This window comes from Olleya sp. KJ81-1 (assembly GCF_055808135.1).
In genome coordinates this window covers 1,507,954-1,623,296 of the sequence record NZ_CM147854.1, presented here as the reverse complement: position 1 = coordinate 1,623,296, position 115,343 = coordinate 1,507,954, and the positions used below count along the sequence as shown (strand labels likewise).

Below are 115,343 nucleotides of genomic sequence, written 5' to 3'. Positions count from 1 at the left end.
TAGCCGAAAATTCAAATATCTATATAGCAGATATTTCTGGTTTAAACGCAGGTACTACTTCTGACTTACGTCGCGCTTGTTTCAAAGCAAACATTAAGTTAGCAGTTGTTAAAAACACATTACTTGAAAAAGCGATGGAAGCTTCAGACAGAGATTTTGGAGATTTACCATCAATACTAAAAGGAAATACATCTGTGATGTATTCCGAAACTGGTAATGCTCCAGCTAAGGTAATAAAGACTTTTAGAGAAAAATCTGATAAGCCTTTATTAAAAGGTGCTTTTATTGAAGAAGCAGTTTACTTAGGAGACAATCAGTTAGATATGTTAGTAGACATCAAGTCTAGAGAAGAGTTAATTGGTGATATAGTAGGATTACTACAGTCTCCAGCTAAGAATGTTATTTCGGCTCTTAAATCTAGCGGTGGAACACTTTCAGGTATCTTAAAAACATTATCTCAGAAAGAGGGATAATATCAAATTAGGCACTATTACAATTATATATTAAATTACAAAATTAAAACGATAGAAAAATGGCAGATTTAAAAGATTTCGCAGAACAATTAGTTAACCTTACTGTAAAAGAAGTAAATGAGTTAGCTACTATTTTAAAAGATGAATATGGTATCGAACCTGCTGCTGCTGCAGTAGCTGTTGCAGCTGGACCAGCTGCAGGAGGTGATGCTGCTGAGGCTCAAACTGAATTCGATGTAGTTCTTAAAGCTGCTGGAGCATCTAAGCTTGCAGTTGTAAAATTGGTTAAAGAATTAACTGGTTTAGGATTAAAAGAAGCTAAAGAATTAGTTGATAGCGCACCAAGCAACATCAAAGAAGGAGTTTCTAAAGATGAAGCTGAAGGTTTAAAAACTTCTTTAGAAGAGGCAGGAGCTGAGGTTGAGCTTAAGTAAGCTTACCAAATAATTTTACAAAGGTTTAGGTCTGAAGCATGTGCTTTACGACCTAAACCATTTGTCGTATATAGTGATTAGCTATATAAAATAATTTTTTTAATCAAAATTTCGTCCATTGATGTTAGTAACACAAGCTGAAAGATTAAATTTCTCGTCTATTGTAAATAGAACAGAATACCCGGATTTCATGGATATTCAGATTAAATCCTTCCAGGATTTTTTCCAGTTAGAAACAAAATCTGAAGAAAGAGGTGATGAAGGTCTATACAATACCTTCATGGAGAACTTTCCAATTACAGACACACGTAATCAATTCGTATTAGAATTTTTAGATTACTTTATTGATCCACCAAGATATACCATTGAAGAATGTATTGAAAGAGGACTAACTTATAGCGTTCCATTAAAAGCTAGGTTAAAGTTATATTGTACAGACCCTGAACATGAGGATTTCGAGACCATTGTCCAGGATGTGTACCTAGGAACTATACCTTACATGACACCTTCAGGTACTTTTTGTATCAACGGAGCAGAACGTGTAGTAGTTTCTCAATTACATAGATCTCCAGGTGTATTTTTTGGTCAGTCTTTCCATGCAAATGGAACCAAATTATATTCAGCAAGAGTTATTCCTTTTAAAGGATCATGGATAGAATTCGCTACAGATATTAACCAAGTAATGTATGCGTACATTGATAGAAAGAAGAAGTTACCAGTAACTACTCTTTTTAGAGCTATTGGTTTTGAACGCGACAAAGATATATTAGAAATTTTTGACCTTGCAGAAGAGGTTAAAGTTTCTAAGTCTGGTCTTAAAAAAATCATTGGTCGTAAATTAGCTGCTCGTGTATTAAATACATGGCATGAAGATTTTGTTGATGAAGATACTGGTGAGGTAGTTTCTATTGAGCGTAATGAGATTGTTTTAGATCGTGATACAGAATTAGATAAAGATAATATTGAGGAAATTCTTGAGATTGACGTTAAAACTATTCTTTTACATAAAGAAAGTGCTCAACAGGGAGATTATGCAATTATCCATAATACACTTCAAAAGGATCCAACAAACTCTGAAAAAGAAGCTGTTGAACATATTTATAGACAACTACGTAATGCTGAGCCGCCAGATGAGGAAACAGCACGTGGTATTATAGATAAATTATTCTTTAGTGATCAACGTTATTCTCTTGGAGAAGTTGGACGTTACAGAATGAATAAAAAATTACAATTAGATATTGGAATGGATAAGCAAGTGCTTACCAAAGAAGATATTATTACCATAATTAAATATTTAATTGAACTTATCAATTCTAAAGCAGAGATTGATGATATTGATCACTTATCTAACCGTCGTGTACGTACAGTAGGAGAACAATTATCTTCTCAGTTTGGTGTTGGTTTAGCTCGTATGGCACGTACTATTCGTGAGCGTATGAATGTTCGTGATAACGAGGTTTTTACACCTATAGATTTAATTAATGCTAAGACGTTATCGTCTGTTATTAATTCTTTCTTTGGTACAAACCAATTATCGCAATTTATGGACCAAACTAATCCTCTTGCCGAAATTACGCATAAGCGTCGTTTATCAGCATTAGGACCAGGTGGTTTATCAAGAGAAAGAGCAGGATTCGAGGTTCGAGATGTTCACTATACTCACTATGGTAGACTTTGTCCAATTGAAACTCCTGAGGGACCAAACATTGGATTAATTTCATCATTATCTGTATATGCTAAAGTGAATTCTATGGGATTCATCGAAACGCCTTATAGAAAAGTTACTGATGGAGTTGTTGATATTAAAGGAGCACCTATTTATTTAAGTGCTGAAGAAGAAGAAGATAAATTAATTGCTCAAGCGACTGTTAAAGTTGATGAAGACGGTAAGATTTTACATGATAAGGTAATTGCACGTATGGAAGGTGACTTCCCAGTAATGGATCCTAAAGATATCCATTATACAGATGTAGCACCTAATCAAATTTCATCTATATCTGCTTCACTTATTCCGTTTTTAGAGCATGATGATGCCAACCGTGCACTGATGGGATCTAACATGATGCGTCAAGCTGTTCCGTTGTTACGTCCTCAAGCTCCTATTGTTGGAACTGGTTTAGAGAGACAAGTAGCATCAGATTCTCGTGTTTTAATTAATGCAGAAGGAAATGGTGTTGTGCAATATGTTGATGCAAATGAGATTGTTATCAAGTATGAAAGAACAGAAGACGATGCTAAAGTTAGTTTTGATAGTGATATTAAAACGTATCCATTAGTTAAGTTTAGAAAAACTAACCAGGGAACTTCTATTAATTTAAAGCCAATTGTTAAAAAAGGCGATAAAATTACTAAAGGACAAGTTTTATCTGAAGGTTATGCAACTCAAAAGGGTGAATTAGCTTTAGGAAGAAATATGAAAGTAGCCTTTATGCCTTGGAAAGGGTATAACTTTGAGGATGCAATTGTAATTTCTGAAAAAGTTGTTCGTGAAGATATTTTTACATCTATTCATATTGATGAATATTCTCTTGAAGTTAGAGATACTAAATTAGGAAATGAAGAATTAACAAACGACATACCAAACGTTTCTGAAGAGGCTACTAAAGACTTAGATGAAAATGGTATGATTCGTGTTGGTGCAGAAGTTAAACCTGGTGATATTTTGATTGGAAAAATTACTCCTAAAGGAGAGTCAGATCCAACACCAGAAGAAAAACTTTTACGTGCAATTTTTGGTGATAAAGCTGGAGATGTAAAAGATGCTTCATTAAAAGCTTCACCTTCATTACATGGTGTAGTTATTAATAAAAAATTATTTTCTAGAGCAGTTAAAGATAAAAGAAAGAGAGCTCAAGATAAAGAAGATATAGCTAAATTAGAAAATCTTTACTTTACTAAGTTTGATCAATTACAAGATGTATTAGTTGAAAAACTTTTCACTATTGTTAACGGAAAAACATCTCAAGGTATATTTAATGATTTAGGAGAAGAAGTTTTACCAAAAGGTAAAAAATTCACTCTAAAAATGTTAAATGCTGTTGACGATTATACTCACTTAACAGGTGGTACTTGGACAACTGATGATCATACTAATAAGCTTGTTGCTGATTTAATACACAATTATAAGATTAAAGAAAATGACTTACAAGGGTCTTTAAGACGCGAGAAGTTTACTATATCTGTAGGAGATGAATTACCAGCAGGAATAATCAAGTTAGCAAAAGTTTACATCGCTAAAAAACGTAAGTTAAAAGTTGGTGATAAAATGGCAGGACGACATGGTAACAAAGGTATTGTTGCGCGTATTGTACGTCAAGAGGATATGCCATTCTTAGAAGATGGAACTCCAGTTGATATTGTATTAAATCCATTAGGTGTACCATCTCGTATGAACATTGGACAGATTTATGAAACTGTTTTAGGTTGGGCTGGTCAAGATTTAGGTCGTACGTATGCAACTCCAATTTTTGATGGTGCTACAATTGATCAAATTAACGAGTTAACTGATGAAGCGGGAATCCCTAGATATGGTCATACATATTTATATGATGGAGGAACAGGAGATCGTTTTGATCAACCTGCAACAGTCGGAGTTATCTATATGCTTAAATTAGGACACATGGTAGATGATAAGATGCACGCGCGTTCTATCGGACCATATTCTTTAATTACGCAACAACCTTTAGGTGGTAAAGCACAATTTGGAGGTCAACGTTTTGGAGAGATGGAAGTTTGGGCACTTGAGGCTTACGGAGCATCTGCAACATTAAGAGAAATCTTAACTGTTAAATCGGATGACGTAGTTGGTAGAGCTAAAACTTACGAAGCTATCGTTAAAGGAGAACCAATGCCAGAACCTGGATTACCAGAATCTTTCAACGTATTAATGCACGAATTGAAAGGATTAGGATTAGACATTAGATTAGAAGAATAATTTTAAGTGAGTCGAGCAGTTTTTAATGTATTAAAAACTGCTTTACAAACTGAACACTATAAGAATTATGGCAAAAAAGCAAGATAAGAATACAGTACAGAGATTTAACAAAATCTCGATTGGTTTAGCATCACCAGAATCTATATTAGCAGAATCTAGAGGTGAGGTTTTAAAACCAGAAACTATCAATTATCGTACACATAAACCAGAACGTGATGGTTTATTCTGTGAGCGTATTTTTGGTCCTGTAAAGGATTACGAATGTGCTTGTGGTAAATATAAGCGTATTAGATATAAAGGAATTGTTTGCGACCGTTGTGGAGTTGAAGTTACTGAAAAGAAAGTACGTCGTGATAGAGTAGGACACATTAATTTAGTAGTCCCTGTTGCTCACATTTGGTACTTCCGTTCTTTACCAAATAAAATAGGATACATTTTAGGATTACCTTCTAAGAAATTAGATATGATTATTTACTACGAACGTTATGTAGTAATTCAACCTGGTAATGCTAAAAATGAAGAAGGAGAGCCTTTACAAAAATTAGATTTTTTAACTGAAGAAGAGTACTTAAATATTTTAGAAACACTTCCTCAAGATAATCAATATTTAGATGATACAGACCCAAGCAAGTTTATTGCTAAAATGGGAGCTGAGTGTCTTATTGACTTATTATCTAGAATAGACTTAGACACGTTATCTTACGAGTTACGTCATAAAGCTAATACAGAAACGTCTAAACAACGTAAAACAGAAGCTTTAAAACGTTTACAAGTAGTAGAAGCTTTACGTGAGTCTAATGAAAATAGAGAGAATCGTCCAGAATGGATGATAATGAAAGTAGTGCCAATTATACCACCAGAATTAAGACCATTAGTGCCTTTAGATGGTGGACGTTTTGCTACTTCTGATTTAAATGATTTATATCGTCGTGTAATTATCCGTAACAACCGTCTTAAAAGATTAGTTGAGATAAAAGCACCAGAGGTTATTTTACGTAACGAAAAACGTATGTTACAAGAGTCTGTAGATTCTTTATTTGATAACACACGTAAGTCGTCTGCAGTAAAAACAGATTCTAACAGACCTTTAAAGTCTTTATCAGATTCACTTAAAGGTAAGCAAGGTCGTTTCCGTCAAAACTTACTTGGTAAGCGTGTGGATTATTCAGCACGTTCTGTAATTGTTGTTGGACCAGAATTAAAATTATTTGAATGTGGATTGCCAAAAAATATGGCAGCAGAATTATACAAGCCTTTTGTAATTAGAAAATTAATTGAAAGAGGTATAGTTAAAACTGTAAAATCTGCTAAAAAGATTATAGATAAAAGAGAACCAGTTGTTTGGGATATATTAGAAAATGTTTTAAAAGGACACCCAGTGCTTTTAAATCGTGCTCCTACGTTACACAGACTTGGAATTCAAGCTTTTCAACCTAAATTAATTGAGGGTAAAGCAATCCAATTACATCCATTAGCATGTGCTGCATTTAATGCGGATTTTGATGGTGACCAGATGGCTGTTCACTTACCATTAGGACCTGAAGCGATACTAGAATGTCAGATGTTGATGTTAGCATCTCATAATATCTTAAACCCTGCAAATGGTGCTCCAGTTACTGTACCTTCTCAGGATATGGTACTTGGTTTATATTATATGACTAAGCACAGATATTCTACACCTGAAGTTCCAGTAAGAGGTGAAGGATTAACATTTTACTCTGCAGAAGAAGTAACAATTGCTTACAATGAAAAGAGAGTAGAATTAAACGCAGGTATTAAAGTTAGAGCAATGGACTTTAATGAAGCTGGCGAACTAGTGTATCAAATTATTGAAACTACTGTTGGTCGTGTTTTGTTTAACGAAAAAGTTCCAGCAGCAGCAGGTTTTATTAATGAAGTATTAACTAAAAAATCTTTAAGAGATATTATTGGTAATATTTTAAAAGTAACTAGTGTACCTGAAACTGCAGCTTTCTTAGATGAAATTAAAACTTTAGGATACAACTTCGCATTTAGAGGAGGTTTATCTTTCAGTTTAGGAGATATTATTATCCCACCAGAAAAGCAATCTATGATTGATGCTGCCAACCAAAAAGTTGATGGTGTTACTGGTAACTATAACATGGGATTAATTACAAATAACGAACGTTATAACCAAGTTATTGATATTTGGACGTCTACCAATGCGGAATTGACTGAATTGTCAATGAAACGTATTAGAGAGGACCAACAAGGATTCAACTCGGTGTATATGATGCTTGATTCTGGAGCACGTGGATCTAAAGAACAGATTCGTCAGCTTACAGGTATGCGTGGATTAATGGCTAAGCCTAAAAAATCTACTAGGTGGAGGATCTATTATTGAAAACCCGATCTTATCAAACTTTAAGGAAGGATTATCAATTTTAGAATACTTTATATCAACTCACGGTGCACGTAAAGGTCTTGCCGATACAGCACTTAAAACTGCCGATGCAGGTTATTTAACACGTCGTTTAGTGGATGTTTCACAAGATGTTATTGTTAATAGCGAAGACTGTGGTACATTAAGAGGAGTAGAAGTTTCTGCACTTAAGAAAAATGATGAAGTTGTTGAGAAATTAGAAGCACGTATAGTAGGTCGTATTTCATTAAATGATGTATATGATCCTTTAAGTGAAGAAGTTTTAGCAGAAGCAGGTCAATTAATTGACGAAGTTGTAGCAGCTAGAATCGAGAATTCACCAATTGAGTCTGTAGAAGTTCGTTCGCCATTATCTTGTGAAGCTAAAAAAGGTATCTGTGCGCAGTGTTACGGTCGTAATTTAGCTACCAATAAAATGGTACAACGTGGTGAAGCAGTTGGAGTTGTAGCAGCACAATCTATTGGAGAACCAGGTACTCAGTTAACACTTCGTACATTCCACGTTGGAGGTATTGCAGGTAACATTTCTGAAGAAAACAAACTTGTAGTTAAGTTTGATGGTATAGCAGAAATTGAAGATTTAAAAACTGTTAAAGGTACTGACAACGATGGTAAAGCAGTAGATGTTGTAATCTCTCGTACATCAGAACTTAAGTTAGTAGATAAGAAAACAGGAATTACCTTAAGTACTAATAATATTCCTTATGGTTCTCACGTTTTTGTTAAAAATGGAGATCCTTTAAAAGCTGGAGATGTTGTTTGTTCTTGGGATCCATATAACGGAGTTATTATTTCAGAATTTGCTGGAAAAGTTAGATATGAAAATATCGAACAAGGTATAACTTATCAAGTTGAAATTGATGAGCAAACAGGTTTCCAAGAAAAAGTAATTTCTGAATCTAGAAATAAAAAATTAATACCAACACTTATTGTTGAAGACGGTAAAGGTGAAGCAATTCGTTCTTATAACTTACCAGTAGGTGCGCACATCATGATTGATGATGGAGAAAAAGTTAAGGTTGGAAAAATCTTAGTTAAAATTCCTCGTAAATCTGCAAAAGCTGGTGATATTACAGGAGGTTTACCACGTGTTACAGAATTGTTTGAAGCTCGTAACCCTTCTAATCCAGCAGTAGTAAGTGCTATTGATGGTGTTGTATCTTTTGGTAAAATTAAGAGAGGTAATCGTGAGATTATCGTAGAATCTAAATTAGGAGAAATTAAGAAATACCTAGTTAAGCTATCTAGTCAAATTCTTGTACAAGAAAATGACTTTATTAAAGCAGGAATGCCATTATCTGATGGTTCAGTTACACCAAATGACATTTTAAATATTAAAGGACCATCTGCTGTACAACAATACTTAGTTAACGAAGTGCAAGAAGTATATCGTTTACAAGGTGTGAAAATTAATGATAAGCATTTTGAAGTTGTCGTACGACAAATGATGCGTAAAGTAAGAATTATTGATTCTGGGGATACTATCTTCTTAGAGGATCAATTAGCACATAAATCTGATTTTATTGAAGAAAATGATAACATTTTTGGAATGAAAGTAGTAGAAAATGCTGGTGATTCTTCAAACTTAAAAGAAGGTCAGATTATATCTGCTTTCCAATTAAGAGATGAAAACTCTATTTTACGTCGTGAAGATAAACAACTAGTTATAGCAAGAGACGCGCAGCCTGCAACAGCGACGCCAATTTTACAAGGTATTACTAGAGCTTCTTTACAGACTAAATCATTTATTTCTGCAGCTTCTTTCCAAGAGACTACTAAAGTATTAAATGAAGCAGCTGTAGCTGGTAAGATTGATACATTAGAAGGACTTAAAGAAAATGTAATTGTAGGTCATCGTATACCAGCAGGAACAGGTATGAGAGCTTATGATAATATTATCGTTGGATCTAAAGAAGAGTTTGATCAAATGATGAAAGCTAAACAAGAAGTTAATTATAACTAATTGTAAATCAATATAATGTTGATTTTATAAGTAATTTAATAATTAAAAGAATCCTGCAATTTGCAGGATTCTTTGTTTAAAAAAATAACATATGTCAGATAATAATGATAATAAACCTAAACAAGGTCAAATTAATATAGAATTAGACGAGAAAATTGCAGAGGGTATTTACTCTAACTTAGCTATTATAAATCACTCAGTTTCAGAGTTTGTTGTTGATTTTGTTAGTATAATGCCTGGTACGCCTAAAAGTAAAGTAAAGTCTAGAATTATATTAACACCACAACATGCTAAAAGATTATTAAAAGCTTTAAGCGAAAATGTTAAGAGATTTGAAAAAGCACATGGCGAAATTAAAGATTATGAACAGCCACCAATTCCTTTAAATTTTGGACCTACTGGGCAAGCATAAATAAAAAAGCCTTTCTATAAAATTAAAAAGGCTTTTTTATATTAGTTAAAATTTAAATAGTCAAAAACTATTCTAAAAATATTTAAAATTAGTTTTAACTATATTGATCAGGTTTTTGACTTTATTTAACCGCATTTAAAGAGGCTTTAGTAAATTTAAATAGTAACATTAAGTGTGGAGTTCTATCGTGTATTAAAACGATTTAAATGTGATTTTTTACTATTCAAATTCCGAAACGTAATGAAATTTAACACTTGGATATTTTTGTTGAGTCATTTGTAAAGAAAATGGCGAATCTGCTAAAAATACTAACTGTCCTCTTTTATCCTTAGCCAAGTAGCGTTGTTTAACGCGTAAAAATTCTTTGTACTCACTATTTTTTTTGTCTTCAGGATCAACCCAACATGCTTTATACACATTTAGGTTTTCATAGGTACATTTAGCACCATATTCATGTTCTAACCTATATTGTATAACTTCATATTGTAAAGCTCCAACAGTACCAATTACCTTTCTTCCATTAAGTTCTAATGTAAATAACTGTGCAACACCTTCGTCCATTAACTGATCTATTCCTTTAAAAAGTTGTTTAGACTTTAATGGGTCTGCATTATTTATATATCTAAAGTGCTCAGGAGAAAAACTTGGTATTCCTTTATAGTTTAGTATTTCACCTTCTGTAAGTGTATCACCAATTTTAAAGGTTCCAGTATCTTGTAAACCAACAATATCACCAGGATAAGAGATATCTACAATTTCTTTTTTTCTGCAAAAAAAGCATTTGGGCTAGAAAATTTTACTTTTTTATTATGTCTTACATGTAAATACGGAGTGTTTCTTTTAAACTCACCCGAAACTATTTTAACAAAGGCTAATCTATTTCTATGATTAGGATCCATGTTTGCGTGTATTTTAAATACAAAACCAGAAAATTTATCTTCCTCAGGTAAAACAAGTCGCTCTTCACTATTTTTTGGTCTTGGTTTCGGAGCTATTTCCACAAAACAATCTAATAATTCTCTAACACCAAAACTGTTTAATGCTGATCCAAAAAATACAGGCTGTAACTCTCCTTTTAAGTAATCTTCGTTACTAAATTTAGGGTAGATACCTTCAACTAATTCAATTTCTTCACGTAAAGTCTTGGCTGCTTTCTCTCCTATTAAAGTATTTAACTCTGTCGATTCAAGATCATTTATTTCAATGGTTTCTTCAATGTTTTTTCTACTGTCACCACTAAAAAGATTAATATTTTTCTCCCAAATATTATATATTCCTTTAAAATCATAACCCATACCAATCGGGAAACTTAAAGGTGTTACTGTTAATTTTAATTTTTGTTCTATTTCATCTAATAATTCAAAAGCATCTTTACCCTCACGATCCATTTTATTAATAAAAACAATCATTGGTATGTTACGCATTCTACAAACTTCTACAAGTTTTTCCGTTTGTTCCTCAACACCTTTAGCAACATCAATAACAACTATTACACTATCTACAGCTGTTAATGTTCTAAAGGTATCTTCAGCAAAATCCTTATGTCCAGGGGTATCTAAGATGTTTATTTTGATACCATCATATTCAAATGCAAGGACAGAAGTAGCTACAGATATACCACGTTGGCGTTCAATTTCCATAAAATCACTAGTGGCACCTTTTTTAATTTTGTTACTCTTAACTGCTCCAGCTTCATTAATTGCTCCACCAAAAAGTAACAACTTTTCTGTAAGTGTTGTTTTTCCTGCATCAGGATGTGATATAATACCAAAGGTTCTCCTTCTTTTTATTTCGTCTAAAAACTTCATTAAAATAATTTTTACAAATATATAGGTATAGGCTTAGATGTCCTACTAGTCAAAACCATTTATTATTTCATTTAATAGTGTTGTAAGTACTTGATAATCAATAAAACTTTAAGGAAAATTCATACATTTAATGATAATTTAAATTTTTATCTATCATATTTGCACTTTATCGATAATGATTTTTAAAATGTGAATGATTTTTTTGTTTTTCGATGTAATGTTTGTCCGAAAAAACTACACTTTAACGAAAATTAACACTTTTAGGCGTGTATTTAAATCTTAAAAGAGTGTAAGTAATTAAATTCGCACTTCGTGTGGATAAAACCACAATTAATAGCAAATACTATTTTTTAAAATTGATTATTAAATAATCTTACCCTCAACAACATGAAAATCTTTTTTCGATTATCTAGAGACAAAGCACTTGGTTTATTGGTGTTTACTTTATTTTCTTTTACTAGTTTATTTTCTCAGACTAATGCGCCAAGTATAAAAACAGGTGTTTCTTTTCAGTGGAGTGATGTGCAAACGACGCTTAATGATCCCGCTACAATTCAGAGTATAACTGTAGGCACAAGAGTTTTTGTGGATTTTGGTAGCCCTCAGTCTTATGCTATGACTCAACTAGGTACTACTGGTGGAGATGCTGCCAATAGAGTGCGTCTTAACAACACTCTCGTTGAGTCTACTAGTGCTAGTCCAACTTGGGATGCATCAGCTTTAGCAGCATTTCAAGATAAAAATTTGAATCACTTTTTTGAAGCGAGTAATAATGGACAAGCTATTTGTAATGATTTTGCAGCAGCTCAATCAACTTTAATTGCGCAGAAGCAAACATTTTCATATTCTCCGGCTATACGTAGTACTTCAGGAAGTATTATAGCGATTACAGAACGTAACGCAAATAATTGCTATCATATTGAGTTTTTTGGAACTCCAGAAGGTGGAGGTGCTAATCAATCTTTGGGTTCTACTTTTGTTAATCCTCAAGGTCCTACTTACTATGGTCATGGAGGAACCGGTAGTCCTAGTAGTTTTGGTGCTGTTGGTACGGTAGTAGCTCCAACTAGTACTTCTGATTATTGGTTAAGTGACAGAGTAGTGGTTACCAATGGTGGGACTATTGGTATTGCTCTTTTTTACGTAAACGATATAGCTCCTCAAGGGTCTTTTATTACGGATGTAAGAATTACTGCAACAAGTGCTGATCACGGAGACGGTAAATTATTTATTTTTTCTTTACCAGATGAAGATGGTGATGGATTTAGTGATATTGATGATTTAGATGATGATGATGATGGTATTTTAGATATTGACGAATCAAATGGCTATTCTCCAAGTTATGATGAAGATGGAGATGGTATTCCAAATTGGAATGATACAATAGACAATGGTACTGGAGATGGTAGTTTCACAGACTATGCTGATGCTAATGGAGATGGTGTGCCAGATGTATATGATTTTGATGGTGATGGAATTCCTAATCATTTAGATTTTGATTCAGATAATGATGGTTGTTTTGATGCTTTAGAAGGTGGAGATGGAATAGTTCCAACAGAACTGAATCCTAATGGATCATTAAATGGGGATATAGATGCGGTTACAGGTGTACCAAACAATGTTAATGTAAATAATGGACAAACTATTGGGAACTCTCAAGATGCTTTAGCGTATGATGCTAATGGACAATGTGATAGAGATAACGATGGTGTTTTAGATGGTAGTGATATATGTCAAGGCTCAGATGATAGTGTTGATATAGATAATGATGGTGTGCCAAATGGTTGTGATTTAGATAATGATAATGATGGTATATTGGATATAAATGAGTGTTACGAGTCTAATCCAGGAAATGTTGTTCCTGATGGTATTGAAGATGGTAATTTTCCAAATGGCTATTGGGATGCCGAATATTACGATGGACACTTTGCAATTGCTAGTTCGACATTTAACAATAGTAATCAAGATAGTCAATTAAATGGATCAGTAGGAATACCAGTGTTTAGAGGAGAGGCTTTTCTAGGAATAAATTCTTTTAGTTTTACAGATGCTAGAGATTACAATTCACAAACTGGTCCTTTTGATACAAATACAAGCACAGGTTTAGTGCCAGTAAATTATGTTGGTGCTAATACAAATGATGTGGCTTTCCAGCCTTATTATCAAACAATTTTTAAAAGAAGTTTCGAGTTAGCTGGACAGCTAAGTTATGGAGGTCCAGGCTTTAACATTGATGATGTCTTAGAGGTTTTTGTAAATGGTACAAGAGTAGCTTTTAAGGCTAATTGTTGTGGAGCTAGCACTACACCTAATGTTGCAGAAATTCAAACCATAAACCCAGGAGACCAGATTGAAATTAGATATACTAATTTAGGATTTGTTGGAAGATATGCCTTCAATTTTGAATTCTTACCAACTTGTAATAATGATGTAGATGGAGATGGAATTCCTAATGGAATAGATTTAGATTCTGATAATGATGGATGTTTTGATGCGTTAGAAGGAGGTGATAATATATTAGCTAGTAATGTTCTTGCTAATGGACAGTTAGATGGCGGTGTTAATTCAACAACAGGTGTACCTAACAATGTTGATGTAAACAATGGACAAACCGCTGGGACATCTACAGATAATACCCAATTTGATTCATTTGGCCAATGTGATTCTGATGGAGATGGAGTAATTGATACAAATGATATATGTAACGGTTTCGATGATAGTGCTGACATTGATAATGATGGTGTGCCAAATGGTTGTGATTTAGATAATGATAATGATGGTATTTTAGATTTAAATGAAGGTGCTTGTGCTTCTCAGGTTTTATCTGGAGCTTGGGTTATTGCTGGTAATACAGCTTCTTATGATTTTGGTAATGGTGTTATAGCAGAAGTTTCAACATCAAATGCAATAGATTTTACAGCTGGTAATTTTACAAACGATTCTTTTTGGACAGAAAATTTAGCTAATGCTACATCTTTACAAAACCAATATATTTGGGGTAGTACGCTTACTGTTAATTATGTAGACGCACTTGGTAATCCTGTTACTGTTACTAATCCAATCATTCATTTAGATAGGTTAGGAGGGACAGATGGAGTTACAACTCAAAATGGTGCAATTGTAACATTGCTTAATGGTTTAACTTGGAATGAATTAACAGGAACTTCTGATTTTAATGTAGCGTCTTCCACAGCATCAGATACAGGTATAAACGCTCCTGCAGATCCTGCACATACCCAAGAAAGTACTCAAAATGATTCCGATGGAACAGCTGCAGGTACAGTTCAAATTAATGGTGAAATTTCAACCTTTACTTTACAATTTGTTCAAGGTGGTTTATTTGGTACAGGTACCGATGGTATAGAACTAATATTATCTGCTTGTCAAAGTTTAGATACAGATAATGATGGTACTCCAGATTATTTAGATAATGATAGTGATGGTGATGGATGCCCAGATTCAATTGAAGGAGGAGATAATATTGATATAGCTAATGTTGATATTTCCACTGGACAATTAACAGGAACTGTAGATTCTACTACAGGTGTACCTAATGATGTAGATGTGAATTCAGGTCAAACTTTAGGGAATTCTGCTAACGATGAAGTAAATGCTTGTTTAGGAAGCGTAAGCGGAACGGTAGTCGATGAGAATGGTGATCCAGTATCAGGAATCGTAGTAACATTAGATGATGGTGATGCAGCAACAGTTGATCCAACCGTAACAACAGGCGTTGATGGAACCTATGAATTTACAGACGTACCAGTAGGAGACTATACAATCGTACAGACAATACCAGCTAATACAGATGTAGTTGATGGTGATACAACAGATGATGGTGATACAGTAGTAAATACAGACACAACAGATGGAAGTATTCCAGTAACGGTAACAGCAGGCGAAGTTGATGCAGATAACAACTTTGAGAATAGTCCAGCACCAGGAAGCGTAAGCGGAACGGTAGTCGATGAGAATGGTGATCCAGTATCAGGAATCGTAGTAACATTAGACGATGGTGATGCAGCAACAGTTGATCCAACCGTAACAACAGGCATTGATGGAACTTATGAATTTACAGACGTACCAGTAGGAGATTATACAATCGTACAGACAATACCAGCTAACACAGAAGTAGTTGATGGCGATACAACAGACGATGGTGATACTGTAGTAAATACAGACACAACAGATGGAAGTATTCCAGTAACGGTAACAGCAGGCGAAGTTGACGCAGATAACAACTTTGAGAATAGTCCAGCACCAGGAAGCGTAAGCGGAACGGTAGTCGATGAGAATGGTGATCCAGTATCAGGAATCGTAGTAACATTAGACGATGGTGATGCAGCAACAGTTGATCCAACCGTAACAACAGGCATTGATGGAACTTATGAATTTACAGACGTACCAGTAGGAGATTATACAATCGTACAGACAATACCAGCTAACACAGAAGTAGTTGATGGCGATACAACAGACGATGGTGATACAGTAGTAAATACAGACACAACAGATGGAAGTATTCCAGTAACGGTAACAGCAGGCGAAGTTGATGCAGATAACAACTTTGAGAATAGTCCAGCACCAGGAAGCGTAAGCGGAACGGTAGTCGATGAGAATGGTGATTCAGTATCAGGAATCGTAGTAACATTAGACGATGGTGATGCAGCAACAGTTGATCCAACCGTAACAACAGGCATTGATGGAACTTATGAATTTACAGACGTACCAGTAGGAGATTATACAATCGTACAGACAATACCAGCTAACACAGAAGTAGTTGATGGCGATACAACAGACGATGGTGATACAGTAGTAAATACAGACACAACAGATGGAAGTATTCCAGTAACGGTAACAGCAGGCGAAGTTGACGCAGATAACAACTTTGAGAATAGTCCAGCACCAGGAAGCGTAAGCGGAACGGTAGTCGATGAGAATGGTGATCCAGTATCAGGAATCGTAGTAACATTAGATGATGGTGATGCAGCAACAGTTGATCCAACCGTAACAACAGGCGTTGATGGAACCTATGAATTTACAGACGTACCAGTAGGAGACTATACAATCGTACAGACAATACCAGCTAACACAGATGTAGTTGATGGTGATACAACAGATGATGGTGATACAGTAGTAAATACAGACACAACAGATGGAAGTATTCCAGTAACGGTAACAGCAGGCGAAGTTGATGCAGATAATAACTTTGAGAATAGTCCAGCACCAGGAAGCGTAAGCGGAACGGTAGTCGATGAAAATGGTGATCCAGTATCAGGAATCGTAGTAACATTAGATGATGGTGATGCAGCAACAGTTGATCCAACCGTAACAACAGGCGTTGATGGAACCTATGAATTTACAGACGTACCAGTAGGAGACTATACAATCGTACAGACAATACCAGCTAACACAGAAGTAGTTGATGGTGATACAACAGACGATGGTGATACAGTAGTAAATACAGACACAACAGATGGAAGTATTCCAGTAACGGTAACAGCAGGCGAAGTTGATGCAGATAATAACTTTGAGAATAGTCCAGCACCAGGAAGCGTAAGCGGAACGGTAGTCGATGAAAATGGTGATCCAGTATCAGGAATCGTAGTAACATTAGATGATGGTGATGCAGCAACAGTTGATCCAACCGTAACAACAGGCGTTGATGGAACCTATGAATTTACAGACGTACCAGTAGGAGACTATACAATCGTACAGACAATACCAGCTAACACAGATGTAGTTGATGGTGATACAACAGATGATGGTGATACAGTAGTAAATACAGACACAACAGATGGAAGTATTCCAGTAACGGTAACAGCAGGCGAAGTTGACGCAGATAACAACTTTGAGAATAGTCCAGCACCAGGAAGCGTAAGTGGAACGGTAGTCGATGAGAATGGTGATCCAGTATCAGGAATCGTAGTAACATTAGATGATGGTGATGCAGCAACAGTTGATCCAACCGTAACAACAGGCGTTGATGGAACCTATGAATTTACAGACGTACCAGTAGGAGACTATACAATCGTACAGACAATACCAGCTAACACAGATGTAGTTGATGGTGATACAACAGACGATGGTGATACTGTAGTAAATACAGACACAACAGATGGAAGTATTCCAGTAACGGTAACAGCAGGCGAAGTTGACGCAGATAACAACTTTGAGAATAGTCCAGCACCAGGAAGCGTAAGCGGAACGGTAGTCGATGAGAATGGTGATCCAGTATCAGGAATCGTAGTAACATTAGACGATGGTGATGCAGCAACAGTTGATCCAACCGTAACAACAGGCGTTGATGGAACCTATGAATTTACAGACGTACCAGTAGGAGACTATACAATCGTACAGACAATACCAGCTAACACAGAAGTAGTTGATGGTGATACAACAGACGATGGTGATACAGTAGTAAATACAGACACAACAGATGGAAGTATTCCAGTAACGGTAACAGCAGGCGAAGTTGATGCAGATAATAACTTTGAGAATAGTCCAGCACCAGGAAGCGTAAGCGGAACGGTAGTCGATGAAAATGGTGATCCAGTATCAGGAATCGTAGTAACATTAGATGATGGTGATGCAGCAACAGTTGATCCAACCGTAACAACAGGCGTTGATGGAACCTATGAATTTACAGACGTACCAGTAGGAGACTATACAATCGTACAGACAATACCAGCTAACACAGAAGTAGTTGATGGTGATACAACAGACGATGGTGATACAGTAGTAAATACAGACACAACAGATGGAAGTATTCCAGTAACGGTAACAGCAGGCGAAGTTGATGCAGATAATAACTTTGAGAATAGTCCAGCACCAGGAAGCGTAAGTGGAACGGTAGTCGATGAGAATGGTGATCCAGTATCAGGAATCGTAGTAACATTAGATGATGGTGATGCAGCAACAGTTGATCCAACCGTAACAACAGGCGTTGATGGAACCTATGAATTTACAGACGTACCAGTAGGAGACTATACAATCGTACAGACAATACCAGCTAACACAGATGTAGTTGATGGTGATACAACAGATGATGGTGATACAGTAGTAAATACAGACACAACAGATGGAAGTATTCCAGTAACGGTAACAGCAGGCGAAGTTGATGCAGATAATAACTTTGAGAATAGTCCAGCACCAGGAAGCGTAAGCGGAACGGTAGTCGATGAAAATGGTGATCCAGTATCAGGAATCGTAGTAACATTAGATGATGGTGATGCAGCAACAGTTGATCCAACCGTAACAACAGGCGTTGATGGAACCTATGAATTTACAGACGTACCAGTAGGAGACTATACAATCGTACAGACAATACCAGCTAACACAGAAGTAGTTGATGGTGATACAACAGACGATGGTGATACAGTAGTAAATACAGACACAACAGATGGAAGTATTCCAGTAACGGTAACAGCAGGCGAAGTTGATGCAGATAATAACTTTGAGAATAGTCCAGCACCAGGAAGCGTAAGCGGAACGGTAGTCGATGAAAATGGTGATCCAGTATCAGGAATCGTAGTAACATTAGATGATGGTGATGCAGCAACAGTTGATCCAACCGTAACAACAGGCGTTGATGGAACCTATGAATTTACAGACGTACCAGTAGGAGACTATACAATCGTACAGACAATACCAGCTAACACAGAAGTAGTTGATGGTGATACAACAGACGATGGTGATACAGTAGTAAATACAGACACAACAGATGGAAGTATTCCAGTAACGGTAACAGCAGGCGAAGTTGATGCAGATAATAACTTTGAGAATAGTCCAGCACCAGGAAGCGTAAGTGGAACGGTAGTCGATGAGAATGGTGATCCAGTATCAGGAATCGTAGTAACATTAGATGATGGTGATGCAGCAACAGTTGATCCAACCGTAACAACAGGCGTTGATGGAACCTATGAATTTACAGACGTACCAGTAGGAGACTATACAATCGTACAGACAATACCAGCTAATACAGAAGTAGTTGATGGTGATACAACAGACGATGGTGATACAGTAGTAAATACAGACACAACAGATGGAAGTATTCCAGTAACGGTAACAGCAGGCGAAGTTGACGCAGATAACAACTTTGAGAATAGTCCAGCACCAGGAAGCGTAAGTGGAACGGTAGTCGATGAGAATGGTGATCCAGTATCAGGAATCGTAGTAACATTAGATGATGGTGATGCAGCAACAGTTGATCCAACCGTAACAACAGGCGTTGATGGAACCTATGAATTTACAGACGTACCAGTTGGAGACTATACAATCGTACAGACAATACCAGCTAATACAGAAGTAGTTGATGGTGATACAACAGACGATGGTGATACAGTAGTAAATACAGACACAACAGATGGAAGTATTCCAGTAACGGTAACAGCAGGCGAAGTTGATGCAGATAACAACTTTGAGAATAGTCCAATAGTTGGAGATTTAACGGGAGTTGTATTTGAAGACATCAACGGAGATGGTATTCAAGATGCAGGCGAAGAAGGAATTGAAGGAGTAGATATAGTTATTACCGATGTTGACGGAAACGAAACGACAGTAACAACAGGAATAGACGGAATATGGACAGCAACAGACATTCCAGTAGGAGATACAGAGGTTGATGTTGACGAGACAACGTTACCAACCGATATTACAGATACTTTAACAACAACGGATTCAGATCCAGAAATAGTAACTGTATTAGAAGGTGTAGCAACAGTAACAATAGATGACGGATATGCACCAGTAGATATCGATTCAGATGGAGATGGAGTTTTAGACTCAGTAGAAGTTGCAAATGGTACAGATCCTAATAATGAATGTAATTATAACATTCCAGATATTACTGAAGAAATTACCGCAATAACAGATTGTGATAATGACGGATTATTAGATGTTGAAGAAATTACAGGAGTTGATGATCCATTAACACCAGCAGATCCAGCAGGAAACACAACAGATCCAACAGATCCAGATACAGATGGTGACGGAGTAACAGATGGACAAGAAGCATTAGATGGAACAGATCCAAATGATGCATGTGAGTATGTAATCGCAAGTATTACCTTACCAATCGATTCAGGAGCAGATTGTGATAATGACGGATTAACAGATGCAGAGGAAATCACAGGAGTTGATGATCCATTAACACCAGCAGATCCAGCAGGAAACACAACAGATCCAACAGATCCAGACACAGATGGTGACGGAGTAACAGATGGACAAGAAGCATTAGACGGAACAGATCCAAATGATGCATGTGAGTATGTAATCGCAAGTATTACCTTACCAATCGATTCAGGAGCAGATTGTGATAATGACGGATTAACAGATGCAGAAGAAATCACAGGAGTTGATGATCCATTAACACCAGCAGATCCAGCAGGAAACACAACAGATCCAACAGATCCAGACACAGATGGTGACGGAGTAACAGATGGACAAGAAGCATTAGATGGAACAGATCCAAATGATGCATGTGAGTATGTAATTGCAAGTATTACCTTACCAATCGATTCAGGAGCAGATTGTGATAATGACGGATTATTAGATGTTGAAGAAATTACAGGAGTTGATGATCCATTAACACCAGCAGATCCAGCAGGAAACACAACAGATCCAACAGATCCAGACACAGATGGTGACGGAGTAACAGATGGACAAGAAGCATTAGATGGAACAGATCCAAATGATGCATGTGAGTATGTAATTGCAAGTATTACCTTACCAATCGACTCAGGAGCAGATTGTGATAATGACGGATTATTAGATGTTGAAGAAATTACAGGAGTTGATGATCCATTAACACCAGCAGATCCAGCAGGAAACACAACAGATCCAACAGATCCAGATACAGATGGTGACGGAGTAACAGATGGACAAGAAGCATTAGATGGAACAGATCCAAATGATGCATGTGAGTATGTAATCGCAAGTATTACTTTGCCTATCGACTCAGGAGCAGATTGTGATAATGACGGATTAACAGATGCAGAGGAAATTACAGGAGTTGATGATCCATTAACACCAGCAGATCCAGCAGGAAACACAACAGATCCAACAGATCCAGATACAGATGGTGACGGAGTAACAGATGGACAAGAAGCATTAGATGGAACAGATCCAAATGATGCATGTGAGTATGTAATCGCAAGTATTACCTTACCAATCGACTCAGGAGCAGATTGTGATAATGACGGATTATTAGATGTTGAAGAAATCACAGGAGTTGATGATCCATTAACACCAGCAGATCCAGCAGGAAACACAACAGATCCAACAGATCCAGATACAGATGGTGACGGAGTAACAGATGGACAAGAAGCATTAGATGGAACAGATCCAAATGATGCATGTGAGTATGTAATTGCAAGTATTACTTTGCCAATCGACTCAGGAGCAGATTGTGATAATGACGGATTAACAGATGCAGAGGAAATTACAGGAGTTGATGATCCATTAACACCAGCAGATCCAGCAGGAAACACAACAGATCCAACAGATCCAGATACAGATGGTGACGGAGTAACAGATGGACAAGAAGCATTAGATGGAACAGATCCAAATGATGCATGTGAGTATGTAATTGCAAGTATTACCTTACCAATCGACTCAGGAGCAGATTGTGATAATGACGGATTATTAGATGTTGAAGAAATTACAGGAGTTGATGATCCATTAACACCAGCAGATCCAGCAGGAAACACAACAGATCCAACAGATCCAGATACAGATGGTGACGGAGTAACAGATGGACAAGAAGCATTAGATGGAACAGATCCAAATGATGCATGTGAGTATGTAATCGCAAGTATTACTTTGCCTATCGACTCAGGAGCAGATTGTGATAATGACGGATTAACAGATGCAGAGGAAATTACAGGAGTTGATGATCCATTAACACCAGCAGATCCAGCAGGAAACACAACAGATCCAACAGATCCAGATACAGATGGTGACGGAGTAACAGATGGACAAGAAGCATTAGATGGAACAGATCCAAATGATGCATGTGAGTATGTAATCGCAAGTATTACCTTACCAATCGACTCAGGAGCAGATTGTGATAATGACGGATTATTAGATGTTGAAGAAATTACAGGAGTTGATGATCCATTAACACCAGCAGATCCAGCAGGAAACACAACAGATCCAACAGATCCAGATACAGATGGTGACGGAGTAACAGATGGACAAGAAGCATTAGATGGAACAGATCCAAATGATGCATGTGAGTATGTAATCGCAAGTATTACCTTACCAATCGACTCAGGAGCAGATTGTGATAATGACGGATTATTAGATGTTGAAGAAATTACAGGAGTTGATGATCCATTAACACCAGCAGATCCAGCAGGAAACACAACAGATCCAACAGATCCAGATACAGATGGTGACGGAGTAACAGATGGACAAGAAGCATTAGATGGAACAGATCCAAATGATGCATGTGAGTATGTAATCGCAAGTATTACCTTACCAATCGACTCAGGAGCAGATTGTGATAATGACGGATTATTAGATGTTGAAGAAATCACAGGAGTTGATGATCCATTAACACCAGCAGATCCAGCAGGAAACACAACAGATCCAACAGATCCAGACACAGATGGTGACGGAGTAACAGATGGACAAGAAGCATTAGATGGAACAGATCCAAATGATGCATGTGAGTATGTAATCGCAAGTATTACCTTACCAATCGATTCAGGAGCAGATTGTGATAATGACGGATTATTAGATGTTGAAGAAATCACAGGAGTTGATGATCCATTAACACCAGTAGATCCAGCAGGAAACACAACAGATCCAACAGATCCAGATACAGATGGTGACGGAGTAACAGATGGACAAGAAGCATTAGATGGAACAGATCCAAATGATGCATGTGAGTATGTAATCGCAAGTATTACCTTACCAATCGATTCAGGAGCAGATTGTGATAATGACGGATTAACAGATGCAGAGGAAATCACAGGAGTTGATGATCCATTAACACCAGCAGATCCAGCAGGAAACACAACAGATCCAACAGATCCAGACACAGATGGTGACGGAGTAACAGATGGACAAGAAGCATTAGACGGAACAGATCCAAATAACTCATGTGAGTATTTAGAGTCAAGCATTACATTACCTCAAGATGAAGTATATCTGGCAGCAGATTGTGATGGAGATGGTGTGACAAATGGTCAAGAAGTTAGTGATGGTACAGATGCATTAGATCCTTGTGATTACTTAGCAGGAAATCAAGACATAACTTTAGTTTCTGAAGAATGGGAAGCTTTAGATTGTGATGGTGATGGAGTAATTAATGGTACAGAGATATTAGATAGTACAGACCCACAAAACCCATGTGATTTTATTGCAGCAAGTACGACTGTAGCTCAATCTACTGAGTGGTTAAATGGAGATTGTGATAATGATAATGTTCCTAACGGAGTTGAACAATCTGAAGGGGATACTGACGGAGATTCTATACCAGATTATTTGGATACAGATGATGATGGTGATGGAGTGGATACTATCAATGAAGATTATGGTAACACGGATTTTGAAGATGGAGATATAGATCCAACAGGTGATAATGATCCTACTAATGATGATACTGATGGAGATTCTATACCAGATTATTTGGATACAGATGACGATAATGATGGTATACCAACTGAAGATGAGTATCCAGATCCTGACAATAATGGTATTGGATTTGGTGATGATGCAGTCGACAGTGATGGTGACGGTTTACCAGATTATTTAGATGTAAATAACGCATCGCCTCAGGAAGATGATTTAGAGATATTTAATGCTGTTACACCTAATGGCGATGGAGATAATGATGTGTTTATCATTAGAAATATTGAATTATATCCAGAGAATACAGTTAAGATTTATAACAGATGGGGAGTAATTGTTTATGAAACGTCTAGTTATGGTTCTGTAGGAAATTATTTTAATGGTAGATCAAACGGAAGAGTAACAATTCAAGAAGATGAGTTATTACCTGTTGGAACATACTTTTATGTAGTCGAGTATACTGTAGAAGGAGAAACTAAATCTAGAGCAGGATATTTATATCTACAACGATAATAAATCTATAGAGGCAGTGTTAAAGCTGCCTCTGTTATAACAAAATAAATTCATACCTTATTTCAAATGAAAAATAAAATTTTAATATTAATAGCTGTATTAAGTTCATTTTATGTAACAGAATTATCTGCGCAACAAGATGCACAATACACACAATATATGTACAATACTTTAAGTATAAATCCAGCATATGCAGGTTCTAGAGATGGACTTAGTGCTTTATTATTGTATCGTACGCAATGGGTAGGATTAGATGGAGCTCCAGATACAGGTAGTTTCAATATCCATTCTCCTTTTGGTGATGAGCAAAATGTCGGGTTAGGTTTATCTGTTGTAAATGATAGGATTGGACCAACGCAAGAAACCTATTTTGATGTGTCATTTTCATACTCTATAAATACATCAGATGAAGGTAGATTATCTTTTGGTTTGAATGGTGGTGGAAGTTTATTAGATATAAAATATTCGGAATTAAGCTCTTATAATAATGGAGATGTATTATTGCAAAGTGATATTGATAATAAGTTTTCACCTCAAATAGGAGCTGGTGTTTATTATCGTAATTCAGATAAATGGTATTTAGGATTATCAGTACCAAATATACTTGAAACTAAATATTTTGACGATGCTTCTTTATCTCAAGCTTCAGAAAGAATGCACTTTTATTTAATGGGAGGTTATGTTTTTGATATTAATCAGGATTTAAAATTAAAACCAGCTTTTTTAGTTAAACAAGTTTCAGGATCACCTTTACAAGCAGATTTAACTGCAAATGCTTTATATAAAGATAAATTTACAGTTGGATTAGCATACCGTTGGGATGCTGCAGTTAGTGGATTGTTAGGGTATCAGGTATCAGAAAGTTTAATGTTAGGTTTTGGTTATGACAGAGAAGTAACAGATTTAGGTCAGACTAAGTTTGATGCTGGTTCTTTCGAGGTATTTTTAAGATTTGAACCTAGAGATTTAACTAAAATTTTATCACCAAGATTCTTTTAAAACATAGATAACAAAGATTATGAAAAATAGATATATACTTTCTACTTTAATTATTGCACTATCATTTAATCTAACATTTGCTCAAAATGATGGTATTTCTAGTAGTACAGAAAAAAAGTATGATAAATTATCCTATGTTGAAACAACAAAGGAGTTATTAAAATTAATTGAAAAAGGTAATAAAACACCAGAAGTTTATAAAAAACTAGCTAATTCATATTATTTCAATACCAAAATGGAAGACGCTTCCAAGTGGTATGGTGAAATGTTTAAATTGGATGCAGTAGTTGAGTATGAGTATTATTATCGATATGCAATGAGTTTAAAAGCTATTGGTGACTATGAAGGTGCAAATGCTAATATGAAAGAATTTGCTACTTTAAAGCCAAATGATTCTAGAGCAATATTATTCTCTAAATCTCCAAACTATCTTGAAACTATCGAATCACTTTCAGGTGATTTTGAATTGGAAAATTTAGATTTAAATTCTCGTTTTTCAGATTTTGGAACCTCTTTTTATAAAGGTGGAATTGTTTTTGCTTCTTCTAGAGGTGACGGTAAATTATATAAATGGAACGAACAACCATTTTTAGATTTATATTATCAAGCTAACGATTCTAGTGCTGTAACACCTTTATCTACAGCTATAAATACTAAATATCATGAGTCTTCAACATCTTTTACTCACGATGGGAATATCGCATATTTTACTAGAAACAATTATTTTCATGGTAAAGTCAGAAAAAGTAATGAAAAAGTAAATGGTTTAAAAATTTTTAAAGCCGAACTTAAAAATGGCGCTTGGTCAAATATAGTTAGTATGCCATTTAATAATGACGATTATAATGTCGCGCATCCAGCCTTAAGCTTAGATGAGTCTAGATTATATTTTGCTAGTGATATGCCAGGTACTCGTGGTAAATCTGATATTTATTATGTAGATATTTTAGAAGATGGTACTTATGGCGAACCAGTAAATTTAGGAGATGCTATCAATACAGAAGGAAGAGAAAATTTTCCATATATAAGCAATAATGGAACACTATATTTTTCATCAGATGGACATCAAGGTCTTGGTGGATTAGATGTATTTATGACTAAGTTAGATGATCCAAGTCAAACAGTTACCAACTTAGGTAAACCGATTAATAGTTCTAGAGACGATTTTGAATTTATAATTGACGAATTTTCAAATATTGGATACCTAACTTCTAATAGATACAATGGTAAAGGAGATGATGATATTTATAAGTTTTCTAGATCATTTTGTACGCAGTTAGTGTCTGGTACAACAGTAGATAAAACAACTAACATTATACTGCCTTACGCAAGCGTTGTTGTTTTAAATGAAAAAGGAGTAGAGGTTCAAAACTTGACATCAGATCAAAACGGTTCCTTTAGTTATGAAGGACCTTGTAACAAGCAAAAATTTAATATTATAGCATCTAAAGATGGTTATACACAATCAGACCAAACATTTGTTGTTAATCCTAAAAAGAAAGAAGATGTTGTTTTAAAATTAAACTTAACACCTGAAACAACATTACCTGCAGAAGTTGGAATGGATTTAACTGAAGTTTTAAAATTAAATCCAATCTATTTTGATTTTGACAAGTCTAATATAAGACCAGATGCAGAATTAGAGTTAAAAAAGGTAATAGATTACATGAATAAGTATCCAACGGTTAGAATTGATGTACAATCGCATACAGATTCAAGAGCATCAGATGACTATAACTGGGCTTTATCAAATAGAAGAAACGTATCTACCAAACAATACATTATTCAAAAAGGAGGTATTGCGCCAGATAGATTGGAAGGTAAAGGTTACGGAGAAACTATGTTAGTTAATAGATGTAGTAACGGAGTTAAGTGTACCGAAGAAGAACATGATTGGAATAGAAGAAGTAACTTTATAGTTATTAATAGATAATTTCAACCATATTAATATGGAAAAAGCATCTCTTTAGAGATGCTTTTTTTATTAAAATTAACTTAAAACAAAAATTAGCCCAAGTCTAATTATTAACTTTGTTTTTATCAAATATTTTTAATGAAAGAAGAACATGTAATTTTAGTAAACGAGTTTGATGAGCAAATTGGACTAATGCCAAAAATGGAAGCCCATGAAAAAGCATTATTACATCGTGCATTCTCTGTTTTTGTTTTTAATGATAAAAATCAGTTAATGCTACAACAAAGAGCTTTAGGTAAGTATCACTCTCCTGGATTATGGACTAACACATGTTGTAGTCATCAACGTGAAGGAGAAAGCAATATACAAGCTGGTACAAGACGTTTACAAGAAGAAATGGGTTTTGTAACACAACTTGAAGAAAAAACATCTTTTATCTACAAAGCTCCTTTTGATAATGGTTTAACAGAGCATGAATTGGACCATATTATGGTTGGTTATTATCAAGATCAGCCAATTATTAATAAAGATGAAGTTGAAAGCTGGAAATGGATGTCTTTAGAAGATGTAAAAGCAGATATTCAAAATCAGCCGGAACTATATACAGCTTGGTTTAAAATAATTTTTGATAAGTTTTATCAATTTATAAATATTAGTGATGAAAGTAACAGTCAGTCGTAAAGCCCATTTTAATGCAGCCCATAGATTATATCGTAAAGATTGGTCCATGGAAAAAAATGATGAAATCTTTGGAAAATGTAACAACCCTAATTATCATGGTCATAATTATGAGCTTATTGCTAGTGTTACAGGAGATATTGATCAAGAAACAGGTTTTGTAATTGATGTTAAAATTTTAAAAGACATCATTAAAATGGAAGTAGAAGATGCTTTTGACCATAAAAACCTAAACCTGGATGTTGCAGAGTTTAAAGATTTAAATCCAACAGCAGAAAACATTGTCGTTGTAATTTATAATAAAATCAAAGCCAAATTAAAACAAGGCTTAGACTTGGAAGTAACACTTTACGAGACACCAAGAAACTTTGTATCCTATTCTGGTAAATAACATGCATAAATTAAATAAAGGCTTTAAAGTGGATTTAAATAGTTCTAATTTCGAACTTTAATCGTAGCTTTGCACTTAAATAAATTTTAAAATTATGGCAAATAAAAGAGACCTAAAAAAAGACATTAATTACGTTTTAGGAGATATTATTGAAGCAGTTTACGTTTGGGAATACACAAACACTGATAAAGACAACAAACAAAGTGAAGCGATCATTGATGACGCAATAGTAACTTTTGACGAGCTTATAACTAAGACTAATGCTAAAGACGTTGATAACAAAAAAGCACATTTTAACGCTGTTAAAAAAGAGCTTGAAGATAAGGGTCGTGCATTAATTGAAAGAATTAACAAATTAGGTTAATTTTTTTTAAAAAAGCTTGCAGATATCATTAAGAGAATTATATTTGCAAACTCTTTTGCCGATGTAGCTCAGCTGGCTAGAGCAGCTGATTTGTAATCAGCAGGTCGTGGGTTCGAGTCCCTCCATCGGCTCAAAAAAGCTTCTCTTAATTGAGAAGCTTTTTTTGATTTAACATCAAAATTTTAACAATAAAAAAAGCCATCTAAATTTAGATGGCTTTTTTTATATGAAACTATTTTTTCTATTGCTCAGTACGTTTAATTTCGGCAATGTATACTTCTAATTGCTTTCCATATTTCGAGGCTTTAATTTCTGGCGTAAGTACTTTACTAATGGTGTCTAAATAAATAACATTAGCGTCGTAAATTTCCGAAAGTGCTAAATATGGAGCAACTTCACTATCCTTATGCGTTACAGCAAAATTAGCAGTGTATAAATACTTTCTTTTCTTAAAGCTATTTAATATGGCTTCAGTTTGTTTTAACTTGACAGTGTCTTTGTCTCTTGCTGCTTCAATATATTCTTTAGTTAAGTCTAAATTTTTATTATTAAATTTTCCTATCATACTCAGATACTCTTCTAAAACATCATGTTGCTTAGATCCTTTTATTTTAGCATCGTAAGAAAATCCCTTTAAAGTTGTATTAATTTCAGTAATACCTTTATCAGCAAAAAAGGATATCCTATCATCCTCTTTGGTGTTTTTATTTAAATATAAATAAAACATTTCTGGCTCATCTATGTCTGATTGTAACGTAAATTCAGGAGAACCATTAACAACAATAGAGTCTACAGTCACTAAAACAGTATCACTTACCTTTTTTAGGTATATAGTTCCTTTTTTTAATCCTTTTACAGTCCCTTTGACTGTCAATTTATTAGCATCATTTCCGCAAGAAAATAAAGACACCAATACTAATAATGCAATAATTTTTTTCATTTAAAACTTATTTTTAAGGTGGGCAAATATCAATTAAAAAACAGAAAAATACTAACCTCCAGAAGCTAATTGCATTAAAATTGTACAACCAATAGCTGCTAACGTTCCGACAGCATATCCAAATACTGCTAAAAGAACACCAACTGTCGCTAAAGATGGGTGAAAAGCAGAAGCTACAATTGGAGCAGATGCAGCACCACCTACGTTAGCTTGACTTCCAACCGCTAAAAAGAAATAAGGTGCTTTAATAAGTTTTGCAACTCCAATTAAAAGTAATGCATGAATACCCATCCATACAAATCCAATAGCTATAAGACCAACATTATCAAATATTGAACTAATGTCTATTTTCATTCCAATGGTTGCAACTAAAATATATATAAAAACACTACCAAATTTACTAGCACCTGCGCCTTCATAATTTTTAGCTTTAGTAAAAGACAATAATATAGCTACAAGTGTAGCAATACTAATCATCCAGAAAAACGAACTATCTAAAAACGTAAAAGTGTTTTTTAAAGTAGTAGATTCTATTCCCGAAATTATTTCTCCAAAGAAAGGCGCTAAATTGTCAGCACATAAATGTGCCATACTTACAGTCCCAAAAGCTATGGCAGCCAATAACATTAAATCTGTTAAGCTTGGATTACGTTTAACACTTTCAGTAAATGTGGACATTTTATCTTTTAGTGCCTCAATAGAGGATGTATCTGCTTTTAACCATTTATTGATACTAGCGCGTTTTCCAATACCAATAAGTAGGATTGCCATCCATACATTAGCGACAACTATATCAACAAATACCATTTTTCCGTACTCAGCTTGATTATAACCGTAAATTTCTAACATTGCGGTTTGATTAGCACCTCCTCCAATCCAGCTTCCGGCTAAAGTAGATAAACCTCTCCAAACAGCATCAGGACCTATTCCGCCTACTGTATCAGGTGATATTGTGGCAATTAATAGTATAGCAATTGGTCCACCAATTACAATACCTATTGTACCTGTAAAAAACATGATAAGTGCTTTCCATCCTAAATTAAAAACTGCTTTTAAATCAATGCTTAATGTCATTAAGACTAGTGCTGCAGGTAATAGATATCTACTAGCAACATAATACAAGTTGGTTTTGTGTGCTACTATGTCACCAGTTTCGGTTGTTGTTTCCCATTCTGGGGCAATTAGACCTATGGTTGTTAGTATAGCTGGCAACATATATGCCATAAACAAGCCAGGAACAATCTTGTAAAATTTTTCCCAGAAACCGCCTTTTAAAGATTCTGTATAAAATATTAAGCCTAAGGCAATCATTAACACTCCAAAAACAATAGTGTCGTTAGTAAATAATGGTTCACTCATAATTTTAATTTATAGATAACGCAAAATAATCAAATAATATGGTTATTAAAACATTTAAAAACAAAGTTTGGCACAGGATTTGTTTAATATAAATTGTAATTATTTATGATGACCTTCTAATACTAGGTGTGGTTACCTAAACAGAAAATAGTAATAATTACATTTGGTTGGTTAGTATGAAAAAGCATCCCTATAAAGGATGCTTTTTCTGTTTTTAATTTTAATAAACCTTTAACACTACAAGATGTTAGTTAGTTTGTTTTGGCACGACAATTGTAATATTAAAAGTGTAATTACTTATGATGACTTTCACACAGGTGTGGTTACCTAAATGAAACGAGTAGTAATTATCATATTTTTGGTTGGTTAGTATGAAAAAGCATCCTTTTTAGGATGCTTTTTCTATTTTATAATGTTTGATAATTTTTATTTGGTTGTAATAAAAGTTATAATACTTGTTAATAAACCATCGGCTAATGGTCTATGCGATTCGTTATAAGATTTAGAATTTTCAAGGTCATCACCTTCAATGGTTACCATAACATGATTCATGTTTTTTATTATTTTTATAGAAGCATCGCTTGCAGCCTCTTTTAATAATAAAGCTTCGGTTTCACTAACTTGTAAATCCTTAGTTCCGTTTATTACTAATGTTGGTATGTTTAAAGTACCCATTATATCAAGTGGATTATGTTTCATCCAACTCATAAAAAAACGTTGTGTTTCAATATTAAAAATGGATGTTAAAGCTTCAGGATAATCTAATGTTGTTTTTTCTGTTTTTAAAATAGCAAACACGCGTTTTGTATCTTCTGTAAATTGTGGTGCTGTTTTTTCTATTTGTTCTATAATAACATTGTCTATAGTTTGTCCTGCTCCAGCTATGGATATAAAGCCACTAGCTTTATCCTTTGCTGCTAGCATACCAATTAGGCTTCCTTGATCATGTCCTATAATGTATATTTTATTATATAGATTTAGATTTTTAAAATAGTCTACTACTGTACTGGCATCTGTTACAAAATCATCAAAAGATAAATTAGGATCTACGTTGTTTTGTCGTATTTGTTTAACAATACGCTTGTCGTATCTAAAGGTTGCAATGCCACTATTGGTAAGTCCTATTGCTAATTTTTTGATGTTATTAGTTTTTAAAAAGTTTTGATTACCATCTCTATCATTGGGTCCATATCCTGCTATAATTATGGCTAAAGTTGGTTTGTCATCATTTAAAGGTGTTAATAATGTCCCATTTATGTGTTTGTTTACAACGATGTCTTTAGATGTAAACGTTACATCTTGAGCAGTGGCAGTAGATAATATAAAAAACAGAATGATTATAATTTGTGATTTCATTTTAATGGTTTTAACATGTAAGTCAAATAGGATGCCAAATATTAAATTATGCTACTCAAAGTTACACTTAAAATTTGGTATAAAAATAATGTTTGAAAGGATTTTGTGATGTGTTTTTAATCGATTTTTGATGTATTTTAATCGATGAATGTTAAAATTTAGTGCATTTCATCGATTTATAATGTTTTTTATCGTTTTGCTTTGAGATAAGCTTTATGTTTGTCTTGTGCTAAAAATTACATACTTTTAGTTCAATGGATTAATTAATTAATATTTGCATTGTTAGGTTAGTTTGGATAATCTAAATTAATTTAACACAAAATGCCAAATAGCAAAAAGCCAAGGTTGAGGGACCTTGGCTTTTATGTTTTTAATACTTTTTATATTATGATTCTAAAAGTTAAATTAATTCTAGGCATTATTTGTTTTTTGGTTTTAGCAATCTGATGTAACCAATGATGTTGTGTGCTACCCTTCATTAATAATAAACTACCATGCTCTAGTAATAGTTTTTGCTTTAATGATTTGTCCGTTTTATGTTTGAGATTAAAATATCGTGCTTCGCCAAAACTAACAGAGGCAATTATAGGATTTATACCTAAAGATTTTTCGTCATCAGCATGCCAACCATTGCTGTCCTGACCATCTCTGTATAAATTAGCTAAGCATGTAGTAAAGTTTATGTTTGCTATAGTTTCTACTCTTTTTTTATTTCGCTTAAAGCGGAAGTAAAGCCATGTGGATGCATGGTAATATTGGAATAACTATAGGGTTTGTTATTGGTGCTAAATAAAGCAGTTAATCTGGGTTGTGCATGCGTTTTTCCAAATAAAGTAATGTTATCTTGCTGCCAAGGGATGTCATTGAATAGCAAATTGTAATAATTGGAAGCTTCGTTTATGTCAAAAAAATTAGGAAAATAACTAATCTCAGCATCTGGCAAATTAAGTTTGATTTCTTCTGTAAAAAGCATTTCTTAAAATTTTAAATACCAAAATGCCCAATACATTAGCCCAAATTGTAACGGAAGACGTAATAACAAGATCCATTTTGGCAGTCCAGTCGAAGCTTTTTTTCAGTTAACATATATATGTGAACCATTAAAAATAAAAGCAACATTAATATTATACCATAAATTGAAATAGCTTTTAATGCAGGAATGCAGACTGTTGTACCTAAAACTATTTCTGCAATACCACTTAATTTAACTAGTAGTTTATGATTTGGTAAGTATCTTGGCATGATGCGTAAATACATTTTAGGTTTAATAAAATGCATAACACCTGCAAACACATAAATTGCTCCCATTAAATATAGATGCCAAGGATAGGTCATAATTAGTTTTTTATTTTATAAATTTAGCCTATAAAATTTAAATCATGAAGTATAATTTAGCGCTTTTACTAACATTTTTTACAACTATTAGTATTGCACAATTAAGGGATGGATTTGTCTATGCTCAAGATATAATTCAAGATTTAGATGTAGAGTTAAGGTATTGTAATGATGATAATTTTGTAGGAGAGCAAATTGATGGTTACAATAAAGAGGTTGTGATTATGACAACATTAGCAGCTAAAGCTTTAAAAAATGTACAAGATACCCTTAAAAAAAGGGCTTAGGTTTAAAAATTTATGACGCTTATAGACCACAACAAGCGGTAAACCATTTTGTAAGATGGGCAAAACAAGTTAATGATACCTTAAAAAAGCAAGAGTATTATCCAAATGTAGATAAAAAAATCTTTTTAGTCAAGGTTATATTGCCTCCAAATCTAGACATAGTAGCGGAAGCACAATAGATTTGACAATTATAAATTTAAAGACAGGAAAAGTTTTAGACATGGGTAGTCCTTATGATTTTTTTGGTCCAGAATCTTGGGTAAGTAATACTAAATTGACATCAAAACAGCAGGAAAATAGACAACTATTACAACACGTCATGTTGACAAATGGCTTTAGAAATTACCCAAAAGAATGGTGGCATTTTACCTTAAAAGGAGAGCCTTTTAAAAATCAATATTTTGATTTTCCGGTAGAGTAAAGTTTAAACATGTTGATCTACCAAAATCTGGTTACCATCAGGATCTAATACCATAAAGCTTGCAGGACCTTTTGTGTTAGTGTCAGCTTCAGTAATAAAAGAAATATTATTATCTTTTAATTGTTTTTGTATGGACCTAACATCATCAAAATCTTTTAACGGATTAGCGTTTTCATCCCAACCAGGATTAAACGTGATAATATTTTTATCAAACATACCCTGAAAAAGTCCTATTAAAGCATTTCCATTTTTCATTATTAAATAATTTTGTTCAAGTTGTCCACCAAAAACTGTAAAACCTAAAGTCTCGTAAAATTGTTTGGACGCAGTAATATCTTTTACTGCTATACTTATTGATAAGGCACCTAAAGTCATTGCAATTTTATATTGGTTAGTATAGGCTAAAGTTATAATTTTTTTATGGGTTTGTAGTGTAATGTCATTATTAGAAATAAAAAAAGCCACAACGTTAATTGTGGCTTTTTTTATAAAATATATAAAGATTAAGCTTTTTTAGCTTTAACAGATATTTTTATTTCAACATCATCCTTAATTAGTTTATCTCCTAATGAAGCAGCAACATCATCGCTTGTTGCAGAGTTGTACATAATGTTCCATTCTGTTCTATCTAAAGTAAATGTGTCACTTGTAATTGTAACATCATCACCATTTACAGCTACTAAAGCAGGAAAAGTAATGTTTTTCTTAATTCCTTTTAGTGTTAAGTTACCGCTAATATTGTTTCCTTCTACTTTTGTAATTTCAAATGCAGCAGTACCAAATTGTGCTACATCAAAAAAGTCTTCGCTTTTTAAATGACCTACTAGATTTGCGTTAGCTTCTTCAGTTTCAGGAATGTCAGTACATTTAATAGTGTTAATGTCAAACATAAAGTTTCCACCAACTAATTTGTCTCCTTCAAACTCAGCAACTCCAGTTGATACATTAATAGTACCTTCATGTCCACCAACAATTTTGTTAGCTTTCCATATAATCATAGAGTTGTCAGCATCTGCTTTATATTTAGCAGCTTCTGTGTTTTCAGCTACAGCTTCAACTTCACCTGTTTTTGCTTCTTTAGCATCACTTTTACAAGCAACAACACTTAATCCAACGATTGCTACTGCAAAAAGGTTTAATACAATTTTTTTCATGATATAAAATTTTAGTTTTAGTGATTTAAAGCGCAAATATATAAATAATCTTCCATGGAAACTAATTATTTGTTTATTAAAAAAAACAATGACATTTTGACATTTTTAATAGTAATGGCAGTACTTTTGCCATCCCAATTACAGTATTTTAAATTAAGTACAATAATGAGCAAGAAAAGCAACAACGAAACAAACATAGAAGAAGAAATTAATTCTACTTCAAATCAAGCAGAACAAGCAACAACACAAGAAGAGGTTGCAGAAGAGTTATCTGTGGAAGAGCAGTTAAAGGCTGATTTACAACAAGAAAAAGATAAATTTTTACGTCTTTTTGCCGAGTTTGAAAATTATAAAAAGCGTACCTCTAGAGAGCGTATTGAATTGTTTCAAACTGCAAGTAAGGATGTTATGGTATCTATGTTACCAATTTTAGATGATTTTGAACGCGCTTTATTACACATCGACGATGACAAAGAAGCAGAAGAAATGCGTAAAGGTGTCTTATTAATTTATAACAAATTATTACAGACATTACAACAAAAAGGATTGTCTCAATTAGAAGTTAGAGCAGGTGATGTGTTTAATGCAGATCATCATGAAGCGATAACACAAATACCAGCACCTACTGAAGACTTAAAAGGTAAGATTGTAGACGTTATAGAAAAAGGTTATAAACTAGGCGAAACTGTTATACGTTTTCCAAAAGTAATAATCGGACAATAAATTAAATATGGCTAAAAGAGATTTTTACGAAATATTAGGTATAAATAAATCAGCATCTCAAGCTGAAATTAAAAAAGCATACCGTAAAAAGGCAATCGAGTTTCATCCTGACAAAAATCCTGATGATAAGGATGCTGAGTCTAAATTTAAAGAAGCAGCAGAAGCCTATGAGGTATTAAGTGACGACAACAAAAAAGCACGTTACGACCAATTTGGACACCAAGCATTTGAAGGTGGTGGTGGAGGCTACAGTGGTGGCGGAATGAACATGGACGATATTTTTAGCCAATTTGGTGACATCTTTGGAGGTGGAGGTTTCTCTGGTTTTGGAGGTGGCTTCGGTGGAGGTGGAGGACAACGTCGCGTTAAAGGTAGTAACCTACGTGTACGTCTTAAACTTACTTTAGAAGAAATTGCTAATGGTGTTGAAAAGAAAATTAAAGTAAAACGTAAAGTTCAGGCACCAGGTACCACATATAAAACGTGTAATACGTGTAATGGAGCTGGTCAAGTAACTAGAGTTACAAACACAATTTTAGGTCGTATGCAAACAGCTGCACCATGTCCAACATGTAGTGGAGCAGGACAAATAATAGATAAAAAACCTAGTGAAGCTGATGCACAAGGTATGATTGCTAAAGAAGAAACTATTCCGGTTAATATACCAGCAGGAGTAGTAGACGGAATGCAACTTAAAGTATCAGGAAAAGGTAACGAAGCACCAGGTAATGGTGTGTCTGGAGACTTACTTGTAGCAATAGAGGAAGAAGCACATGAGTCTTTACAACGTGAAGGCGATAATTTACATTACGATTTATACGTAAGCTTACCTGATGCAATCCTAGGGAACTCAAAAGAAATTGACACAGTTACCGGAAAAGTACGTATCAAGATAGAAGCAGGTATGCAATCTGGTAAAATATTACGCTTACGCGGAAAAGGTATTCCTAGTATTAATGGTTACGGTAAAGGAGATTTATTAGTACACGTTAACGTATGGACACCAAAAACATTAAACAAAAAACAAAAAGAGTTTTTTGAAAGTATGAAAGAGGACGAACACTTTTCTCCTAAGCCAGAGCGCAGTGATAAGTCATTTTTTGAAAAAGTAAAAGACATGTTTTCGTAACAAAAAGCATAAACTAAATTTTAAAAGCTCACATTTTGTGAGCTTTTTTTGCTTTTTGTTTAACTATTTAAATCATTTAACATCTTATTTAATAAAAAATAGTATATTTGGTTTATCGCTAGCCTAGCTAGTGATAATTTTTCTTTTTCATAGCAATTTTTTCCCATCCTTTATTTATTTAGAGGGTGGGTTTTGTTTTATATAAAAAGATATTTCTTCCTTTAAGTTAAAAATACCTAAATCAGTAATGTTACTATTTTAACATTTTCTATATTTACAACTAAAGCTAGTGTTAGCTTAACTAATCAATCTTAAAAAATAACGATGAATAACCTTTTAGAGGTGCACCAAGTATCTAAAAAATTTGGAGACTTTACAGCACTAAATAATGTGTCTATTACTGTTCCAAAGGGTAGTATTTTTGGTTTGCTTGGTCCAAATGGAGCAGGAAAAACAACTTTAATTAGAGTCATTAACCAAATAACAATGCCAGATTCTGGACATGTTTTGTTGGATGGAGAAGCTTTAAAAAATCACCACGTAAAAGATATTGGCTATTTACCGGAAGAGCGTGGATTATATAAATCCATGAAAGTTGGCGAGCAAGCTTTGTACTTAGCACAATTAAAAGGTATGCAAAAAGCAGAAGCTAAAAAACGCCTTAAAATGTGGTTTGAACGCTTAGAGATTGGAGACTGGTGGAATAAAAAAATACAGGAATTGTCTAAAGGTATGGCACAAAAAATTCAGTTTGTGGTTACTGTCCTGCATGAACCCAAATTATTGATTTTTGACGAGCCATTTTCTGGGTTTGATCCAATTAATGCAAATTTAATAAAAGATGAGATTTTAAGACTAAGAGATGAAGGTGCAACCGTAATTTTTTCTACACATCGTATGGAGTCGGTAGAGGAGTTGTGTGACCAAATAGCCTTAATACATAAATCTAACAAAGTATTAGATGGTAACCTAATGGATATAAAACGCCAATATAAAAGCAATACTTTTCAAATTGGTATAAATCCAAACAATGGTAATTTAGAACAAGAGTTAGCAAGTAAATTTAGTGTGACACCAGCCGAATTTAAAACATTAGAAAACGACTTAAAACTTAATATTAAATTATCTAAAAACGAGTCGGCTAATGACCTATTAAGCTACCTGACTAGTAAAGGACAGATTTCTCACTTTGTAGAAGTTATTCCAAGTGCCAACGATATTTTTATTCAAACAGTAAAGAATAACTAACAATGAACCATCTTCCACTTATTATACAACGCGAGTATTTAACCAAGGTTAGAAACAAATCGTTTTTAATAATGACGGTCTTAAGTCCGTTAATATTTATAGCTTTAATAACTGTCGTTGTGTATTTATCTCAGATGAATAACAATAAACAACGTGTCATTTCGGTATTGGATGATTCCGGAATGTTGACTGAGGTTTTTAAAGATACAGATAATACAAAATATAACCTCCTGACAGGTTTAACTTTAGATAATGCAAAAACTATAGTTGAAGAAAAAGGTGATTACGGCTTGCTTCATATAAATAAATTAGAAAATTTTGAAAATGCAGCTACTAGTGTGCAATTTTATTCAGAAGAATCACCATCCTTATCTGTAATTTCTTCATTAGAAAATAAAATAGAAAAGGAGCTAACCAATCTTAATATGGCAAGTCAAGGTGTCGATATAGATATGATTAAAGCGTCTAAAATAAAGATTAACATTGCACAAGAAAATTTTTCTGGTGTCAAATCATCTAAAATTGACAGTGTAGTTAAGCTTGCATTTGGTGGTGCAGCAGGTTATTTGCTATTTATGTTTATCATTATTTATGGCAATATGATCATGCGTAGTGTAATCGAAGAAAAGACAAGTCGTATTATAGAAGTTATTATCTCTTCTGTAAAACCAGTACAATTAATGTTAGGTAAGATAATTGGGACATCTCTAGCAGGAGTGACTCAGTTTATTATATGGATTATTTTAGGAGGTGTCTTACTAACCGTAGTCTCTGCTATTTTTGGAATTGACTTTGCGCAGGCACAAACACCACAGCAAGAAATTATGCGTCAAGCAATGGCTAATCCAGATGCAAGCATGAAAGTACAAAGTTTATTTACAGCATTTTATAACTTGCCACTTACCAATTTGGTAATTGCATTTTTATTGTTTTTTATAAGTGGCTATTTACTGTATAGTTCTTTATACGCAGCAATTGGCGCAGCAGTAGATAACGAAACAGATACACAACAATTTATGTTACCTATTTTAATGCCATTAATATTAGCAGTTTACGTTGGTATGTTTACCGTAATAGAGGATCCACATGGTACGGTAAGTACTATATTTTCGTTTATACCGTTTACTTCACCTGTAGTGATGTTAATGCGTATCCCGTTTGGTGTGCCAATTTGGCAACAAATAGTATCGTTATTACTATTGGTTGGTACCTTTATGTTTACGGTATGGTTTGCAGCAAAAATTTACAGAGTAGGTATATTAATGTATGGTAAAAAACCAACTTATAAAGAGTTGATTAAGTGGATTAGATATTAATTTTTACAATGATTCAAGAAAGTAAAGTAGCAGATAAAATTGAAAAAGAAGTAGAAAAAGTAAGTGATGTGATTACTGAAAGTTCTATTTGGGAAAAATTTATTGAAATATTAAATTATAAAATTTACACCTTTACTGATGATAAGGGTTTGACTACTAGCGTAATTAAAGTTAAGTATGTCTTACTTATTATATTAGTTTTAATACTTACAACCATTGTCTTACGTTTGGTTAGAAAAGTAGTCACGCGTCATATGCCTGATGATGATAAGGCAAAATTTACAACCGTGTTTTCATTTGCAAGATGGTTTATTTATATCATTGTTTTTCTGGTAATATTGGATTCAATAAATATAGATGTCACAGCTATTTTTGCAGCTTCCGCAGCACTTTTAATTGGTGTAGGTTTAGCACTTCAAACGTTGTTTCAGGATATAATTTCCGGAATTTTTATATTAGTTGATCAATCGGTTCACGTTGGAGATATTATGGAAATTGATGGTAAAGTAGGACGCGTGGAAGAGATTAAGTTGCGTACAACTAGAGCTGTAACTATAGACGATAAAGTACTAATTATTCCTAATCATTTATACCTAACTAACAGCCTTTATAATTGGACTCAAAACGGAACAAGTACAAGAGAAGGTGTTGATGTAGGTGTTGCCTATGGAAGTGATGTACAATTAGTTAAAAAATTATTATTAGAGGCAGCAACGTCCATCCCAAATGTTTTTAAATTTCCAGAACCTGCTGTTACTTTTACAGACTTTGGGGATAGTGCTTTAAATTTTAGGGTAACGTTTACTATAGATGACAGCTTTAATGCAAGAATACCTAAAAGTGAAATCCGTTTTGAAATAGATAGATTGTTTAGAGAAAATAATATTACCATACCATTCCCTCAACGCGATATTCACATTATAAAGGATAGCAAATAAAAATATAGCAATTAAATAATTATAGATTATATGAAATTACATTTTGGAACCATTTTACTAACATTAACGCTACTATGTGGTGTAAATGTAGCCCATGCACAATTAACAGATTTAGCTAGGTTAGAGTATTCTTATGTGCCCAAAAGTAATTCTGAAGATAGTTTTGATAGATTTAGAGGATTATTAAATTATCCTATCAAAACCAGTGAAGACTGTTATTTAATTGTTGGTGCAGAGTATAGTAGGTTAACCCTAGATTTAGAGGACGATTACCCTTTTCCAACCTCTAATTTAAGACGATTACATATCATAGATTTTAATTTAGGTTACACATTTAAACTCTCAGAAAATTGGCGATTAGGTGCTAAGATTACACCAAGAATAGCATCTACACTTAGACATAAAATCACAGGTGATGATATGTTTTTAAATGGAGGTGTATATGCTATAAACGATAAGACAAAAGACCAAAACAAAAAAAACCATATAGATTAGTATTAGGGCTGACATATAATAGTACAACAGGTATACCATTACCACTACCTTTTGTAAGTTATTTTAGACGTTTAAATGAAAACTGGTCTTATAACTTAGGAGTGCCAAAAACAAATGTGAAGTACTTTTTTAACGAAAAAAACATCGTACAGACCTTTGTCGGAATTGATGGTTATTTTGCCAACACACAAGAAGTATTTACCATTGATGGTAAGGAAGCAGATAGTGTGTCTTTATCAGTAATATTAGCAGGTTTGGGTTACGAGTATTGTTTTACAGACAATTTAGTATGGTACTCATACGTAGGTTATACTTTAAGTATGAGTAACAGATTAAGAGACGAAAATAGAGAAGACGTATTTAAGTTAGACAACGTAAACGCGTTTTATTTAAGAACAGGAATTAAATTTAAAATATAATGCCAAAAATTTTAGTAATAGAGGATGAAGCAGCAATTAGAAGAGTATTGGTCAAAATCCTGTCAGAGGAAAATGATAAATATGAGCTAGAAGAAGCTGAAGACGGATTAGTAGGAATCGATAAAATTAGAAAAAACGAATACGATTTAATCCTATGTGATATTAAAATGCCTAAAATGGATGGTGTTGAGGTATTAGAGGCTGTCAAAAAAATAAAGCCAGAAATACCAATGGTCATGATTTCTGGACATGGAGATTTAGATACAGCAGTAAATACAATGCGTTTAGGTGCATTTGATTACATATCCAAGCCACCAGATTTAAATCGTTTACTAAATACAGTAAGACACGCTTTAGACAGAAAAGAGTTAGTTATTGAAAACAAAATTCTTAAAAAGAAAGTCAGCAAAAAATACGAAATGATAGGAGATAGCGACGCTATTTCTCAAATCAAAGACATTATAGACAAAGTTGCACCAACAGATGCTAGAGTCTTAATTACAGGTCCAAACGGAACAGGTAAAGAGCTAGTCGCACATTGGTTACACCAAAAAAGTGATCGTGCTAAAGGACCAATGATAGAGGTTAACTGTGCAGCAATACCAAGCGAGCTGATAGAAAGCGAATTATTTGGACACGTCAAAGGTGCATTTACAAGTGCAGCTAAAGACAGAGCAGGTAAATTTGAAGCAGCCAATGGTGGAACCATTTTTTTAGACGAAATTGGTGACATGAGTCTATCTGCACAAGCCAAAGTATTACGTGCTTTGCAGGAAAGTCGCATACAACGTGTAGGTAGTGATAAAGATATTAAAGTAGATGTGCGCATCGTAGCAGCAACAAATAAAGATCTTAAAAAGGAAATCGAAGACGGAAAATTCCGTGAAGATTTATATCACAGATTAGCAGTAATTTTAGTTAAAGTACCAGCATTAAATGACAGGCGTGATGACATACCATTATTAATAAATCATTTTTCAGCTAAAATTGCCGAAGAGCAAGGCACAGCCAATAAGACATTTTCTAAAAAAGCAATCAATTTACTAAAAGAATATGATTGGACAGGAAACATTAGAGAGCTTCGTAACGTAGTTGAAAGATTAATAATTTTAGGAGGCACAGAAGTTAGTGAGCAAGATGTAAAACTTTTTGCAAGTAAATAAAACAACATGAAAGACATCAATATTAACGACCATAAAATCACTTCAAAAATAAAGCTAAGCGACCTACCAAGTAAGCTAGATTTAAAAGCAGATAAGGATACCACAGAGGACGCTTTGCGTAAAGTAAGACGCCAATTAGGTAAGCTACAAGACACCATGTATGCACACGGTAAATACTCGGTTTTAGTATGCCTACAGGGTATGGATACCTCTGGAAAAGACAGTTTAATACGCGAAGTTTTTAAAGATTTTAATGCAAGAGGTGTTGAGGTCATGAGCTTTAAAGTGCCAACCGAATTAGAGCTTAAACACGATTACCTTTGGAGACACTATATAAAATTACCAGCACGAGGTAAATTTGGAGTCCACAATCGCACACACTATGAAAACGTATTAGTAACACGCGTACATCCCGAGTATATTTTAAACGAAAAACTACCATTTGTAAACAGTATTGACGATGTAAACGATGCCTTTTGGGACCAGCGTTTTGAGCAAATCAATAACTTTGAAAAACACCTGACACAAAACGGAACACTAATTTTTAAATTTTTCATGAATTTATCAAAAGACGAACAACGTAACAGATTATTACGACGTTTAGATAAACAAGAAAAAAACTGGAAATTCTCAGCAGGAGACTTAAAAGAGCGTAAGTTATGGGACAAATACATGGACTGTTATCAGGACGCAATAAACAGGACAAGCAAGGATCACGCACCATGGTACAACATTCCAGCGGATGACAAACCTACAGCACGATTAATTGTAGCTCAAATTTTGTATGATACTTTAAAACAATATTCAGACATAAAAGAGCCAGATTTGGATGACAAAACCAAAGCTAATCTGCATTTATACAGAGAGCAATTAAATAACGAATAGTATATTTTGGGCGTTACCACAAGGGTCGCGCTTTCCATTATATCTTTTTTTGCCATATATGGCAGCAAAAAAAGGATGTCATTTCAATCGCTAACGCAAACCACATGACCTAAAAAAACAACAGTTAAGGTCAATCAAAATAAAACAAGAGACCTGATAGGATTAATATTCTATCAGGTCTTTTCATATATAAATACTATCTTTAAAGTAAAATTTTCCAACCATGAAAAAACTAACAATTCTTCTAACACTTTTAGTGTCTATTAATGTTTTAGCACAGACAGACCAAGACGCTTTAAAAACAATATATAGCCAATCCTTAACCAATGGTAAAGCATACCAATGGTTAGATTATTTATCAAATCAAATAGGAGGACGATTATCAGGATCTGTAAACGCAGAAAAAGCTGTACAATACACAAAATCCGAACTAGAAAAACTAGGATTAGATAAAGTATGGCTACAAGAAGTTATGGTGCCAAAATGGGAACGTGGCGCAAAAGAAGTCGCACATTTTACAAGTAATAACAACAAGTTTGACGTCAATATTTGTGCTTTAGGTGGCTCAGTAGCGACTGCCAATTCAGGATTAGAAGCTACAGTAATAGAAGTGCAAAGTTTTGAACAGCTTGCTGCACTAGGTGATAAAGTAAAAGGAAAAATTGTCTTTTTTAATGGCGCAATGAATCCAGAATTAATCCACACCTTTGAAGCTTATGGAGGATGCTCTAAACAACGTTATGCAGGAGCTTATGAAGCAGGAAAACTAGGAGCAGTTGGTGTAATTGTAAGATCGCTTAATTTACGTCAAGACGATTTACCACACACTGGAAGTATGGGTTACATGGATTTGCCTAATGAGCAACGTGTACCATCTGCAGCAATCAGTACCAATGATGCTAATAAATTATCCGAAGCCCTAAAAAAAGATGCCAACCTAAAATTCTACTTTAAACAAAACGGTAAACAGTTTGAAGACGTTTTGTCATACAATGTTATTGGTCAAATTACTGGAAGCGAATTCCCAGAAGAAATAATGGTTGTTGGAGGTCACTTAGATTCATGGGATTTAGGAGATGGATCGCATGACGATGGAGCAGGAGTAGTACAATCTATGGATGTAATTAGATTATTAAAAGAAAGTGGAATTAAACCAAAACGTACCATAAGAGTTGTGTTATTTATGAACGAAGAAAATGGATTACGTGGCGGAAAAAAATATGCAGAAGAAGCATTGCGTAACAACGAAAACCATGTTTTTGCGCTAGAGAGTGACTCTGGAGGGTTTACACCTCGAGGATTTAGTTTTGATTGCAGTGAGGCAGCATTAAACAAGGTATTAAGTTGGGAGTCTTTATTTAAACCGTACTTAATTCATTATTTTGAAAAAGGATATAGTGGTGCAGACATTGGACCATTAAAAAACGATAACATTGTTTTAGCTGGCTTACGTCCAGACTCACAACGGTATTTTGATCATCATCATGCAGCAAACGATACCTTTGATGCAGTAAATAAACGCGAGTTAGAGCTTGGTGCAGCAACCATGACAAGCTTAGTGTACCTATTTGATAAATACGGAACAAGTAATATCCCTCAGGTTAAAGAGTTTAAGGATTAGTTATTTAATTTATCGTTTCAAATTTTTAAAAATGAGAACACTAGTGCTTTTTTTATCATTATTAATTACAACAAATATGGTGGCTCAATCAGATTCAAATATTCCTTATTATGAGCTTCCTGAAGCATCAGAGCATTTTACAGCTGGTACTGTTGCAGCTAGACAAATAGATGCACTAGGCTTTAGATTTTATCACGCAACAGATGGATTGTCAGCAAAAGATTTAGACTTTAAGCCTTCAGATTCGGTTAGAACAACAGCCGAAACCATAAAACATATTTATGATTTGTCTAAAATCATTTTAAATTCGACTTTAAAAAAAGCAAATACTAAAGATGCTCTAAAACTATCTTTTGAAGCACAGCGTGTAGCGACTTTAAATAATTTAAAACAGGTTGCAGATATTTTAAGAGGCAGTGATGATATTTCGCAATTCAAAATTATTTTCGGCGAAAGCCAAATCCCGTTTTGGAATAATATTAATGGACCAATCGCAGATTCTATTTGGCATTGTGGTCAAATTGCATCCTTTAGACGTACAACCAATAATCCAATCAGTCCCAATGTTAATCATTTTACAGGAACGGTTAAAAAATAAATAATTATAATTTTATGACTCCAATTCTACATCAAATTCATCCTATACTTCCTGTTCAAAACGTATTAGCTGCTTTGTTTTTTTATACGCAAAAATTAGGTTTTGAAATCGCATTTGCAGACGATTCTAAAGATCCAAAATACGTAGGAATTAAAAGAGACCATATAGAAATACACCTAATATGGAAGGACGAAAAAGAGTGGGATTATACTATTGACAGACCTATGTTGCGCATTGTTACGCAACATGTTGATGTTTTATATCAAGAATATAATTTTAAAAATGTGTTTCCTAAAGAGACTGAAGTTATAAAATCAGATTGGGGAACAAAAGAGTTTTCGTTTTATGATTTATATAACAATGGGTTAACCTTTTATCAAAACAGTTAGTTAAAAAACAATTAGTTTTTAATTTTTAAAATATAAAGTAAAAGTAGTGCCTTGATCTACAATGCTTTCTACTTCAATTTTACCACCAATTGCATCTATTTGATTTTTTACTATAAATAACCCTAATCCTCTAGAGTCTTTATGCTTGTGAAAAACATTATACATCCCAAACAGCTTATCTTTATGTTTGTCTAAATCAATACCTTGACCATTATCACTAATTTTTAATATGGTATATGCTTCAGTTTTGTGGGCCTCTAGTGTTATTTCAGGGTTTACATTTTGTCTTCTATACTTAATTGCGTTTGTTAAAAAGTTTATTAAAATGCTATCCAAGTAAGCAGGTATGGCATTAACAGTTATATTATTATCGATTAATATTTTAACATCAACATTGTTGGATATAGTAGCTGCTGTAATGTTAGACATGGCATTGTTACTATATTTTAATAAGTTTAGTGGTACTAAAGCTTCCTTATCTAAAGCACTGTACAATGCTACTTCATTTAAGTTTTCAATAGTTTCATTTAGATTACCTATGGCTTCTTGCATTAAAGGAAAATATTCATCTTTAGTGTTTTCAGGATAATCTTCCTTTTTTAAAGTTAACAACATTTCTAAATTCCCACCATGTGACCTTAAGTTATGCGAAACAATTCTAGCAAAGTTTAAAAGCCTGTCGTTTTGTTTAGAGCTAATAGCTAATAAATCGGATATTTTATTTTTACTAAGTTCAATTTCAGAAATATCATTAATATTTGCTATAAAATGCTGCGGATGTCCAAGATCGTCTCTTACTATGGTTGCTGATAAATTACAATATACAACCTTCCCGTTTTTATGAAGGTACCTTTTATTAACTGTAAAATTGTCTGATTTTCCGGATAATAGTAAAGCAAGTTCCTTGTTTCCTTTGGATAAGTCTTCAGGATATGTGATGTCTCTAAAACTTAGTTTTAAAAGTTCTGATTCAGTATAACCTAATATTCTACAAATACTATTGTTTACTTTAAGCCAACCACCAGTCAAGCTAACTTTAGCCATTCCTGTTAAAGAGTAGTCAAATAGAGATCTAAATTCTTTCTCTTTTATTAACGTTTTTTTGATTGCAGTGTTTTTTGTGTAATATCCTGAAAAACACCTCTAAGTGCAACACAAACCCCATTTTTAAATTTAGGATGTCCAATGGATCTTACCCATTTTTCTTCTCCTTTTGAAGTGATAATGATAAACTCATCATCAAAATTTTCTCCTTTTTGTAAGGCTTTTTGAAATAAGTCTAAAATTTTCTCACGATGTTGTCCTTTTTTATAAAAGTTAATGGCTGTATCAACATTTGGGACGTAATTGGCAACAACATCATGGATTTTTTTTGTTACGCTACTCCATTTTAAAGTATTTGATAACATATTTAATTCCCAGGATCCAATAGCTAGCGCATCTTCAATAGTATTTAAAAAACCTTTATCAAGGATTTCATCAGATAATATCTCGTTATTATCAGTTTGCATAGGTAGGGAATTTGAGGTAGTTGCTATTAATTGTTAAAAAATAAAATAATTTTATTCTTTATAATGGCTAATCTAAGTAATAAAACGGATTAAATACAATTAATTAGGTTAAAATACATTAATTTTAACTTTTAAGTAGCTTTTAGCTTACAAATATGCTGTGATGCGTTGTCTAATTTTAGATATTTAACTGCAAATAGCTAATTTGATAAAAATTAGCTATTTGTAGGCTTTGAAAATTATTTTTTAAATTTAATCTCAATTTGATTTTGTATTAGATCCTCAAACGTTTCGCGTTTTCTTATTAAATGTGCTTCTCCTTTATATACCAAAACTTCAGCAGGTCTATATCTAGAGTTGTAATTACTAGCCATAGAGTAGCAGTAAGCTCCAGCATTACTAAAAGCTAATATGTCGCCTTCGTTAATTTCAGAAATGCGTCGGTTGTTGGCAAAGGTATCCGTTTCGCAAATATAACCTACTACACTGTAAAATCGCTCGCGACCTTTAGGGTTGGAGATATTTCTAATTTCATGTTGTGAACCATACAACATGGGTCTTATTAAGTGGTTAAAACCGCTATCTACTTGAGCAAAAACAGTAGACGTTGTTTGTTTTACAACATTAACGTTAACTAAAAACTGTCCAGCTTCACTAACTAAAAATTTTCCAGGCTCAAAAGCTAAGGTTAAAGGTTTGCCATAATCCTTACAAAACTGATTAAACCTTGCACTTAGTTTGTCTCCTAACTCTTCAATATTTGTTTCAATATCTCCAGCTTTATATGGGACTTTAAAACCAGATCCAAAATCTATAAACTCTAAATTTTTAAAGTGTTGTGCAGTATCAAACAATATTTCGCTAGCATACAAAAACACATCTATGTCTAGAATATCGCTTCCTGTGTGCATGTGTATACCATTAATATTCATTTTAGTATTTTCTACTATTCTTAAAATATGTGGTATTTGATGTATAGAAATTCCAAATTTACTATCAATATGTCCTACTGATATGTTAGTGTTTCCGCCAGCCATCACGTGAGGATTAATCCTAATACAAACAGGTATGTTTGGATATTTAGTACCAAATTGTTCTAAAATAGATAAATTATCAATATTAATTTGACAACCTAATTTGGCAACACTTTCAATTTCATGCAAGGACACACCATTAGGAGTAAAAATAATATTTTGTGCTTTAAAACCTGCAGCTAAACCTAATTGTACCTCTTGTATAGACACAGTATCAAGTCCTGCACCTAGTTGTTTCATCAGCTTTAATATAGATATATTAGACAATGCTTTAACAGCATAATTAATTTTTAATTGTTTAACACTTTTAAAAGCAGAGGTTAGCCTATTATATTGTTGTGCGATTTTATCTGCATCGTATATGTATATAGGACTATCAAAGTCTTTAGCTATTTGTAATAATTGATCGTTTTGCATCTCAAATTTTTTTCAAAGTTATTTTTTTAAGCCTATTTAAAAATTAAAACATCATAATATTACACATTTAAAACAAATTGTTAATTATTTAACAAAATTAAAAAATGGATTTACTTATTTTTTCATAATTAAATATTAGGGTAAGTAAATGTGATTATTTACTTTTGTAACACTAAAATTTTACTCTATACAAGATGAATTTACACGAATATCAAGGAAAAGAATTATTAAGCAGCTTTGGCGTACGTATTCAACGTGGTATTGTTGCACAAAATGCTGATGAAGCGGTTGCTGCAGCTAAAAAATTAACTGAAGATACTGGAACAGGATGGCACGTTGTTAAAGCGCAAGTTCATGCTGGTGGACGTGGTAAAGGTGGTGGAGTTAAGTTGGCTAAAAACTTAGACGCAGTTAAAACTATCGCTGGAGAAATTATAGGAATGGATTTGGTAACACCTCAAACTTCTGCAGAAGGTAAGCGTGTGCACCAAGTATTAATATGTGAAGATGTATACTACCCTGGAGATTCTGAGCCAGAAGAATATTATATGTCAGTATTATTAAATAGAGCTAATGGACGTAACATGATTATGTATTCTACAGAAGGTGGAATGGATATTGAAACTGTTGCAGAAGAAACTCCGCATTTAATTTTTACAGAAGAAATTGATCCTGCAACCGGAATCTTACCTTTTCAAGCACGTAAAATTGCTTTTAACTTAGGGTTGTCAGGAGCAGCGTTTAAAGACATGACTAAATTTGTAACAGCTTTATATACTGCTTATGATAAGTCAGACTCTTCATTATTTGAAATCAACCCAGTTTTAAAAACTAGTGATGACAAAATAATGGCAGTTGATGCTAAAGTAACAATTGACGATAACGCATTATTTAGACATAAAGATTTAGCAGCAATGCGCGATTTACGTGAAGAAAATGCTATTGAAGTTGAAGCAGGAGAACAAGGACTTAACTATGTTGACCTTGACGGAAACGTTGGTTGTATGGTAAATGGTGCTGGTTTAGCAATGGCAACTATGGATTTAATTAAGCAAGCAGGTGGAGAGCCAGCTAACTTTTTAGATGTTGGTGGTACTGCAGATGCAGCAAGAGTAGAAATTGCTTTTGAACTTATTTTAAGAGATCCAGCTGTTAAAGCAATTTTAATTAACATTTTTGGTGGTATCGTTCGTTGTGATCGTGTTGCTCAAGGTGTAATTGATGCTTACAAAAACATGGGTAACATTAGTGTACCAATTATTGTACGTTTACAAGGTACTAATGCAGATATCGCTAAAAAATTAATTGACGATTCTGGATTAGATGTAATGAGTGCTACAGAGTTCCAAGAAGCAGCAGACAAAGTACAAGCAGTATTAGCTTAATACTTTAATTTATATACTAAAAAAGAGCAACTTAAATAGTTGCTCTTTTTTTTGGACAAAAATTAATTATCCATTTGCCTAAAGTAATTATAAATTACTTATCGTCTCTTTTAGGACGTGTATTGGGCTTATTAAAATTCTTTTTATTGCTAAAAGTTTTTGTTTTCGCTTTCGCTGAAACTTCGCCTTTAGGTTTTTCTCCTTTTTTAGGCATTGGACCTCTTAAATGAATAACTAAACCATTTAAAAAGTTTCGTAAAATTTGATCACCACATTCTACATAATTAGGATGGTCTTCTCTTCTAAAAAAAGCACTCAGCTCTGTTTTTGTAATTCTAAAGTCTACTAATTCTAAGATTTCTACAATATCAGTATCTCTTAACTGATGTGCAACTCTTAGTTTTTTAAAAATATCGTTATTAGTCATTTGTCGTGTTTAAAAAGCAAAAGTACAAAATACAAAGTATAAAAACAGATTCCATAAGTTTAATAGAATTTCAATTTCAAAAATCTATTTTTAAATTATAATAGGTTTAAAATTTATACATGAGATGTAGTTTTAGCGTTTGTAATATTTTAATGTTTTTTAAAAAAGGGATGTATTCAGTTTTATAGATTTTAATTTAATATTTTTACTTAAGTCTCTTAAAATTAACGAATTAATAATTGGGTAATAGCGTTTTAAAGGTCAAATTTAAGGCTGTAATTCATTTTGTTTTTAGAGTTTTAAAATTTAGATTAGACAGAAATATCTAAAAAAACGATGTATAGCCATGTTATTTTCGATAAGCTACGTGCTTTCAACGATTATTAATTATGTTTTATTCTTAACTTTATAAAGTATAATTAATCCCTTATTTATGCCTAACAGAGTAGAGAAGTTAAGTTTATTATCAGAAATGATTGCATTTGCAAAAAGTGATGACAGTATAAAATCTGTTGAATATAATTTTTTGTTAGCAGTTGCGCAACAGTTAGAAATCTCTAGAGAAGATTTTGATTACCTTATTAATAATCCTGTTAATAGAATGGTATTAAAATCGCATAGCGAGCGTATTGTTCAATTTCATAGAATGGTATTGTTAATGCATGTGGATCAAGAACGTACACAACAAGAGTTAGCTAAACTTTATAATTATGGATTACGCATGGGATTAAACCATGAGTCTATTACTAAGGTATTATATCTAATGGAGGGCTTTCCAGATATGATGGTTCCTGCTGAGGTTTTGATAGATATCTTTAAAGTGCAGTATAATTAATATTAAGCATACTTTTTTTAAAACGATTAAATATAACTACGCTTTCAACTCTTCAAGTTTACCTTGAAACATTTTAATTTCGTCACGTAATTTAGCAGCAATAATAAAGTCTAATTGCTTGGCAGCTTCCTCCATCATTTTACGTTTTTCTCTAATTTTCTTTTCTAAATCACCTTTACTTAAATATTCGCTTTCAGGCTCTGCAGCACGTGCAGCTTCCAACTCATAACTATAAGTACTAACAGAGTTTTGTGTTAAAGCACTATCTAAACTTTTATTTAATGCCATAGGCACTAATTTATTTTTTGTATTGTAGGCTATTTGTTTTTCACGTCTATATTCGGTTTCGTCAATAGTTTTTTGCATACTGTTGGTTATTTTGTCAGCATACATAATTGCTTTTCCGTTAAGGTTACGCGCAGCACGACCAACGGTTTGTGTTAATGATCTTGCAGATCTTAAAAAACCTTCCTTATCAGCATCTAAAATAGCCACTAACGAGACTTCTGGTAAATCTAAACCTTCACGTAGTAGGTTTACACCAACCAAAACATCATAAATACCTTTACGCAAATCTTGCATGATTTGGACACGCTCTAAAGTATCCACATCACTATGTATGTAGTTCACTCTAATATTGATTCGGCTTAAATATTTGGTCAATTCTTCAGCCATACGTTTAGTTAATGTGGTAACCAAAGTACGCTCGTCCTGTTCAATGCGCTGTTGTATTTCTTCAATTAAATCATCTATTTGATTTAAGCTTGGCCTAACTTCAATTATCGGATCTAATAGACCAGTTGGACGTATCACTTGCTCTACATAAAGTCCATCTGTTTTTTGTAGCTCGTAATCTGCTGGAGTAGCACTTACATAAATTACTTGATTTTGCAAGGCTTCAAACTCTTCAAATTTTAAAGGTCTGTTGTCCATTGCAGCAGGTAATCTAAAACCGTAATCGACTAAGTTTTCTTTTCTGCTTCGGTCACCACCATACATAGCGTGTACTTGTGACACAGTCACGTGACTTTCGTCAACGACCATCAAATAATCATCCGGAAAATAATCTAATAAACAGAAAGGACGTGTACCAGGCTCACGACCATCAAGGTAACGTGAGTAGTTTTCAATTCCAGAACAATAACCCAATTCGCGTATCATTTCTAAATCAAACTCGGTACGTTCTTTTAATCGTTTTGCTTCTAGGTGTTTTCCTATTTCTTTAAAGTAATCGTATTGTTTAACTAAATCGTCTTGTATAGATTTTATAGCATTTTGTAACACGTCAGGAGAGGTTACAAACATATTTGCAGGATAGATTGTTAGTCTATCGTATTTTTCAACTATTTCGTTTGTTTGAATATTAAAGGATTCAATTTCTTCAATTTCATCTCCAAAAAAGTGAATTCTGAATGCATCATCTGCATAACTTGGAAAAATATCCACTGTATCTCCTTTTATTCTGAAATTTCCATGTTTAAAATCAGCTTCCGTACGTGAATATAAGCTCTGTACTAATTGATGCAATAATTTGGTACGTGAAATTTGTTGGTCAACTTCAATGGAAATAACATTTTTTTGAAACTCGACTGGATTTCCAATACCATATAGACAAGATACTGATGCTATAACGATGACATCACGACGACCTGACAATAGGGAAGAGGTTGTGCTTAATCGCATTTTCTCTATCTCTTCGTTAATAGATAAATCTTTTTCTATGTACACACCAGAAGTTGGTATATAAGCTTCAGGTTGGTAATAATCATAATAAGACACAAAATACTCGACAGCATTATCAGGAAAAAACTGTTTAAACTCAGAGTATAACTGTGCAGCTAATGTTTTGTTATGTGCTAAAACTAATGTTGGTTTTTGTGTTTCTTCAATAACATTGGCAACAGTAAATGTTTTACCAGAACCTGTAACACCAAGTAACGTTTGGTATTTATCTTGTCCATTTAATCCACCAACCAATTGTTTGATTGCTTGAGGTTGATCTCCTGTGGGTTTAAACTCTGATTTGATTTTGAATTTCATAATGTAAAATTACAGAATATTAAGCAGATATTTATTTAAAGGAAGGTTAAGGTTTATAGCCAAAAACTGCTAAGATTATAAAAAATATAATTTTTTATAAAAAACTACACATTTTAACTTTAATTAACTGGTAATTAGTATATTAAAATAGTTTTAATGCTAGGTTTCATTTCATGAAAAAAATTATAGGCATCATATTAATTGTTGTAAGTACCCTTTTTACTTTTGTAGGTCTTGTAAATTTGCTTGATAGTAAACCAAGTGAAGCTCCAATTTGGGCTGAATTAATAACATTATTTATTCTTATTGGTATTGGATATTTGGGTATTAAGCTATTTAAAAGCAAGAATAATTTTAGAGTCAATCGACCGGATTGGGGAGAATTCGGTTTTCTTAATTTGATTTTGGCAGTTGTGTTTATTATTGTTGGTATTATAGCTTTAAATGAAGGCGTAGTGTCAATGCAAATAGCTGGATTTATAGGAGCTGCTAAATTTTTATTTTCATTTGTTAGAGGTTTTTTTCGATAAAAGTAATTTTACTTTATTATCTAGATAATTAGCACTAACGAATTAAACTAAAATGACCTCTGATTTTTTGACCATTAGATCTAGAAACTAAATACCAGTAATCATTACTAGGTAATAATTGGCCATTTAAAGTACCATCCCAACCTGAGGATTGTGGATTTAAAAGATGAATTAACTTACCATAACGATCAAATATTTTAATATCTAAATCTGTATTAAAAGTATCATTAATACCTATTGGTTTCCAGTATTGATTGTAATTATCTCCATTTGGAGTAAAAAATTGTGGAAAGCCTAAGATAGCAATGGTTTGCTCTGACATTCCGCAGCCATCAATTTCTCTAACATAAACTGTGTGTATGCCTGGAGACACATTTGAAAACGAATTAAAGGATTGATATGTCCCATTGTCTAAAGCATATTCAAAATCTCCTGTATTGGATAGCGTAACCGTCACTGTATTGTTGGTTGTTAATTCTGTATAAGCTACATTTTCAATAATAGGTGCTTCAATTGAAGTAACTGTTATGTCTCTGGTGTTTGAGCAACCGTTGGTGCCTGTAATAATAACAGTATAAACTCCTATTTGGTTTGCTTCAATAAAAGAGGTGTTTACTCCTGTATCTACTCCGTTTAATAACCATTGGTAGTAATAGTTATTTGGTAAGTCGTTTAATACTCCTCCATTTAAGGTTATGGTTTCAGGAAAATTATTTAAACAATATTCAAAGCTTTCGTTTTCCGAAATTTCTGGTGTGAAAAGTACATTTAAGTTAACGTCTGTTACAGCATAACAATCCGATCCATTAGTGGTTACTTGTGCATAAATGGTTTGAAAATCTGGAATTGTAGATTGGAAGTTTGTTGGCAACGGATTGTTTTCCGCGAAAGCGTCCTCTTGCGTTAAATAATAATTTACAGTAGCTTCTGCTGGAACTAAAGGTGCAATTTGCGTGCTTACTTGGCTTAAATCAAAAGTGGTTAATCCATCAATTATGGCATCGTCACAAGCGTCTAAATTATAAGTAGGTAAATTATTATTTGAAATTTGTAACGTTATCTGACTTATAGCTGTACAACTGGATAAATTATTTATGACTAAAGCGTAAACCACTTGATTGATGGTAGTATTTTGAAAACTATCAGGCGTTGTTATGGCATTTATTTGTTGTTCTGCATCTGTTAGCGAATTATAAAAACCAATGATAGATAAATCTGGATTACCAACAGTAATGGTTTGATCTGTATCAAATAAATTATAAGTTGTTATGCCATCTTGTTCTAAATCGCATTGGGTTAAGGTTGTGCTTATGGTTGTAGGTGCAGGAAACTGCTCGATCACAATTTCGCCATAAGATATGCAACCATTAGATAAGGTTACCTCTACGTTGTAAGTTCCAGTATCTGCTACTGTTAGGATAGGATTAACTTCTGTAAGAAGCTCTGTGCCATCTTTAAACCATTTGTAAATTATGGCTCCAGTTTGTGTGGCATCTAGGTCTATGCTTTGGTTTTCGCATAGTGCGTTGTTTGTAGACTCAAGTAAGTTTGGACCTAAATCTGTAGTTAATTCAAAACTTCCAGCTTCTAAAAATACAGCAGAATCATATCTGTAGTTTTGTTCATCTGCGATTACCAATTTAACTTCGTAAGTGGTATTAGGTACAGTGTTAGCTACTGCAGACAGGACTTTGGTTTGACCATTAAAGTTAATTGGTGCAGTATTATCATTCCAGCTTCCAAAGTAAAATTCGTTTTCTTCTTGACAACCACCAGGTATTTCTGGATGAACAGTTGTCACTTTTACAGGAACTTGAGTGCCAGGAACAAGTGCAATGTTTTGGTAGTCTGTTGTGCCTATTTCACGAATTAAAAATCCAAATAGGTCAGAATATTGACATGTATTGGCGTTGTTTTCTTGATATTCTTCTGAAGCAAAAATATAATTAAAGCTAATTTGTGTAGCCTCAGAGGTAAACTGAAACTCTAATATGGTTGCATTTAAAGTATTAGTTTCGTCTAGTGCAATCTCCAAATCTTGGTCACCATCCCAACCAGAAGCATCATCATCACTTAAAGAATCGTTAGGACCATCTACATTACTTAAACGACCTGTACTTAAAACAATTCCGCTTTGAAAAGGAAATGTTGTACCTGTGGCGTCAAAATATCCATAACTTTGGTCTGATCCTCCAAAATTACCACCAACAACATTAGTTACTTGTACATTTGTAATACAACTACTATCAATTAAGATATCCTCTACAAGTTGCTGAGGTGTATAGGTTTGAACATCTGTAACTACGTTTTGAGCAGATGAAAAACTTACAATTAAAAATAGAATAATAAAGAGTCTTTTTTGCATGCCTTTTTAATGGTTTGCAAAGGTAAAAAAACAATTTTTGTTAAATGAAATTTGAAATGTTAAAGCTTAAGTGTAAAATGTCCTTTTTTCTGAAACGCTATAGCGCCTTTTTTTATGTCTGCAACGTACCAATAATCACTTGCAGGCATTAAGTTACCATTATATCTACCATCCCATCCAAGAGAAGCATGTGTTAATGTTTTAAGTAATTTACCATAACGATCGTAAATATTAACCACAGTACCTTTAAGTTGGTTTACACCAGTAATATGCCAATAATCAAAATAGCCATCACCATTAGGTGTAACAAATTTTGGTACATCTATTATAACTACCTCTTTGGTTGTTGAGTTACATCCATTTAAATCTATTACAGTTATTGTATGTGGACCAATTGGTACGTTACCAAAAATGTTAGAGTCTTGAGGGTCTAAGTCGTCAAGCTGATATAAATAATCACCAATACCAGAAACGGTTACTGTAATATTATTTGGGTCTGAAAAATCTACTGTTTCGGTAAAGTCAATAGTTGCAGCTTCTGACTCTGAAACGGTAAAAGTCGCTGTAGAAGTACAGCCAAATTGTGATGTAACGGTTACTGAGTATGTTCCAATTTCTGTAATTTCAATATAACTTAAACTACTACTTGTAGACCAACTATAACTGTCTGTTGGGATATTAGTTTCGGCAGTTACTATTAATGGTAAGTTTTCTAAACATAACACTTGGTCTTCAATGTCTACTTCTGGTTTTCTGCTAACAATAGTCGCAAAGCTAGTGGTATTAAAACATCCAGTAGCGTTGTTTTCTATTCTTACATAATATAATGTGTTGTTTTCGGAGTCTACAAGTAAATCTGTTAATGCATTTGTATTATTAATAGCATCGTTTTGTGTTGTAAAATAAGATACACTAAAGTCACTTGGACTTTGTCCAGCTAATGCAAAAGGTGTTTGTTGACTTAAATCAAAGATGGAGAATGTGTCAAAATCATCATCGCAATTTTGTAAATCTAACAATGTACCTAAATTAGGTGTTGGGTTTACTGCCAAAACAAAAGGTTGAATAGTAAAACAAGTACTGCCTGTGTAATTAGCACGAGCAAATACAGTATTATTTGCCACACTATAAACGTAATTTGTGTTTAATGGATTTTGTTCTGCTTGAGCATCTGCTTGAGTAGCATAAAAAGTAATTTGAATGTCTAATGATGTGTCAATCAATGCATTTAGTGCATTGTTTAAATTATATGTAAAAGTAGCATCTTCGCAAATATCTAAAACCACGTTTGGAGTAATAGTAGGAGGCACGTCTACAATTAAATCTAAAGGTATTTGTGCATAGCAATTGGACACAGTATTAGATATTTTAATAAACACAGTCTGTGGATTTGATGTGTTGGTAAAATTAGAAGGATCACTAATTTGATTTGTTCCAAGCTCTAGATCTGAAACAGATGTAAAATATTCAATTACAATATTGTCTTGTCTAATAGATAAAACCTCTACTTCCGATTGTGTTAAATCAAAACTAGTAAAGCCATCTAAATCATCATCACATTGTTGCAATGCACTAGCTACATTAGTTTGTGGTACAGCAATAACGTTAAACTCAAAACTAGTAATACCTTTACAGTAAGTACCATTATCTACAGTAACAAAAATTTGCTGTGGATTAACGGTTGTTGTAAAGTTATTAGGTAAAGGATTAGATTGTGTTTCGGCATCAGCCATATTAAGGTGGTAAGTGATGCTTAAAGTTTCAGGAGAACCTGCACTGATTTGTGTTGAAATTTCTGAAAGATTAAAGGTTTCAAAACCATCATTACTAACATCGTCACAAACAAATACATCTGTAGGATTGTTGTAGATTGGGTTAGAGCCCACTTCTATTTGAAAAGATGAGGTACCATAACAATCTGTATTGGTATAATTTTGAACACGAACATATATGGTTTGAGGGTTTGATGTGTTTTCAAAAACGGTTGTTTTGTCTATAGCATTGCTATTGCTATCTGCATCAGCTTGCGATAAAAAATAAAGAACTTCCTTACCAATTTGTCCATTTAATATTTCTGTGTCTTTATCAATAAAAATAAATTCTCCAATTTGATTACCATCAGTCTCACAATTAATTAATGTTGTTATTGGATTAAAAACGGGTAATGTATTTACATAAATAGTGATAACCTCAATAGAAAAACAACCAGTAATACTGTTTTCTATTCTTGCAAAAACCATTTGCGTATTAGCGTTATAGTTTTGGTAATCTGCTATGGCATCTGTATTACTTTGAGCATTGACTTGAGAGTTATGAAATGTGATTGTTCTGTCTGATGTGTCAGCTACCATTTGATTAATAGTAGTTGATAAATCAATTATAGAAAAACCATCTTGATCGTCATCACAAACCAATATGTTGTCAGGAGTTGTTGTGGTTGGAGCAGGTAATACATTAATTGTTAGGCTTGATGTAGCACTGCAGCCATTCTCGTTTTGTACACGTACATAAACCGTTAATGGATTAACTGTATTGTAATAAAACGCAGGTAAAGGGTTGGAGTTAGATTGACTGTCTGCTTGAGTTTCAAAATAAGAAACCGTTCCACCTGCAATATCTGTTGCAACGTAATCATCAAACGTATGTAAATCGATACTAGTAAAACCATCGTCATCTGTGTCACAATAATCTTGAGAGGTTAGTGTTTGAATATCAAAACCATCGTTGATTATTAATTGTATAGTTGCGTTGTGTGTACATGTTAAGCTATTTAATACAATGTATAATGTTTTTGGCGACGCATTTACGACATATTGTACATTTTGATTAATTGGGTTTATGTTAGCCAATTGGTCTGCTTCAGTTTCGTAAAAGTCAATAGTAACATCTTCTAATCCATTAATTATGGCTTCAGCTACTTGTAATAAATCAAAATCTACAATACCATCGTTTGAAGCATCATCACATTCAAAATAATCTGTTATTTCTGTACCTGTTTCTAATAAAAAAGTGTGAATCTCTAATGGTACAACAGATGCGCAACCAGTTGTATTATCTTCTACTCTTATATATACTGTTTGTTCGAAGTCATTAGTATTAGAAAAGTTGGTCGGATTTGCAATTGGATTAGAGCCACTGTTGGCATCGTCCAAAGTCTCGTGATATGTTACAGTAACATTGGTTAAGCCTTGTAAAACCTCATCAATATTTTGAGTTAAATCAAAAGTATCGTATCCATCTCCATCAGATTCGCAAGCGTCTAGCATTTGTGTATCTGGATTTATTGCAGGATTAATATTAACTTGTATGTCTAAAGTAGTGGTTGTATTGCATCCAGTTGTGATATCTACAATACTTACATATAATGTCTCATTGCTTGTAGTAGGAGCGTATGGCGAAGCTATTGGATTTAATCCACTTTCGGCATCAGCCAAATTATAGTGGTAATTAACATTATAATTACTGTTACCATTTGAAATTTCGTCATCCTTATCTGTAAGAGTTACATAAGCACCTCCTGTGGAACACACAGTTAAAGGTGTAGGATTGGTTATGTTTAAGTACGGATTAATTATTAAGTTAAATGTCCCAATATATACACATCCAGAAACGTCATCTTGAACGCGGTAAAATACAGATTGTGTTGATGTTGTACTTAAATAATTTACTATTGCATTTGTGTTATTTTCTGCTTCGGTTTGATTAAGATGAAACGTTGTAGTATACGATGCGCTTGGTAAAGCTGCTTCAGCTTCCGTTATTTTAGTTGATAAATCAAAGTTTTCTTCTCCATCATTAGACGCATCGTCGCATACAATTATGTCTGTTAATGTATCTGCAAGTTGTATGCTATTAAGTGTAACGTTTACTGAATCTTCAAACGTGCAAAAATCAGCATTTAAAGGTACAGTAATTTCTACTGTATAATTACCGTCAGTATTTACTAATAATGTACTTCCGGTCTCTCCTGTGATAACAGTGTCATTAAATAACCAAGTGTAAGTTGCTAAAGGATTGTCTGTATTAGCATCCAAAGTTACTGTAGCATCACATGTTGTTATATCATCTCCAAGATTTACACTATCTGTAAAACTATTTCCTTCTATAAAAACAGCTGTATCAAAGTTTCGGTCTGTTTGATCTGCTATAATTAATTTTATATTGTATTGTACATTAGGTAATATGCTTGCAGAAGCAGTTAAAACAGTTGTACGACCATTAAAATTTGTATCTCCAATGTTATAACCTTCAAAATAGGCATTGTTTTCTGCAGGACAAAAACCTACGATTTCGTCATGAATTGTATTTGTATTTACAGCAGTAGACGTTCCAGGAACTACTGCAATGTTTTGATAAGGATTACCACTTCCTGCCTCGCGAATTAAAAAAGCAAAACCATCCGAGTATAAACAAGGATATTCAGCAAAATACTCTTCTGAAGCTAGAATGTAATTAAACTGAACATTGCTTGATGTAGAAATAAAATCGAATTGTATAGACGTTGCGTTTAAGGTATTGTCTATGCCTAAAGCAGCTTCTAAATCAGGATCTGTACCCCAAGCAACAGTCCCTTCATTTAAAGGGTTAGTATTTTGTGTGTTTCCTGCTGAAGTAGCGCTACCTGTGGATAGCATTATTCCGTTTTCAAAAGGAAAACCTGAACTTGCATTTTCAAAATAACCAAAACTAGAAAATCCATTAACATTTCCGTTAATGGTAGATGTAATATTTGTTACTTCAACACAACCTTGTACTAAATTATTTTCTACAAGTTGCTGGGCTGTAAATGAGTCGTCTACTGTAATTTGTTGTGCATGAGTAGACAGGCAAAACAAGATAAATGTAGCAATGATTGGGGTTTGTAGGTTAAGTTTCATTGACAATAAGGGAATTTAAATCACGACAAATAACATATTTCATCGTTGTACTGTGCAATAATACATCAATTATCGATTAAACGCAATAATTATCGATTAAAAGTTTAAATTAATTGTTTGTTCCTTAATAGTTTACGTAAACCCAACCTGTTTTTGTTTTATATTTTGGGTCATTTAAATGAAGTACATAAAAATAGGTGCCTACAGGTACTATTTTACCTTGGTTATTTAGACCTTGGTTTATTTGACCATGCCACTTTAAATTATCATCACCTTTAAATATTAAAGTGCCATAACGATTGTAGATTAATAATTCATGATTTTCAAAAATGGTATATAAACCTTGTATATTAAAATGGTCGTTATTAGTATCTTGGTTTGGAGAAAAGCCTTGAGGAATATATGGAGGACAATGTTCTGTAAATAATTCAAATTTAAATATGTCAAAACAAATATCAGTCATAGCTGTAATATATATGGTTTGAGGTGTGTTGTTTGAAAAATAATTACTGGGATTTATTATATTGGTATTACTAGAAATAGCTTCTAAGGTTTCAAAAAATGAAAAATCCTGATAAATGGTTGTGTCTATTTGGTTTAATGTCTTAGTTAAATCGTAATGCGATTTATTATAACCTTCATCACATGCTAATAATGGATTTAATTGTATGGTTTGCGGTAAAGGTATTAGCTGTATTACTTCAAAGGTATCATTGTTAACTTCATTAGTTTCTGTTACAATACCATTATAGGTGCCATCATTATCCACTGTAATTTCTAAAATAAAGTTATCAGGAATAGTATCTGGAACCTGGAAACTGATTTGATTGGTTTCCTCTCCACCAATTAATATTGTATTGATGGTTTGATTTTGTGCTACCAGAATACCATCTATAAAAAAAGCAATAGGTGTATTTGCAGGCAAACTGTCTGTACTATTATAATTAAATACAGAGTAGTTTACAGTTAATATTCTATCACTGCAAGTAACCTGGTAATTATTTAATTGGATAGTAGCGTCTGGCAATTGACTATTTAAAACTGTAATAATATTATTGATTATTATTAAATCGGCTCTAAAAGTTCCAACAGAATCTAAACCTCCTGTTGTTAAGTTAATTGTAACCTCTGTGTCTCCTATAGCGATGTTGTTTTCTATATTGTAAACATCTAAATCTGCATTATAAAAATCAGTAGCATTAGTAAAAGTATTGGTACCATTAAATGCATTGTTTGCTAAATTAAGAGGAGGATTGGATAATACATTACCATTAATAGATAGGGATTCGCCATAGTTTAAGGCATTATCACCTTCCCAAGCTAAAAAACCAATTTTGGCATTGTCATTATCAAGGACATTTACATTTTCTAAAACGATAGTTTTGTTTTGTACGTCTCCATTAATAATTTCTAATCCTAAAAATAGATTTACTTGATTTAAAGGAAGTGTACTGTCTTCAAAAATAACATAAAGACTCCATCCTGCATAATTGGTCCTATTATTACAATATCCAGCAGTTGAGGTTAGTACTTCCGAAATATCTAAATCTGCAAATAAGTAGTCACCATTACCATGTGTAATTACCAAATTGGTAACATCTGCATAGCTAGCAAAGTAAGTAAGCAACCCATCAGATCCAGCATTATAAGTAACATTATATGTGTCTTCTGCAATTATTGTTTGGCTATTTAATGAGACTTCAGTATCTCCTGGTCCAGAGCCTGACCAAAACAAATAAGCAGATATTATGTTACTGTCCATAGGCAAGTTGAGACTTGCTTGAGACGAAGGTAAAATACTACAAAAGGATTGCGATAAATTATTTTCGGCTTGATTTAAAGTGTTTCCAATTGCTATATAATCATAACGACCATTAAACTGCTGAAACAGCGTTATATCTTGCGCAATGGTAAATTGCGTTGATAGGGTTAATAGTATTAAAGCAATAATTGTACGATACATCTAATAGCGTTTCATGCTTAAATGTACGAATAACTAGCGTTTTAATGTAAAATGATTTTTATAAATTAAACCATTACTTAAGGTTACTACAAACCAATAATCGTTAGTTGGCATTGGATAGCCATTAAAACTGCCATCCCAACCAATGCTAGAAGGTTTAAATTGATTTAACAATTTGCCATATCTATCAAAAATTTGAACTAGTGCGTTTTTTTTAGAATTGTCACTTAAACCTTCGACTTGCCAATAATCATTTTTACCATCATTATTTGGTGTAAAATAATCTGGAAATTTTATTAACCAAATTGGTGCTTCGGCAACACCACAAAGGTTTTTATCTCTAATATAAACTATGTGGTTACCAGCAGTTGTGTTTTCAAAAATGTTATCGTTTTGATAAGGACCATTGATGTTATCCAAAGCATATTCATAATCACCCAAACCTGAAACAATAACCGTTATTGTTGTGTTATTTGTAATAATTTCTTCTATATAAGGAATACTTGAAGCTGTAACTGTTACCAATCGGTCTGCATAACAGCCTTCAGGATTAGTTGATGTTATGCTGCTTAAAAGTGTGATTCTTACAATATATTCACCAGGTTGAAATGCATCAATTTGTGGTGTGGTTTCTAAACTTGATAACCACAAAAATGAATATTGATTATGTGGTAAATCTAAATATCCGACATCAATAGTAATAAAATCTGAGACTGAATTTTTACACAAAAAAACATCTTCATCAGCTATAATTGGAGCAGAAACTGTTACTAAATCTAACGTACTTATAGAAAAACAATCACTAAACGTTCCATTTGATAGTGTTACGTAGATTGTTTGGTTAGTACTTGTTGCGTCGTAATTACTAAAATTTAATATATTATTTTCTCTCTGTTGCGCATCTTCTAAAGTTTCAAAATATGCAATATTATAATCTGGACTCAAGTAAGATGATGGTATTGCATTTTGTAGATTAAATAGATTGTCCGTTTCGCAGCTATATAATGGGTCTAAAGTTAAAACAGGTGGTTTATCAGTAATGGTTAAGGATCTGTAAAGGGTTTGGTTTTGACCATCTACAACAAAATTTATAGTAATATTAAAGGTACCATAACTTGAAAAAACATGTGTTGGATTTAGTAATGTTGAGGTGTTGTTAACGCCAGAAGCAGGATCTCCAAAATCCCATTGTATGGCGTCTATGCTTGTACTAAACTCGGTATAAAACTCTGTGACATCACCAAAACATGTATTATTAAATATGTTTGTAGCGTAAAAATAAGATTGAATAAAAGGTGGTAATCCCAATTGACATATCTTGTCATTTAAATTTACAAATCCTGACAATACATTACAATCCACACCAATAATATTAGGATCTGTAATTACAGCCATAGACGTTCGGTCAAACTCAGCAACATAAATTTTTCCATCCAACGCTTGTTGTAAGGCACCAAAAGACCCAGTTCTTTGTCCAACGATAATATCAGATGCTATTATGCTTGACGCAGAATTTAAGCCTAAATTGTATTGATGGATAAAGGAAAGGTTTGTATCATAATTTAACTCGCTAACATAAAGTAATTGGCTATCTGGTGAAAACTCGCAACCATAAAATCCTGGATTATTTGTACTTAAATTAGGAATATAAACAGGATTTGTCAGTTGTCCAGTTAGCGCATTAAAATCAAATACTTCTACTTGACTAACATAACTTACAACCGAAGCTACTTTTTCTCTATTAGGAGAGGCTTTTAAATATCCTATGGTTTGATTAATATCTCCTCCATAATATGTTCCAATACCAGATACAACAGGTGTTGTTGAGACACCTAAATCTGAAACCAGATAACTAACAAACTCGTTACTTTCCCATCTGTGGCTAATAACCCAAATGTCTTCACCATTAGACGCTTCTACAGCTGTAAGTTTTTCTGTAATAGGCGATTCTAGTAAGATGTTTTTATTAGTTGTTACTGCACCTAAACCACCAGATAAAGACAAATCAACTTCAGAAAACCTTAAGCCATTAGATCCAGCTCTATCGTCGACCGTAAAAATATAATAGATGGTGTCACTATTAGGTTTGGGGATAATTATAGCAGACTGTGTGCTAGAGTCATTACCTAGCAAATCCAATCCATTAGTCATTATGTCATGGTTTTTGTTCCATACGGTTGATCCATCAGTGTAGATAATCAAGTTTCCGCTATTGTCAGACATACTAGCACAACCTTCGGTAGTATTTAACTGAGAAGCACCTAAAGGTAAAGGATATCCAGAATTAAAATTAAGGCCAGCATTTTCTCCAAATGTCCAGTTTGCTGTTTCATTTTGTGAAAAACAAATAGTAATACAGAGCATTACGGTTGTATATAATATTTGTTTGTTCATATTTTATCTTTTTAAAGTAAAATGACTTTTATAAAGTCTACCATCTTGTAATTTTACTGTAAACCAATAATCATTTGTTGGGACAGGCAGTCCGTTAAACGTACCATCCCATCCTTTACTTGTAGGTGTAAACTCTGTTAACAATTGACCATATCTATTAAAAATTTGAATTAACGAGTTTGGTTGAAACTGAGACGACACACCATATACTTGCCAATAATCATTTTTTCCATCGTTATTTGGTGTAAAAAACAACGGAAATCCAACTACAGAAAATAATTGATTTACAGTACCGCAATTGTTTTTTGTATCCTTGACATTTACGGTATAAATACCTGGTTTTACGTTATTAAAGATATTACTTTCTTGATAACCAGATGATAAATTTTCTGCGTTTATTATTTCATAAAGGTAATTACCTTCTCCTGACGCTAAAATTGTTATAATATTATTGTTTAAAGTGCCATCAATTACTTCAATATTATCAATAGTAGCTATGTTAGATGCTTCTACAATAATAGTTTTAGTTTTAGAACAGCCATCAGCTGTAGTAGCAGTTACAGTATAAGTTCCAATTGTATTTATGTCTATTGTAGCAGTTGTTTCGCCAGTAGACCAATCATAATAATAGTTATTATTTGTTGGTGTTGATGCACTTAATTGTATTGTTTCAGGAAATTCATTTAAACAATATAAGATGGTTTGATCATCGGATAGTTGAGGTAATGGTTTAACTGTCAAAAATACTTGGTTTATACCGTAACAGGCATTATTGTTTTCTGCTCTAGCATAAATTGTTTGATTATAAGGCGTCGTGTTATTGTATGTAGATGGTAATGCATTTGTTTCTAATAATGCATCATCATAGGTTTCGTAAAAATTTATGGTTATTCCAGTAGGTAGAAGCGTTAGCATGTCTGCCGAAAAATCATTCAAATTAAAGGTGTTTATACCATCTTCAGATCCTAATTCGTCACACACTATTGGTGGATTATAATCCGAAATTTGTGTTACGCTAACTTCTAAAACAACTTCAGAAATTGCTTTGCAACTTGAAGTAGTATTAGTGACAACAGCATAAATTGTTTGCGGATTGGAAGCATTATTATAGGCTTCAGCATTTAAAGGATTAGTTTCTGTTTCCGCGTTGGTCATACTGCTATAAAAAGTGGTACTTGTATTAGTTGCGTTATTTGTAATATCAGGAATGGCTTGATTTAAGTTGAAAGTTGTAAAACCATCCGGAACACCATCCTCATCACATTGAAACAAGATTTGGTTATTAGCTTCTGGTACAGGGTTTATATTAATAACAAAACTTGACGTAGCATAACAGTCGGTATTACTACTGTTTTCTAGTCTAACATATATTGTTTCATTAAAAGGCGTTGTGTTATAATAATTTGTTGGTAATGGATTAGTATTATCATCTGCATCTAACTGCGTGTTATGATAAGAAATATCATAAACAGCAGGACTTAAGGAGTTGTAAACTTGAGCATTATAAGTGGATAAATCTACAGTTGATTGTCCATTTGAGTCATCTCCATCAGTGATATCATCGCAAACAGCCAAATCTACTAGTGTAGCTATGGTAGGCGTATTATAGACTTCTAAATTAAAACTAGTTGTGTCAAAACAATTAGGGTTATTAATATTGTAAACCCTAGCAAAAATGGTTTCAATAGGATTAGAGTTAGTGTATGGACTATCTAATTGGTTTTCGTCTAAATCTGCATCCATTTGAGATAAATAATAGTGCACACTATACTGCATTGGATCTTGACCATTTAATATACTGGCATCCTGTAATTGCAAATCAAATGTTGAGGTTGCGTCATTATTATCGTCGCAAATAATTAAGTCGCTTGGTTGTGTTGCTACAGGTATATCGTAATAACTTACTATGGCTTGACCTTCTTTAATCTCGCAGTCACTAGTGCTTGGATCTATGACGACTTCATAATTACCTGCTTCATCAATAAATAACTCATATGGTATAGTTGGAGTTGGGATAGCGACTTCATCTTTAGTCCAAGTATAAATTGCTCCTGGAATAGCTTCGGCAACTAAAGTATACGTATCTCCAGTACATAAAGGTAATATGACGGTGTTTTGGTCATCTGTTGGAATTATGTCTATTTTTTCTGAAAAGTAAGAGGTTATAAAAGGAGGAAGTCCTTGTCTAGAGGATCGACCCATTAAATCAATTACAGCATGTTGATAGTCTGCTGATTGACCAAGATTGTTAGGGTTGTTAATAACGCTTAAAAACGGAGTCCCTTGGTTGTATGTCGCACTTAATGATCGGTAAATTCTACCATTTGGTCCAAGTTGTAAAGCGCTTCTGTACATTACTCTTTGGTCTAATACTTCTTCTGTTGCACTAATATTAGTGGCAGTTAAATCATATTGTAATAAAGCACCATATTGTGCACTTGGATTATCAAAATTAGAACCACTAGTTTCGTAATAAGTGGTGACGTATAATATTTGATTGTTGGGAGAAAACTCGACACCATAAGGGTTTTGTGGTTTTCCGCTAGGCGAAATATTAGTTGCTATAGTAATTGAGTTACTAATAATACCAGTTGCAGGATCAAAGTCCAGTAAGCGTAGTCCATCACTAATATTAGCCATAGCAATTTTTGTTCCGTCAGGAGAAAATTTTAAATACCCTCGTCTTTGGTTTACAGTATATGGTAATGTGGAAATTACAGGTGTGGTATTAATGCCTGTTGCGCTGACTTCAAAAGCATAAAAGGTGTTATTGTTAGTATCTGTCGCACCTGAATTTGATAAAGCATCATTACTACCAAAAGCTACAACCCAAATATTTTGTGATTCGCAATCTCTTAAAACAGCACTTAGTTTTTCGCTAGCTTTATATAATAAAAATTGATTTTTAGTAGTAACATCACCAAAGCCACTATTTAGTGAAATATCAACAATGGAGTAATTAAACCCATTGTCAGGAGTCCCTTCAAAAGTAGTGTCTTGGGTAAAAATATAGTAAATATTTGGGTCACCAGGTTTAGGGACTATTATAGCAGATTGTGTACTGGATTGATTACCAAATAAACCAGTTCCATTAGGCATAATATTATGCTGTCTGTCATATACATTTTCTCCGTTTGTATAAAATAATAAATTACCTGTACTATCAGATATACTTGTACAACCTTCCTCAGTAGATAATTGTCCATCTGTTAAAGCACTAACTTCATTGGTTGAAGTGTCAAATGTAATACCTGCATTGTTTCCAAAATACCAGTTGGCAGCTTCGTTTTGAGCAGATAACGTACATGCACATAGTACAGCAAAAATTAATAATATCTTTTTCATTTCTTTTTTCTAGCTAATGCTAGTAAAGATATTATAATTTTATCTTAAATATAAATGTCTGATGTTAAAAAGGTTTTATCAATTATAGGTCTCTTTTTTGCAATAGTTTATATGAGCAGTAAATAAAAATTGTAGTCCAAACCGCAACAATACCTATCTCTTGCCAATGTACTGCAAAGTCATAGACTAGATCTACTTTTTCTGGAGACTTCATGGCTACAATACGTCTAAAAGGTTCGTCAATTAATTTCCACATGGATTTTAATGGAAAGTAGTTGTGTATTTTAGTTGCTATATCATCATCATAGTTTTTTAATATAATACCATATATTATCCATTCTACAATAAATAGTATAAACAAGAAGGCTAGTGCAAAAGCAGATCTTTTTATTAACACTGCAGCAAAAAGACACAAGCTAAAAAATCCAATTAGTTTGACAAAATAGGCTAGTAAAAAAATACTTTCGCTAAACATATAGTACGCTTCACTATCGCTATTATAATACAATCCAATTGCTAAGGTTAGTATACCAACAAGCAGTGTGGATATTAATGAAAAAAATAGCAGTGCGTAAAACTTAGACAGGATAAATTCTTTTTTACTTAAACCATCAATTAAATTTTGTTTTATGGTTTTGTTACTATATTCATTACCTATCATGCTTACTACAACTATAGCAAAAAACAGCTTAAATAGTGCAGCAAAAAATGTGGTGATATGCCAGATATACGGAAAATCAAAAATTCCAACGCTACCTAAATCTATGGTAAAAAGCCCAAAGAAATTAATTTTGAACGAGGATAGTAATATGATAAAAAAGGGTAATATAAATGAAAAGAAAATTAAGATTTTGCTAATCCTATTTTCTAAAAGTTTTTGTAATTCTATTTGTAAAAGTCGTAACATGATTGGTTGTTTTGATTGATTAGTTTTGGTCCTCTAAATTGTCAGTAAGTTGAAGAAATTGTTCTTCTAAACTTTCTTTTCTAAGTACTAAGTGTGACAAGGCTATTCCGTTATCAATTAATTCTTTATTAAAAGCCGATGCTGACATTGGTGCATCTAAAAAGGCAGTAATTAGATCATCTGTTACTTTGGTGTTTTTTATATTTGGATGGCTATTTAAATAGGTTACAAGGTGTTCTGGATTATCACATTTTAGTTCAAAAAAGCCTTCGCTAGATATCATTTGGTCTACAGGTCCTTCGTATAATTTATGACCTTTTCTAAGTACAACTACATGAGAGCAAACTTTTTCTACTTCATCTAATAAATGTGATGCTAATAATATGGTTGTGCCTTGACTTGCAATATCTTTTATAATGGCTCTAATTTGATGTATTCCTTGAGGGTCTAATCCGTTTGTGGGTTCATCTAAAATTAAAATTTCAGGATCGTTTAATAGGGCAGATGCTATAGCTAGACGCTGTTTCATCCCTAACGAGAAGGTTTTAAACTTACTCTCTTTTCTGTCCAAAAGACCAACTAATTCTAGTTTCTCGTCAATTTTGTCTTCACTAATTTCTTTAATCTTACAAACTAATTTTAAGTTTTTGTAAGCAGACATGTATGGATAAAAGTTAGGACGCTCAATAATAGCACCTACTTTTTTTAAAGCATTATGCGTGGATGTTTGTCCGTCAAACCAACTAAAGCTTCCGCTGGTTTTATTTACAACATTTAGGGTAATGCCTAAAGTAGTTGATTTACCACTACCATTAGGTCCTAAAATGCCATAGACATTTCCTTTTTTAATGGTAAAGGATAAATTGTTTACAGCGGTTAAATTGCCATATTTTTTAGTTAGATTACTAATGGTTAAAATTGTTTCCAAGAGGTGTGGTTTTTTGATTGGTTTAAAAGTAAGACGATTGATTGGTAAAAATGTTACAATTTAAAAATTAGTTATAAATTTGAATGACAGAAAAACTTATGAAGGATTTAAAAATTTCGAAGAAAAAACCATCCTACCCAATTAATGATAAATTGAGTAGTTATTTGTCTGATTATAACCGAAACTCTAAAATTACAATACTGTATGATGACCTTTTGCGTTTTCAAGGTTCTGTAACCGTTTATGATAAAGATGATAAAGATACGTTGTGGATACGTGTTTACTTTAGTGAATTTGATAGAGTAGAAATTGATTTAAGCCTGAAAAAAGTATACAGTAGACTACATTCTGATGGTAACGAAACCAGTAATGCCTTTTTAAATATTGATGCTATTGATTATTGTACTTTTGGAAATTCTAAACCTTTTAGAATAAAAATCCGAAATGTTTTAAATGACAACTACACCTATTTTTATGTCAAAAAAGCAGATGCTTCTCGTATCTATGGTCTAGAATTAGAGCATATGTTATCTCCATATCAATTAAATTTTATGGTACATGGTAATACTTTAATCGAAGAGCATATTGCAGGAATCCCTGGAGATGTATTTATTGAAACGATGTTGGATGACTGTTCTGAATCTGAAAAATCCCAGATAGCAAAAGAGTTTGTTAAGTTTAACGAGCGTTGTATGATCAGGCTACTTGGTGATATGCGCTCTTACAATTACGTAGTTGTGCCAACCCATGACTTTGATCATGTGGTGTTTAAAATTAGAGCCATTGATTTTGACCAACAATGTTATGAAGGTAAGTTTAAGGTATACAGACCTCAGTTTTTTAAAGAAAATCTGCGCTTGGTAGAGTTGGTCGTTAGTAAGTTTAAAAAGGAGTCTATCGATCAATATAAAATTGAAGAACGCAGTATCGTGGCTAAGCGTATGATTAGTTATAACAATCGTTTGGAGCGATTGCTAGATTGTATGACACATGATGTTATATCTAATGAAGAAAACATAGCGCTATTAAAAACCAAAATCCATGAATATACCATGGATTTAGAGTTTAAAAAAAGTGAAAATATGGGTGGGATTTTAAGAAATGCTCTGGAGTTTGTAAAACGTAACTATGAAGACGTTAATACAAAAGATTTTTAATTCCAGTTTTCTTCAAAGTCCAAATTATCGTAATCATCGATGTTAAAATCGTCATCAAATTCATCATAATCATCATCATTGCTTTCTGCTTCAAATATTTTGTCAGGAGCTTCAGTAGGCACTTGACCTTGCACATACATTAGGTTTGGATAATCAACACCTTCTGCAACTTCAACAATTTCAGCTAATTCAACAAAAAAGGTCCACATATTCATAAAGTCATAGACGTAAATCAATTTAGTTTGTGCTTCATGGACAGTGTCAGATAGGTTAGTTTCATTCATTAATCTAACATCATTTATTCCGTCACTCATGTCAAAAAGGCTAATTTCCTCACCTTGATTCCATTCGTCGTCACTTAAGTAAAACGAAGCGACTTCATTACCATCAAAGCCAAAACATTGCGTAATTACATTATGTAGGTCTTCTAAAGTATCGCTTTCGCGAATTTCAAAATCTCTAAAAATATCTTCTTCTGTATCGTTGTCTAGTATTACTCTAAATCTGTAAATCATAATAATAAAATAAGGGTGTAAAGATACTGCTTTTAGGTGTTATTTACTAAAGCGATGTAACGTAAATGTCATTGCGCTAAGTAATAAAAAGGCACCTACTTGATGTGCAACACCTAACCAAACCGGAACTTGTAATATTAAAGTAAAAACACCTAATATAAATTGAAAAAATACTAGGTACAATAATAGGTTTAAGGCTTTGCGTTGGTAGTTGGTTTCGATATGTTTTTTTCCTTTAAAATAAATTAGTAAAATAAACACAACAACAATATAAGCTAAAGTCCTATGTACAAATTGCACGCCACTTTTACCTTCTGTTAAGTTAGCAAATAAACTATCACGCTCAATATATACGCTTTCATGGATAAATTTTCCTTCGCTCATCATTGGCCAATGGTTGTGTACCCAACCTGCATCTAATCCAGCAACAAAAGCACCATAAATAATTTGTATTAAAAGGACTAACATCCCAAGTTTTACTAACCTGTTAAATCCTGTATTTACAATTTTATTAAACGGAAACATTAAGTCTAATGCAACCCAAAAAGTAGCCGAAAAGGTTATAAATGCTGTGGTTAAGTGCATAGCTAATCTATAATGGCTAACATCAGGTCTATCCACTAAGCCACTTTTAACCATGTACCATCCTAAAAAACCTTGTAATGCACCTAAGCACATTAAACCAATGGATTTTTTAATGGTAGGTTTGGTAAGTTGCTTGGTAATTAAAAAGTATAAAAACGGTAAGAAAAACACTAAACCAATAAAACGTCCAATAACACGATGGATCCATTCCCAAAAATAAATATCCTTAAACTCCTCTATGGTAAAGTGTGTATTTAATTTTTGATATTCAGGATATTGTTTGTATAAATCAAAAGCCTCCTGCCATTCAACATCATTCATTGGCGGAATGGTACCTGAAATAAGTTTGTAATTTGAAATGGATAATCCAGAATGCGTTAGTCGTGTAATACCACCAACAATAACCATAATAAAAATTAATACACATCCTGTTAACAACCAATAGATGACTTTTTTGTTATCTTTTTTCATTGCCTTTTTCTTTTTTTACAATTCTTTTTTAAAACATAAGCTTTCGCTTACACCTTGATATTGTCCGTAATTTTCGGTGATTTGATAATTACATTTTTTGTATAAATTAATCGCTTCAATTTGTCTAATTCCTGTTTCTAAAATACTAAATGTAAAACCTGATGTTTTAGCCCATTGCTCTAATGCTTGCAGTATTTGTGATGCAACTCCTTGTCCTCTGGCTGCTTCTGTGGTAAACATGCGTTTTATTTCGACTGTATTTTTACTAAATTTTTTAAAGGTACCACAGCCAATAGCAGTGTTGTCTTTATAAGCAATTATAACGTTGTTAATGTTTTGCAATCCATTATATTGGTTGTAAAACGCGTGATCATCACCATCTGTGATTTTTAAAAAATCGTCTAATTGTTTGACAAGACTTTTAAAGTCGTTATTATCAGAATTGGTTTTACGTAATTCTAACATCATCCAAATTAATTAACGGTTAGTCCTAGTTGTTTTCCTTTTTCCAACATTAGATTAAAAGCTGCTTCATGTTGGTTAGGAATATCACCTTCCAGAATTGCTTCTTTAATGGCTTCTTTAATTATACCAATTTCTTTTGAAGGCTTTAAATTAAATGTCTTCATGATTTCCTCACCTGAAACAGGCGGTTGAAAGTTTCGGACATGATCCTTTTCTTCAACTTCAATAATTTTTTCTCTAACAATCTTAAAATTGTTATGATATTTTTGAAAGCGTTTAGGATTTTTTGTGGTGATATCAGCCTCGCAAAGTGTCATTAAATCATCTACAAAATCTCCTGCATCAAAGACTAAACGTCTTACTGCCGAGTCTGTTACTATATCTTGCGCTAAGACTATAGGTCTGGAACTCATAAATACCATTTTTTGGACAAATTTCATTTTGTCATTTAGTGGCATTTTTAAACGTTTAAATAAATGGTATACCATTTTTGAACCTTCAAACTCATGACCATGAAAAGTCCAACCTACTTTTTTGCTAAAGCGTTTGGTTGGTGCTTTACCAATGTCGTGTAGTAATGCTGCCCAACGTAGCCAAACGTCATCTGTGTTTTTAGCAATGTTGTCAACCACTTCTAACGAGTGGTAAAAGTTGTCTTTATGGGTTTGACCTTCGACCTCGTCTATACCTTTTAGATTGGTAAGTTCTGGTAAAATGTGATATAACAGTTTTGTTTTTTCTAGAAGTAAAAATCCTTTAGATGGGACAGGACTTTCTAATATTTTATTAAGTTCTACAATTATACGCTCTTTGGTAATTATATCAAGGCGTTTATTGTTTCTTGTAATTGCATTTAAAGATTCGTCTTCAATTATAAAATCTAATTGGGTTGCAAATCTAATGGCACGCATCATACGTAATGGATCGTCACTGTAGGTAATGTCAGGATTTAGAGGTGTTTTTATAATCTTGTTTTCTAAATCTTGTATGCCATTAAAAGGGTCCAATAAATCTCCAAAGTTAGTTTGTGACAAACTTAAAGCTAAAGCATTTATTGTAAAATCACGACGATTTTGGTCGTCCTGTAACGTTCCGTTTTCTACGACAGGATTACGACTATCCTCATTGTAGGATTCTTTTCTAGCACCAACAAACTCTATTTCGACATCCTTGTAGCGCAACATAGCTGTGCCATAAGTTTTAAAAACTTGCACTTTAGGCTTGTTAGGTAATAGTTGTGCAACAGCTCTGGCTAATTCAATTCCGCTACCAACTGCAACAATATCAATATCTTTTGCATTTCCTCTTTGTAACAGGTAGTCTCTAACAAAACCACCAATAACATAGCTGTCTAAATTTAAGTTTTTAGAGGCTTCAGAAATAATTTTGAATATCGGATTTTGTAAGGCGTCTTTATAATTCATTGTAAATTTACTCACGAATAATTTTCACCTCTCCTTTATTAGATAATTTGATAATGGTAGAGGGTTTTGCGTTTTTATTTTCGCTTTGCAAATTTACGACATAATCCACACCTTTTAAAATAGCATCGCTAATTTCTTCAAAGGATTTTGGTGTTGGTTGGCCTGATATATTTGCTGAGGTAGAAACTAATGGTCTTCCTAAATATTTTATTACTTTTTCACAAAATTTGTGTTTAACAATACGTATGGCTAAGGTGTTATCTTCTGCTATTAAGTTTTCTGCAACTCCTGCTGGAGCATCATAAATAACTGTAGTTGGTTGGTCAGCAATATCCAAAATAGTATACGCCATATTTGGGACATTGTCAACATGTCTTTCTAGCATACTATAGTTATTAACTAAACAGATTAGTGCTTTACTGTCTTGGCGTTGTTTTAGTTTGTAAATTTTTTGTACTGCGTGAGCATTAGTTGCATCACAACCAATACCCCAAACAGTATCAGTTGGATATAATATAATGCCACCTTGTTTTAAGATGGTAACAACTTTTTCTATTTCTGAAGACATATTAGCACTCATTTTTATTATATATTTGAATAAACAAAAATAGATGAATTTAATTTATTATAAATCAGAGAAAGGTAATTTTGGAGATGATTTAAATGTTTGGCTTTGGCCAAAAGTATTTAAACAAGATTTGTTTCATGATAATAATGATGTTGCATTTTTTGGTATTGGTTCCATTTTAATTGAAAACTCTGATTTTATAAATAAAGCAGAAACATATAATAAAAAGGTCATTTTTGGGACAGGAGTAAGGTCTATTAATGAGGCTTTTGATTTTGATAATTCGTGGGATGTTAGGTTTGTTCGTGGACCTTATAGTTCCGTTAAACTTACAGGGAAAGCAGATAATTATATAGCTGATGGCGCATACTTTTTAGCGTTGTTACCCGAATATTCAAATTATTTAAAATTACCTAAAAAACATGATATAGGTTTTGTGCCTTATTTTAAGTCTATAGATAAGGTAAATTGGCAGAAAATATGTGACGCATTGGGTTGGAAGTTAATACTACCTACAAATGGTGATGTGGAACAATTTATGAAAGAAATTTCAAGTTGTAATTCCATTATTAGCGAAGCCATGCATGGTTGTATTCTGGCAGATGCACTAAGAGTCCCTTGGAAAAGACTTCGTTTTAATGCTCATTTATTTGAAGGAGAAAAGGTCTCTGAATTTAAATGGAATGATTGGTTATTGTCAATAGGGATTAAAAAAATGTTTTTATTGAAGCACCAATGCCCAAACGACAAAAATTAAATAAGATTTTTAAATCGGCTTATAAAAAAGAAACGGAAAATTATTTATTAAATAAATTAAAATTACATGATGTAGTAGATTTTAACTTGTCGTCTGAAAAAACAATGGAAGACATGAAGATTAAAATGGAAAAAGAAGTGGATAATTTTATAAATGAATACTTGTAGTAAATGCTTAAAAAGCTTAAAAATCAGTTTAAATTATTTCTATTGAAAAAGAAACTCAAGAAAAATAAAGTTTTTTTAATGAAAATGATTTTAAATTCTCCGATAAAAACGTACTAATTATAGATGAAATTATTCCTGAATTTAATAAAGATTCTGGGTCAAGACGCTTAACTGAAATTATAAAACTATTACTAAAAAATAAAGTATCAGTATTTTTAGTAGCAGATTTAAAACAATATAAGTATAAGAGTGATTACATTCAAAAATTTAAAGATTTAGGTGTTAATGTATATCAACCAAGTATAGATAGTAAAGGTGATTTAGTTACAATTGAAGGCTTTATTAAGCAGATGGCACCAAAAATGGATGTAGCTTGGTTACACAGACCATTAATTTTTGATAAGTATCAAGCTTTAGTCAAAAAAGCAAATCCAAAGGTTAAGTTAGTGTTTGATATGGTAGATTTTCATTATATCAGATTATTAAGAGAATACGAACTTAATAAAGATGAAGCATTAAAGACTGAAGCCGAAAAATTTCTTAAAATAGAATTACAAAATTGTAAAAATGCAGATGTTGTTATTGCGATTTCAACGACAGATAAAGTATTACTTAAACAACATTTTAATACAGACGAAAAAGTAGTTTTAATTAGTAACATTCATCAATATATAGATAAGTCTGAAGATTTTAATTCCTTTGAAAACAGAAATGACTTACTCTTTGTAGGTAGCTTTAGACATGATCCTAATAGTGATGCGGTAAAATATTTAAAACAAGATGTTATGCCAATTGTTTGGCAAACACTTCCAGAGGTTACGGTTAATATTATAGGTAGTTATATTACAGACGATATTAAAGACTTAGCTTCAAGCAACTTTAAATTGTTGGGTTTTGTAGACGATTTAAATGTAGTAATCAATAATTCAAAACTATTTGTTGCTCCTTTACGTTTTGGAGCTGGTATAAAAGGTAAAATTGGTCAAAGTTTAGAGCATAGTTTACCCTTAGTTACAACAGATGTTGGAGCAGAGGGTTTTGATTTTGGAAACCAAAAACAGATAATGATTGCCAATAATACTGAAGCAATAGCTAAAAAAGTGGTCGATTTATATATTAACAAAGAGCTTTGGGATGAAGCATCTAATAGTTGTAAAACTATTTTAGAACCGTTTTCATTAAAAGTTACTGAAAATCAATTACTGCAAATAATTAACCTTTAGCTCGCATAGAAAACCTTAAAGAGTCTCCACCTTTAAGTGCTATTTTAAACGGTATTAAATGCTTTTTAGGTTTAAAAATACTTTTAATTCCGTATTTTAAAATTAAGATAATTCTTAAAAACTGATAGTACAACGTACTGTAGTTTTTCTTTATTACATAAAGGTAAGAGACCGTAAATTCGCGTTTTAAAGCAACATTTCCAGAGCTTTTCCCCATGTAATGGATAAATGTAGATTTAGGATAATACTGCGTAATGTAACCTTGTTTTTTTAAGCGTAGGCAAATATCCATTTCTTCATAAAATAAAAATATTTTAGGATCAAATCCACCACATTTTTTATAAGCTTCCGTTTTAAAAAACATAAAAGCACCAGAAACTAAATCAACCGTAAAAGGTTCTGATAAGTCAGAGTTGTATAAATTACTATAATACTTAACTGGTTTTTTTTGATCAAACAAATGGTATTTTAGATCAATAAATTGTCTAAAACTATATTTAAATGGATGTCCATCTTCATTTACTTGTTTTAAACCAACACAGCCTACTTTAGGTTGAGATTGACTGTATTGTAATAACTGTAAAAGCGAGTTTTCAGTCAACTCAGCATCATTATTTACAAATGCTAAATGGTTACCACTAGCATGTTGGTAACCCAAATCATTTCCGCCTCCAAAGCCTAAATTTTCTTTGCTTTTAATTAAAGTGAAATCAGCAGTTTTTAAGTGTGATTCTAACGTTTTAACATCCTCTGGTTTAGATTGGTTGTCAACAACAATAATCTCAAAACTAAGGTCTTTAGTAAATTTGTAAATAGAGTCAATACAATTAATGGTATAACCAGAAGAATTAAAGTTTACAATAATTATAGAGACGTCCATGTAGTTGATTTTTGTGTAAAAATAAATAAAACCAATAGATTGGCTCACTTAAGTTTTAATATTTATTAGTTTTGTTTAACTAAATATTTATAATGAAAAATATTGTTGTTGGTTTTTTAATGTCTTATGACTACGAGAAATTAAAATTGTCTATTCCTCCAGTTTATGAACAAGCGGATAAAATATATCTAGCTTTAGACCATAAACAACGTACCTGGAAAGGTGAAACTTTTGATGTTGATCCTACTTTTTTTGAATGGCTTTCAAATTTTGATAAGCACAATAAAATTGAAATTTATAAAGATAATTTTTTTGTGCCTGAGCTAAATGCTATCCAAAACGATACCAGAGAACGTCACTTGTTGTCCATTAAAATGGGTATTGGTAATTGGTTAGTGCAAGTTGATAGTGACGAGATTTTTATTGACTTCTCTCAGTTTGTTAAAACATTACGTCAACACGATCATTTTTTGGATAATCCTAAGCAAAAGCCAGTTCAGATCGCTGGTTTTTTAATTAATATTTATAAGTATTTAGAAGACGGAATGCTTTACGTTGATGAGCCTACAAAAGTAATGTTGGCGACTAATTACCCAAATTATAAATATGCCAGAAATAGTAAAGAGCGTGTAATATATACCAATAATGTATTGCTACACGAGTGTTTATCTAGAGACGAAGCATCTTTAAAATTTAAACTTGATAATTGGGGACATTCTCACGAGCTTAACGATCAGTTTTTTCCAAAATGGCAAAAAGCAGATAAAAACAATTACAAAGAATTAAAAAACCTGTTTTATTTAGATCCAGAAATCTGGAAAAGTTTAGGCTATTTTCCAACACATGATTTAAATGAAATTAAAAATTTAGTAGAAAAAGACGAAACTTTAGCACCAACAAAGTCTTTTTTACTGAAGAAAAATTTTGGGCAATGGTTTAAATTTTTAAAGATTTTTAATAAAAGTAAAATTGAATTCGAATCTTATTTTTAGTATGAAGCATTTAAAAACAACCTTATTAATAGCTACTTATAATTGGCCAGAAGCATTAGATTTAGTTTTACAAAGCGCATTAAACCAAAGTCAGTTGCCTGATGAAGTTATTATTGCAGATGATGGGTCAACCAATGATACTAAAGCTTTAATTGATAGTTTTAAGACAAAATTTGAAATTCCTTTGATTCATATTTGGCAAAAAGATGAAGGATTTAAAAAAGCCCATATTTTAAACAAAGCAATAGCAAAAGCATCAGGAGATTATATAATCCAGGTCGATGGAGACTGTATCATGCATCCGCATTTTATTAAGGATCATTTACAATTTGTTCAAGACAACACCTATTTATTTGGATCTAGAGTTAATATCCAAAAAGATTATTTAGATACTTTGTTTAAGACTAAACAAACCTCTTTTTCAGCTTTTTCTAAAGGCATAAAAAAACGTACTCGTGCTTTACATATTCCCATGTTAAGTAAATTGTATAAACCAAATGCTGAGTTTTCAAGTAAATTTAGAGGTTGTAATACGTCTTATTTTAAAAAAGATTTTATCGCTGTTAATGGTTATAATGAAGATATAACTGGTTGGGGAAGAGAAGATTCTGAGTTAGTCTTAAGAATGCATAATAATGGTTTACAAGCTAGACGCTTACGTTATAGAGGTATTGTGTTTCATATATATCACAACGAAAAATCTAGAGATAGATTTGAGATTAATGATACTATTGAGCAAAAAACTATTGACCAAAGTATTAAATGGGCTAAAAACGGAGTAGATAAGTATTTACCTTAATCTATATTACGATACATGGTCCATAATTGGATATAGCGTTTAAACACCGAAAACGCATGGACATAACAAATAATAAACCCTTCTTTACCATCTAAAAATCCAAACCTTAAAAAGTATTGGTGCATGAACCTGTACCAAGGTCTAAATAAAAAATGATACAAATTTGGACGTACATTCTTTTTAAATAAAGCTTCTGCTTGTAGTTTACTGTACTGCGTTAATTTTTGATTATAATTATCAAAATCTTTATACGTTTGGTGCTTAACATGGTGTCTTAATTTACCAATGGTAGCAGTAGTTTGTATAGCTTCATGTACTAATTTACCATTATACTTGCAATGATTTTTGTTAAATAAACGGACAGCAATATCTGTTTGAAAACCACTATATTTAATACGTTTTCCCATAAAATGGTAATCACGCTTTACGCGGAAAGCTTTAGCTGTTGGATTAGACCTAACGGTAGCGACAAGCTCTGTAGCTAAGGCTTCAGGCACTTCTTCATCTAAATCAAAAAAGGTTACCCAATCGTGTTTTGCTAAACTAATTGCATAATTTTTTTGCGAAGAAAAATCGTCAAAAACGCGCTTGACAAACGTGACTTTTGGATGTTGTACTAATGTTTCGGTTTGGTCAGTGCTAAAGGAGTCTACGATAATAATTTCATCTGCAAAAGACATACTATTAATATAGCGTTCTATATTATGTGCTTCGTTATATGTTATTGCTAGAGCAGTTATCATGCAAGAGAAAATCAGATTTTTGCCAAATATAACCATTAGGCTTTATATATTTGTGTGCAGAGTATTCAAATTAAAACAACGTGCCAAAATTACCCATTTTAATGTATCATAGTGTAACCACTCAATCAAATGAGAGTAAAGGGTTGACTATTGATGTCAAAATTTTAGAAAAGCAATTGTTATACCTAAAAGAAAATGGTTATACGACGTTGCATTTTAAAGATTTACAGCAATTTAATTCTGCTAAAGATTTTCCAGAAAAAGCAGTAATAATCACGTTTGATGATGTGTATGTTAATCAATTAGAATTAGCCTATCCATTGTTTTTAAAACACAATTTAAAGGCTTGTTTTTACATTCCGTTTAAGTATGTTAATGGTGTTAATACTTGGGATGAAGGAGAGGAGCCAATTATGTCTGTCCAACAATTACAAAGTTTAAATAGTGATATTATAGAATTAGGTTTGCATAGTTTTGCTCACCAACGCTATGATTTGTTATCTATTGACGCTATCCAAAAGGATTTTGATTTGTGTAAAGATTTTATAGTCAATAACAATCTTGAAATTAATAATACCTTAGCCTATCCTTACGGGAAATATCCTAAAACAGGCGAGGAGCAGCATGCTTTTTTTAAATGTTTGAAAGATAACAATATTGCTTATGGCTTACGAATAGGAAATAGAGTCAATAAGTTTCCGTTTAAAAACCATTACGAAATTCAGCGTTTGGATATTAAAGGAGATGACAGTATTAAGGTGTTTCAGCGAAAGCTAAAAAAAGGTAAAAACTGGTTTTAGATTAAGTTAAAAAAGGGAAGCGATATACATCCAAAAATTATTAATATTAAACCTCCAACCTTAAAGGTTGTTTGATATTTAGTGTACCAATGGTGTTGTGTTTGAGGCTTGTTTTTAAATAATTTTATAATTTTAAATCCAATAAAAACAAAAGAAGTTCCAATTGCTATTTGTATTAATGCTATTATTAAGTATATAAATTTTAGTTGTTCTAACATTATTTAATTCCTTTTTGAAGTAACATTAACTTGACATACCTAGAAAACACACCATAAGCATTAACGCTTGCAACGGTCAATCCAGGAATACCATCCATAAATCCACGCCTTAAAATATAACTACTAAAAAAACGATAAAAGGGTTTAAACGCTAAATGAAAATAAGTCGCTTTTTTTCCTTTTTTAAGCATTTGCTCTGACTGAAACCACGCATAGCTATCTTTTTTGCTTATGTAGTGCAATAAGCCTTTATATGTAAAATGAAGCACAGGATTTTTTAACTGTCCAATGGTACCATCAATAATCAGTTTTTCGTGCACCAGACCTTCAAATTTGCAATTATTGCGTTTTACTAATCGTGTCACATTATCACTGTGATGGTATAAAAACCTATTCATGTAATAATGCGGAAAATTAAGCTTGTATCCAGCATGTTTATTACTACTTATAGCTTCAAAAATTTCTTGTTGCAAGGCATAAGGTATACGCTCGTCAGCATCTACAAATAAAATCCAGTCACCTTTTGCAAATTGTAACGCGTGATTTTTTTGGTTAGAAAAATTGTCAAATGCACGCAAATAGACCTCGCAACCCATTTGTTGTGCAATTTTTACTGTATTATCAGTACTATTAGAGTCCACAACAATTACTTGAGAAGCAAAGTCCACAGATTGGATCGCTTGCGCAATGTAAGCTTCCTCGTTGTAAGTTGGTATAATTACTGTAATAGCATCCATATAAAAACCAAAATTACTAAAATAATTTTATCTTTGTAGCTATAATGAAAATAGATACTTCAATAATAATTAGCACTTATAATTCTCCGGAATGGTTAGCAAAAGTACTGTATGGTTATAATAATCAAACATACCGTAATTTTGAAATCGTAATCGCAGATGATGGTTCTAAACAAGAGACCATAGATTTAATTAAATCCATACAGGAAGACGTCTTTTATCCTATCATCCACGTGTGGCATGAGGATAATGGTTTCCAGAAATCTGAAATTTTAAACAAATCTATCACACAATGTACATCGGATTACATTATCATGTCTGATGGTGATTGTATACCACGTCAAGATTTTGTTGAAGTGCATGTTAAGGAGCGAGAGATTGGTTACTTTTTATCTGGTGGTTACTTTATGTTACCAATGGATATTTCTCATGCAATCACAAAAGAAGATATTTATAAAGCCAATTGTTTTAATCTAAAATGGCTTAAAAAGAATGGCTTAAAAGCATCCTTTAAAAACAATAAGTTAACTGCTAAAGGCTTAAAATCTAAGATTTTAAATACTTTAACACCAACAAATGCTAGCTGGAATGGACATAATGCTTCTGGTTGGAAAAAAGATATTGTTGCAGTCAATGGTTTAGATGAGCGTATGCAATATGGTGGTCAGGACCGAGAGCTTGGTGAGCGTTTAATGAATTTAGGTATAAAAAGTAAACAAATAAGATACTCAGCAATTTGTATTCATTTAGATCATAAACGTGGTTATAAAAATGAAGCTTCAATAGCAAAAAACAGAGCGATTAGAGACGTCACTAAAAATGAGAAAAAGGCTTGGACAGATTTTGGAATTGTAAAAAAGGCTTAGTTTTTAAAAGCTTTTAAGTGTAAATCTAAAAACGGAGTCAATTTTTTTAAGATCATTTCAGGTGTTAACATTTGATATAGTTCGTGCGGATTTTCTTCAATTTTACGTCTTTGTTCTACACTAAACTCGTCAAATAAATTTGGTTTTTCTTCTAATAAATGGATAGATGTGTGTTTTTTACCATCTTCAAAACTAGCCCAATGTTCTTTTAAAACATAAGGCGAAAAAATTGTAAAAGTTGGTTTATTTAACGCTTTGGATATGTGTACAATACCACCTTCGTTACCTACAAGTAGGAGGCATTTATTCATTAAAGTTATAAAACCTCTAATGCTATCTTCATAAATATCAATAATAATATTGGATTTATTTTGACATTGGTCGTAAATATTTAAAGCATCTTCTTTTTGATGTGGTGCATAATTAAATAATACATTAACATCATAAGTTGTTGTAATATGATTTATTAAGCTAACAATATATTGATATGGCATGGATTTTTGAGGTGTACTACCTAAAATACCTAGCATAATTGCTGGCTTATTATATTTTTCTAATTTGTTGTATTGTTGCTCTTTATCGGTTAAAACTATGTGAGGTTCATAATCGATTTTATTTTCAGGTAACGGAAAAAAGCAGTTAAACATATTTATCCTGTCTTCAATAGCTTTACCACTTATATGTTTTTTTTCATCTAATAAAGGGACAGTGTGTGTGTAAAAATTAAACCAAGGGTTTTTACCTCTTTTCTGAAAACCTATTCGCATGCTAGCGCCAGAAAAATAACAAATAATGCGACTTTGTAATTTAGAGTAAGGGTCAAAAATAATATCATAGTTATTTTTTTTAACTCGTCTAATCAAGCGTTGCATAAATTTAAATTGCTTCAATTCTTTTTCATTTACTGCTATAATGTTATCAATGTTTGGATTGTTTTCAATAACACCAGTTGTAAAGTCATACACCAAATAATCAATTTGACTATCAGGAAAAACAGTTTTCATGTTTTGGGCAATTACTGATGCGATAAGCACATCACCAATGCGTTTATTTTGTATGACAAGAATTTTCTTCATTTAAAAATCACGTATTTTTTACGCTGTAGTGCAAAATATAATTTTATCGGCTTTTATTAAAATTTACTTTAATATATCTTTGAACAATCTCAAAATAGATTACTATCATACACTGTCATCCAAAATATAAGCACTTAGAGTCCCAATTAATTGCACTTATCCAAGAATTTGAAACCTCTGGAGAATCCATAACTATTGGGCAACGCAACATTATAAAGTCTTTTGAGGTAGAAGGATTAAAATTAAATGTAAAGTCCTTTAAAATACCCAACACCTTTAATAGTTTTGTATATAAATATATACGTCCTACTAAGGCAAAACGGTCTTTTGAGTATGCTAATAGATTAATAGATTGTGGTGTATCAACACCTTTTCCCATTGCCTACATAGAAAACACATCTATTTTTGGATTAAAATCTAGTTATTACATTAGTAAGCATATTGATTATGATTTTGAGTTTAGAGCGTTAATCCATAATCCTCAATTTCCGGAACGTGTTAAAATTTTGCAGCAATTTGCAGCATTTACCTTTAAATTACATGAAAATAATATTGATTTTTTAGATCATTCACCAGGTAATACTTTAATAACTAAAAATGCTAATGGTTATAATTTCTATTTAATTGATTTAAACAGGATGCGCTTTAAACCAATGAGTTTTGATTATCGTATGCATAATTTTAGACGTTTATGGTTGTCTAAAACTATGATTAAGATTTTGGCTGAAGCTTATGCCAAATTGTATAACAAGTCGTATCAAGATACCTATGATTTAATGCTTAAGCATAGTCGAGCATTTCAACTAAAAATTAATAGTAAAAAATTAAGACGTAGCGGAAGGAAAATGCAGTTTAAGAAATAAATTTTAAATACATAAAAGCCTCTAAATTTAAAATTTAGAGGCTTTTTACATTTTATAAACGGTTACTTTTAATTTTTAAACAGCAACATCATATTCTCTTAAAGCATCGTTTAAAGAGGTCTTCTTATTTGTACTTTCTTTACGTTTTCCAATAATTAAAGCACATGGTACTTGATATTCTCCAGCTGCGAATTTTTTAGTATAACTTCCAGGAATCACTACTGATCTAGCAGGTACACGACCTTTCATTTCAATAGGTGTATCTCCTGTAACATCTATAATTTTAGTACTCATAGTTAATACTACGTTTGCACCTAAAACAGCTTCTTTTTCTACATGTACACCTTCTACAACTATACAACGTGACCCAATAAAAGCACCATCTTCAATAATAACAGGAGACGCTTGTAAAGGTTCTAAAACACCACCAATACCAACACCACCAGATAAGTGTACGTTTTTACCAATTTGAGCACAACTACCTACAGTAGCCCAAGTGTCAACCATAGTTCCTTCATCTACATAAGCACCAATATTTACATAACTAGGCATTAAAATTGTACCTGCAGATATGTAAGCACCATGACGTGCAACAGCATTTGGTACCACTCTAATTCCTTTTTCTTTATAACCTCTTTTTAGTGGAATTTTATCATGATACTCAAAAATACCAGCTTCTAAAGTTTCCATTTTTTGAATAGGGAAATATAAAACAACCGCTTTTTTAACCCATTCGTTAACCTGCCAACCATCGGTTGTAGGTTCTGCTACTCGTAATTTTCCTAAATCTAAAAGGTTAACTACTTCTCTAATAGCTGCAATGGTTTTTTCGTCTGTCAATAACTCTCGGTTATCCCAAGCAGTCTCTATTGTTTTTTGTAATTCTGTCATGTCAATTTTAATTTAAGACAAATATAATTCGTAAAAATTAAAATATGGCACAATATTTAAGGTGTTAAGAGTATAAAACTATAAATTTGCACAAAATTTAATATGGCTCGCATTTTAGCAATTGATTACGGAAAGATTAGAACAGGATTAGCAGTGACTGATGAGATGCAGATTATTGCTTCTGGATTGACTACTGTAAATACTAAAGAGCTTATTACTTTTTTAAAAGACTATCTAAGTAAGGAGCAAGTCGAATTATTTTTAGTCGGAGAACCAAAACAAATGGATAATACGCCAAGTGAAAGTGAGGCGTTAATTATTCCGTTTTTGGTTAAATTGGAAAATGTATTTCCTAAGATTCCGATAAAACGTGTAGACGAGCGTTTTACCTCTAAAATGGCGACGCAAACATTAATAGATAGCGGATTAAAGAAAAAACAAAGACAAAATAAAGCGCTTTTAGACGAGGTTAGTGCAACCATAATCTTACAAAGCTATCTTTATAATCAATAAAAAATTAGTATGATATTACCAATTGTTGCCTATGGCGATCCCGTTTTAAAGAAAAAAGCGACAGACATTACAAAGGATTATCCAAAATTAAAAGAGCTAATTGCAAACATGTACGAGACCATGTATGGATCGTTTGGTGTAGGTTTAGCAGCACCTCAAATTGGGTTGTCAATCCGTATGTTTATTGTAGATGCGACTCCGTTTGCAGATGATGAAGAAGTAATGAGTAAAGCGGAAAGCGACTTTTTAAAAAGCTTTAAGCATACTTTTATTAACCCAGTTATTTTAGAAGAATCTGGTGACGAATGGGCTTTTAATGAAGGTTGTTTAAGTATTCCTGATGTTAGGGAAGATGTCTTTAGAAAACCAAATATTAAAATTGAATATTTTGATGAAGACTTTAACAAGCAAACAATGGAATTAGATGGTTTGGCTGCTAGAGTGTTTCAGCATGAATATGATCATATCGAAGGGATTTTGTTTACAGACCATTTATCTGCTTTAAAAAAGCGTTTGATAAAAGGAAAATTAACTAACATCTCTAAAGGAAAAATTAATGTGGATTATCGCATGAAATTTCCATTAATGAAAAAGAAACGTTAAACGTTTGGAAAACCCAAACTAACATAAGATATTTGCCATCCAATTTTTTTACACTATGCAGTGTCAAAGTGGAAGATAAAAGGATAATTAAAAACAAGAAACTATATGGCTTTAGATAAAGTATTAGCAATTGCAGGAAAACCTGGATTATATAAATTAGTAACTCAAACAAGAGGTGGCTTTATTGCCGAATCTTTAATTGATAATAGACGTATGTCTGTTGGAATACAACAAAACGTTAGTATTTTAAGTGAGATTGCAATTTATACTTTAACAGAAGAAGTGCCATTAAAAGAGGTCTTAAGTAAAATTAAAGACAAAGAAAATGGAGCACAAACTAGTATTAGTCACAAGGATTCTAAAGATAAACTGGAAGAGTACTTTTTTGAAGTATTACCAGATTATGACGAGGATAGAGTGTACCCAAGTGATATTAAAAAGGTAGTACAATGGTATAATATGTTACAAAAAAATAACATGTTAGACTTTGATACTGCTAAGGCTGAAACGTCTGACGAAGAAGAATAAATTGACTTTATTTATAGATATTAAAAATCCAGCTTTTGCTGGATTTTTTTGTTTCTGATTTTTTAAGATGAAACAAATCAACGTACTTTTACAAAAACCTTTTTTATATGAATTCTAGAGCAGACCAATTAAAAGCATTTGACCGTTTATTGACTATTATGGACGAGTTACGCGCGCAATGTCCTTGGGATAAAAAACAAACCATGGAAACCTTACGTCATTTAACTATTGAAGAGACGTATGAGTTAGGCGATGCTATTTTAGAAGACGATTTAGAAGAAGTTAAAAAGGAAATTGGTGATTTAATGCTACACATGGTTTTTTATGCCAAAATTGGAAGTGAGAAAAAGGCATTTGACATTGCAGATGTATGTAATGGTATCTGCGAAAAACTAATCCATAGGCATCCACATATTTATGGCGATGTGACTGTAAAAGACGAAGCTGAAGTCAAACGTAATTGGGAAAATCTAAAATTAAAAGAAGGCAGAACAAGTGTTTTAGAAGGCGTACCTAATAGTTTGCCAGCGTTAGTAAAAGCAAGCAGGATACAAGAAAAAGTAGCAGGAGTAGGTTTTGATTGGGAACGACCAGAACAGGTATGGGAAAAAGTAGAGGAGGAGTTAAATGAATTTAAAGCAGAGGTTGATAAAGGTGATGCTGATGCAATGGAAGACGAATTTGGAGATGTATTGTTCTCTATGGTAAATTACGCTAGATTTTTAAAGATAAATCCAGAAAACGCTTTAGAGCGTACTAATAAAAAATTCTCTAAGCGCTTTCAGTATTTAGAGTCAAAAGCAAAAGCATTAAATAAAGATTTAAAAGACATGACTTTGGGTGAAATGGATGTTTTTTGGGAGGAGGCCAAAAAACAGTAATTGGAACATCTGTGATTTTCAAATACTAAGTTTTTATTGGGAGGAGGCCAAAAAACAGTAATTGGAAAATCTGTGATTTTCAAATACTAAGTTTTTTTGGGAGGAAGCCAAAAAACAGTAATTAGAAAATCTGTGATTTTCAAATACTAAGTTTTTTTTGGGAGGAGGCCAAAAAACAGTAATTGGAACATCTGTGATTTTCAAATACTAAGTTTTTTTGGGAGGAGGCCAAAAAACAGTAATTAGAAAATCTGTGATTTTCAAATACTAAGTTTTATTGATTTAAAATTATAAGAGATTAAGTTTCGTTTTTTTCTGGAATTGCGAAAAAATATTTTAAAATCCTGCTATTGTAGGATTTTTTTATTCAATAAATATTGAAAACATAAATAGCTCGTAATGCTTGCTATTATTTAATTGTGTGCTAAAAACTATGCGTTATAACATGTTGTTTTTTCTAAAATTTTAATTTTTATTCTATTTAAAAAGTCCAAAACTAGAAATGTGTCGTATATACTTATAAATGACATAATCTTTTCAAGATAATATAGTTGATTAATAGCATACATCACTTTGATGTCATTAAAGGAAAATTATTTCTTACAAGCGAAGAGAAGTAATTGGTTAGTTTAGTTAGGAGCCACAATCCTACTTCTTTTTAGGAGTAGGATTTGGTTTTTTATAAAGGTTTTGTCTCTATTATAAAATTGTTTATAACAAAAAAAAGCACTCATTAAGAGTGCTTTTTTTTCTGTAAAACAGAAGTAATTTATTTGATTGATACAATTTCTAAATCAAAAATAAGGTTTGCATTTGGTGGTACTGGACCACGACCTGAAGCACCATATCCTAAATAACCTGGTACAAATATTCTAGCTTTATCTCCAACATTCATATTTAGCATAGCTTCTCTAAAACCAGGGACTAAAGTTGCAGACTCGTTATATGGCATTGCAAAAGGTTGGTATGCACCTTGTTTTGCAGCGTCTTCATTGTATTGGTCATATTTTTTAGCATCAGATTCTATTGTAGAAAAGAAGAAACGTCCATCTTCAAATAATCCAGTACAATCAATTAATACTTGGTCTGACGGTTTTGGTGTAACACCATTTGGATTTGCTTCAACAATCATAACTAATCCAGTTGGGAATTCTTTTACTTCACCTGGTCTATCAGCATTAGCTTTTTTAAAGTTATTAGCAGCTTCTTTAGCTTTTTCTTTCAAAATCTCTTGAGCTTTTACTTCTAAATCTTTTAATTTTTGAGGTAAAAGAGGCTCTTGTTCTGTAAAAACTTTTGCAGCATCAAATGCTTTAGCATCTTTACCTTTACGGATAATGTTTAATTTTTGAATAACTACATCTTCTAATGGTTTGTTGCTTCCTGGTGCAACTTTAACGTTAGAGATCGTATCTTGTACTTCAATACCTTTAACTAATTCTCCAAAAACAGAGTGACAACTTACTCTTGGTGCACCACAGTTTTTTAAACTTCCGTCTGCGTAAAAAGCATCTAAGTTTTGCTTAGGTATTTCAGTAATAAAAAACTGACTTCCATTAGTATCTAATCCACCAGAATTAGCCATAGATAGTATTCCTGCTTTGTCATGACTTAAGTCTGTGTCAAATTCGCTAAAAAATTTATATCCTGCACTTCCAGTTCCAGTTCCTGTTGGGTCACCTCCTTGAATCATAAATTTATCCATAACTCTATGAAAAGTAACACCATTATAAAAAGGTTTACCTTTTAAAGAGTCATCAAGTTTTGGATGTGTACCTTCTGCTAAGCCAACAAAATTAGCCACGACTACTGGTACTTTGTCGTAAAATAACTTGGCAACCATAGTACCTTTATTTGTAACAAATTCGGCATATAATCCGTCTTCCAAATCAGGATATTTTTCTTGGCAAGATGTGTTAGACATACTAACCAAAAGAGCAATCAATAATAGTTTCATTGTTTTAATTAATTTGTTCATTTTAATATAGGGTTTGTTTCTATTCTTTTTTTGTTATTGAATTAACGGTTACTTTACAAACTAATGGAATGTTAGTACCTATTTTATTTTCGTCTCCATAATAGCCATAAGCCTTGTGTGACGGAAACAAAAAGGTTACCGTTTCTCCTGCTTGCATAAGTTTTAGACCTTCACGTAAACCTGTAAAAAGTTCTTGTTGGTCCATTGCGTAACTTTGAGTTTTTAATTCTGCTTGAGTATAAATGGTTTTTCCGTCTAAATCTTTTACATCGTAATTAAAGTTTACAATGTCTGCAAAATCAGGTTTTACAATACTGTCAGTTTCAATTTTAGTATTATAGTAGTACCAAAATCCGTTGCCTGAGGTTTTGTAATCATTTTCTGGTTGACTAGCTATCAGTGTTTCAATTGCTTTAATTTCTTTTTTATTTAACGCTTTGTTTCTAGCAACAGATTGGTCAATAAAAGAGCCAGAGTTAACCGACTTTGGTTTTCTAGCTTCCGGTGTTTTACAACTTAAAACAGTAGTTAAAATTAGTAATAGTATGGCTAAATTACGCTTCATGTAGTGCTGTTTTGTATTGCGGTAATATACTAATAAATTTTTCTGTGGTTTGCTCTAAGTTTACATCGCTTTTTCCTCCAGCAGCATTTGTGTGTCCACCACCTTGAAAGTGGGACCTAGACATTTCATTCACCGAGAAATCGCCTTTAGACCTTAAAGAAATTTTAATGATACCTTGTTGTAAATCCTCTATAAATATAGCAGCAAGTACAACATTGTTTAAAGATAAAGCATAGTTTACAAAACCTTCTGTATCTCCTTTTTTGTAATCAAATTGTTGTAATTCTTTTTGAGATAACGTAATGTAAGCAGCTCTGGATTCTGGTACAACTTTTAAATTACTTAAAGCACAACCTAATAATTGCAAACGGTTATAGCTGTTAGTATCATATACTTGGTTGTGTATCATGGTGTTGTCTGCACCTTTGTCTATTAAATTAGCTATTATTCTATGCGTTGCGCTTGTAGTAGATCTAAACCTAAACGATCCTGTATCTGTCATAATACCAACGTAAATTGCAGTAGCTATATTGCTGTCTATTATAGGTGTGTCCTCTAGCATGTCAATAAAATTATACACCATCTCGCAAGTCGAGCTCATGCTAACATCACTGTACATATATTTTGCAAAATCATCAGGTTGTTGATGATGGTCAATCATTATTTTTAATGCACTACTGTCTGTAAGTACATGTTCCATATCTCCAGTTCTATGAAAAGCATTAAAATCTAAAGCAAAAATAATATCTGCTTCATTTAGTGTTTGTTCGCTTTCTTCTTTTTGACTATCATATTTTAAAATCAAATCCTGACCAGGAATCCATTTTAAAAAATCAGGATAATCGTTTGGTACAATAACCGTAGCTAAGTGATTAGTTTTTGTTAAATAATGAAATAAGGCTAGGCTAGAACCAATAGCGTCTCCATCAGGATTTTTATGGCTTACAATTACAATTTTTTTAGGTGTTTCTAATAACTGATTAATTGCTGTAATGTCTTGTTTTGTCATAGCCCACGAAGATACAATTTTTTAATATTCGAATATATTGTTTTTCTTAATAAATGGCGTACTTTTGCACAAAATTAACAAGCACTTTTAACTATAAAAGGATTGTTGTTTTAAATAAATTAGATAACATTAAAATAAAAAAATGGCAACTAACAGAACATTTACAATGCTTAAGCCTGACTCTGTTGAAAAAGGGTACATTGGCGCAATCTTAGAAAAAATTAACGCTTCAGGTTTTAGAATCGTTGCAATGAAATTAACACATATGACTAAGCAAGATGCTGAAGCATTTTACGCTGTACATAGTGAAAGACCTTTTTATGGTGAGTTAGTTGAGTACATGACACGTGGACCAATTGTAGCTGCTATTTTAGAAAAAGATAACGCTGTTGAAGATTTTAGAACTTTAATTGGTGCAACTAATCCTGCTGATGCAGCAGAGGGAACGATCCGTAAATTATATGCAGCGTCTATTGGCGAAAATGCAGTACATGGAAGTGACAGTGATGAAAATGCAGCTATTGAAGGTGCTTTCCATTTTGCTGGACGTGAAATGTTTTAAGTTTTAAAACTATATAAATTACAAAAATCCAGCTTTTAGCTGGATTTTTTTGTTTATATAATTAAAGACTATAAAGTGTTTTGGGTTTTAAAACAAAAAAAAGCCTCTCTAAATAAATAGAGAGGCTTTAATCTTAAAGATATATGGTAGTTGTTAAATTACTTTAACGTTAACTGCGTTTAATCCTTTTTTACCTTCTTGTAAGTCGAATTCAACTTCGTCACCTTCGCGAACTTCGTCGATTAATCCTGAAATGTGTACAAAATGGTCTTTGTTTACACCTTCTTCTGTTATGAATCCAAAACCTTTAGCGTCATTGAAGAATTTTACTGTGCCTTTACTCATTGTAATAAAATTTAATATTAATTATTTTAATTATTGCAAAGATGGTACCAATAATTTTAATAATGCACTTTTATTTTATTTATTTTCAATTATTTAGCGATTTTAACTAAAAAAGCCTTTCCGTGTGGAAAGGCTTTTTTTGTAATGATTTAAATAGAAAATATATAATTATACTACTTTTACATTTACTGCGTTCATACCTTTTCTTCCTTCTTGTAAGTCGAATTCTACAACATCACCTTCACGAACTTCGTCGATAAGTCCAGAGATGTGTACGAAATGGTCTTTGTCTGATCCTTCTTCAGTTATAAAACCGAATCCTTTAGAATCATTGAAAAATTTTACTGTGCCTTGAGCCATTGTAATAAAAAAATTTGTTAATAATGTCTCAAAGATATAATATTTAATAATACTATAAAGTAAATTTTAATTTATTTTAAAAAATATATTTTGCTGGTATTATTTTTAATTATCTCAATATCAGTTTTTTAATTATTTCTTTACCTAGTTCTTCGTTTAATAACTTAATTATTTTTTGGTTACCATAACTAAGCTCTTCTCTAAGTGCGCTAGAGCTTAGTTGTACATAAAGTATGTCCTTTTTAAGCTCGATTGCTGTGGTATAATTAGTAATACCATTACCCATTAATTTTGCCCAAGCGTCTTTTACATTAACTTTATCCAGTCCTTTTTCCAGGTTATTTTCTGTAACAAAATCTTTTAATGCGTCAGAGATATTAAGTAAGTTGTTGTTTCGTTTTGCCATTAGTCTACGGTTATAGGTGTGTAGCGTTTATATAAATACAAATCTTTATTTTGATTCATAATCTGTAATTTGTCTTTGCTAGCGTGTAAAATAGTTTCTTTCCAGTTAGCAAATGGTGTTTTATAATACAGGTTAAGACTGTCGTTTTCTACTTTAAAAATAAAATGTTCAACATCTTTAGAGGTTTGGTAAGTCCCATTAAAGTTTGGTTTTAGTTTCTTTCTAAACCCAACAGAGTCTTTGTTTATAGTTATATAATCTATTGTTTCGTTTATATTATACACTTTTTTTGTACCATTACTTAAGGTTACTTCGTTTATTTCCCAATAACCTGAAAGGTGTTGCTTTAAATCTTCAGGATTTTTAGAGCATCCCACTAGTACTATTAATAAAAGGTAATACGTCTTTTTCATGTTATAATTTAAATATTTCATACGATTGATGTACTTGTTTAACAGCGTTTTCAGTACGTTCGGCATGTGTGTCACTAATAAAAATTTGTCCAAAATTTTCATCATTAACTAATTTAATAATTTGTGCTACACGTGTTTCGTCTAATTTATCAAAAATATCATCTAATAATAAAATAGGATTATCACCACTAATAGCTTTTATACTATCAAATTGTGCTAATTTAAGCGCAATTAAAAATGATTTTTGTTGTCCTTGACTTCCAAACTTCTTAATTGGATAATCGCCTAAATTAAATTCTAAATCATCCTTATGTACACCAACACTAGTATATTGTAATGCCTTGTCTTTGTTAATTGTTTTTTTTAATAATTGTTCTAAGTTGTCCTCAAATAAGTCACTTTTATAATTTAAACTTACGTCTTCATTATTATTACTTATGGCTTTGTATCTAGCCTTAAATAAAGGTATAAATGACTCTAAAAACTGTTTTCTTTTTTCAAAAACAAGGGTTCCATATTGTTGTAGTTGTTGGTTGTAAACATCTACAGTGTCATTATTATAAGTGTGATTTGCAGCAAAATATTTAAGCAATGAGTTGCGTTGAGATAAAATTTTGTTGTAATTAATTAAATTACTTAGGTAGTTTTTATCGCTTTGGCTAATAACGCTATCAATAAATTTTCGTCTAGTATCACTACCTTCAATAATTAAATCTCTGTCAGCAGGACTTATTATCACTAAAGGTAAAAAACCAATGTGATCACTAAACTTGTCGTATGCTTTACTGTTTCTTTTTATAATTTTTTTTGTCCTTTTTTCAGACTTACTACAATGTTTTCTGTTTTTTCGTCTTTGTCATATTCACCATTTATAACAAAAAACTCTTCGTCATATTTAATATTCTGTGATGCTACAGGATTAAAGTAGCTTTTACCAAAGGATAAATGGTAGATTGCATCCAATACATTGGTTTTTCCAACACCATTATTACCAACAAGGCAGTTAATAGTATGGTTAAACTCGAATGATTTAGAGTCGAAATTTTTATAGTTTAAAAGCGCTAAAGATTTTAAAATCATGTAGTTATTGCTAGGATATAGGGTTTTAAATAGGGTAGCCTAATAAGGATGTGCAAATTATTGAAAATTATCAAATAATAACCTTTTATTTCTGAAGAAAAATTATATTTTTGTGCGCATTAATAAAACTAATATGGCGACTTACAAGAAAAGAGGATACAAACCAAATACTAAAGTAGAAAAGGAAATAGAAGTTGAAGAAAGCTCAACAACTGCTGAAGTTTTTAATACATTAGACGAATCTGCAAACAAAGCAGAGGAGTTTGTTGAAAAAAATCAGAAAAACATTTTTATAATAATTGGTGTTGTAGCTGCATTAGCTTTAGGTTATTTAGTTTATCAACAATTTATAGTTAAGCCTAAGCAAGGTGAAGCAATGAATGAAATGTACCAAGCACAAAAATTCTTTAATGAAGCTGTTACAAATGGTGTAGCACAAGATTCTTTATACAATCTAGCACTTAAAGGAGGTGAAGGTAAATTAGGTATGGTAGATATTGCAGACCAATATAGTGGTACTGCTGCAGGAAACTTAGCTAATTATTATGCTGGTATGGCTTATTTAAATATTAAAAACTACGAACAAGCAATTGTTTACTTAGATAAGTTTGAAAGTGAAGATGAAGCATTAGCACCTATGGCTAAAGGCGCAATAGGAGATGCTTTTGTACAATTAACAGATAATGAAAACGCTTTAGATTATTATACACAAGCTGCTAACTTACGTCAAAACGAATTTACAGCTCCAACATACTTATACAAAGCAGGAATTACTGCTTTAGACTTAGGTAAAGCATCTAAAGCATTAGACTTTTTTAATAAAATTAAAGACAACTATCCAAACTCGCCAGAAGCTACTCAAGCAGAAGTGTTTATTGGAAAAGCGCAAGCAATGTCTAACTAAATAAGCTTATGGCAACAACAAATTTATCAGCATACGATAAAGCATCAATCCCAAACGGAAAGCAATTTCGGTTTGGGATTGTTGTTTCAGAATGGAATGACAATATCACACAAGGGTTGTTAGAAGGTGCTAAAAGCACACTTTTAGAACATGATGTGCAACCAGAAAATATTTTGGTTTGGGATGTGCCAGGAAGTTACGAGTTAATTTACGGTTCTAAAAAAATGATAGCACAAAACGTTGATGCTGTCATTGCAATTGGAAGTGTAATCCAAGGCGAAACTAAACATTTTGATTTTGTTTGTGATGCAGTAGCCCAAGGTATTAAAGACCTTAATGTTACTACTGAGACACCTGTTATTTTTTGTGTATTGACAGATAATACATTACAACAAGCTATTGATCGTTCTGGTGGTAAACATGGTAATAAAGGTGTAGAGGCAGCAGTTGCAGCTTTAAAGATGGCAACACTGCGTAAAAACGCCTAAAATTCTGTTAACATTTTTTAGCATTCTTAAACAGCCTTTCTGTAGTATTTTCAGTATTTTTGGATATTAATCACATTAAAACTGTAAAGGCTTGTTTATTCAAAAGAAAAATAAAAAATTTAACTACCAATCCCGTTTTTCTAAAGAAGAAAACTCAGCTGTAAAGCTAAAAGAGAGTTTAAATACTAGCTGGAATGGTTCAAGAAAATCTAAGACTAACTCTAAAAAAAGTAATACTTTATTTTTTTTAGTTGGAGTTTTACTTTTTTTGGCTGCTTTAATGTACTATTTAGAAACTAAAATTAAGTAATCTTTTACTATGGGATTTCTCTCTAAACGAAAAAATAAAAAATTTGATTATACACCTCGTTTTTACAAAGGTGAGGGTAGTCCATTTGAAATAAAACATAAGTTTGACGAGCATAGGACTACAGTAGGAGACAATCCTAATTTAAAGCAAAAATTTAATAATGCTATCGAAGATTTAAAAAACAATACAGATAAAACTGCCAATAGAAGGATTGTTTTAATTGTAGCTGTTTTAGTGTTTTTATTTTTATTAATTATAGGTTTCGATTTATCTATTTTCTTCCCTAATTAGACTTATGGCAGATATTATTCAACTATTACCAGACCATGTTGCTAATCAGATTGCAGCAGGAGAGGTTGTGCAACGTCCAGCGTCTGTTGTTAAAGAGTTGTTGGAAAACGCTATTGATGCAGATGCAACAGTTATTAAGTTAATAGTTAAGGATGCTGGAAAAACGTTAATCCAAGTTATCGATAATGGTAAAGGGATGAGCACGACTGACGCTAGATTAAGTTTTGAGCGTCATGCGACATCAAAAATTAAATCTGCTGAGGATTTATTCCAATTACATACTAAAGGGTTTAGAGGTGAGGCATTGGCAAGTATTGCTGCAATTGCGCATGTTGAGCTTAAAACGAAGCAAGACAATGAAGATCTTGGATCCACTATAATTATTGAAGGTAGTGAAGTTAAGTCTCAAGAAGTTGTTGTGACACCAAAAGGGACATCATTATCCGTAAAACATTTATTTTTTAATATTCCTGCAAGACGTAACTTTTTAAAGTCTAATACAGTTGAATTACGACATATTATAGACGAGTTTCATCGTGTAACATTAGCACATCCATCTATTAGCTTTTCTATGTTTAGCAATGGAAGTGAGACTTTTAATTTGCCAGAAAGCAATTACAGACAGCGTATTGTAAATATTTTTGGAACTAAAACTAATGAGAAATTAGTCCCTGTAGAAGAAGCAACTGAGGTGTTAACCATTTCTGGATTTGTTGGTAAACCAGAGTTTGCTAAAAAATCTAGAAACGAACAGTTTTTCTTTGTCAATAACCGTTTTATTAAAAGTGCGTATTTAAATCATGCTATTAACTCTGCTTTTGAAGGCTTACTTAAAGATGGTGCACAGCCTAGTTATTATTTAAATTTAACAGTTAATCCGCAAACAATAGATATAAATATTCATCCAACTAAAACCGAAATTAAGTTTGATGACGAACATACATTATACGCTATATTAAGATCTGCAGTAAAACATAGTTTAGGTCAGTTTAATATTGCTCCAGTTTTAGATTTTGACAGAGATGCCAATTTGGACACACCTTACAGTTACCAACAAAAAGGAATGCCAAGTGTGGAGGTGGATCGTACATTTAATCCTTTTAAAGAGGAAACACCTAAAGTTAAAAATGTCTCTAACTATAAAAAAGAACCTGTAACTACTGCAAGTTGGGACAGTTTATATGTTGGTTTAGAATCTAAAGGCACAAAAACAAATACAGAGTTTAGTGAAGTGCATTTTGAAAGCGAACCAAATACCGAGAGCTTTTTTAAAAATGAAAATGAAGTAGAAACAAAGCAATCCACTTATCAATTAAATAATAAATTTATAATAAGTACCATCAAATCTGGAATGTTAGTTATAGATCAGCATCGTGCACACCAACGTGTGTTGTATGAAGATTATCTAAGACATATTACAATTAAAGAAGGTGTAAGCCAACAACTATTATTTCCGTTAGACCTGCACTTTTCTAAGCAAGAAATAGCATTAATAAATCAATTAAAAGAGGACTTGGAGTCTACAGGTTTTGTTTTTCAATCTATTAAAGATGAAACAGTAGAGATAACAGGTGTACCAGTTAATGTGCCAGAAAGTGAAGTATCCATAATCTTAGAGCAATTAATTAGCGATGTAGAAAATGAAGTGCCAGATAGTAACTTTTCTGCAACAGATTTATTAGCAAAATCTATGGCTAAAAGCTTAGCGATTAAAACAGGACAATCATTAACCAATACAGAGCAAGAACATTTGGTAAATCGTTTGTTTGCCTGTAAGGAACCTAATGTGTCACCTACTAACAGAACCACTTTTATTACGATGTCTGTGGATGAGTTAGAGAAAAAATTTATGTAACGTATGATGAGAATAACAGATACTGTAAAACATTTAATAATCATAAACGTACTTATGTTTGTAGGTACAATGACTGTTGGAGATGGTCGTTTGTTTTATGATTTATTTGCAATGCATTTTCCTGCAAGTGATGCTTTTAAGCCTTGGCAAGTAGTAACGCATATGTTTATGCATGGTGGATTTACACATCTATTATTTAATATGTTTGCATTATGGATGTTTGGAGGTCCAGTTGAACAACGTTTAGGTCGAAATAAATTTTTGTTTATTTACTTTTCTGCTGGTTTAGGAGCTGTATTGTTCCAATTAGCAGGTTATTATTGGGATTATCTTCCTGCTTTAAAAAGTTTAATGGAGTCTGGTTTAAGTAAAACCGCTATTAATGATATTATTAATTTTAATATTTTAGATGGTAACCAATACACAGGACAACTTTTACAAGAACAACTAACCGTGTATTTAGCAGATAATAATATTAGCGCAAGTGTAATTAATCAGGCGTCTTATCAGGCATTATTTGAGACTAATGTATTAATCCACAATAGTACAATGGTTGGAGCATCAGGTTGTATTATGGGTGTTTTAGCAGCTTTTGGTATGATGAATCCAAACGCAGAGTTAATGATGATTTTCTTACCTATACCTATTAAAGCTAAATATTTTATTCCAGGAATTATACTATTGGATGTAATATCAGCGTTTACTGGTCAATCCTTTTTTAGCCCAAGCAATACAGCGTACTTGGCTCACGTTGGTGGTGCAATTATAGGGTTTATAATTATGTGGTATTGGCGTAAAACACAATTTAATAAAAACCGTTGGGATAGATAAAGATGAATCAAATAGAGCAACTTAAATATAAATATGCAAGACTTAATGTCTTAGAAAAAATTATAGCACTAAATGTTATTATTTTTCTATTTGCTGCTTTGTTTAGAAAGGTTATACCTGGTTTTTTTTCATGGATATATTTGCCTAGTAATTTTTGGGCTTTTTTAAGTAAACCATGGACTATAGTTAGTTATGGTTTTTTACATTTTGATTTTTTACACCTATTATTTAACATGTTATGGCTTTATTTTTTAGGACGTATGATGTTAAATCTGTTTAGTCCTAAAATGGCTTTAAATATCTATTTTATGGGTATTATAACAGGAGGATTAGTCTTTTTGTTAGGCTATAATATTTTTCCTAATATATTTACTGCTAATGCTTATGTTTTAGGTGCTTCAGCAGGTGTTAGAGCATTACTTATTTTTATCTGTGCTTATATGCCCAACAAGGATATAAGGTTTTTTACGTTTAATCTTAAATTATGGTGGATTGGAGCAGTACTTATAGGTCTTGACATTTTAGGTATTGTAAACGGAAATAACCAAGGTGGTAGTTTAGCGCATCTTGGAGGTGCTATTTTAGGTTATGTATATGCTAAACAATTAGTCAAAGGTCAAGATATTGGAACTGGATTTGGACGTTTTATGGATTGGTTTAGTGTGTTATTTAAAGCTAAACAAAAAGTAAAAATGAAAACGGTTCATAAAAAAAGTAAAGTAGCAGGTTATAAAAAAGAAGAGTTTAATCAATTTAATAACCAGAAAAAAATTGATACTATTTTAGACAAAATAAGTAAAAGTGGATATGATAGTTTGTCTAAAGAAGAAAAAGAATATCTATTTAAAGCAGGAAAGTAGTCACTAATTAGTGTATATGAAAAACTTAAGATTTTTCGAAAAAGTTGTCTTTATCATCAATTCCATTGTGGCTTTTTTGTTACTACTCTCTTATGTTTTACCTAACATTCCTCCAAAAACCTTTGCAATACTTTCAGTTTTAAGTTTAGGCGTTCCTTTATTAATATTGCTTAACGTTTTATTTTTTGTGTATTGGTTGTTTAAAATCAAAAAGCAACTGTTATTATCACTTGTAGTTATTTCTATTGGTTATTTTTTATTTGGATCGTTATATAAATTTTCTAATTGGGAAGAAGACGATGCTGAAAGTTTGTCTATAATGAATTATAACGTCCGTTTATTTAATCTTTATGATTGGATACCAGAAAAGGATATAGATTTAAAGTTAGTTCAATTTGTTAAGGAGCAAAGTCCGCAAATTTTATGTATTCAAGAGTATCATCCTCAGGATAATATTGATTTCTCGTTTTATAAATATAATTATCAAAAACTAGAAGGTAAAAAAACTAAATTAGGTCAAGCTATTTTTTCTCAATATCCAATTATTAATTCGGGTTCTGTTAATTTTCCTAATACAGCCAATAATGCCATATTTGCTGATATAGTTAAAGGTAAAGATACCGTCAGAGTGTATAATTTACATCTTCAATCGCTAAGGATTGATCCTAGAGTTCAAAGCTTAACGACCGAAAATTCTGAAAAATTATTAAACGGAATCGGAAAGACCTTCAAGCTTCAACAAACGCAAACCGAATTGTTTTTAGAGCACAAGAAAAAAGTCCTTATAAAGTCATTATTTCTGGAGACTTTAATAATTCTGCTTTTTCATATGTTTACAATGCTATAAAGGATGATATGAAAGACACCTTTAAGCAACAGGGTAATGGTTTTGGACGTTCTTATAATTTTAAATTTTTTCCGTTAAGGATAGACTTTATATTAGTAGATAAATCATGGACAGTCAATAGTTTTAAGACCTTTGATGTGGAGTTTTCGGACCATTATCCAATAATGACTAAAGTTAGTTTTTAACTATTGTAACTATTAAGCTAAGGCATGATTAAGTATGACTAAGTCATCATCATGCAATCCGTAAAGTCGGCAATAATATGTATAACCAATCCTAATCCAATAATCCTTGTCTTTTTAGGTATTAGTAATGCCATATAAACAATAATCGCATAGTAGGAGTGTAGTGGATGGAAATTAATACTACATCTATTAGGTGCAAAAATAGGAGTGGCTAATAAATGGTCTAAGTCAATTAGCATACCAAGTAGCATAATCCCTAAAGCGTACTTCCATTGTTTTTTAAAAAATAGTAAAGCAACGATTACAGGTGCTATAAAATGAATGCCATAATGTATAATGTCTTTATACATTTAAGGTTGTATTTGGCTTTCTAAATAGGGTAGTGCGTTTGTACCTTCATTAAATAACAAGTCTAAAATACTTAAATTATTAATGTAGCCATGCTTTTCTGTAAACACTTGGTTGTAAGTTTCAAATACATTAGGCTGTTCTTGCCTAGCATTTGTTAAAAAGCGTAAATCGGTAAGTGTTTTTGGTTCTTTTTCAAATGTTGTTGTAAATTTTGGTGTAATATCCAATTGTAAACACTCAGTAATAACCTCAAAACATTTTAAATTATGATCAAATATAAATTCTGACTTTAATTTAAAAAGTGGTTGTAATTCATCTGCATAAAACTCAAAAAAAGGTGACGTACGATAAGCAGACTCTAAACTTTTCCAGTGTAATAACTGCCATTTTTCGCGATCACTTATTTTTACATCCTTGTATAACTGACGTGCTTTATGACTATGAATAACAGGAACGCTTAATTGTAGCTTTCCATTTGCAGCGTATATATAGGCTCTGTTTCTGTAAGACTGTTTTTGATAGTTATCATTAATTTCAAACGTTACACTATTAGCATTTGCTATAGCAGTAAACTGAGCAACGCTTGGAAAATAGGTAGGATGAAGTAATATGTCCATTAATTAGTACAATCTATTAATATTGACTACGCTTTTTTACGTTTTCTGTATTTATTAAATCCATAGACTAAACCTAATAATACTAAAAACGGAATGAAATATGAGGTTAATTTTCCATTACCACCAACAGTAGTAAATAATCTATTCCAACGTATTTTGTTAATACCTTTAGCGTTAGAGTCCCAGCTCATCCAAACTAATACAGGTTTTCCAACGACATGGTCAAACGGTACAAATCCCCACATTCTGGCATCTTGTGAGTTGTGTCTATTATCTCCCATCATCCAATAATAATCTTCAGTAAAAGTATAAGAGTCTACAACCTTGTCATTAATTAATATTTGGTTACCGTTTACTTTAAGTGTATTTCCTTCATAGGCTGTAATAGCACGTTTGTAAAGTGGTAAATTGTCTAAAGTAAGTGCAATAGTTTTTCCTGCTTCAGGAATATATAATGGGCCAAAAAAGTCACGATTCCATGTATAACCTGGTGATTTAGGAAAAATGTTTTCGGTTGTACTATTTGATAGGTCTTTAGTTACCGTTAAAACATCTGGATCGCTAGTCATTATATTAGCTAAATCCTCTGTTAAGTTAACATAAAGTGCTTTTTCAGCAATTTCTAATTTTAATAAATCGAATGATTTTTGATCTAAATTTGATAAAAACCTAACCTCAGTCGAGTCCTGTTTAAGGACTTCTGTTCCAATCTTTTTAACTTTTAAGTAATTTTGAAACTCAGGTTTGTTCCAGTTATCAGTAGGTGTTTTAAATACGTAACGTTCATAATTTTCTGTGATACCATATTTTTGGTAAATGGACTCAGCAGAAACATCGTTAAGAATAACTTTATAAAAAAACTGTAATTTAGCTCTGTCTGGTAATTCGTTTTTCTTACCATTTATGTATACATAACCATCTTTAATTGATAATGTATCACCTGGTAATCCAACACAACGTTTTACGTAATTAGTCTTTTTATCTACTGGTTTATATCTAATACCACCATTTTCATTATTAATATCAACTAGAGTATCTACAGGCCAATTAAAAACTACAATATCGTTACGTTTTATAGATTGAAATGCAGGAAATCTAAATTTAGGTAGTTGTGGGAATTTAAAATATGAAGGTGTTGATGTTCCAGGAATAGCGTCATGAATCATTGGTAAAGCAACAGTTGTTTCTGGCGTACGTGCACCATAGTGTACTTTACTAACAAATAAGAAATCACCAACTAATAATGTTTTTTCTAAAGAGGACGTAGGAATAACAAAAGGTTGTATAAAATAAGTATGTACAATAGTAGCAGCTACAACCGCAAATAATATAGAACTTACCCAGTCACCTAACTCTGTTCTTGGTTGTAAACTTCGGTCTTTAACGTGATGTAGGTCTTTGGCAGCATAGTTTAAATAAAAGCTATAAAAACCTAATGTAAATATGGCTAAAAAAGTATCTAGTGCAGTATTTTTTTAAAACTTCTAGCAATTTCTACCCAAACTACCGGAAACAAAATTAAGTTAACAATAGGTAAAAACAGTAAAATGGTCCACCACCAAGGTCTATTTATAATTTTCATTAAAATAACAGCATTATACACAGGTATAAAGGCTTCCCAAGCTTGTCTTCCTGCCTTAATGTATAGTTTCCAAGTAGCTAAACCATGTAAAATTTGTATGACAAAGAAAAATATAATCCACTGTGTTACGTCCATATTATTTTTATTAAGGTAGTTGTCTAAAAGACTTTGGTTAGTTGTTAGTTACAAATGTTGTTAAAAATAATAAAGTTACCCAATATTTAACACATCTTTCATAGTAAATACGCCAGTTTTATCAATTATCCACTCAGCAGCAATCACTGCACCAAGAGCAAAACCTTGCCTATTATGTGCTTCGTGCTCAATTTTTATGGTATCAATTGGGCTATTATAACTTATCGTGTGCGTTCCTGGTACATCTGTAATACGTTTTGCCTGTATTGCAATACTCTGTTGGTCTTTAGCTTTTTCTAAATCCCATCTCGTGTAAGCCTTATTATTTTGTATGATACCTTCGGCTAAAGTAATTGCAGTTCCACTTGGAGCATCTAGTTTTTGTGTGTGGTGTATTTCTTCAATATCAACTTTATAATCTTCTAATTTAGCCATCATTTTAGCTAAGTATTGATTAAGTTCAAAAAAGATGTTAACGCCTAAACTAAAATTAGAAGCATAAATAAAAGCCCCTTTTTGTTTTTCGCAAAGCGAAACTATAGCGTTGTATTTTTCTAACCATCCTGTGGTACCAGATATTACAGGTACATTATGGTTTATACAATTACTAATGTTATTGTAAGCAGCAGATGGGACACTAAAGTCAATAGCAACATCTGCAGTCGTAATATCGTAATCTTTATCTTGAGACGTTTTGATTACTATGATGTGCCCACGTTGTAAAGCAATAGCTTCTATTGCTTTTCCCATCCTACCATAGCCTAGTAAAGCGATTTTCATGAAATAGTATTTAATTAAAATTGAAAATTTAAAGATAGACCAACGCGTCCAACGTTATCAAATTCTTCAATTTTATAATGCGGTCTTAAACTTAAGTCATTACTAATGTTATATTGAAGCAAGTGCGCGTCAACATTGGCATCTATAATATTTAAAGCGTATAATCCAAAGGTAACTAGTAAGGATAGCTCTTTGTTTCTTCTATAATTTTTTTGTGCTTCACGCAAACCATCATCGGTTAGCCTGTTCTGGAACTCGTCATCACTAAAACCAGCCAATCTTCTTTTATAAGCATCTCTTACACGATTATATTGCTTGTTATTGTCAATATAAAAATAGACACCTGTCCCAATAGCAGCGTACACAATAGGAATTTTCCAGTACTTACCATTGTAAGCCTGACCTAAACCAGGTAATATTGCAGAGTAAAAAGCAGCTTTAGATGGAGCTAATGGGTCATACGCTTTAACTTGTTTTAAAACAGTTGAGTCGATTATGACAGCTTTTTCTTTTTTATTTTTCTTCCTTGTTTTTAATACTTTGGTATCAGGTACGCTTTCTATTTCTACTTTCGTAGAATCAGAGCCTTCTTGCGCAAAAGATAGTGCACAAATGAAACAACATATAATAACAAGTATGTGTGACTTATTTATCACCTTCTACTAACTTTTTAATACGATTAAAATCCTCTTCAGAATGAAACGGAATGGTAATTTTCCCTTTTCCATTACTAGCTACTTTAACGTCTATTTTGTGTCCAAAGTATTCAGAAAAAGCAACGACACCTTTTTTAACATATTTTGGTAATTCTTCTGCTTCTTTTTTAACAGGCGTCTTAACCTCGTTAGTCGTATTGTAGTTTCGTACTAAAGTTTCAGTATCTCTTACAGATAATTTATTGCTTAGTATTTTTTCGTAAATTTCTAACTGTATATTTTGGTCTTCTATGTTTATAATAGCACGACCATGACCCATTGATAAAAATCCATCTCTCATACCAGTTTGGATAATTGGATCTAATTTTAATAAACGTAAATAGTTAGCAATAGTACTACGTTTTTTACCAACACGTTCGCTCATTTGCTCTTGTGTTAGTTGGATTTCGTCAATTAAACGTTGGTAACTTAAAGCAATTTCTATTGGATCTAAATCTTGACGTTGTATGTTTTCAACCAATGCCATTTCTAGGCTTTCTTGGTCATTTGCTATTCTAATATAGGCAGGTACAGTTTCTAATCCTATTAATTTTGAAGCACGAAAACGACGCTCTCCAGAGACCAATTGGTAACTTTCAAATCCTAATTTTCTAACAGTAATGGGTTGTATAATACCCAACTCTTTAATAGAAGATGCTAATTCGCGTAAAGCTTCTTCGTTAAAGTTAGTTCTAGGCTGAAATGGATTCATTTCAATAAAGTCTAAATCTAGCTCGACTATATTACCTATTACTTTGTCTGCGTTTTTATCTTTTGCAGATTGTATATCGTTTTCGGGATCTTTTAATAATGCTGAAAGTCCACGTCCTAAAGCCTGTTTTTTGGTTGCCTTCGCCATAAATTAGGAGTTTTTTGTAATAATTTCTTTAGCTAAACTTAAATAGTTACTTGCACCTTTACTAGAAGCATCATAATTTATAATGCTTTCTCCATAACTAGGTGCTTCACTTAGTTTTACGTTACGTTGTATGATGGTTTTAAAAACCATATCGTTAAAATGCTTTTGTACTTCTTCCACCACTTGATTGGATAAGCGTAAACGCGAATCGTACATGGTTAGTAATAATCCTTCAATATCTAATTCTGGATTATGTATTTTTTGAACACTTTTAACCGTATTTAATAACTTACCTAAACCTTCTAATGCAAAATACTCGCATTGGATAGGAATAATTACAGCATCTGAAGCAGTTAAAGCGTTAAGGGTTAATAGACCTAATGATGGTGCACAATCTATAAGTATATAGTCGTAATCATCTTTTATATCTTGTAATGCTTTTTTAAGCATGTATTCTCTTTGGTCCTTATCCACTAATTCAATCTCAATAGCAACTAGGTCAATATGAGCAGGGATTATATCAAGATTAGGTGTATCAGTCTTGACAATAGCTTCTCTTGCTGTATTTGTATGTTCTAATAATTGATAGGTACCAATGTTTACATTTTCAACATTAATCCCTAAACCAGATGATGCATTTGCTTGTGGATCTGCATCAATTAATAGTACTTTTTTTTCTAGAACACCTAACGATGCAGCTAAGTTAACAGAGGTTGTTGTTTTACCAACACCACCTTTTTGATTGGCAATTGCTATTATTTTACCCATTAATTTGAATTGGTTTTAATTGAAATTTAGCTTTTAACTAAAGCTAAAAGTCCAGCGTAAAAATACAATTATTTATGAGGAAATGAAATGTTAGTTGTTAACACTTAATCAAACTTTAGTGCTAGCAGTTGTAACTATTAGATAATTTGTTGATTTATAAAATTTAAAACAAAGATTTAGAATAGGTTAGGGCTTTTAACTACTTTGTTTTTTTACTAGTTATCTGATTTTTGATATCATTTAATTTTAAACAGAAATAGCTAAGAATAAGCTCATTTTTTATAAGCAACTGTTAGTCAGTGTTTAAAAAATCTTTAATTTTAGTATAATAATCTTCACCATAATATTTTAAGAATTTCCCGTTTGGTTTTATGATAATAAATGCAGAACACATTTCACGCTCAGTAAAAATATTATTTGAGAAGAAACCAGAATCCATGATGAAATTATTTTTCATAGCTACACGATCCATTAAATAAGCATCTTTAGTAAATACAAAAAAGTCTGATAAACCTTGACCTCTTGAAACTTTAGAAGACATTTTTAAATTAAATTTTAAGCTTTTTAAATAATTTGATCCATTTTCACGCATAGAAATACAGTTGTCAGCTTGTTGTCTAAAATGGATTAAAACAGCGTCTTGTGGTGAAATTTTATAAGGCAATTCTTGCTCTATTTTTTTACGGATGACTTCATATTCTTTACTTTCAATTTGCCCATAATACTCTTTAATATGACGTTTGTACTCATTATTAAAAGTTGTATTTATGTTTTTAGTTGAAACAATAGTAGCATTTGCGCTACCAGTACTATTACTACTTCCGCAAGACACTAGTACTACAAACGTAATTATAGTTATGGATAATTTTTTTAAAAGTCCCATGTGATTCTAATCTATTAAAATCTCTAAAATTTTAATCGCAGCTTCGCTAATTTTAGTTCCAGGTCCAAAAACAGCAACAGCACCAGCATCAAATAAATATTGGTAATCTTGTTTAGGAATAACACCTCCTACAATTACCATAATATCTTCGCGACCATACTTTTTAAGTTCTTCAATAACCTGAGGCACTAACGTTTTGTGTCCAGCAGCTAATGATGACACACCAAGTATGTGTACGTCATTTTCTACTGCCTGTTTTGCTGCTTCATGTGGTGTTTGAAATAATGGTCCAATATCCACATCAAAACCAACATCTGCATAACCTGTAGCTACAACTTTTGCACCACGATCATGTCCATCTTGTCCCATTTTGGCAATCATAATACGAGGTCTACGACCATCTTGCTCTGCAAATTGATCTGCCAATGCTTTTGCTTTTGCAAAAGATTTATCGTCTTTAATTTCTTTACTATACACGCCTGAAAAAGATTTAATTTGTGCTTTATAACGTCCAAAAACAGCTTCTAATGCATCACTTATTTCGCCTAAAGTAGCGCGTTCTCTAGCTGCTATTACAGCTAAAGCTAATAAATTTTCTTGACCTGTTTTGGCAGCTTCGGTTAAATTTGCTAGCGCTTTATTAACTTGGTCTGTATTTCTTTCAGCTTTAATTTTTTCTAAACCTTCTATTTGCTGTAGACGTACAGTCTGATTATCAACTTCTAAGGTTGTAATAGCATCCTCTTGGTCTAAAACATATTTATTAACACCAACAATTATATCTTGACCAGAGTCAATACGTGCTTGTTTACGTGCAGCAGCTTCTTCAATACGAAGTTTAGGTATTCCTGCTTCAATCGCTTTTGTCATACCTCCAAGTGCTTCGACTTCTTCAATTAAAGACCATGCTTTTTCTGAAATATCATGAGTTAGTTTTTCTACATAAAAACTTCCAGCCCAAGGATCTACTGTTTTTGTAATATTAGTTTCTTCTTGTAAAAATATTTGAGTGTTACGTGCAATACGTGCCGAAAAATCTGTTGGTAAAGCTATAGCTTCATCTAAAGCATTAGTGTGTAAACTTTGTGTACCACCAAATGCAGCTGCAGCTGCTTCAATAGTTGTACGCGCCACATTATTAAATGGATCTTGCTCTGTTAAGCTCCAACCACTTGTTTGACAGTGTGTACGTAAGGCTAAACTTTTTTCGTTTTTAGGATTAAATTGACTTACCATTTTTGCCCAAAGCATTCGTGCAGCGCGCATTTTGGCAATTTCCATAAAATGATTCATCCCAATTGCCCAGAAAAAGGATAGTCTAGGCGCAAAAGTGTCAATATCCATTCCTGCATCTAGTCCTTTTTTAATATATTCTAGACCATCTGCTAATGTATAAGCCAGCTCGATATCACAAGTTGCACCAGCTTCTTGCATATGGTATCCCGAAATACTTATACTATTAAATTTAGGCATATTTTTGCTAGTGTATTCAAAAATATCCGATATAATTTTCATTGAAGGCGTAGGAGGATAGATGTAAGTATTACGCACCATAAACTCCTTTAAAATATCATTTTGTATGGTTCCAGCTAATAGCTCTGGTTTAACACCTTGCTCTTCTGCAGCTACAATGTAAAACGCCATTATTGGTAATACTGCACCATTCATGGTCATAGATACAGACATTTTATCTAACGGAATTTGGTCAAATAAAACTTTCATGTCCTCAACAGAGTCTATTGCAACTCCTGCTTTACCAACGTCACCAACTACACGTTCGTGATCGGAATCGTACCCTCTGTGTGTGGCTAAATCAAATGCAACGGATAGTCCTTTTTGACCTGCTTTTAGATTACGTCTATAGAAGGCATTACTCTCTTCAGCAGTACTAAAACCTGCATATTGGCGGATGGTCCATGGTCTTCTAACATACATTGTGCTATATGGTCCACGAAGGTTTGGAGCTAATCCAGCAACAAAATCTAAATGACTAACCTCTTTTAAATCATCTTTGGTGTATTCTGATTTTACAGGTATGTCTTCAGCAGTTAAAAAAGGCGTGTTAGTTAAAGGCTTAGCACTTTTACTATCTGTTTTTAGCGTTATATGTTGAAGGTCTTTTCTGGACATTGTCTGATTATGTTTGTTGTGTTTAATAAGCTGCCATATAAATTTAAAACGTAATCGTTTTAATTATGGTTGTGACCTGTGTGATCTTCTTCCTTTTGTTGTTTTATAGGTGCATTGACAGGTCTTTTATTAAAATCTATTGGTTGATCTTTAGGTTGATTAAGAGATAAGTCAACAGTTGTAAAATCTATTGTATTAAATTTTGAATAAAACAAGTCTAATGCTATAAAAATCGCTAAGTTTGAGTCTCTAGAATAAGACGTATTGCTTCGTAATGGTGGAGCAAATATCTCAGAATTCATGCTATTTGTACTTTTTAAAGCATTTAAAGTTTGTTGTAATCCTTTGTCTTTTATACTGTCTATTATACAAGTTATAGCTGTACTATTATAATTTAAATGGTTACCATCCCATAATTCTTGTTTAGATTTTAATACATCATATACCGCTTTGGTATGTGGAGTAACGGTTTGCTCTAAAGCTGTTCTGTTTGAAATATAATTACTTATATATGCTCTATAAGCTCTTAGTTTATTTTTTGTTTTAGGATCGTATTTATTTACTATATCCTGTTCAAAAGCATACAATGCCTCACTTAATAAATCGTCATATCCAGAGTTGCAATTTACTGCTTTAGGTAGGTCTGCGTATTTAAATTCAGCTAATTTTACTTCAGCTTTTTTACAACTTACATTAAAAGTTATAATCAATACTAAGGCTATTTTAAAAATACGTGTGTTCATAATTAAGTAAAAATTTATTCGGTTTTTAATCTGTTTTGTTCTAAAGTTTCAGCAAGTCTTTTTTCTATTATAGGAATAATCAGAGTTTTTCTTGGGTTAGTTTTTAAAAACGGAAATAACTCTAATTCATCTTTCATTTTATCATCTTTATTAGGATGTTTATTAGTTCCTAATAATGTGATTTTACCATTATCAAACAAGTCTTGTTCTTTGGTTGCACTTTCTTTAATTTTTTTCTGAATAATGCCTTCTTTTAACTGAGCAATAAAACCACCATTAGCTTCAATATCTTTAAATAAGGTTAAAGCTTTTTCTGCTAACTGTGTTGTTAAGGTTTCAATATAATAACTACCATCTGATGCATTATTTACAGCGTCAAAATAGCTTTCGTTTTTTAAAATTAAAAGTTGATTACGTGCTATACGCTCTCCAAACTCGTTGTCTTTATGGTAAATGGCATCGTAAGGTAAATTAAATACTGTGTTTGCACCACCAAGTATAGCACTCATGCACTCTGTAGTAGTACGTAACATATTGGTGTTGTAATCGTAAATTGTTTTATTACGTTTGGTAGGAATAGCATTAATAATTAATTGAGCTTGGCAATTGTACTCTGCTGCTAAGGTATTATATAGCGAGCGTAAGGCTCTAAGTTTTGCTATTTCAAAAAAATAGTTAGTACCAATAGCTGTATTAAAAAACACTTTTTTTAACTCCTTACTATTGTAGGTTTTATCGTTAAAGTATTCGTTTAGGTGCGCTAGTCCGTAAGCTAATTGTTGTATAATTGAAGCACCAGCATTTTGATAAGTCGTGGTGTTAACTGTAATTTGATTTGATAAAACAAGCGCATTGTTAGTGGTTTCAAACCAATTTCCTGTAGCTGCCAAATGACCAACAGGGTCAACAATAACTTGTATGTTAGAAGCTATTGTGTTTAGGTTACTAATATATTCTGAATCTGAAAATAGTAATTCTAATTGTATTTTAGTAGCGTTTAAATCTATATTCTCAAGTGTTTTTAAAGCTGAAGTTTCTTTATTTGGAATTATAAATTTAATGGTTTCGGCACCTCTTTCAATAGCATCTATGGCTTTACTGTTAGATGCTTTTTCATTTTGAACAAAAATAATTTGACCAACAGACCATTGTTGTGGTTGTAGTTTTAAAGTATCCAACATTTCGTCTTGATGATAAAAAGGACGTACATCAATACCTTCAGTCGTTTTCCAAATTAGTGTATCGTTGTAATCAGCACCTTTTAAGTCTACTTGGATTTTTTGTTTCCAAGCTTTAGATGATACTTTTTCAAATGCAGAAAAAAGGGATTTAGTCATTGTTTTTAATTTTTAAACTGTCTTCATACTCGATGATATAAATATCTTCGTTTTCTTTTTTCATGTAATATTTTTCTCTTGCAAAAGTCTCTAAACCATCTTCTGTACTTAGTTTTTTTATAGCTTTTTTATCTTTTGCAATTTCTTTTTTATAGTAATCTTTCTCGTCTTCCAGCTTGTTGTATTCTTGGTTGACTTCGTGATGACTTATTAATGAGTTGGTGTCAAAAAAATCATCCATACACCAAAACTGATAAGGATAATTATGTATATGTTTTTGTACCACTTCATTGTATTTGTTATTGTAGTTTTTCGTTAATAATGGTCTTAACAATGTCCACTGCTACAGTATTATACTTATTGTTAGGTATTATTATGTCAGCATATTCCATCATTGGTTGTATAAACTGTTGATGCATTGGTTTTAGTGTGTTTTGATATCTTGCTAAAACCTCGTCTATATCTCTTCCTCGTTCAGTGATATCTCGTTTTAATCTTCTTATTAATCGTTCGTCGCTGTCTGCATGAACAAATATTTTAATATCAAACATTTCTCTTAGTTCAGGGTGTGTTAGTATCAAAATACCTTCCACTATCATAACTTTTCTTGGTTTTGTTTTGATGGTGTCTCCTGTTCTGTTGTGTTTTACAAATGAATATACAGGTTGTTCTATGATTTGTCCATCTTTTAAATCTTTTAGATGTTGTTCTAACAAATCAAAATCTATAGATCTTGGATGGTCAAAGTTGATTTTGATTCGTTCGTCATAAGACAAGTGGCTTGTATCTTTATAATACGAATCTTGAGAAATTATCCCAACTTCGCCTTCAGGCAACTGATTTAAAATTTGATT

Annotated in this window: 100 protein-coding genes, 1 tRNA gene and 5 pseudogenes (2 of these 106 only partly in view); 53 read left to right on the top strand and 53 right to left on the bottom strand. The window is 32.5% G+C overall.

Translation table 11 applies throughout. From position 1 onward, the window contains the following. The 6 genes from rplJ to AC0L3M_RS07700 form a co-directional block, all read left to right on the top strand. A protein-coding gene (gene rplJ / locus AC0L3M_RS07725) for a 50S ribosomal protein L10 (protein WP_473432406.1) crosses the window boundary here: on the top strand, positions 1–473 show its 3' portion. Its footprint begins 49 nt before the window's first position; only the last 473 of its 522 coding nucleotides appear in the window; its start codon lies beyond the left edge, outside the window; it ends in the stop codon at positions 471–473. A gap of 59 nt (positions 474–532) precedes the next feature. Continuing rightward, a complete protein-coding gene (gene rplL / locus AC0L3M_RS07720) occupies positions 533–907 on the top strand; it encodes a 50S ribosomal protein L7/L12 (RefSeq protein WP_028283615.1) in 375 nt (124 codons plus the stop codon). A gap of 121 nt (positions 908–1,028) precedes the next feature. After that, entirely contained in the window at positions 1,029–4,841 is a 3,813-nt protein-coding gene (gene rpoB / locus AC0L3M_RS07715) for a DNA-directed RNA polymerase subunit beta (RefSeq protein ID WP_145002533.1), read from the top strand. Between the two features lie 67 nt (positions 4,842–4,908). Next, complete coding sequence (rpoC, locus tag AC0L3M_RS07710) at positions 4,909–7,206, top strand: DNA-directed RNA polymerase subunit beta' (RefSeq protein WP_473432405.1); 2,298 nt, start codon at positions 4,909–4,911, stop codon at positions 7,204–7,206. Continuing rightward, a complete protein-coding gene (locus AC0L3M_RS07705; RefSeq protein WP_473432489.1) occupies positions 7,199–9,208 on the top strand; it encodes a DNA-directed RNA polymerase subunit beta' in 2,010 nt (669 codons plus the stop codon). The genes rpoC and AC0L3M_RS07705 overlap by 8 nt, the downstream gene beginning before the upstream one ends. Positions 9,209–9,299: 91 nt before the next feature. Continuing rightward, positions 9,300–9,620, top strand: a complete 321-nt coding sequence (locus tag AC0L3M_RS07700; protein ID WP_145002527.1) for a DUF3467 domain-containing protein — start codon at positions 9,300–9,302, stop codon at positions 9,618–9,620. 219 nt (positions 9,621–9,839) lie between these two features. On the opposite strand, the pseudogene AC0L3M_RS07695 reads toward AC0L3M_RS07700, so the two are convergent. Beyond that, a pseudogene (locus tag AC0L3M_RS07695) lies at positions 9,840–11,428 on the bottom strand (peptide chain release factor 3). 387 nt (positions 11,429–11,815) lie between these two features. On the opposite strand from AC0L3M_RS07695, the gene AC0L3M_RS07690 reads away from it, so the two are divergent. The 7 genes from AC0L3M_RS07690 to AC0L3M_RS07660 all read left to right on the top strand — a co-directional run bounded on the left by AC0L3M_RS07690 (position 11,816) and on the right by AC0L3M_RS07660 (position 28,995). After that, on the top strand, positions 11,816–24,517 hold the full coding sequence (locus AC0L3M_RS07690) for a carboxypeptidase regulatory-like domain-containing protein (RefSeq protein ID WP_473432404.1): 12,702 nt from the start codon (positions 11,816–11,818) through the stop codon (positions 24,515–24,517). Positions 24,518–24,583: 66 nt separating this feature from the next. Further along, complete coding sequence (locus AC0L3M_RS07685) at positions 24,584–25,516, top strand: PorP/SprF family type IX secretion system membrane protein (RefSeq protein ID WP_292949745.1); 933 nt, start codon at positions 24,584–24,586, stop codon at positions 25,514–25,516. A 19-nt stretch (positions 25,517–25,535) separates the two neighbouring features. Next, entirely contained in the window at positions 25,536–27,449 is a 1,914-nt protein-coding gene (locus AC0L3M_RS07680) for an OmpA family protein (RefSeq protein ID WP_473432403.1), read from the top strand. Between the two features lie 120 nt (positions 27,450–27,569). Continuing rightward, positions 27,570–28,112, top strand: coding sequence for an isopentenyl-diphosphate Delta-isomerase (idi, locus tag AC0L3M_RS07675; RefSeq protein WP_145002512.1), 543 nt, complete (start codon positions 27,570–27,572; stop codon positions 28,110–28,112). Beyond that, positions 28,090–28,500: a 6-pyruvoyl trahydropterin synthase family protein gene (locus tag AC0L3M_RS07670; RefSeq protein ID WP_341587154.1), complete on the top strand. Its 411-nt coding sequence runs from the start codon at positions 28,090–28,092 to the stop codon at positions 28,498–28,500. The genes idi and AC0L3M_RS07670 overlap by 23 nt, the downstream gene beginning before the upstream one ends. A 94-nt stretch (positions 28,501–28,594) precedes the next feature. Continuing rightward, positions 28,595–28,864, top strand: coding sequence for a hypothetical protein (locus tag AC0L3M_RS07665; protein WP_145002506.1), 270 nt, complete (start codon positions 28,595–28,597; stop codon positions 28,862–28,864). A 57-nt stretch (positions 28,865–28,921) separates the two neighbouring features. Continuing rightward, a tRNA-Thr gene (locus tag AC0L3M_RS07660) sits at positions 28,922–28,995 on the top strand. A gap of 110 nt (positions 28,996–29,105) precedes the next feature. Here the strand turns inward: AC0L3M_RS07660 and AC0L3M_RS07655 are convergent. The 5 genes and pseudogenes from AC0L3M_RS07655 to AC0L3M_RS07635 form a co-directional block, all read right to left on the bottom strand. Then, complete coding sequence (locus tag AC0L3M_RS07655; RefSeq protein ID WP_292949735.1) at positions 29,106–29,804, bottom strand: DUF4369 domain-containing protein; 699 nt, start codon at positions 29,802–29,804, stop codon at positions 29,106–29,108. A 51-nt stretch (positions 29,805–29,855) separates the two neighbouring features. Then, positions 29,856–31,163, bottom strand: a complete 1,308-nt coding sequence (locus AC0L3M_RS07650) for a DUF819 family protein (RefSeq protein ID WP_145002500.1) — start codon at positions 31,161–31,163, stop codon at positions 29,856–29,858. Positions 31,164–31,589: 426 nt separating this feature from the next. Next, a complete protein-coding gene (locus AC0L3M_RS07645; protein WP_473432402.1) occupies positions 31,590–32,519 on the bottom strand; it encodes an alpha/beta hydrolase in 930 nt (309 codons plus the stop codon). A gap of 380 nt (positions 32,520–32,899) precedes the next feature. Continuing rightward, positions 32,900–33,492 (bottom strand): annotated as a pseudogene (locus AC0L3M_RS07640) (alpha-ketoglutarate-dependent dioxygenase AlkB family protein). A 3-nt stretch (positions 33,493–33,495) separates the two neighbouring features. Further along, positions 33,496–33,854, bottom strand: a pseudogene (locus AC0L3M_RS07635) (DoxX family protein). A 44-nt stretch (positions 33,855–33,898) separates the two neighbouring features. Here AC0L3M_RS07635 and AC0L3M_RS07630 point away from each other — a divergent pair. Both AC0L3M_RS07630 and AC0L3M_RS07625 read left to right on the top strand, forming a co-directional pair. Continuing rightward, the gene (locus AC0L3M_RS07630; RefSeq protein ID WP_473432401.1) at positions 33,899–34,141 is read left to right on the top strand and encodes a hypothetical protein; all 243 of its coding nucleotides are present in this window, start codon (positions 33,899–33,901) and stop codon (positions 34,139–34,141) included. A 181-nt stretch (positions 34,142–34,322) separates the two neighbouring features. Further along, on the top strand, positions 34,323–34,562 hold the full coding sequence (locus AC0L3M_RS07625) for a M15 family metallopeptidase (RefSeq protein WP_473432400.1): 240 nt from the start codon (positions 34,323–34,325) through the stop codon (positions 34,560–34,562). A gap of 3 nt (positions 34,563–34,565) precedes the next feature. Here AC0L3M_RS07625 and AC0L3M_RS07620 read toward each other — a convergent pair whose 3' ends face one another. Then, the gene (locus tag AC0L3M_RS07620; protein WP_473432488.1) at positions 34,566–34,937 is read right to left on the bottom strand and encodes a VOC family protein; all 372 of its coding nucleotides are present in this window, start codon (positions 34,935–34,937) and stop codon (positions 34,566–34,568) included. A gap of 128 nt (positions 34,938–35,065) precedes the next feature. Next, positions 35,066–35,716 carry a YceI family protein gene (locus AC0L3M_RS07615; protein ID WP_292949723.1) on the bottom strand — a complete coding sequence of 217 codons (651 nt, stop codon included), beginning with the start codon at positions 35,714–35,716 and terminating at the stop codon, positions 35,066–35,068. Between the two features lie 165 nt (positions 35,717–35,881). Here AC0L3M_RS07615 and AC0L3M_RS07610 point away from each other — a divergent pair, with 165 nt between their 5' ends. The 12 genes from AC0L3M_RS07610 (at position 35,882) to AC0L3M_RS07555 (ending at position 46,640) form a co-directional block, all read left to right on the top strand. Further along, on the top strand, positions 35,882–36,439 hold the full coding sequence (locus AC0L3M_RS07610) for a nucleotide exchange factor GrpE (RefSeq protein ID WP_145002482.1): 558 nt from the start codon (positions 35,882–35,884) through the stop codon (positions 36,437–36,439). Positions 36,440–36,446: 7 nt separating this feature from the next. Next, positions 36,447–37,568, top strand: coding sequence for a molecular chaperone DnaJ (dnaJ, locus tag AC0L3M_RS07605; protein ID WP_191100984.1), 1,122 nt, complete (start codon positions 36,447–36,449; stop codon positions 37,566–37,568). 324 nt (positions 37,569–37,892) lie between these two features. After that, a complete protein-coding gene (locus AC0L3M_RS07600; protein WP_292949718.1) occupies positions 37,893–38,816 on the top strand; it encodes an ABC transporter ATP-binding protein in 924 nt (307 codons plus the stop codon). 2 nt (positions 38,817–38,818) lie between these two features. Then, positions 38,819–40,132, top strand: coding sequence for an ABC transporter permease (locus AC0L3M_RS07595; RefSeq protein WP_473432399.1), 1,314 nt, complete (start codon positions 38,819–38,821; stop codon positions 40,130–40,132). An 8-nt stretch (positions 40,133–40,140) separates the two neighbouring features. Then, on the top strand, positions 40,141–41,070 hold the full coding sequence (locus tag AC0L3M_RS07590) for a mechanosensitive ion channel family protein (protein WP_473432398.1): 930 nt from the start codon (positions 40,141–40,143) through the stop codon (positions 41,068–41,070). A 30-nt stretch (positions 41,071–41,100) separates the two neighbouring features. Beyond that, positions 41,101–41,565: a hypothetical protein gene (locus AC0L3M_RS07585; RefSeq protein ID WP_473432397.1), complete on the top strand. Its 465-nt coding sequence runs from the start codon at positions 41,101–41,103 to the stop codon at positions 41,563–41,565. Between the two features lie 8 nt (positions 41,566–41,573). Continuing rightward, positions 41,574–41,984, top strand: coding sequence for a DUF6268 family outer membrane beta-barrel protein (locus AC0L3M_RS07580; RefSeq protein WP_473432487.1), 411 nt, complete (start codon positions 41,574–41,576; stop codon positions 41,982–41,984). Beyond that, a complete protein-coding gene (locus AC0L3M_RS07575; protein ID WP_473432396.1) occupies positions 41,984–43,147 on the top strand; it encodes a sigma-54-dependent transcriptional regulator in 1,164 nt (387 codons plus the stop codon). Before AC0L3M_RS07580 ends, AC0L3M_RS07575 begins: the two co-directional genes overlap by 1 nt. Positions 43,148–43,153: 6 nt before the next feature. Further along, on the top strand, positions 43,154–44,032 hold the full coding sequence (locus AC0L3M_RS07570; protein WP_292949709.1) for a PPK2 family polyphosphate kinase: 879 nt from the start codon (positions 43,154–43,156) through the stop codon (positions 44,030–44,032). 223 nt (positions 44,033–44,255) lie between these two features. After that, positions 44,256–45,653, top strand: a complete 1,398-nt coding sequence (locus AC0L3M_RS07565; protein ID WP_473432395.1) for a M20/M25/M40 family metallo-hydrolase — start codon at positions 44,256–44,258, stop codon at positions 45,651–45,653. A 31-nt stretch (positions 45,654–45,684) separates the two neighbouring features. Continuing rightward, complete coding sequence (locus tag AC0L3M_RS07560; RefSeq protein ID WP_473432394.1) at positions 45,685–46,251, top strand: hypothetical protein; 567 nt, start codon at positions 45,685–45,687, stop codon at positions 46,249–46,251. A 14-nt stretch (positions 46,252–46,265) separates the two neighbouring features. Next, the gene (locus AC0L3M_RS07555; protein ID WP_292949701.1) at positions 46,266–46,640 is read left to right on the top strand and encodes a VOC family protein; all 375 of its coding nucleotides are present in this window, start codon (positions 46,266–46,268) and stop codon (positions 46,638–46,640) included. Between the two features lie 18 nt (positions 46,641–46,658). Here AC0L3M_RS07555 and AC0L3M_RS07550 read toward each other — a convergent pair whose 3' ends face one another. The 3 genes from AC0L3M_RS07550 to lysA all read right to left on the bottom strand — a co-directional run bounded on the left by AC0L3M_RS07550 (position 46,659) and on the right by lysA (position 49,602). After that, complete coding sequence (locus tag AC0L3M_RS07550) at positions 46,659–47,684, bottom strand: sensor histidine kinase (protein WP_473432393.1); 1,026 nt, start codon at positions 47,682–47,684, stop codon at positions 46,659–46,661. A 47-nt stretch (positions 47,685–47,731) separates the two neighbouring features. Beyond that, the gene (locus AC0L3M_RS07545) at positions 47,732–48,151 is read right to left on the bottom strand and encodes a PAS domain-containing protein (protein ID WP_473432392.1); all 420 of its coding nucleotides are present in this window, start codon (positions 48,149–48,151) and stop codon (positions 47,732–47,734) included. Positions 48,152–48,390: 239 nt separating this feature from the next. Further along, entirely contained in the window at positions 48,391–49,602 is a 1,212-nt protein-coding gene (lysA, locus tag AC0L3M_RS07540) for a diaminopimelate decarboxylase (RefSeq protein WP_473432391.1), read from the bottom strand. 194 nt (positions 49,603–49,796) lie between these two features. On the opposite strand from lysA, the gene sucC reads away from it, so the two are divergent. Next, complete coding sequence (gene sucC / locus AC0L3M_RS07535) at positions 49,797–50,987, top strand: ADP-forming succinate--CoA ligase subunit beta (RefSeq protein ID WP_145002444.1); 1,191 nt, start codon at positions 49,797–49,799, stop codon at positions 50,985–50,987. Between the two features lie 94 nt (positions 50,988–51,081). Here the strand turns inward: sucC and AC0L3M_RS07530 are convergent, their stop codons facing one another. After that, positions 51,082–51,414: a DUF1456 family protein gene (locus AC0L3M_RS07530; RefSeq protein WP_292949689.1), complete on the bottom strand. Its 333-nt coding sequence runs from the start codon at positions 51,412–51,414 to the stop codon at positions 51,082–51,084. Between the two features lie 433 nt (positions 51,415–51,847). Between AC0L3M_RS07530 and AC0L3M_RS07525 the strand changes: the two genes are divergently transcribed. Continuing rightward, positions 51,848–52,249, top strand: a complete 402-nt coding sequence (locus AC0L3M_RS07525; protein ID WP_292949686.1) for a TerB family tellurite resistance protein — start codon at positions 51,848–51,850, stop codon at positions 52,247–52,249. A 36-nt stretch (positions 52,250–52,285) separates the two neighbouring features. Here the strand turns inward: AC0L3M_RS07525 and uvrB are convergent, their stop codons facing one another. Next, positions 52,286–54,289, bottom strand: coding sequence for an excinuclease ABC subunit UvrB (uvrB, locus tag AC0L3M_RS07520; RefSeq protein WP_145002435.1), 2,004 nt, complete (start codon positions 54,287–54,289; stop codon positions 52,286–52,288). Positions 54,290–54,462: 173 nt separating this feature from the next. Here uvrB and AC0L3M_RS07515 point away from each other — a divergent pair, with 173 nt between their 5' ends. Then, positions 54,463–54,819: a hypothetical protein gene (locus AC0L3M_RS07515; protein ID WP_473432390.1), complete on the top strand. Its 357-nt coding sequence runs from the start codon at positions 54,463–54,465 to the stop codon at positions 54,817–54,819. Between the two features lie 34 nt (positions 54,820–54,853). On the opposite strand, the gene AC0L3M_RS07510 is transcribed toward AC0L3M_RS07515, so the two are convergent. The 7 genes from AC0L3M_RS07510 to AC0L3M_RS07480 all read right to left on the bottom strand — a co-directional run bounded on the left by AC0L3M_RS07510 (position 54,854) and on the right by AC0L3M_RS07480 (position 71,598). Beyond that, the gene (locus AC0L3M_RS07510; RefSeq protein ID WP_473432389.1) at positions 54,854–57,184 is read right to left on the bottom strand and encodes a choice-of-anchor L domain-containing protein; all 2,331 of its coding nucleotides are present in this window, start codon (positions 57,182–57,184) and stop codon (positions 54,854–54,856) included. A 59-nt stretch (positions 57,185–57,243) separates the two neighbouring features. Continuing rightward, positions 57,244–62,061, bottom strand: a complete 4,818-nt coding sequence (locus AC0L3M_RS07505) for a choice-of-anchor L domain-containing protein (RefSeq protein ID WP_473432388.1) — start codon at positions 62,059–62,061, stop codon at positions 57,244–57,246. A gap of 124 nt (positions 62,062–62,185) precedes the next feature. Beyond that, the gene (locus tag AC0L3M_RS07500) at positions 62,186–64,024 is read right to left on the bottom strand and encodes a T9SS type B sorting domain-containing protein (RefSeq protein ID WP_473432387.1); all 1,839 of its coding nucleotides are present in this window, start codon (positions 64,022–64,024) and stop codon (positions 62,186–62,188) included. Positions 64,025–64,057: 33 nt separating this feature from the next. Further along, positions 64,058–66,418, bottom strand: coding sequence for a T9SS type B sorting domain-containing protein (locus AC0L3M_RS07495; protein WP_473432386.1), 2,361 nt, complete (start codon positions 66,416–66,418; stop codon positions 64,058–64,060). 3 nt (positions 66,419–66,421) lie between these two features. Next, positions 66,422–69,763: a T9SS type B sorting domain-containing protein gene (locus AC0L3M_RS07490; protein ID WP_473432385.1), complete on the bottom strand. Its 3,342-nt coding sequence runs from the start codon at positions 69,761–69,763 to the stop codon at positions 66,422–66,424. An 82-nt stretch (positions 69,764–69,845) separates the two neighbouring features. Further along, on the bottom strand, positions 69,846–70,670 hold the full coding sequence (locus AC0L3M_RS07485; protein WP_292949665.1) for an ABC transporter permease: 825 nt from the start codon (positions 70,668–70,670) through the stop codon (positions 69,846–69,848). A gap of 19 nt (positions 70,671–70,689) precedes the next feature. Then, complete coding sequence (locus tag AC0L3M_RS07480; protein ID WP_292949662.1) at positions 70,690–71,598, bottom strand: ABC transporter ATP-binding protein; 909 nt, start codon at positions 71,596–71,598, stop codon at positions 70,690–70,692. 98 nt (positions 71,599–71,696) lie between these two features. On the opposite strand from AC0L3M_RS07480, the gene AC0L3M_RS07475 reads away from it, so the two are divergent. Then, positions 71,697–72,755, top strand: coding sequence for a hypothetical protein (locus AC0L3M_RS07475; protein ID WP_473432384.1), 1,059 nt, complete (start codon positions 71,697–71,699; stop codon positions 72,753–72,755). On the opposite strand, the gene AC0L3M_RS07470 is transcribed toward AC0L3M_RS07475, so the two are convergent. Genes AC0L3M_RS07470 through AC0L3M_RS07450 form a run of 5 tightly spaced genes read right to left on the bottom strand, consistent with a single transcriptional unit; the run spans position 72,752 to position 76,783 of the window. Next, on the bottom strand, positions 72,752–73,270 hold the full coding sequence (locus tag AC0L3M_RS07470; RefSeq protein WP_145002413.1) for an IS1096 element passenger TnpR family protein: 519 nt from the start codon (positions 73,268–73,270) through the stop codon (positions 72,752–72,754). The genes AC0L3M_RS07475 and AC0L3M_RS07470 overlap by 4 nt on opposite strands. A gap of 39 nt (positions 73,271–73,309) precedes the next feature. After that, positions 73,310–74,326, bottom strand: a complete 1,017-nt coding sequence (locus AC0L3M_RS07465) for a COX15/CtaA family protein (RefSeq protein ID WP_292949653.1) — start codon at positions 74,324–74,326, stop codon at positions 73,310–73,312. Positions 74,327–74,341: 15 nt separating this feature from the next. Then, positions 74,342–74,794 (bottom strand): GNAT family N-acetyltransferase, encoded by a 453-nt coding sequence (locus tag AC0L3M_RS07460; protein WP_473432383.1) that lies wholly within the window; start codon positions 74,792–74,794, stop codon positions 74,342–74,344. 5 nt (positions 74,795–74,799) lie between these two features. Beyond that, the gene (locus AC0L3M_RS07455) at positions 74,800–76,215 is read right to left on the bottom strand and encodes a CCA tRNA nucleotidyltransferase (protein WP_473432486.1); all 1,416 of its coding nucleotides are present in this window, start codon (positions 76,213–76,215) and stop codon (positions 74,800–74,802) included. A gap of 7 nt (positions 76,216–76,222) precedes the next feature. Beyond that, positions 76,223–76,783: an L-threonylcarbamoyladenylate synthase gene (locus AC0L3M_RS07450; RefSeq protein ID WP_473432382.1), complete on the bottom strand. Its 561-nt coding sequence runs from the start codon at positions 76,781–76,783 to the stop codon at positions 76,223–76,225. Between the two features lie 43 nt (positions 76,784–76,826). Here AC0L3M_RS07450 and AC0L3M_RS07445 point away from each other — a divergent pair, with 43 nt between their 5' ends. The 3 genes from AC0L3M_RS07445 to AC0L3M_RS07435 all read left to right on the top strand — a co-directional run bounded on the left by AC0L3M_RS07445 (position 76,827) and on the right by AC0L3M_RS07435 (position 78,930). Then, positions 76,827–77,540 carry a polysaccharide pyruvyl transferase family protein gene (locus AC0L3M_RS07445; protein ID WP_473432381.1) on the top strand — a complete coding sequence of 238 codons (714 nt, stop codon included), beginning with the start codon at positions 76,827–76,829 and terminating at the stop codon, positions 77,538–77,540. Next, positions 77,519–77,707 (top strand): hypothetical protein, encoded by a 189-nt coding sequence (locus tag AC0L3M_RS07440; RefSeq protein ID WP_473432380.1) that lies wholly within the window; start codon positions 77,519–77,521, stop codon positions 77,705–77,707. The genes AC0L3M_RS07445 and AC0L3M_RS07440 overlap by 22 nt, the downstream gene beginning before the upstream one ends. Before the next feature lie 350 nt (positions 77,708–78,057). After that, a complete protein-coding gene (locus tag AC0L3M_RS07435; RefSeq protein ID WP_473432379.1) occupies positions 78,058–78,930 on the top strand; it encodes a glycosyltransferase in 873 nt (290 codons plus the stop codon). Here the strand turns inward: AC0L3M_RS07435 and AC0L3M_RS07430 are convergent. Continuing rightward, complete coding sequence (locus tag AC0L3M_RS07430; protein ID WP_473432378.1) at positions 78,920–79,810, bottom strand: glycosyltransferase family 2 protein; 891 nt, start codon at positions 79,808–79,810, stop codon at positions 78,920–78,922. The two genes, AC0L3M_RS07435 and AC0L3M_RS07430, sit on opposite strands and share 11 nt — an antisense overlap. 92 nt (positions 79,811–79,902) lie before the next feature. Between AC0L3M_RS07430 and AC0L3M_RS07425 the strand changes: the two genes are divergently transcribed. Both AC0L3M_RS07425 and AC0L3M_RS07420 read left to right on the top strand, forming a co-directional pair. Next, positions 79,903–80,802 carry a hypothetical protein gene (locus AC0L3M_RS07425; RefSeq protein ID WP_473432377.1) on the top strand — a complete coding sequence of 300 codons (900 nt, stop codon included), beginning with the start codon at positions 79,903–79,905 and terminating at the stop codon, positions 80,800–80,802. A gap of 1 nt (position 80,803) precedes the next feature. Further along, positions 80,804–81,601: a glycosyltransferase family 2 protein gene (locus AC0L3M_RS07420; protein ID WP_292949633.1), complete on the top strand. Its 798-nt coding sequence runs from the start codon at positions 80,804–80,806 to the stop codon at positions 81,599–81,601. On the opposite strand, the gene AC0L3M_RS07415 is transcribed toward AC0L3M_RS07420, so the two are convergent. Further along, positions 81,598–82,344 (bottom strand): glycosyltransferase family 2 protein, encoded by a 747-nt coding sequence (locus AC0L3M_RS07415; protein ID WP_473432376.1) that lies wholly within the window; start codon positions 82,342–82,344, stop codon positions 81,598–81,600. The genes AC0L3M_RS07420 and AC0L3M_RS07415 overlap by 4 nt on opposite strands. Before the next feature lie 80 nt (positions 82,345–82,424). Between AC0L3M_RS07415 and AC0L3M_RS07410 the strand changes: the two genes are divergently transcribed. Further along, a complete protein-coding gene (locus tag AC0L3M_RS07410) occupies positions 82,425–83,144 on the top strand; it encodes a polysaccharide deacetylase family protein (RefSeq protein ID WP_473432375.1) in 720 nt (239 codons plus the stop codon). Here AC0L3M_RS07410 and AC0L3M_RS07405 read toward each other — a convergent pair. Beyond that, complete coding sequence (locus AC0L3M_RS07405) at positions 83,141–83,362, bottom strand: hypothetical protein (protein WP_473432374.1); 222 nt, start codon at positions 83,360–83,362, stop codon at positions 83,141–83,143. The genes AC0L3M_RS07410 and AC0L3M_RS07405 overlap by 4 nt on opposite strands. After that, on the bottom strand, positions 83,362–84,099 hold the full coding sequence (locus tag AC0L3M_RS07400) for a glycosyltransferase family 2 protein (protein ID WP_473432373.1): 738 nt from the start codon (positions 84,097–84,099) through the stop codon (positions 83,362–83,364). Before AC0L3M_RS07400 ends, AC0L3M_RS07405 begins: the two co-directional genes overlap by 1 nt. Before the next feature lie 44 nt (positions 84,100–84,143). Here AC0L3M_RS07400 and AC0L3M_RS07395 point away from each other — a divergent pair, with 44 nt between their 5' ends. Beyond that, positions 84,144–84,965: a glycosyltransferase family 2 protein gene (locus AC0L3M_RS07395; protein WP_473432372.1), complete on the top strand. Its 822-nt coding sequence runs from the start codon at positions 84,144–84,146 to the stop codon at positions 84,963–84,965. Here AC0L3M_RS07395 and AC0L3M_RS07390 read toward each other — a convergent pair. Both AC0L3M_RS07390 and AC0L3M_RS07385 read right to left on the bottom strand, forming a co-directional pair. After that, on the bottom strand, positions 84,962–86,041 hold the full coding sequence (locus AC0L3M_RS07390) for a glycosyltransferase family 9 protein (protein WP_342862021.1): 1,080 nt from the start codon (positions 86,039–86,041) through the stop codon (positions 84,962–84,964). The genes AC0L3M_RS07395 and AC0L3M_RS07390 overlap by 4 nt on opposite strands. Before the next feature lie 115 nt (positions 86,042–86,156). Next, complete coding sequence (locus AC0L3M_RS07385; protein ID WP_473432371.1) at positions 86,157–86,420, bottom strand: hypothetical protein; 264 nt, start codon at positions 86,418–86,420, stop codon at positions 86,157–86,159. Here AC0L3M_RS07385 and AC0L3M_RS07380 point away from each other — a divergent pair. Then, complete coding sequence (locus tag AC0L3M_RS07380) at positions 86,305–86,904, top strand: lipopolysaccharide kinase InaA family protein (protein ID WP_473432485.1); 600 nt, start codon at positions 86,305–86,307, stop codon at positions 86,902–86,904. The genes AC0L3M_RS07385 and AC0L3M_RS07380 overlap by 116 nt on opposite strands. Positions 86,905–86,979: 75 nt before the next feature. Here AC0L3M_RS07380 and AC0L3M_RS07375 read toward each other — a convergent pair whose 3' ends face one another. Then, positions 86,980–87,795, bottom strand: a complete 816-nt coding sequence (locus AC0L3M_RS07375; RefSeq protein ID WP_145002385.1) for a 2,3,4,5-tetrahydropyridine-2,6-dicarboxylate N-succinyltransferase — start codon at positions 87,793–87,795, stop codon at positions 86,980–86,982. Between the two features lie 102 nt (positions 87,796–87,897). Here AC0L3M_RS07375 and ruvX point away from each other — a divergent pair, with 102 nt between their 5' ends. The 4 genes from ruvX to mazG all read left to right on the top strand — a co-directional run bounded on the left by ruvX (position 87,898) and on the right by mazG (position 90,320). Continuing rightward, positions 87,898–88,308: a Holliday junction resolvase RuvX gene (gene ruvX / locus AC0L3M_RS07370; RefSeq protein WP_292949606.1), complete on the top strand. Its 411-nt coding sequence runs from the start codon at positions 87,898–87,900 to the stop codon at positions 88,306–88,308. A 9-nt stretch (positions 88,309–88,317) separates the two neighbouring features. Beyond that, positions 88,318–88,911: a peptide deformylase gene (gene def / locus AC0L3M_RS07365; protein ID WP_341587116.1), complete on the top strand. Its 594-nt coding sequence runs from the start codon at positions 88,318–88,320 to the stop codon at positions 88,909–88,911. Positions 88,912–89,016: 105 nt separating this feature from the next. Then, positions 89,017–89,439, top strand: a complete 423-nt coding sequence (locus tag AC0L3M_RS07360; protein ID WP_473432370.1) for a DUF5606 family protein — start codon at positions 89,017–89,019, stop codon at positions 89,437–89,439. Between the two features lie 107 nt (positions 89,440–89,546). Next, positions 89,547–90,320, top strand: a complete 774-nt coding sequence (gene mazG / locus AC0L3M_RS07355; RefSeq protein ID WP_473432369.1) for a nucleoside triphosphate pyrophosphohydrolase — start codon at positions 89,547–89,549, stop codon at positions 90,318–90,320. A gap of 769 nt (positions 90,321–91,089) precedes the next feature. On the opposite strand, the gene AC0L3M_RS07350 is transcribed toward mazG, so the two are convergent. Genes AC0L3M_RS07350 through AC0L3M_RS07340 form a run of 3 tightly spaced genes read right to left on the bottom strand, consistent with a single transcriptional unit; the run spans position 91,090 to position 93,872 of the window. Next, positions 91,090–92,277, bottom strand: a complete 1,188-nt coding sequence (locus AC0L3M_RS07350; RefSeq protein WP_145006702.1) for a peptidylprolyl isomerase — start codon at positions 92,275–92,277, stop codon at positions 91,090–91,092. Between the two features lie 40 nt (positions 92,278–92,317). Continuing rightward, the gene (gldI, locus tag AC0L3M_RS07345; RefSeq protein WP_473432368.1) at positions 92,318–92,863 is read right to left on the bottom strand and encodes a gliding motility-associated peptidyl-prolyl isomerase GldI; all 546 of its coding nucleotides are present in this window, start codon (positions 92,861–92,863) and stop codon (positions 92,318–92,320) included. After that, positions 92,853–93,872: a DHH family phosphoesterase gene (locus AC0L3M_RS07340; protein WP_473432367.1), complete on the bottom strand. Its 1,020-nt coding sequence runs from the start codon at positions 93,870–93,872 to the stop codon at positions 92,853–92,855. The genes gldI and AC0L3M_RS07340 overlap by 11 nt, the downstream gene beginning before the upstream one ends. 142 nt (positions 93,873–94,014) lie before the next feature. On the opposite strand from AC0L3M_RS07340, the gene AC0L3M_RS07335 reads away from it, so the two are divergent. Further along, a complete protein-coding gene (locus tag AC0L3M_RS07335) occupies positions 94,015–94,434 on the top strand; it encodes a nucleoside-diphosphate kinase (RefSeq protein ID WP_028281614.1) in 420 nt (139 codons plus the stop codon). 153 nt (positions 94,435–94,587) lie between these two features. Here the strand turns inward: AC0L3M_RS07335 and AC0L3M_RS07330 are convergent, their stop codons facing one another. From AC0L3M_RS07330 to recF, 5 genes and pseudogenes are all read right to left on the bottom strand, one after another. Further along, positions 94,588–94,779 (bottom strand): cold-shock protein, encoded by a 192-nt coding sequence (locus AC0L3M_RS07330; protein ID WP_028281615.1) that lies wholly within the window; start codon positions 94,777–94,779, stop codon positions 94,588–94,590. A gap of 168 nt (positions 94,780–94,947) precedes the next feature. Next, positions 94,948–95,139, bottom strand: coding sequence for a cold-shock protein (locus AC0L3M_RS07325; protein ID WP_028281616.1), 192 nt, complete (start codon positions 95,137–95,139; stop codon positions 94,948–94,950). Between the two features lie 109 nt (positions 95,140–95,248). After that, positions 95,249–95,545 carry a DciA family protein gene (locus AC0L3M_RS07320; protein WP_292949577.1) on the bottom strand — a complete coding sequence of 99 codons (297 nt, stop codon included), beginning with the start codon at positions 95,543–95,545 and terminating at the stop codon, positions 95,249–95,251. Next, positions 95,545–95,958, bottom strand: a complete 414-nt coding sequence (locus tag AC0L3M_RS07315; protein WP_473432366.1) for a lipocalin family protein — start codon at positions 95,956–95,958, stop codon at positions 95,545–95,547. Before AC0L3M_RS07315 ends, AC0L3M_RS07320 begins: the two co-directional genes overlap by 1 nt. Position 95,959: 1 nt before the next feature. Then, positions 95,960–97,038 (bottom strand): annotated as a pseudogene (recF, locus tag AC0L3M_RS07310) (DNA replication/repair protein RecF). A 133-nt stretch (positions 97,039–97,171) separates the two neighbouring features. Here recF and AC0L3M_RS07305 point away from each other — a divergent pair. The 9 genes from AC0L3M_RS07305 to AC0L3M_RS07265 all read left to right on the top strand — a co-directional run bounded on the left by AC0L3M_RS07305 (position 97,172) and on the right by AC0L3M_RS07265 (position 103,609). Further along, a complete protein-coding gene (locus AC0L3M_RS07305) occupies positions 97,172–97,942 on the top strand; it encodes a tetratricopeptide repeat protein (protein WP_145006699.1) in 771 nt (256 codons plus the stop codon). A gap of 8 nt (positions 97,943–97,950) precedes the next feature. Next, entirely contained in the window at positions 97,951–98,430 is a 480-nt protein-coding gene (gene ribH, locus AC0L3M_RS07300; RefSeq protein ID WP_145002365.1) for a 6,7-dimethyl-8-ribityllumazine synthase, read from the top strand. Positions 98,431–98,521: 91 nt separating this feature from the next. Then, entirely contained in the window at positions 98,522–98,740 is a 219-nt protein-coding gene (locus AC0L3M_RS07295) for a hypothetical protein (RefSeq protein WP_473432365.1), read from the top strand. A 9-nt stretch (positions 98,741–98,749) separates the two neighbouring features. Further along, the gene (locus AC0L3M_RS07290; protein WP_145002363.1) at positions 98,750–99,031 is read left to right on the top strand and encodes a riboflavin synthase subunit beta; all 282 of its coding nucleotides are present in this window, start codon (positions 98,750–98,752) and stop codon (positions 99,029–99,031) included. Positions 99,032–99,035: 4 nt separating this feature from the next. After that, positions 99,036–100,886 carry a DNA mismatch repair endonuclease MutL gene (mutL, locus tag AC0L3M_RS07285; RefSeq protein WP_473432364.1) on the top strand — a complete coding sequence of 617 codons (1,851 nt, stop codon included), beginning with the start codon at positions 99,036–99,038 and terminating at the stop codon, positions 100,884–100,886. A gap of 3 nt (positions 100,887–100,889) precedes the next feature. Beyond that, entirely contained in the window at positions 100,890–101,717 is an 828-nt protein-coding gene (locus tag AC0L3M_RS07280) for a rhomboid family intramembrane serine protease (protein ID WP_292949561.1), read from the top strand. Between the two features lie 2 nt (positions 101,718–101,719). Further along, complete coding sequence (locus AC0L3M_RS07275; protein ID WP_473432363.1) at positions 101,720–102,577, top strand: rhomboid family intramembrane serine protease; 858 nt, start codon at positions 101,720–101,722, stop codon at positions 102,575–102,577. Between the two features lie 16 nt (positions 102,578–102,593). Then, complete coding sequence (locus AC0L3M_RS07270; RefSeq protein WP_473432362.1) at positions 102,594–103,424, top strand: exonuclease/endonuclease/phosphatase family protein; 831 nt, start codon at positions 102,594–102,596, stop codon at positions 103,422–103,424. After that, positions 103,331–103,609, top strand: coding sequence for an endonuclease/exonuclease/phosphatase family protein (locus AC0L3M_RS07265; RefSeq protein WP_473432484.1), 279 nt, complete (start codon positions 103,331–103,333; stop codon positions 103,607–103,609). The genes AC0L3M_RS07270 and AC0L3M_RS07265 overlap by 94 nt, the downstream gene beginning before the upstream one ends. A 38-nt stretch (positions 103,610–103,647) precedes the next feature. Here the strand turns inward: AC0L3M_RS07265 and AC0L3M_RS07260 are convergent, their stop codons facing one another. The 13 genes and pseudogenes from AC0L3M_RS07260 to udk all read right to left on the bottom strand — a co-directional run. Then, positions 103,648–103,959: a DUF6122 family protein gene (locus AC0L3M_RS07260; RefSeq protein WP_473432361.1), complete on the bottom strand. Its 312-nt coding sequence runs from the start codon at positions 103,957–103,959 to the stop codon at positions 103,648–103,650. Further along, complete coding sequence (locus AC0L3M_RS07255; protein ID WP_473432360.1) at positions 103,960–104,577, bottom strand: WbqC family protein; 618 nt, start codon at positions 104,575–104,577, stop codon at positions 103,960–103,962. Between the two features lie 26 nt (positions 104,578–104,603). Further along, positions 104,604–106,294 (bottom strand): annotated as a pseudogene (lepB, locus tag AC0L3M_RS07250) (signal peptidase I). A gap of 75 nt (positions 106,295–106,369) precedes the next feature. Next, positions 106,370–107,074 carry a 4-hydroxy-tetrahydrodipicolinate reductase gene (gene dapB, locus AC0L3M_RS07245; RefSeq protein ID WP_473432359.1) on the bottom strand — a complete coding sequence of 235 codons (705 nt, stop codon included), beginning with the start codon at positions 107,072–107,074 and terminating at the stop codon, positions 106,370–106,372. A 14-nt stretch (positions 107,075–107,088) separates the two neighbouring features. After that, positions 107,089–107,730 (bottom strand): DUF5683 domain-containing protein, encoded by a 642-nt coding sequence (locus AC0L3M_RS07240; RefSeq protein ID WP_292949540.1) that lies wholly within the window; start codon positions 107,728–107,730, stop codon positions 107,089–107,091. Continuing rightward, a complete protein-coding gene (locus AC0L3M_RS07235) occupies positions 107,720–108,628 on the bottom strand; it encodes a ParB/RepB/Spo0J family partition protein (protein WP_145002343.1) in 909 nt (302 codons plus the stop codon). Before AC0L3M_RS07235 ends, AC0L3M_RS07240 begins: the two co-directional genes overlap by 11 nt. A gap of 3 nt (positions 108,629–108,631) precedes the next feature. Then, positions 108,632–109,396, bottom strand: a complete 765-nt coding sequence (locus AC0L3M_RS07230; protein ID WP_473432358.1) for a ParA family protein — start codon at positions 109,394–109,396, stop codon at positions 108,632–108,634. A gap of 292 nt (positions 109,397–109,688) precedes the next feature. Next, positions 109,689–110,279, bottom strand: coding sequence for a hypothetical protein (locus tag AC0L3M_RS07225; RefSeq protein ID WP_473432357.1), 591 nt, complete (start codon positions 110,277–110,279; stop codon positions 109,689–109,691). Between the two features lie 6 nt (positions 110,280–110,285). Further along, positions 110,286–112,409, bottom strand: coding sequence for a methylmalonyl-CoA mutase (scpA, locus tag AC0L3M_RS07220; RefSeq protein WP_473432356.1), 2,124 nt, complete (start codon positions 112,407–112,409; stop codon positions 110,286–110,288). Between the two features lie 59 nt (positions 112,410–112,468). Continuing rightward, positions 112,469–113,152, bottom strand: a complete 684-nt coding sequence (locus tag AC0L3M_RS07215; protein WP_473432355.1) for a hypothetical protein — start codon at positions 113,150–113,152, stop codon at positions 112,469–112,471. A gap of 14 nt (positions 113,153–113,166) precedes the next feature. Further along, positions 113,167–114,489: a methylmalonyl-CoA mutase subunit beta gene (locus AC0L3M_RS07210; RefSeq protein WP_473432354.1), complete on the bottom strand. Its 1,323-nt coding sequence runs from the start codon at positions 114,487–114,489 to the stop codon at positions 113,167–113,169. Continuing rightward, positions 114,482–114,775 carry an FtsB family cell division protein gene (locus AC0L3M_RS07205; protein ID WP_473432353.1) on the bottom strand — a complete coding sequence of 98 codons (294 nt, stop codon included), beginning with the start codon at positions 114,773–114,775 and terminating at the stop codon, positions 114,482–114,484. Before AC0L3M_RS07205 ends, AC0L3M_RS07210 begins: the two co-directional genes overlap by 8 nt. A gap of 13 nt (positions 114,776–114,788) precedes the next feature. Further along, a protein-coding gene (gene udk / locus AC0L3M_RS07200) for a uridine kinase (RefSeq protein ID WP_145002328.1) crosses the window boundary here: on the bottom strand, positions 114,789–115,343 show its 3' portion. 54 nt of this gene lie beyond the right edge of the window; 555 of the gene's 609 nt are visible here — the last part of the coding sequence; the start codon falls outside the window, past its right edge; its stop codon occupies positions 114,789–114,791.

Coding starts and splice junctions, on each gene's coding strand:
- rplL (WP_028283615.1), top strand. CDS start 533: ATGGCAGATTTAAAAGATTTCGCAGAACAATTAGTTAACCTTACTGTA.
- rpoB (WP_145002533.1), top strand. CDS start 1,029: ATGTTAGTAACACAAGCTGAAAGATTAAATTTCTCGTCTATTGTAAAT.
- rpoC (WP_473432405.1), top strand. CDS start 4,909: ATGGCAAAAAAGCAAGATAAGAATACAGTACAGAGATTTAACAAAATC.
- AC0L3M_RS07700 (WP_145002527.1), top strand. CDS start 9,300: ATGTCAGATAATAATGATAATAAACCTAAACAAGGTCAAATTAATATA.
- AC0L3M_RS07690 (WP_473432404.1), top strand. CDS start 11,816: ATGAAAATCTTTTTTCGATTATCTAGAGACAAAGCACTTGGTTTATTG.
- AC0L3M_RS07685 (WP_292949745.1), top strand. CDS start 24,584: ATGAAAAATAAAATTTTAATATTAATAGCTGTATTAAGTTCATTTTAT.
- AC0L3M_RS07680 (WP_473432403.1), top strand. CDS start 25,536: ATGAAAAATAGATATATACTTTCTACTTTAATTATTGCACTATCATTT.
- idi (WP_145002512.1), top strand. CDS start 27,570: ATGAAAGAAGAACATGTAATTTTAGTAAACGAGTTTGATGAGCAAATT.
- AC0L3M_RS07670 (WP_341587154.1), top strand. CDS start 28,090: ATGAAAGTAACAGTCAGTCGTAAAGCCCATTTTAATGCAGCCCATAGA.
- AC0L3M_RS07665 (WP_145002506.1), top strand. CDS start 28,595: ATGGCAAATAAAAGAGACCTAAAAAAAGACATTAATTACGTTTTAGGA.
- AC0L3M_RS07655 (WP_292949735.1), bottom strand. CDS start 29,804: ATGAAAAAAATTATTGCATTATTAGTATTGGTGTCTTTATTTTCTTGC.
- AC0L3M_RS07650 (WP_145002500.1), bottom strand. CDS start 31,163: ATGAGTGAACCATTATTTACTAACGACACTATTGTTTTTGGAGTGTTA.
- AC0L3M_RS07645 (WP_473432402.1), bottom strand. CDS start 32,519: ATGAAATCACAAATTATAATCATTCTGTTTTTTATATTATCTACTGCC.
- AC0L3M_RS07630 (WP_473432401.1), top strand. CDS start 33,899: ATGAAGTATAATTTAGCGCTTTTACTAACATTTTTTACAACTATTAGT.
- AC0L3M_RS07620 (WP_473432488.1), bottom strand. CDS start 34,937: ATGACTTTAGGTGCCTTATCAATAAGTATAGCAGTAAAAGATATTACT.
- AC0L3M_RS07615 (WP_292949723.1), bottom strand. CDS start 35,716: ATGAAAAAAATTGTATTAAACCTTTTTGCAGTAGCAATCGTTGGATTA.
- AC0L3M_RS07610 (WP_145002482.1), top strand. CDS start 35,882: ATGAGCAAGAAAAGCAACAACGAAACAAACATAGAAGAAGAAATTAAT.
- dnaJ (WP_191100984.1), top strand. CDS start 36,447: ATGGCTAAAAGAGATTTTTACGAAATATTAGGTATAAATAAATCAGCA.
- AC0L3M_RS07600 (WP_292949718.1), top strand. CDS start 37,893: ATGAATAACCTTTTAGAGGTGCACCAAGTATCTAAAAAATTTGGAGAC.
- AC0L3M_RS07595 (WP_473432399.1), top strand. CDS start 38,819: ATGAACCATCTTCCACTTATTATACAACGCGAGTATTTAACCAAGGTT.
- AC0L3M_RS07590 (WP_473432398.1), top strand. CDS start 40,141: ATGATTCAAGAAAGTAAAGTAGCAGATAAAATTGAAAAAGAAGTAGAA.
- AC0L3M_RS07585 (WP_473432397.1), top strand. CDS start 41,101: ATGAAATTACATTTTGGAACCATTTTACTAACATTAACGCTACTATGT.
- AC0L3M_RS07575 (WP_473432396.1), top strand. CDS start 41,984: ATGCCAAAAATTTTAGTAATAGAGGATGAAGCAGCAATTAGAAGAGTA.
- AC0L3M_RS07570 (WP_292949709.1), top strand. CDS start 43,154: ATGAAAGACATCAATATTAACGACCATAAAATCACTTCAAAAATAAAG.
- AC0L3M_RS07565 (WP_473432395.1), top strand. CDS start 44,256: ATGAAAAAACTAACAATTCTTCTAACACTTTTAGTGTCTATTAATGTT.
- AC0L3M_RS07560 (WP_473432394.1), top strand. CDS start 45,685: ATGAGAACACTAGTGCTTTTTTTATCATTATTAATTACAACAAATATG.
- AC0L3M_RS07555 (WP_292949701.1), top strand. CDS start 46,266: ATGACTCCAATTCTACATCAAATTCATCCTATACTTCCTGTTCAAAAC.
- AC0L3M_RS07550 (WP_473432393.1), bottom strand. CDS start 47,684: ATGGCTAAAGTTAGCTTGACTGGTGGTTGGCTTAAAGTAAACAATAGT.
- AC0L3M_RS07545 (WP_473432392.1), bottom strand. CDS start 48,151: ATGCAAACTGATAATAACGAGATATTATCTGATGAAATCCTTGATAAA.
- lysA (WP_473432391.1), bottom strand. CDS start 49,602: ATGCAAAACGATCAATTATTACAAATAGCTAAAGACTTTGATAGTCCT.
- sucC (WP_145002444.1), top strand. CDS start 49,797: ATGAATTTACACGAATATCAAGGAAAAGAATTATTAAGCAGCTTTGGC.
- AC0L3M_RS07530 (WP_292949689.1), bottom strand. CDS start 51,414: ATGACTAATAACGATATTTTTAAAAAACTAAGAGTTGCACATCAGTTA.
- AC0L3M_RS07525 (WP_292949686.1), top strand. CDS start 51,848: ATGCCTAACAGAGTAGAGAAGTTAAGTTTATTATCAGAAATGATTGCA.
- uvrB (WP_145002435.1), bottom strand. CDS start 54,289: ATGAAATTCAAAATCAAATCAGAGTTTAAACCCACAGGAGATCAACCT.
- AC0L3M_RS07515 (WP_473432390.1), top strand. CDS start 54,463: ATGAAAAAAATTATAGGCATCATATTAATTGTTGTAAGTACCCTTTTT.
- AC0L3M_RS07510 (WP_473432389.1), bottom strand. CDS start 57,184: ATGCAAAAAAGACTCTTTATTATTCTATTTTTAATTGTAAGTTTTTCA.
- AC0L3M_RS07505 (WP_473432388.1), bottom strand. CDS start 62,061: ATGAAACTTAACCTACAAACCCCAATCATTGCTACATTTATCTTGTTT.
- AC0L3M_RS07500 (WP_473432387.1), bottom strand. CDS start 64,024: ATGTATCGTACAATTATTGCTTTAATACTATTAACCCTATCAACGCAA.
- AC0L3M_RS07495 (WP_473432386.1), bottom strand. CDS start 66,418: ATGAACAAACAAATATTATATACAACCGTAATGCTCTGTATTACTATT.
- AC0L3M_RS07490 (WP_473432385.1), bottom strand. CDS start 69,763: ATGAAAAAGATATTATTAATTTTTGCTGTACTATGTGCATGTACGTTA.
- AC0L3M_RS07485 (WP_292949665.1), bottom strand. CDS start 70,670: ATGTTACGACTTTTACAAATAGAATTACAAAAACTTTTAGAAAATAGG.
- AC0L3M_RS07475 (WP_473432384.1), top strand. CDS start 71,697: ATGAAGGATTTAAAAATTTCGAAGAAAAAACCATCCTACCCAATTAAT.
- AC0L3M_RS07470 (WP_145002413.1), bottom strand. CDS start 73,270: ATGATTTACAGATTTAGAGTAATACTAGACAACGATACAGAAGAAGAT.
- AC0L3M_RS07465 (WP_292949653.1), bottom strand. CDS start 74,326: ATGAAAAAAGATAACAAAAAAGTCATCTATTGGTTGTTAACAGGATGT.
- AC0L3M_RS07460 (WP_473432383.1), bottom strand. CDS start 74,794: ATGATGTTAGAATTACGTAAAACCAATTCTGATAATAACGACTTTAAA.
- AC0L3M_RS07455 (WP_473432486.1), bottom strand. CDS start 76,215: ATGAATTATAAAGACGCCTTACAAAATCCGATATTCAAAATTATTTCT.
- AC0L3M_RS07450 (WP_473432382.1), bottom strand. CDS start 76,783: ATGTCTTCAGAAATAGAAAAAGTTGTTACCATCTTAAAACAAGGTGGC.
- AC0L3M_RS07445 (WP_473432381.1), top strand. CDS start 76,827: ATGAATTTAATTTATTATAAATCAGAGAAAGGTAATTTTGGAGATGAT.
- AC0L3M_RS07440 (WP_473432380.1), top strand. CDS start 77,519: ATGCCCAAACGACAAAAATTAAATAAGATTTTTAAATCGGCTTATAAA.
- AC0L3M_RS07435 (WP_473432379.1), top strand. CDS start 78,058: ATGGCACCAAAAATGGATGTAGCTTGGTTACACAGACCATTAATTTTT.
- AC0L3M_RS07430 (WP_473432378.1), bottom strand. CDS start 79,810: ATGGACGTCTCTATAATTATTGTAAACTTTAATTCTTCTGGTTATACC.
- AC0L3M_RS07425 (WP_473432377.1), top strand. CDS start 79,903: ATGAAAAATATTGTTGTTGGTTTTTTAATGTCTTATGACTACGAGAAA.
- AC0L3M_RS07420 (WP_292949633.1), top strand. CDS start 80,804: ATGAAGCATTTAAAAACAACCTTATTAATAGCTACTTATAATTGGCCA.
- AC0L3M_RS07415 (WP_473432376.1), bottom strand. CDS start 82,344: ATGATAACTGCTCTAGCAATAACATATAACGAAGCACATAATATAGAA.
- AC0L3M_RS07405 (WP_473432374.1), bottom strand. CDS start 83,362: ATGTTAGAACAACTAAAATTTATATACTTAATAATAGCATTAATACAA.
- AC0L3M_RS07400 (WP_473432373.1), bottom strand. CDS start 84,099: ATGGATGCTATTACAGTAATTATACCAACTTACAACGAGGAAGCTTAC.
- AC0L3M_RS07395 (WP_473432372.1), top strand. CDS start 84,144: ATGAAAATAGATACTTCAATAATAATTAGCACTTATAATTCTCCGGAA.
- AC0L3M_RS07390 (WP_342862021.1), bottom strand. CDS start 86,041: ATGAAGAAAATTCTTGTCATACAAAATAAACGCATTGGTGATGTGCTT.
- AC0L3M_RS07385 (WP_473432371.1), bottom strand. CDS start 86,420: ATGGGAAAAGGTGTTGATACACCACAATCTATTAATCTATTAGCATAC.
- AC0L3M_RS07375 (WP_145002385.1), bottom strand. CDS start 87,795: ATGACAGAATTACAAAAAACAATAGAGACTGCTTGGGATAACCGAGAG.
- ruvX (WP_292949606.1), top strand. CDS start 87,898: ATGGCTCGCATTTTAGCAATTGATTACGGAAAGATTAGAACAGGATTA.
- def (WP_341587116.1), top strand. CDS start 88,318: ATGATATTACCAATTGTTGCCTATGGCGATCCCGTTTTAAAGAAAAAA.
- AC0L3M_RS07360 (WP_473432370.1), top strand. CDS start 89,017: ATGGCTTTAGATAAAGTATTAGCAATTGCAGGAAAACCTGGATTATAT.
- mazG (WP_473432369.1), top strand. CDS start 89,547: ATGAATTCTAGAGCAGACCAATTAAAAGCATTTGACCGTTTATTGACT.
- AC0L3M_RS07350 (WP_145006702.1), bottom strand. CDS start 92,277: ATGAAACTATTATTGATTGCTCTTTTGGTTAGTATGTCTAACACATCT.
- gldI (WP_473432368.1), bottom strand. CDS start 92,863: ATGAAGCGTAATTTAGCCATACTATTACTAATTTTAACTACTGTTTTA.
- AC0L3M_RS07340 (WP_473432367.1), bottom strand. CDS start 93,872: ATGACAAAACAAGACATTACAGCAATTAATCAGTTATTAGAAACACCT.
- AC0L3M_RS07335 (WP_028281614.1), top strand. CDS start 94,015: ATGGCAACTAACAGAACATTTACAATGCTTAAGCCTGACTCTGTTGAA.
- AC0L3M_RS07330 (WP_028281615.1), bottom strand. CDS start 94,779: ATGAGTAAAGGCACAGTAAAATTCTTCAATGACGCTAAAGGTTTTGGA.
- AC0L3M_RS07325 (WP_028281616.1), bottom strand. CDS start 95,139: ATGGCTCAAGGCACAGTAAAATTTTTCAATGATTCTAAAGGATTCGGT.
- AC0L3M_RS07320 (WP_292949577.1), bottom strand. CDS start 95,545: ATGGCAAAACGAAACAACAACTTACTTAATATCTCTGACGCATTAAAA.
- AC0L3M_RS07315 (WP_473432366.1), bottom strand. CDS start 95,958: ATGAAAAAGACGTATTACCTTTTATTAATAGTACTAGTGGGATGCTCT.
- AC0L3M_RS07305 (WP_145006699.1), top strand. CDS start 97,172: ATGGCGACTTACAAGAAAAGAGGATACAAACCAAATACTAAAGTAGAA.
- ribH (WP_145002365.1), top strand. CDS start 97,951: ATGGCAACAACAAATTTATCAGCATACGATAAAGCATCAATCCCAAAC.
- AC0L3M_RS07290 (WP_145002363.1), top strand. CDS start 98,750: ATGGGATTTCTCTCTAAACGAAAAAATAAAAAATTTGATTATACACCT.
- mutL (WP_473432364.1), top strand. CDS start 99,036: ATGGCAGATATTATTCAACTATTACCAGACCATGTTGCTAATCAGATT.
- AC0L3M_RS07280 (WP_292949561.1), top strand. CDS start 100,890: ATGATGAGAATAACAGATACTGTAAAACATTTAATAATCATAAACGTA.
- AC0L3M_RS07275 (WP_473432363.1), top strand. CDS start 101,720: ATGAATCAAATAGAGCAACTTAAATATAAATATGCAAGACTTAATGTC.
- AC0L3M_RS07270 (WP_473432362.1), top strand. CDS start 102,594: ATGAAAAACTTAAGATTTTTCGAAAAAGTTGTCTTTATCATCAATTCC.
- AC0L3M_RS07260 (WP_473432361.1), bottom strand. CDS start 103,959: ATGTATAAAGACATTATACATTATGGCATTCATTTTATAGCACCTGTA.
- AC0L3M_RS07255 (WP_473432360.1), bottom strand. CDS start 104,577: ATGGACATATTACTTCATCCTACCTATTTTCCAAGCGTTGCTCAGTTT.
- dapB (WP_473432359.1), bottom strand. CDS start 107,074: ATGAAAATCGCTTTACTAGGCTATGGTAGGATGGGAAAAGCAATAGAA.
- AC0L3M_RS07235 (WP_145002343.1), bottom strand. CDS start 108,628: ATGGCGAAGGCAACCAAAAAACAGGCTTTAGGACGTGGACTTTCAGCA.
- AC0L3M_RS07230 (WP_473432358.1), bottom strand. CDS start 109,396: ATGGGTAAAATAATAGCAATTGCCAATCAAAAAGGTGGTGTTGGTAAA.
- AC0L3M_RS07225 (WP_473432357.1), bottom strand. CDS start 110,279: ATGGGACTTTTAAAAAAATTATCCATAACTATAATTACGTTTGTAGTA.
- scpA (WP_473432356.1), bottom strand. CDS start 112,409: ATGTCCAGAAAAGACCTTCAACATATAACGCTAAAAACAGATAGTAAA.
- AC0L3M_RS07215 (WP_473432355.1), bottom strand. CDS start 113,152: ATGAACACACGTATTTTTAAAATAGCCTTAGTATTGATTATAACTTTT.
- AC0L3M_RS07210 (WP_473432354.1), bottom strand. CDS start 114,489: ATGACTAAATCCCTTTTTTCTGCATTTGAAAAAGTATCATCTAAAGCT.